The organism is Saccharopolyspora gregorii, from assembly GCF_024734405.1.
Taxonomy (GTDB): Bacteria; Actinomycetota; Actinomycetes; order Mycobacteriales; family Pseudonocardiaceae; genus Saccharopolyspora_C; species Saccharopolyspora_C gregorii.
Window position 1 is genome coordinate 4,294,097 of the sequence record NZ_CP059556.1, and the last position, 115,343, is coordinate 4,409,439.

The window sequence follows — 115,343 nt, forward strand, 5'->3', positions numbered from 1 at the left end:
TGTCCGCGCGCTCCGGTAAGGACGGGCTGGTGCGGCTGCGCGAGCACTTCCGGTGCGTCCCGGAGATCATCAATTGGAGTTCGCGCCAGTTCTACCAGGACGGCAGCGGCGGATCCGGCCTGGTGCCGCTGCGCGAACGCACCGGTGATCAGCTCGAACCCCTCAGGGTGACGCTCGTCGAGGACGCATTCAACGAGGGCCGGGACGCGCGGTTGTGCAACGAGAAGGAAGCCACCGACATCGTCGAGACGCTGGCGAAATGCCTGCGCGACCCGAGCTACGACGGCAAGACCTTCGGGATCGTCGTGCTGCGCAGCGCCAAGCGCCACGTGCAGCTGCTGGAGAACCTGATCAGCAAGCACATCTCCCCCGAAGACCGCGAGGAGCGCAAGATCCGGGTGGGCACCGCGCCGGACTTCCAGGGCGACGAACGCCACGTCGTCTTCCTCTCCATGGTCGTCGCCGAGCCTCCGAGGTTGACCGGCGGCGAGTCCTACCGGCAGGCGTTCAACGTGGCGGCCAGCCGGGCCAAGGACCAGATGTGGCTGTTCACCTCGCTCCCGCTGGACCAGTTCAAGTCGAACGACCTCCGCTACTCGCTGCTGGACTACATGCAAGATCCACCGCCGGTGTTCGGCGCCTCGCCCGAGTTGGCCGACGTTCCCGAAAACCGCCCCGCCGAAGGCTTCGACTCGATGTTCGAGCAGCGCGTGTTCCGCGAGCTCAAACAACGCGGCTACCACGTGGTGCCGCAATACCCCGTCGGATCCCGGCGCCTCGACCTGGTGGTCGTCGGTGAGGGCGGACGGGTCGCAGTGGAGTGCGACGGCCACTACTGGCACGCCGGCTTGGACAACGAGCGCAACGACGCCGAACGCGATCGCGAGCTCGCCCGGATGAAGTGGACGACCATTCGCGTCCGCGAGAGCGAGTTCGAACTCTCCAGGAAACGAGAACTGGCCCCGGTCCTGGAAGCGCTGCACAACAAGAACATCCAACCCGGCTTCCACGGCGAAACCGCCCGTGGCGTCGAGTGGACGCCGGTGCAGACCGACGACATCGACGCGCTCGACGAATCGGAGCAGGAATGAGCGACCACGTGATCGAACTCGACGACAACGTACTTGCGGGAATCGCCGCACTGATCTGCGGCGACGACGTCTCCCCGTACTACCGGCGCGGATTCGAGATCGAGAAGTTCTTCAAGGCCGCCGGTTGGCCGGACGCCGGTGAACTCGACGGATACCGCAAGGACTGGACGCTGGAGCAGCTGCAGAAGCACCAGCACGATTCCGAGCGGATGGAGCGGGTCCTGCTCCGGCTGGCCGACCCCCGGGAGTACATCGGGGAGGACGAGGCGCGCACCGAAGTCGTCCGGCAGCTCAACGAGCTGCTCGCCGTCGAGGGCTACCAGGTCGACTACCTGCGCGGTCGGCCTCGGCTCGTCGAGCACGAGCCGTCGATGACCCGGCCGTCGAAGACGACCCCGCTCGAACTGACGGCGAGCATCGCCGACATCGTCCACGACGCCGAATTCGGACGTCAGCTGCAGAGCAGGCTGGACGAGGCGTACCTGTGCTGGACCGAGGGCGCTCCGACCGCCGCGATCATCATGCTGGGCAGCGTGCTGGAGGGCGTGCTCTACGACGTGGCGAAGAACAAGCACGAGGGACAGGGCACGGACCGCTTGGAGAAGTTGATCGACCTGGCCGAGGAGCGCGGCTGGATCGCCAAGGACGTCACCGAGTACGCGCACGTGCTGCGCGGTCACCGCAACCTGGTGCATCCCAAGAAGCAGTGGGCGAATTCGTACTCACCCGAGCACGACACCGTGCACATCGCGTGGCAGGTCGTGGTCGCCGCACTCAACGACCTCGCCGCAGCGACCGGCGACCAGGCCCGCACGACGGCTTGAAACGAGGCCGGGGAGCCGCTGGTGCGGCTCCCCGGTTCATTGTTCGTTTCGCTTCAGACACCGGAAACCGGACGCCTCGCGATGTCAGGCGCGCAGCGCCGCTCCGAAGCGGGATTCGGCGGCCCGCACGGCCACGTCGCGGGCCTCGGTGGCCTCCTCCTGCTTGAGCGTGCGGTCCGCGGCGCGGAACCGCAGCGCCAGCGCGAGGGACTTCTTGCCCTCGGCCAGCTGCTCACCGGAGTAGACGTCGAACAGCCGCACGTCCTCCAGCAGCTCACCGCCGCCGGAGCGCACCACCTCGACGAGTTCCGCCGCGGGCACCGCCCGGTCCACGACCAGCGCCACGTCCAGCAGCACCGGCGGGTAGGCCGAGATCGACGGCGCCGGACGCGAGTCCGGCAGCGGCAGCGCGTCCAGGTCGATCTCCATCGCGCAGGTCCGCTTCGGCAGGCCGAGCGCATCGACGACCTTCGGGTGCAGTTCACCGGCGTGGCCGACCACGGTCTCGCCGACCTTGAGCTCGGCGCAGCGGCCCGGGTGCCACGGTGCGAGATCGCCCGCGGTCACCGTCAGCTCCACCCCGGCGGCCCGCGCCACCGTGCGCGCGGCCTCCACGGCGTCGGCCCAGCCGGCCTCGCGACCCGGGCCCCACCAGCCCTGGCGCTCCCGCTTGCCGGCGAGCACGACGGCGGCGTGCACCGGCTGCGCGGGCAGGGCGGCGTTCAGCGCGGCGATCTGCTCGTCCGCCGGGCGCCGGTCCACCCCGACCTCCGGCAGCGCCGGGGGCTGCTCGGCGGGCAGCACGACCTGTCCGATGTGGAACAGCGCCAGGTCGCGGCGACCGCGGGACACGTTGCGCTGCAACGAATCCAGCAGCCCCGGCAGCAACGTCGTCGCCAGTTCGGAGCGGTCGGACTCCAGCGCGTTCAGCAGCGACAGCGCGCGGCGGCGCGGGTCGTCCTCGGCGATGCCGAGCTTGCCGAGCTCCTCGTCGCTGGTGAACGGGAACGGCAGCACCTCGACGTGGCCGTCGGCGGCCAGCGCCCGGGACACCGCGCGGCGGCGGCGCTGCTCGGGCGTGAGCCCCCGGCCGGGAGGCGCGGCGGGCAGCACCGACGGGATCGTGTGGTAGCCCTCCAGCCGCAGCACCTCCTCCACCAGGTCGGCGGGCTGCTTCAGGTCGGGCCGCCACGTCGGCGGGTGCGCGGTGACCAGGCCGACGCCCTCGTCGGAGGTGCCGACCTCGATGCGGCAGCCGATCTGCGACAACCGGCGCGCGGTGACACCGCGCTCGTAGAGCACGCCCGCGATCTTGTCCGGCAGCGCCAGCGGCATCGTCACCGCGGGCGGCGCCAGCGGCGCCCCCACGTCGGTGCGGCCCTGCGCGATGCGGCCCTCGCCGTAGCGCACCAGCAGCTGCGCGGCCAGCTCGGCGGCCACCGGGGCGACCGCCGGGTCCACGGTGCGCTCGAAGCGCTTGCCCGCCTCGCTGGGCAGCTTGTGCCTGCGGATGGTGCGGGCGATGCTCGCCGGGTCCCAGTTCGCCGCTTCCAGCAGCACGTCGTGGGTCTCGGGACCGATCTCGGTGCTGGCCCCGCCCATCACGCCGGCGAGGCTCACCGGACCGGACTCGTCGCAGATCACGACGTCGTCCGGGTCCAGCTCGCGCCGCACGTCGTCGAGCGTGGTCAGCTCCTCGCCCTCGGCGGCGCGGCGGACCACCACGTCACCGGTGAGCTTCGAGGCGTCCCACGCGTGCAGCGGCTGGCCCAGCTCCAGCATCACGTAGTTCGTGACGTCCACCGACAGCGAGATCGAGCGGATCCCGGCCAGCGCCAGCCTGCGCCGCATCCACCACGGCGTCGGCGCCGTCGGGTCCACGCCGGTCACCCGGCGGAACACGAACCGGGAGCACGCCTGTTCGTCCTCGATGCGGACCGCGCGGGACTCCCGTTCGTCCTCCGGCACCGGCATCGAGGCCGGGTCGCCGAACGGGACCTCCAGCGCGTTGGACAGCTCGCGGGCCAGACCGCGCACCGAGAAGCAGTAACCCCGGTCCGGCGTGATCGACAGCTCGATCACCGCATCGTCCAGGCCCACCAGCTCGGTGGCGTCCGCGCCCGGGTCGGCGACACCCGCAGGCAGCACCAGGATGCCGTCGTGGTCCTCGCCGATGCCCAGCTCCTTGGCCGAGCAGATCATGCCGTCGCTGACGCGCCCGTAGGTCTTGCGGGACGCGATCTCGAACCCGCCGGGCAGGACCGTGCCAGGCATGGCCACGACCACGAGGTTGCCCTCGGTGAAGTTCGTCGCGCCGCACACGATGCCCTGGGTGCGCCGCTCGCCGTCCTCGTCGTCGCCGACCTCCACCCGGCAGAACCGGATGGGCTTCTTGAAGCCGGTCAGCTCTTCGATCTCGGCCACGCGGCCGACCACCAGCGGGCCGCTCACCTGCGACAGGTGGGCGACCTCCTCGACCTCCAGCCCGATCCGGACGAAGGCCTCCGCCAGCGTGTCGGCGGTGGTGTCCGCGGGCAGCTCCAGGTGCTCGGCCAGCCAGGAAACCGGAATCCGCACTTGCTCAGGTCCTTCTCTCTCGCAGCGGGACGGTGATCAGGAGTCGATGCCGAACGGTTCGGTGAACCGCACGTCGCCCTCGGTCATGTCGCGCATGTCGGGAATGCCGTTGCGGAACTGCAGGGTGCGCTCCAGGCCCATGCCGAACGCGAACCCGGTGTGCTTGGTCGGGTCGATGCCGCAGGCGCGCAGCACGTTCGGGTCGACCATGCCGCAGCCGCCCCACTCGACCCAGCCCGCGCCGCCCTTCTTCTGCGGGAACCACACGTCCAGCTCCGCGGAGGGCTCGGTGAACGGGAAGAAGCTCGGGCGCAGCCGCGTCGCCGACTCCGGGCCGAACATGGCGCGGGCGAACGCGTCCAGCGTGCCCTTCAGGTGCGCCATCGTCAGGCCCTCGTCCACCGCCAGGCCCTCGACCTGGTGGAACACCGGGGTGTGGGTGGCGTCGAGCTCGTCGGTGCGGAACGTGCGGCCCGGGCACACCAGGTACACCGGCAGCTCGCGGCTCAGCATCGACCGGATCTGCACCGGCGAGGTGTGCGTGCGCAGCACCAGCCCCGAGTCCTCCGGGCCCACGTGGAACGTGTCCTGCATGGTGCGCGCCGGGTGGTCCTTGCCGAAGTTCAACGCGTCGAAGTTGAACCACTCGGCTTCCAGCTCGGGGCCGTCGGCGACCTCCCAGCCCATCGCGACGAACACGTCGCTGACGTGCTCGGTGAGCTGGGTGATCGGGTGCCGGGCACCCGCGGGGACCCGGCCCGAGGGCAGGGTGACGTCCACGGATTCCTCGCGCAGGACCTTCTCGTCGCGCTCGGCCTGCAGCACAGCGCGGCGCTCGTCGAACGCGCCCTGAATCGCCTGCCGGGCCTCGTTGACGCGCTTGCCCGCTTCGGACCTGGCCTTCGGCGGCAGCGCGCCGATCTCCCGGCGGGCCGTCAGCAGCGGCGAACGCTCCCCCAGGTGCGCGGGCTTCGCGGCGGCCAGCTCGTCGAGGTCCGCGGCCTCCTCGAACCCCTTGCGGGCTTCGACGACGGCGCGGTCGAGCGTCTCCGGCGCGAGCGCGGCGACCTCCTTGGGGTCGTACGAGTCGTTGGCTCCAGACATCGTTACTGCATGACTCCCGTCATTCGTCAGGCGACACTTGTCAGGCGTGACAAGCACGGCGTGACCCGCCCGGCATGACCATTTCGTCCGGCCCGCCCACCGGGCTCCCGATGGGCCTGCACCTGCTGGGTGACCTGCGGATGCGTGCCGCAGCCGTTCGAGTCTAAGCGACCCGGTCGAGCGCTTTTCGCGCAGCCGCGTTCCTGGGCGTGTTCACCCGCGCGAGAGTCGACTACCCGCGGTGCCGCTGGGCCCGCGCGGAGGCGTACAGGCAGACCGCGGCGGCGGTGGCCAGGTTCAGGCTCTCCGCACCGCCGTAGATCGGCACCCGCAGCGTCGCGTCCAGTTCGGCGAGGACCTCCGGCGGCAGGCCGTGGGCCTCGCTGCCGAACACCCACGCCGTCGGAGCCGCCAGTTCCCCGGCCACCGACGCCGTGTCCAGGTCGCCCTCGGCGTACCCGTCGGCGCCGACCAGGCGCAGGCCCGCGGCGCGGCAGGCCGCGAGCACCGCAGGCGCGTCCCGGTCCCGCGCCACCGGCAGGTGGAACACGCTGCCCGTGGACGCGCGCACCGCCTTGCCGTTGTACGGGTCCACGGTGTCGCCCGCGAACAGCACCGCCCCCGCGCCCGCGGCGTCGGCGACCCGCACCACCGTCCCCGCGTTGCCCGGGTCGGAGATGCCCAGCAGCACCGCCACCAGCGGCGGCCGCTCGGCCAGCGCCTCGGCGGGTGTCGTGGTGGGCAGCGCGCACTGCGCGACCAGCCCTTGCGGGGTGACGGTCTCCGACAGCGAGGCCGCGGCCCGGTCGGTCACCACGTGCAGCGGGACGTCGACCTCGGGCAGCTTCGCCGCCTGTTCCTCGGTGGCGAACAGCGCGCGCACCTCGGCCCGGCCCGCGGCGTGCGCGTTGAGCGCCTCGCCGACCGCCTGCGCGCCCTCCGCGAGGAAGGCGCCCGCCCGGTCCCGGCCGGCGCGGCGGGTGAGCTTGCGCGCGACAACGACCCGGGACGATCGCTCCGTCAGCGGAGGTGTCCCGGGCCGTTGCTGCTCGTGCGTGCCCTCGGTGATCAGGCCGCACCTTCCGGCAGGTGCTTCTTGGCGACGTCCACCAGCGCGGCGAAGGCCTGCGGGTCGCGGACCGCGAGGTCCGCCATGATCTTCCGGTCCACCTCGACGTCGGCGGCCTTCAGGCCCTGCACGAAGCGGTTGTAGGAGAGGCCGTTCTGCCGGGTCGCCGCGTTGATGCGGGTGATCCACAGCTTCCGGAACTCACCCTTGCGGGCGCGCCGGTCGCGGTAGGCGTAGACGTTCGAGTGGAGCGTCTGCTCCTTGGCCTTGCGGTACAGCCGGGAGCGCTGGCCGCGGTAACCGCTGGCCTGCTCGAGAATGCTGCGGCGCTTCTTCTGGGCGTTCACTGCCCGCTTGACGCGTGCCACGGGTCCGTCCTGTCGATCTCATCGGGGGCGGCGGACCGCCCTGGGGGGCTGGGAGCGCTGGAGAGCCTGAGCGCCGCGTTGCGCGGCGCCGGGCTCAGCGGCCCAGGAGCTTGTTGATGCGCTTGACGTCGTTCTTGGCGACGGCCTCGGTGCCCTCCAGGCGACGGGTCACCCGGCTGGACTTCTTCTCCAGGATGTGGCGACGACCCGCCTGCTCGCGGCGGAGCTTGCCACTGCCGGTGACCCGGAAGCGCTTCGCGGTCCCGCTGTGGGTCTTGTTCTTCGGCATCTCTCAATCCTTCTCATACGGGGTCCGCCGCGGAGCGGGCTCCACGGCGGACCTGATCGGCCCTTGCACCCGACCGGCGCCGGCAACCGACCAGGCATCGGCGGGGCCCCGGCTCGATCGGCCGGGGCGGCACCCGATGCGTCCGGTGGCCTTACGCGGTCGCCTTCGGCTTGGTCTTGTTCGTCTTGTGCGGCGCCAGGACCATGATCATGTTCCGGCCGTCCTGCTTCGGGTTGGCCTCGATGAACCCCAGTTCGGCGACGTCGTCGGCCAGCCGCTGCAACAGACGAAAGCCCAGCTCGGGACGCGACTGCTCACGACCGCGGAACATGATCGTCACCTTGACCTTGTGACCCTGGCCGAGGAAGCGGGTGACGTGACCCTTCTTCGTCTCGTAGTCGTGCGGGTCGATCTTCGGCCGGAGCTTCTGCTCCTTGATGACGGTCTGCTGCTGGTTGCGGCGCGATTCGCGAGCCTTCTGCGCACTCTCGTACTTGAACTTGCCGTAGTCCATGAGCTTGCAGACCGGCGGGCGCGCCTGCGGGGCGACCTCGACAAGGTCCAGATCCGCTTCCTGCGCCAGGCGGAGCGCGTCCTCGATGCGGACGATGCCGACCTGTTCGCCGTTCGGTCCGACCAAGCGGACTTCGGGCACGCGGATGCGGTCGTTGATGCGCGTCTCCGTGCTGATGGGGCCTCCTCGGTTCGATGCTTCGGTCTTTCTGCAGCCTCGGCGCGTGAAGCTCGCCCCTGGACGTGCAGTAGTCCCGCGGGAATTCCGGATGCACCGGAACCGCGAGACCCTACTCCTACCGATCGAACCGGTACCGCAATACCGCTCGCACCACCGGCGTACCGCCGGTGGGACCGGACCCGGCGGCCTGAGAGTCGGCTGCACGGGTGGGAGCGGGGCTCCACTTTGCCGCCCCCGACTGCGCGGGGGCTGGTCGCTCATGTCAGGGTACCAGTCGTGAACGAAGCGCAGCCGACCCCGCCCCCCGAAAGCACTCCGGACCAGGGCTCGGGATCGAGCTCGCCCGCCGAGGCGGACTTCGGCACCAACGTCCGCGAGCTCGTGGATGTTCCCAGCGTCGAGGTCATCAGCCGCGCCGCGGTGATGCTGATGTCCTCCGCCGCCGAGAAGCTCGGCCTGGGCGACGAGGATCCGGACACCGCACCGAGCCGCGACCTGGACGAGGCGCGGCGGCTGATCACCGCGCTGGCCGGCCTGGTCACCGCCTCCGTCGAGTACCTGGGCCTGCACGCCGCGCCGATCCGGGACGGCCTGCAGAGCCTGCAGCGCGCGTTCCGCGAGGCCAGCGCCGTGCCCGACGCGCCCGGCCAGGGGCCCGGCGAGAAGTACACCGGCCCGGTGCACTGACCCCGGTCAGCTCCCCCCGTAGTAGGGGTGGGTGAGCCGGTCCCGATCGTCGACCAGGCCGCGCACCTGCTCCTTGGTGTGCCCGGTGACCGCGTCGCGGACGGCCTCGCCGACGGCTTCCCGAGCGGAGTAGCGGACCGCGGTCTCGTCGTCGGCGTCGTGGTCCAGCCACAGCGAGACGAACACCATCGTCTCCTGGTCGGGTTCCAGCAGACCTTCAGCCACCGAGTCCAGCACGCCCTGCGCGGTGCCGACCTGGCAGGCGCCGAGGATCAGCGCCGCGGTCCGGCCGGAGGCGGCCACCTCGTGCCCGACCAGCAGCGTCGGCGGTTGCACTGCCACGCAGGCGTGCGGGGCGTCGCCCACCGAGACCAGGATCGGCGCGAGCCGCTCGGTGGGGACCGTGAGCGTGGTGAGCAATCCGGCGGCGGTGGTGCCACCGCGGCGGGCCAGCACCACGATCACCCGGCAGCCGTTGGGTTTCCGCCCGCCCCAGCCCTGCGCGAGCCGGCCGTCCAGGTCGCCGAACGTGGTCATGCACGCCCTCCTTGACCAACCGCGCCGGCCAGGGCCGGACGGACCGGGTGACTGATCGACACCCTCCGAGCACCGCACCCGGTTGTCAAGGCCGGGTGCGGTGAGCGGTCGTCCGGCCGCGACCGGCTTCCGGAAGGCCCGCGCGGCCTTCAGCCCGGCTGGTCCCCGGAACGGAGCAACCCGCCCGGTCAGTCCCCGAGGACGGCGAGCGCGTCGATCTCGACGAGCAGCCCCGGCGGCAGGCCGACGTAGACGGTGGTGCGGGCCGGGTAGGGCTCGCCGACGACCCGGGCGTAGGTCTCGTTCATCTCGGCGAACTGGGAGACGTCGGTCAGGTAGACGCGCAGCATGATCACGTCCTCCAGGCCGGCGCCCGCGGCCTCCAGCACGGCGATGACGTTGCGCAGCGCGCGCTCGGTCTGCTCCGGCACGCCACCGGCGACGATCTCCCCGGTGGCCGGGTCGACCGGGGTCTGCCCGGAGACCTGCACGATGTTGCCCTTGCGCACGCCCGGGGACAGCGGGATGTGCGGCGGCGGGGTGGGTGCGGCGTCGCTGGTGATGATCTGCCTGGGCATGGTTCCTCCTGCGCTCGGGCGGTCTGGCGGGCGGCGCGGAATTCGTCTGGACCACCGCGCCTCCGGTGGGCTTATCATCTCCCGATCACTTCGCGCTCGTCGCACTGGAGGCGCTTTGTCCCCGACCACTCCCGGCATCGACGACCAGGCCGTGTCCGCCCTGCGGCAGGACGTGCTCGACTGGCGGTACAAGGGCCTGCCGAGCGGGGCGTCCGGCAGCACCGCGGCGGAGTTCCTGGCGACCCGGCCGACGCTGTCCGGCTCGGGGTTCACCGGCCCGGTGCTGGTGCTGGACGAGGCCGCGCTGGAGCACAACCTCTCGACGATGGCCCGGTGGTGCGAGCGGCACGGGGTGCTGCTCGCCCCGCACGGGAAGACGACGATGGCGCCGCGGCTGTTCCAGCGCCAGCTCCAGCACGGCGCCTGGGGCATCACCGCGGCGAACGTCGCGCAGCTGCGGGTGTACCGGGCGTTCGGGGTGCGGCGGGTGCTGCTGGCGAACCAGCTGCTGGACCCGGACGGGCTGCGATGGCTGAGCGGCGAGCTGGACCGGGACCCGGAGTTCGAGTTCAGCTGCTGGGCCGATTCGGTGGCCGGGGTGGAGCTGATGGCGGCCTCCTGGACCGGCGAGCGTCCGCTGGACGTGCTGGTCGAGCTCGGCTGGGCGGGCGCCCGGACCGGGGTGCGGTCGGTCGAGCGGGGCGTCGAGGTGGCGCGGGCCGTCGCGGCGAGCCCGCGGCTGCGGCTGGCCGGGGTCGCCGGGTACGAGGGCGCCGCCGCGCACGGCACCGGGGACGACGCCCTGGCCACCGTGGACGACTACCTGGCCCGGCTGCGGGAGCTCGTCGGCGAGGTCGAGCGCGCCGGGCTGTTCGAGACCGCGGAGATCATCGTCTCCGGCGGCGGCAGCGCCTACTTCGACCAGGTCGCCGAATCCCTCGCGGCGCCGTGGCCCACCAGCGCCCGGGTGCTGCCGGTCCTGCGCAGCGGCGCCTACCTGACGCACGACGACGGGCTGTACCGCCGCAACTCCCCCTTCGGCCGGGCGCACCGGCTCGCCGGGGACGAGTCGCCGTTCCGGCCCGCGATGCGGGTCTGGGCGCAGGTCACCTCCCGGCCCGAGCCCGGGCTGGCGCTGGCCACGGTGGGCCGCCGGGACGTGTCGTTCGACCAGGACCTGCCCGAACCGCAGGTGGTGCGCGGCGCGGACGGGGTCGTGCGGGAGCTGACCGGGTGCGCGGTCACCTCGCTCGCCGACCAGCACGCGTTCCTGCGCGTCCCCGAGGACGGGCCGCGGATCGGCGACTGGGTGGGGTTCGGGTTGTCGCACCCGTGCACGGTCTTCGACAAGTGGCGGTTAATCCCGGTGGTGGACGGGGACAGCGTGGTCGATCTGGTGCACACCTTCTTCTGAGCCTGCGGAGGTCGGGATGGACGGGGTCTTCGAGGGCGCGACGGTCGTCGACGGCAGCGGGGCGCCCCGCTACCGCGCCGACGTGGCGGTGGCGGGCGAGCGGATCACCGAGATCGCCGCTCCCGGGACGCTCGGCGGGCGGGAGGTCGTCGACGCGGACGGGCTGGTGCTCGCGCCGGGCTTCATCGACATGCACTCGCACTCCGACCTGCAGATCCTCGCCGAACCGGACCACCTGGCGAAGGTCTCGCAAGGGGTCACGCTGGAAGTGCTCGGCCAGGACGGGTTGTCCTACGCGCCGGTCGACGACGCGACGCTGGCCGCGGTGCGCGCCCAGATCGCCGGGTGGAACGACGATCCGCCCGGGTTCGACTGGAACTGGCGCGGCGTCGGCGAGTACCTGGACCGGCTCGACGCCGGGATCGCCGTCAACGCCGCCTACCTGGTGCCGCACGGGACGCTGCGGATGCTGTGCGTCGGCCACGACGACCGGCCCGCCACCGGGGCCGAGCTGGACCGGATGCGGCGGGTGCTGGCGGAGTCGCTGGACGAGGGCGCGGTGGGGATGTCCTCCGGGCTGACCTACACGCCGGGCATGTACGCCTCGGAGGCCGAGCTCACCGAGCTGTGCCGGGTGGTGGCCGCGCACGGCGGGTTCCACAGCCCGCACCACCGCAGCTACGGGGCGGGCGCGCTCACCGCCTACGCGGAGATGATCGAGGTGAGCCGGGCGTCCGGCTGCCCGCTGCACCTGGCGCACGCGACGATGAACTTCGAGGTCAACCGGGGGCGGGCCGGGGACCTGCTGGGGCTGGTGGATTCGGCGCTGCACGCGGGCGCGGACATCACGCTGGACAGCTACCCGTACCTGCCGGGCGCGACCTCGCTGCACGCGCTGCTGCCGAGCTGGGTCGCCGAAGGCGGCGTGGAGGCCACGCTGGAGCGGCTGCGCGACCCCGAGCTGCGGGTGCGGATCCGGCACGACATGGAGGTCAGCGGCTCCGACGGCTGCCACGGGGTGCCGATCGACTGGTCCGCCATCGAGATCAACGGGGTGCGCGACGCCGAGCGCAACGGGCACCTGGTCGGGCTCAGCATCGCCGAATCGGCGCGGCGGACCGGCACGACGCCCGGCGAGGTGTTCTTCGAGGTGCTGCTCTCGGAGCGGCTCGGCACCTCCTGCCTGATGCACGTCGGCCACGAGGAGAACGTCCGCGCGATCATGCGCCACCCCGCGCACACCGGCGGCAGCGACGGGCTGCTCGTCGGCGACCGGCCGCACCCGCGCGCGTGGGGGACGTTCCCGCGCTACCTGGGGCACTACGTGCGGGAGCTGGGCGTGCTGAGCCTGGAGGAGTGCGTCCAGCACCTCACCTCGCGTCCCGCCGACCGGCTCCGGCTGCCGGACCGCGGCCGCGTCCGGGAAGGCGCGATCGCCGACCTGGTGCTGTTCGACCCGGACACCATCGCCGACACCGCCACCTTCGACCGGCCGCGCAGCACCGCGACGGGCGTGCACCGGGTGCTGGTCAACGGGGTGCCGGTCCTCGACTCCGGGCGGCGCACCGGCGCGCTGCCCGGCCGTGCGGTGCGCCGCACACCTTGACACCACAAGGGAGTCCACTGTGGATGGTTTAGTGCACTGGTTGCAGCACGACACCGCGGGTCTGCTCACGTTGTGCGCGGCGGGGATCGCCGCCCTGCTGCTGATGATCATCCGGTTCCGGGTGGAACCGTTCATCGCCTTGATCATCACCGGGCTGCTGCTGGCGCTCGTCGCCGGAGTGCCCGTCACCGACCTCGTCGGTTCCGCGCAGAAGAGCAGCGAATCCCTGCTGGAGAGCGGTTTCGGCAGCATCCTCGGGCACATCACCGCCATCGTCGGGCTCGGTGCCGTGCTCGGCGCCGTGCTGGAGGCCTCCGGTGGCGCGCAGCTGCTCACCCGCAGGCTGCTGGCCGCGTTCGGGGAGAACCGGGCGCCGCTGGCGATGGGGCTGTCCGGGCTGCTGTTCGGCATCCCGGTGTTCTTCGACATCGGCATCTTCGTGCTCGCACCGCTCGTCTACAGCGCGGCGCGCCAAGGCGGGCGGTCGATCCTGCTGTACTGCCTGCCGCTGGTCGCCGGCCTGTCCATGACGCACGCGTTCCTGCCGCCGCACCCCGGGCCGGTGGTGGCCGCCGGGCTGCTCGGCGTGGACCTCGGCTGGGTCATCCTGATGGGGCTGGCGTGCGGGATCCCCGCGTTCGTCGTCTCCGGTGTGCTGTTCCCCGCCTGGATCGGCAAGCGGCTGCACGTGGACGTGCCGGACACCGCGCCGCCCGCGGAACTCGGCTCCGCTCCCGGCGACGAGCCGAAGCTCGGCGTGGTCGCGCTGGTCATCGGGTTGCCGATGCTGCTGATCCTCGGCGGGACGTTCGCCAGCATCACGCTGCCGCCCGGGGCGGCGCTGGACGTGCTGACGTTCCTGGGCAACCCGGTGGTGGCGCTGACCATCGCGGTGCTGATCGCGTTCTGGCTGCTGGGCACCAAGCGCGGGCTGACCGGGCCGGACCTGGCGACGCTGACCTCGACCGCGCTGCGGCCGCTGGGCATGATCCTGCTGGTCGTCGGCGCGGGCGGGTTCTTCGGCAAGGTGCTCGCCGAGACCGGTGTCGGCGAAGCGCTCGCCGGCACCCTGGAGGCGTCCGGGCTGCCGCTGATCGCCTCGGCCTACGTGATCAGCTCCGGGCTGCGGATCGCGCAGGGCTCGGCGACCGTGGCGATCGTGACCACCGGCGGGATCGTGGCGCCGCTGGTGGCCGGGCTCGGGTACTCGCAGCCGCAGCTGGCGCTGATCGCCGTGGCCATCGCCGCCGGTTCGATCATCGCCTCGCACGTCAACGACGCGGGGTTCTGGATCATCTCCCGGTACTTCGGGATCTCGACGAAGGACACGCTCAAGACCTGGACGGTGCTGGAGACGATCCTGTCCGTCACCGGGTTCGCGATGGCGGCGCTGCTGAGTCTGGTCGTGTAGCCGGTGTCGATCGGTGGCGGCCCGGGTATCCCGGGGCCGCCACCTCGATGCTTCCCGCCGGGTAGCAGAAGACCTTGCGGGTGCGTACCCCTCGGCGGATAGCTTCGGCGGCGACCGGACACGACGGGAAAGGGACCATGAGCGACAAGACCATGCGCGCCATCAGCCAGGACCGGTTCGGCGGACCGGAGGTGCTGCACGAGACCACCGCACCCCGGCCCGCGCCGCTGCCCACCGAGGTGCTGGTGCGCGTCGTGTCCGCCGGGGTCAACCCGGTGGACTGGAAGACCCGCGAGGGCGGCGGGATGGCCGGAGTGCTCGGCGAACCGCCGTTCGTGCTCGGCTGGGACGTCTCCGGCGTCGTCGAGGAGATCGGCTTCGGCGTGCACACGCTGGAGGTCGGTGACGAGGTCTACGGCATGCCGTGGTTCCCGCGCCGGGCCGGGGCCTACGCCGAGTACGTGACCGCGCCCGCGCGGCAGTTCACCCGCAAGCCGGTGGGCCTGGACCACGACCACTCGGCCGGGGTGCCGCTGGCCGCGCTCACGGCCTGGCAGAGCCTCGTGGACCTGGCCGGGGTCACCCGCGGGCAGCGGGTGCTGGTGCACGCCGCGTCCGGCGGGGTCGGGCACTTCGCCGTGCAGTTCGCCGCGCACGCGGGCGCGCACGTGATCGGCACGGCGAGCGCCGCCAAGCAGGACTGGGTGCGGGAGCTCGGCGCCGCCGAGGTGATCGACTACCGCGCCGCGCGGTTCGAGGAGGAGACCGGCGAGATCGACGTGGTGCTGGACCTCGTCGGCGACGGGATCGACCGGACCAGCACCCGCTCGCTGGACGTGCTCAAGCCGGGCGGGCTGCTGATCGCGGTGCCGTCCGGGGTAGCGCCGGAGCTGCTCGACCTCGCCCGGGAGCGCGGGGTGCGCGCCACCGGCTACCTGGTGGAACCGGACGGGCCCGCGCTGAGCACCATCGCCGGGCTCATCGACGACGGAACGGTGCGCACCCGGATCGACGAGGTGCTGCCGCTGGCCGAGGCCGCCGAGGCGCACCGCCGCGGCGAGCAGGGGCACGTGCACGGCAAACAAGTACTACACGTCGAGTCCTGAACTGCTGCCCCTTCCGCTGCTGCGAGGCACGGCGGGAAGCGGAACCTCAGCGGCGCCCTCGCTGCGGGATCGTTTTCACAGGTGGCTCCGCCACATGAGAAAACGCTGTCCTCGCGAGGACGCCGCTGAGAACCCGCGGGTGGTCGGCTTGCTCTGGTGGTCGGCAGTTCAGCGGCTTCGCCGCTGACAAGAAACTGACACGATCTGCCGGGGGGTCAAAGACGGGCAGTCAGTGATCTCCTCGCCGCGCTGTCCTCGCGATCCCGCAGCGAGCACGCCGAGTTGAAAGGCCCGGGGACGATTGGGCCATTGTGGTCTAGTCCATTGTCGAGGCATGGGGTGAGATGGGCGCCGATGCACCCGATCGAGGAGAGCACCGTGTCCGGACCTGACCACGCCCAGCAGCCGAACTCCTTGCCCGCGAATTCCCTGCCCGCGCGCGCCCTGCGCCGCCGCGGCTTCCTGGGCTTGCTCGCCGGTGTGAGCGCGCTGCCGCTGCTGCCCGCCGCCGGTGCCCGCGCGACGCCCGGAGCCGCCACCACCACCGCTTACGTCGGCAGCATGAGCTCCACCGGCGGGCGCGGCTTCGAGGTCGCCGCCTTCGACGCCGCCACCGGGAAGCTCACCGCCACCACCGCCGTCGACGGCGTGCCGGACGCCTCGTTCTTCGCCACCTCCGCCGACGGCCGCGTCCTCTACACCACCAACGAGCTGGAGCAGGGCTCGGTCACCGCGCTCGACATCACCGACCCGGCCGCGCCCGCCGTGCTCGGCAGCACCCCCACCGGCGGCGCCGGGCCGACGCACCTCGCCGTGCACCCGGCGGGGCACCTGCTCGCGGCGAACTACACCGACGGCACCGTCTCGGTGCACCCGCTCGACGCGGACGGGCGCATCGGCGACGCCACCGACCTGGTGCGCCACGACGCCGCCGAACCGCACGCCCACCAGGTGCTCGTCGCGCCGGACGACGAGCTGGTGGTCGCCGTGGACCTCGGTGCGGACGCGGTGTTCGTGTACGCGCTGGAGGGCGGGAAGCTCGCGCAGCGGCAACGCCTCGACCTGCCCACCGGGACCGGGCCGCGCCACCTCGCCTGGCACCCGGACGGGAACCGCGCCTACCTGCTCGCCGAGCTCGCCTCGACGATCACGGTGCTCGACTGGGACGGCGCCGCCTTCACCGCCGGGCAGGTCATCGGCACCCGCGACGAAGGCGCGGCCGGGGAGAACTTCCCCGCCGAGATCGCCATCACCGGCGACGGCGCGCACGTGTACGCCTCCAACCGGGGCGACGACGCGATCGCCGTGTTCGCGGTGCGGGAGGACGGGCTGGAGCGCGTCGGCAGCACCCCCACCGGCGGGCAGTGGCCGCGGCACTTCGCGTTCGCCCCCGACGGTGCGGCGCTGCACGTGGTGAACCAGCACTCCGGCACCATCACCCGGCTGCCCCGCGACCCCGGGACCGGCCTGCTCTCCCCCGCCGAGGAGTCCGGCGCCTTCGCCTCGGCGGTGGTGCTCGCGTTCGCGCCCTGACCGGTCGGTGGACGCCGGATCGGTCCACGGATGCGGCCGAACGAGCGAAGCCGCGCGGGCTGAGTGGCGAGAACCCGCATCCGCGCGGCGCACACCTCCCCCCGGACAGGTGAGATCGCTACTCTGAGTGGTTCGCTTCGGCGGCATCGAGGGGGTTCGCGATGAGCGAGAACAGCACCATCCCGGTCAAGGAGTTGCGCTCGGTCATCGGGTCGCGGTGGCGGCGCCCCCGCCTGCTCACCGCGGTCGGCGACCAGCCGATGTTCCACCTGGTCCGGCCGGACCGGCCGGACGACCTGACCGCCCAGCTCGGCGGTCACCTCGGCAGCGGGGTGCCGCACGTGCTGATCAGCGCGGACCAGCCGCTGCCGGAGAACGACCTGGACCGCTCGGTGCTGATGCGGGAACAGCTCCTGGACAAGGTCGCGCTCGGCCTCGGCGGGCACGACTCGCGGCGTTGGCAGGGGGGATCCGCTTCCACCGCTACGCCCTGGCGAGCTACCTGCTGCAGCACGAGCTGGAACCGCCCGAGCCGGACGAGGTGCCGAACCGGCAGGCCCGCGCCCTGCTGCGGACCTACGCGCGCAGCCGGCTGCTCCGGCTCAAGAGCCGTAGCGCGGAGCCCGACGGAGCGGGTTCGCGGTTCGACGCGGCCGCCACCCGCGTCGAACCGCTCGCCCTGCCCTGGTACCTGGCGTTGCCGTCGCTGGTGCTGTTCTACCTCCTGCCGCCCGTGATCCAGCGCGGTGTGGTGTTGCGCAGGCCCGCACGGTGGTTCCTGCGCCAGCACTACCTCTCGCCGCGCGAATCGGCGGACTTCGCGAGCTTCGCGCAACGGCTGCTGACCACCCCGTCGGTGCACGAGAACGCCCTCCAGGTGCGCAAGTTCCTGGTGCACGCGCTGCTGGAAGACCTCGCCGACGCCTACGCGCGCCGGGTGTGGCGGTGGCGCTGGATGCGGCGCGACAACTACCCGGTGCTGCTCCTGCAGGGCGTCACACCGGGCACCACCGGAGAACTGCTCATCCGGCTGATCAACGACGTGCGCAACGAGACCGGAGCTTGGGACCCGCTGCTGGTCGTGGCCAGCGGGACCGAGGAGCTGCCGCACGACGACCCACCGGCCGAACCGCTCACGGTGCAGGGCTGGCAGCACCGGCTGCAGGAGGCCAGGCGCAAGCGCTCCCCCACCGCCTGGTACCTGCCGATCCGGGTGGAGGACCCACCGACCGATGTGGAACCGCGCCCCGCGTTCCCGCGCGGCCAGTTCCCGATCCGGACCACCCGCGCCCGGATCCTCCGCTTCGTGCCCGTGGCGATCGCGGGTGTCGTGGTGCTCGGGGCCGGAACCTGGTACCTGCACGAGTGGAACGCGCACTGCCGCACCCTGCTGCCGTGGACGGAGCCCGGCCTCAGCCGAATCGACCCGGACGGATTCGGCGGCGCGCGGGGGGAGTGCGTGGGCGTGTCGGCCGGATACATGTTCTCCCCGCCGGAGAACGCGGACGACAAGACCCGCGAGGAACTGCTCGGATTGCAGGACAGGGTCCGCGAACTCAACGCCGCGGCCGAGGAACGGCACCGCAACGAGCCCGAGCTCCCCTACCCGACCATCGTCTACTTCAGCGTCCTGACCACCTCGAATTCCGATTCGACGACGCTGGCGGCAGCGTTGGAGGAACTGCGCGGAGTCGTCGACGCCCAGAACCGGTCGCGCCTGGCCCGGCTCCCGATGCGGGTCGTCATCGCCAACGGTGGCGAGGAGATGCGCCACGGCGCCGAGGTCGCGGAGCGGATCGGAGAGCTCGCCCGCGCCGCCGAAGCGGAGAACATCGCCGCGCGGGGCGAATCGACCCGGTCCGGGACGGCCCGGGAGGCGACGTCACCCGTCGTCGGCGTCGTCGGTCTCGGCGGCAGCCGGAAGACCACCAAGGAAGCGATCTCCGTGCTCGGCAGGCACGGGCTGCCGAGCATCGGGATCACCACCTCCGAGGACCACATGTGGAAGTCGAGCAAGCTCTACTTCCAGATCGCGCCACCGAACCGCGACCAGGCCCGGGTCGTCGGTGAATACCTCCAGCACCACGTCGAGGCACGTCCGCGCCGGGTGATCATCTTCAAGGATCCCGGCGACGACTACAGCGTGAACCTCGCCGAGGACCTGCACCACGAGCTCACCGCGAACCGCGGCATCGCCGCCGACACGACCGACGATCTGGCGGAACTGGAATTCGCGTGCGGACGGGACTCGGTGGTGTTCTTCGCGGGCCGCTCCGAACAGCTCAACGAACTGCTGACCCGGGACAGGTGCGACCCCGGCAACCCCGCGCGGCTGATCGCGGGCGACGACGTCACCAAGTACGTGCTCAACCGGCGGGTGTCCAACCCCGATGCTCCTCGCCCGCAGCTCGACTACGTGTCGTTCAACAAGCTCCCGCACGCGGAACGTGCGGACGACGACGCAGACCAGGGACGTTCCGCGCTGGCCCGGGACGCGATAGACCTCCTGAGCACCGCCATCAACCAGTTCAAGGACGATCCGCTGCCGCTGACCGGGATCACCACGTGGAACGAGCTGTCGCACGTCGGGGGCATGTCGCGCGCGACCACCGGCGCGATCGTGTACGACCCCACCGGGTCCGATCCGTCGAAGCGCCAGGTGCCGGTGAACAAGGCGATCACGATCGAGCACATCGACTCCGCCGGGCGGAGCAGGACGCTGCTGGTGTGCGGTGACCACCAGGCCAACGACAACAGGCCCGCCGGGTGCACCTGGCTCGGCGGCTGAGTCCCGTGCCACCCGGTTCGAGGCCGGGTGGCACGGGTCCGCTCACCCCTCCGCGAGGATCGGGGCCAGGAAGCGGCCCGTGTAGCTCTCCTCGACTTCGGCGACCTGCTCCGGAGTCCCCTGGGCGACGAGGGTGCCGCCGCCGGAACCGCCCTCGGGGCCGAGGTCGAGCAGCCAGTCGGAGGCCTTGATGACGTCCAGGTTGTGCTCGATGACGATCACCGTGTTGCCCTTGTCCACCAGGCCGTTGACCACGCCGAGCAGCTTGCGGATGTCCTCGAAGTGCAGGCCCGTCGTCGGCTCGTCGAGGATGTAGACGGTCTGGCCGGTGGAGCGCTTCTGCAGCTCGCTGGCCAGCTTCACCCGCTGCGCCTCGCCGCCGGACAGGGTCGGCGCCGGCTGGCCGAGCCGCACGTAGCCGAGCCCGACGTCCACCAGGGTGCTCAGGTAGCGGTGGATCGACTTGATCGGCTCGAAGAACTCGGCGGCCTGCTCGATCGGCAGGTCCAGCACCTCGGCGATCGACTTGCCCTTGTAGTGCACTTCCAGGGTCTCGCGGTTGTAGCGGGCGCCCTTGCACACCTCGCACGGCACGTACACGTCCGGCAGGAAGTTCATCTCGATCTTCAGCGTGCCGTCGCCCGCGCACGCCTCGCAGCGCCCGCCCTTGACGTTGAACGAGAACCGGCCCGGCTGGTAGCCGCGGACCTTCGCCTCGGTGGTCTCGGCGAACAGCTTGCGGATGCGGTCGAACACGCCGGTGTAGGTGGCCGGGTTGGACCGCGGGGTGCGGCCGATCGCGGACTGGTCGACCTGCACGAGCTTGTCCACCAGGTCCACGCCCTTGATCCGGGTGTGCCTGCCCGGCACCTGCCGCGCGCCGTTGAGCTTGTTCGCCAGCACCGAGGCGAGGATGTCGTTGACCAGCGTGGACTTCCCGGAACCGGACACGCCGGTGACCGAGACCAGGCAGCCCAGCGGGAACGACACGTCGATCTTGCGGAGGTTGTGCTCGCGGGCGCCGACCACGGTCAGCTGCCGCTTCGGGTCGCGCTTGCGCCGCGCCGCGGGCATCGGGATGGCCTTGCGCCGGGCCAGGTAGTCGCCGGTCAGCGAGGACTCGTTGTCCAGCAGCTCCTTGTACGGGCCGCTGTGCACGACCTTCCCGCCGTGCTCGCCCGCGCCGGGGCCGATGTCGACCACCCAGTCGGCGCTGCGCACGGTGTCCTCGTCGTGCTCGACGACGATGAGCGTGTTGCCCAGGTCCCGCAGCCTGCTCAGCGTCTCCAGCAGCCGGTGGTTGTCCCGCTGGTGCAGGCCGATCGACGGCTCGTCCAGCACGTACAGCACGCCGACCAGGCCGGAACCGATCTGGGTGGCGAGCCGGATGCGCTGCGCCTCACCGCCGGAGAGGGTGCCCGCCGCGCGGGACAGCGACAGGTAGTCCAAGCCCACGTCGAGCAGGAATCCGAGCCGGGCCTGCACCTCCTTGAGCACCCGGCCCGCGATCATCTCCTCGCGGTGGCCCAGCACCAGCGAGTTCAGGAACGACGCGCACTCGCGCACGCTCAGCGCGCTCACCTCGGCGATGGACAGCTCGCCGTGCGCCGGGTTCTCCATGGTGACCGCGAGGATCTCCGGCTTCAGCCGGGTCCCGTCGCACGCGGGGCACGGCACGTCCCGCATGTAGCCCTCGTACTTCTCGCGGGCGTAGTCCGACTCGGTCTGCTCCAGGCGCCGCTCCAAAAACGGGATGACGCCCTCGTAGGAGGCGTAGTAGGAGCGCTGCCGCCCGTAGCGGTTCTTGTACCGCACGTGCACCTGGTCGTCGGTGCCGTGCAGCACCGCCTTCTTCACCTTGGTGGGCAACCGGTTCCACGGGGTGTCCATCCGGAACCCGACCGATTCGGACAGCGAGGTGAGCAGCCGGGTGAAGTACTCGGCGGTGTGCCCGCCGGCCCACGGCGCGATGGCGCCCTCGCCGAGGGACAGCTCCTCGTCGGGCACCACGAGTTCCGGGTCGACCTCCTTGCGGATGCCGAGACCGGCGCACTCGGTGCAGGCGCCGTACGGGGAGTTGAACGAGAACGAGCGCGGCTCCAGCTCGTCCACGCCCAGCGGGTGGCCGTTCGGGCAGGCCAGGTTCTCGGAGAACTTCCGCTCCCGCTCCGGGGAGTCCTCGTCGACGTCGACGAACTCCAGCAGCACCAGCCCGTCGGCGAGCCGCAGCGCGGTCTCCACCGAGTCGGTGAGCCGCTGCTTCGCGTTCGCCTTGACGGTGAGCCGGTCGACCACGACGGCGATGTCGTGCTTCTCCTGCTTCTTCAGCTTCGGCGGGGACTCCAGCTGGTACACCTCGCCGTCCACCCTCGCCCGGGCGTAGCCCTGCGACTGCAGCTGCTCGAAGAGGTCGACGTACTCGCCCTTGCGGCCGCGGATGACCGGCGCCAGCACCTGGAACTTGGTGCGCTCCGGCATCGCCAGCACCTGGTCGACGATCTGCTGCGGGGTCTGCTTGCTGATCGGTTCGCCGCAGGTCGGGCAGTGCGGTTTGCCCGCGCGGGCGTACAGCAGCCGCAGGTAGTCGTAGACCTCGGTGATGGTGCCCACCGTGGAGCGCGGGTTGCGGCTGGTCGACTTCTGGTCGATGGACACCGCCGGGGACAAGCCTTCGATGAAGTCCACGTCGGGCTTGTCCATCTGCCCCAGGAACTGCCGCGCGTACGCCGACAGCGACTCCACGTAGCGGCGCTGGCCCTCGGCGAAGATGGTGTCGAAGGCCAGGCTGGACTTTCCGGAGCCGGACAGACCGGTGAACACGATCAGGCTGTCGCGCGGCAGGTCGATGTCGATCCCGCGCAGGTTGTGCTCGCGGGCGCCGCGGACGACGAGGCGGTCGGCCACTGTGATCCTTTCGGAAGTTCTCGCCGGTTCGGTGGACGCGCCCGCCGGCACCGGGCCACGGCATCGGTCACCGCAGGCCCGCGGGCGACTCGGACGGGGTTCCCCACCGCAGCGCCGGGTCGTCGTGCCCGTGCGGGGTGGAGCCCCTGGTCGGCCCGGCGTGATTCGGGCGCGGGCGCAGCACCGAGGGTATCGGCGCGGCCGCGCTCAGCGGTGTTCGGACGTCGCGCGGCCATGCTATGCCGCACCCCCGACAGTTCCGCGTCGCCCCTGGTCACGCCCTGCTCAGGGGTGCAACGCGCAGCGGCGCGCAGTATTCCGGGCCGCCCCCTAGCACGCCTGTGCGCGACCATACGCAAATTCCCCCGGATTGGGCACTGTCGGGGGACGCGCCTGTACCCCTACTCTCGGGTACTCCCCTGCCGTGTCCGGAGAATTTCCTGCACACATCAAGGAATCCGATGGCTGACACCGTTCTCGGCGCCGGCGGCACCCCCGTGCCCGCCGGAGCCGCGCACTCGACCGAACAGGTCACCGCCGCCCTGTCCGCGATCGAACGCAGCACGCAGCGCCTGCTCCAGGTGAGCGAGGAGCTGGACGACGCGAGCGTGCGACGGCCCAGCCTGCTGCCGGGCTGGACCCGCGCGCACGTGCTCACCCACCTGGCCCGCAACGCCGACGGGCTGCTGAACCTGCTGATCTGGGCCAGGACCGGCGCCGAGCACCCCATGTACGCCAGCCCCGCCGACCGCGACGCCGACATCCAGGAGGGTGCGGTGCGCGGGCACCGGCTGCTGGTGGAGGACGTGGTGGCCTCGCACGGCCGGTTCGCGCACGCCGTCCGCACCCTGCCCGCCTCGGCGTGGGACGCGGAGGTCGTGGGCCGCGAACCGATGCCCGCCCACCACGTGCTGCGCAAGCGGCTGCTGGAGCTGTGGGTGCACCTGGTGGACCTCGACGGCGGCGTCGGCTTCGACGAGGTCCCCGAAGCGGACGCCGAGCAGCTGCTGGAGGACGTGGTGCAGCAGTTCGGGGGCAGGCCCGACGTGCCCGCGGTGACGGTGGTGGTCGACTTCGACGACGGCCGCACCCGCACCTGGGAGCTGCGCGGCACCACCTCCCCGCCCGCCCAGGTGCGCGGGCGCCCCGGCCCGATGCTCGGCTGGCTGCTCGGCCGCACCGGTCCCGAGCCGCTGGAAGGGGACGCCCCGGCGCTGCCGGTGTGGTTGTGAGGGGCGGCGCCGCCGAGCGATACGCTTCGCACGTGGAGGCATACGAGCAGTACACCGGCCATGTCGAACCCGGCGGCGCCCCCGCCAAGCGGGTCCTGGACGCGTTGACCATCACCAAGGTGTCGGTCGGCCCGATGGACAACAACGCATACCTGCTGACCTGCCGCGGCACCGGGGACGCGCTGCTGATCGACGCGGCGAACGATTCGGAGCGGCTCGCCGACCTGCTGGGGCACGACGACGACCGGCCGCGGCTGCGCACCATCGTCACCACCCACCAGCACGGCGACCACTGGCAGGCGCTGGGCGCGGTCGCGGGCCAGACCGGCTGCTACACGCTGGCGCACCCCGCCGACGCCGGGGAACTGCCGGTGCCGCCGGACCGCCTGGTGAACCACGGCGACGTGGTGCCCGTCGGCGACGCCGAGCTGCAGGTCATCCACCTGCGCGGGCACACGCCCGGCTCGATCGCGCTGCTGTACCGGGACCCGGCCGGGCACCCGCACCTGTTCACCGGGGACTCGCTGTTCCCCGGCGGCGTCGGCAAGACCGGCTCGCCGGAGGACTTCACCTCGCTGCTCGACGACGTGGAGAACCGGATCTTCGCCGAGCTCCCGGACGACACCTGGTTCTACCCGGGCCACGGCGACGACTCGACCCTCGGCGAGCAGCGCCCCCACCTCGCGGAGTGGCGCGAACGCGGCTGGTGAACCGACCCGCGGAGCGGGCCGCCCGGATCTCGGGACGGCCCGCTTCGCGCAAGCGCGAGCGAACGACCGATGCGTTCCTCACCGGCCACGGTCCAGGGACACCGCGAGAACCGTGCCGTCAGACCCGACGGAGACGGCGTCGCGAGCGAACTCCTCATCGAGGATGCCGTTCCGCCAACGCTCCTCGACTCCGGGTGCCGAACGCAGGTACGAACCGAGCCGCTGACCCGCGAGCTGCTCGTACAATCCGGATTCGAGGCCGCGGTGCACCACGAACCGCCCGCCATCCGGCAGTGGAAGCACCGAGCGGGTACCCATCACGTGCAGGCCGCCGCCGAGATCGAACGCCGTGGCCGCGTCGTCGCCCGAGGCCGAGCTCTGCTCGTCGAGGCCGGTGAACCCCCCGCGTGGAGGAGGAGGCCGGTACGCGGCCGCAGTCCGGCCCGCACCCGCGAACAGCAATGCCGAGGCCGCGCCGAAACGCGCGAGCGCGTGGGAGAACCACTTCTGGCTCGCCTGCGGGATTGTGAGAACCCTCGCTTCTGCAGGAAAGGACGTATCGGACTCCTCGACATCGACAGGAAGTGTCCGGTCGAACAGGGCCAGCTCGTCGACGGCGTCGTCCTGCTGTTCGGATCCCGGCCGTTCGGACGTGAACGGTTCCGGAACCTCGCCTAGTTCCTCGTTCAACTCGCGTTCCAGCTCGTCGGCGCTACCCGACCACAGCTCGTCCTCTCCCGGAGGGTCGAGCACGTGCACGGTGATGCCGGACTGCCGTAGACACGACGCGACCATGAGTGACGGCAGGCAACCGCGACCAGCGATCTCCACCGACCGGACCTGCACGCACGCCTTCGCCAGTTGATCGACCGCGAGCGACTCGTTGCCGTGATTGCCCTTGCACTCCAGGACTACGATCTTGACCGCGCCACCGTTGCGCGGGTGGCCGATCAGGAAGTAGTCCGGGCGAACTCGGACACCGCTCGCCTGGCGCACCGCCCCCACTCCGGGAATCCCCGAGCGGAGCGCGACGTCGGCATCCACTGCCTGAAAGTCCAATCCGGGATACTGCTCGCTCAGCACATGCCGAGCGACGAACAACGCCAGCCCGATACCCAGGTATTCGGATTGGGCGACCTTGTGGTGGTGCACAACGGAACTGGCCGCCGTGGCCGACAACGTCATGCGCCCGCGGTGCGGGGCGAGGGTCGCGCAGTAGCGGAGCTGCGCCCACAGCCTCGCCGCGTCAGCGAAGACCGGATCGTCGAAGAAGGTGGTCGCGACCCCGACCTCCCGCAGAACGTGGACCGGGGCGGTGGGCAGCACGTCCGGGACTGTCACCGGAACGGGCCACTTGCGGAACCGGAAGATCTGCTTCTGCTCTTTCCGCTCGAAGCGAAGCGCCGCCCGATTCACCTTGTCGACCAGTTCCCGCGATGAGACCAGAGTCAGATTCCCCGAGATGCTGAGCGCACGCATCACCGCACCGAAATCCATGGATCCCCGTCCTCCCCGATCAGATGGGACGCTACGACGGCTCGCACAACACCAACAAGATCCGCTACGGACGACCACCGATCTGGCGGCCGCTCGATCAGAGCAGTCCGATGCCCCGCCGATCCGGGTCTCATCGCGGCCCGCCCTGTCGGACGGCGGCCGGTGATCCTAGGCTCGGTGGATGGCGAGGTACTACGACGTGCACCCGGACAACCCGCAGCGCCGCACGCTCGGCCAGGCGGTCGACCTCATCCGGTCCGGCGGGGTGATCGCGTATCCCACCGACTCCTGCTTCGCCCTCGGGACCGGGCTGGACAACAAGGACGGCGTGGAGCGGATCAAGACCATCCGCAAGCTCGACGACCGGCACCACTTCACGCTGGTGTGCGAGAACTTCGCGCAGCTGGGCCAGTTCGTGCACATCGACAACTCGGTGTTCCGGGCGATCAAGGCCAGCACTCCCGGCAGCTACACCTTCATCCTCCCCGCCACCAAGGAGGTGCCGCGGCGGTTGATGCACCCGAAGAAGAAGACGGTCGGCATCCGCATCCCGCAGCACGTCACCGCGCAGGCGCTGCTGGCGCAGCTCGGCGAACCGCTGCTGTCGAGCACGCTGCTGCTGCCCGACGAGGAGGAGCCGCTCACCCAGGGCTGGGACATCAAGGAACGGCTGGACCACGAGGTGGACGCGGTGCTGGACTCCGGCGACTGCGGCACCGAACCGACCACGGTCGTCGACTTCTCCAGCGGCGAGGCGGAGGTCGTGCGGTACGGCGCGGGGGACCCCGAGCGGTTCGAGTGAACCGGCGTCCGGCGGGCTGGCATGCTGATCGGCATGCGGGTGCTCGTCGTCGAAGATGAACGTCGTGTGGCGGAGGCGCTGCGCACGGGGCTGGAAGCCGAGGGCTGGGCGGTGGACGTCACCGGCGACGGTCTCGATGCGCTGCGGCTCGCCGCCGACACCGAGTACGCGGCGATCCTGCTGGACATCATGCTGCCCGGCCTCAACGGCTACCGGGTGTGCGAGCGGCTGCGCGCGGCGGAGGACTGGACGCCGATCATCATGCTCACCGCGAAGGACGGGGAGTACGACGAGGCGGACGCGCTGGACTCGGGCGCCGACGACTACGTGACGAAGCCGTTCTCGTACGTGGTGCTGCTGGCCCGGCTGCGCAACGCGATCCGGCGCCGCGCCACGGCCCGGCCGCCGCTGCTGCGCGTCGGGGACCTGGTGCTGGACCCGGCGCGGCGCAGCTGCGCTCGCGGCGACCAGGACATCTCGTTGACCAGCAAGGAATTCGCGGTGCTGGAGCTGCTGGCGCGCGGCGGCGGGCAGGTGGTGTCCAAGCGGCGGCTGCTGGAGAGCGGCTGGGACTTCGCCGCCGACCCGGACGTGAACCTGGTCGAGGTGCACATCAGCGCGCTGCGCCGCAAGATCGACAACCCGTTCGGGCGGCGCAGCATCCGGACCGTGCGCGGGCACGGCTACCGGCTCGTGCCGGACCGCGGCGAGGGCTGACCGGGCGCACGGCGACGCGCCGGGCGCGGACCCCCACGTCCGCACCCGGCGCGCCCGGCCCGGGACCGTCCTCCCGGGAACCGCTCCCGGCCGCGACGGCCGGCCCTGATCAGCCGATCGGCGCGACGCCCGGCGCGGGCACCGGGATGCCCGGCGCGTCCGAGGGGACACCGGGACGGCCCGGCTCGGTCGGCAGCGGCGGGATCGTGTCGCCCGGCGCGGGCACGGTCTCGGAGGGCGGGCCGTCCGGGATGCACGGGACGGTGTCATCGGCCTGCGCGGCCGCGACTCCCTCCACCGGCGGCACACCCGGCTCACCCGACGGGATGCACTCGATCGGCGCGGGCACGCCCTCGGCAGGCGGGCCGCCCGGGATGCACGGCACGGTGTCGTCCGCCCCGCGGTCCTGGCTCGGTGCCACGCCCGGCGCACCGGACGGAACGCCCTCGACCGGGGGAACGCCCGGCTCGCCTGCGGGGATGCATTCGATGGGCTCGCCCTGCACCGGGGCGGGGACCGGTGTCGCGGAGGCCGCGAAGGCCGTGCCCGCGCCGCCGAGCCCGAGCACCAGGGCACCGGCCGCGAGGGCGGCGGCCCGAACGATTCGCGTCTGTCGCATCTGTGGAGAACTCCTCTGATCCGGTTCGCCGCGGGGTGTTCCCGCGACGAGGACCACGGTGCCCGGGCCCGCTGAAGCGGAGCTGAAGCAACCTGAAGATCGCTTCAGCTGCGGGTGTCATGCTGAGCCGCATGCGGGTACCCGTGATCGACCAGGAACATCGCCGTGCGAGCAGCGCCGGGACCACCCGTGCGTGACCCGCTGCGGCTGCGGCGCCTGTCGATCCGCGCCCGCACCACCCTCACCGCCACCGGCATCGTCGCGCTGGCCACGGTCGCCATCGGGTTGTCGCTCATCGGCTACCTGCACGGCAGGCTCACCGAGGAGCTCGACGCCGCGCTGAACGAGCAGCTGAGCACCGCGCGGGAGGCCGTGCTGGCCGGGGTGGAGCTCCCGGTGCGCATGGACGACGTCACCGTGCGGGCGATCCCGGCGGGCGCCGAATCGGCCCTCCCGATCCCGGAACCCGGCGAGGCGCCCGCCCCCGGGCCGCCGATGAGCCCGCTCGCCCCGGCCGACCCGGAACCCGGCGAACCGGTGAGCCCGCAGGACGACCCGCGGCCCCGGCCCGTGGAACCGCTGGGCCCACCCGCGACGGGAGTCCGGTCGGACCTGCCCGGCGGCATCTCGCACTCCGGCGAGGAACCGATCGCGCCGCTGCGCACCGCGCAGGCCACTGTGGACACACCCGCCGGTGCCCAGACGCTCATCGCCAGCGCCTCCACCCGATCCGTGCAGCGCGCCACCGAGGCGGCCACGACCGGGCTGCTGTTCGGGATGCCGGTGCTGCTGGCCGTCGTCGCCGCGCTGACCTGGTTCAGCACCCGCCGAGCGCTGCGCCCGGTGGAGGCGATCCGGCACGAGTTCACCCGGCTGTCCGCGCACGACCTGCGCGGACGCATGCCGGTTCCGGCGAGCGGCGACGAGATCGCGCGGCTGGCGCTCACCCTCAACGACACCCTGGACCGGTTGGACGACTCGGTGCGCAGGCAGCGGCAGTTCGTCGCCGACGCCTCGCACGAACTGCGCAGCCCGCTGGCCGCCCTGCGCACGCCGCTGGAAGTGGCGCAAGCCCACCCGCAGCGGGCCGACTGGCCCGGCATCGCCGAAGGCACCCTCGACGACCTGGATCGCTTGGAGCGGCTCACCTCGGACCTGCTGGCGCTGGCCCGCATCGACGGCATGCCGCACACCGCGGGCGAAGCGCTGGACCTCGGCTCGCTCGCCGCCGACACCCTGGAGCGCAGGCCCCCGACCCACGTGCGGCGGCACGCCGAGATCGAACCGGGCGTCGTCGTCGACGGGCACCGCACCCACCTGTCGCGGCTGATCACCAACCTGCTCGACAACGCCGAAACCCACGCCGAGCAGCGGGTGTCGCTGAGCCTGCGCGTCGAGGACGGGCGGGCGCGGCTCGACGTCCTCGACGACGGCCCCGGCGTGCCCGCCGAATCCCGCGAGCACGTCTTCGAACGCTTCGCCCGCCTCGACACCGCCCGCGCCCGCGAACGCGGCGGCGCGGGCCTCGGCCTGGCCCTCGCCCGCGAGATCGCCCAGCTGCACGACGGCACCCTCGCCATCACCGACTCCGACCGAGGAGCCCGCTTCACCGCGACGTTCCCGCTGGCGCAACCCTGACGTCAGCCCGAGCCGGCGGACTTCGCGGCGTCGGCCTCCGCCTCGTAGTGCCGCGCGAACAGCGCCGAACCGTCCGCGAAATCGATGCGGAGGAACGCGGCCCGGGGGATGTTCCGCCCCATCGGCGCGAACCGCACGCCCCGCACCTGCGAGATCGGCACCTCGAAGTACGAATGCGGGTGTTTCGCGTCCTTCAGCGCGGCGATGCCCTCGGCCGCCTGCTGCACTTGAGCGGCAGCGGAGCGGACCTTGCCGAACCAGCCACTCGAGGCGCCGGGCTGCTCCGGTCGGCGAGACCCGACCTTGCCCTGTTCCACGACGACCGCGAGCCGTTCCGAACTCAGCACCAGGAACGCCTCCCCGACCACCGCGGTCAGGTGATCACCGAAGCGGACCGCGGCCCGGCCCGGGTCATCGGCGACGGCCCACCACATGATGGACGGGTCGTCGGCCCACTCGTCGCCCAGGTAGCGACCGGAGGTGACGAGGTCGCTCGGCAGCGGCCAACCCGTTCTGTCCACATGGGACGGTTCCACGTCGTTGAGCGGCTCGTGCGGAACGCTCGTCCGCCCGGACACGGTCGAACCGACGTACCCCTGCTCCGGGAGCACGAGCCAGCGGAGTTCTTCGCCGTCGGCCGCCCACTTCTCCCGGAGCTTGGCGGACCACTTCCGATCCAGGAGCTCCCGGTCCAGTTCGTTCAGGTCAGCCACGTCCGCCTCCTCCACCGGTGAACGCCCGCAGCGCGTCGAGCATCACGGGGACCCCGCCGGGCCTGCGGGCGTTCAGGCCGAAGCCGGAACCGTCCCGCAACGTGATCGCGCACGTGATGGGGAGCTTCGAGCCGATCGGGAGGCAGTCCGCGATGTCGTTCGGGCCGAATTCCAGCCACGGCAGCACCCGCTCCGGCCGGATCGGCTCACCCGGTGCGTTCTTCCCGAACTCGCCCTGCCCCGCCCGAACGCCCTGCCCCGCCCGAGCCGACGCGCCGCCCCGAGCGAGGAGTTCCACCGCGACTCCGAGGCGCCGCGGAGTCAGCATCCACAACGTGCGGTACGGCGATCCTTCAGCGGGCACGGTGCTGCCGATCGTCCGCACGGCTGCGCACTCCGGCGCCGACCCGAACACCGTCAGATCCGCCCGGCGCCCGCCACCGCTGTCCGGCTTGCCGCGGTCACCGCTGTCTCCGCTGCCGAAGGCCATGGTCAGCAACGCATCGCCCGCGAAGCCACCGACCGCGGCCGCCGCCTTGCCGCCGCCGCGGGCGACCCTCTTGCCCCAGCTCTCCAACTGTGCACCGCGCTCGTCCAGCCCCTTGACGCGGTAGACCAGATCCTCCTGCCACAACGCCCACAAGAGCGGCTCGTCCGGAGCACACCACCACTCCCGCGCCACCAACGGCGCCGGAAGCGCCCTGGACAACGACATCAGGACTTCCTCCTCAGATGCTGAATCCGCGTTCTGTTGCGGCATCGCGCTCGTCATCGGACGACGGGTTCTGCGCCACGTCGTACCCGAACTTCACGCCTTGCTCGAGGCCTTCTTGTGCCACGGCCGCCGTACCTTCGTGCACGACGGCATCCGTCAACCGGTGCTCACCGCTCAAACCGGCGACCCCGAGCCCCGCCTGGGCCAGATTCGCGGCCAGAGCCTGCTCACCCCGTGCACGCTCCATCTCAGGCCGGAGATCACCGCCCCAGGAACGGGACGGCGTCCCGTCGGCGTTCTGGCGGTAGATCACGTCGCCGTTCTCATCACGGCGAGCGGCGTTCGCGAATCGGTTGCCCGTCGTCGAAGTCCCGTCCTCGGCGGCGGCCCGCTCGAGGTCGCGGGTAGCGCGGTTCAGGTCGGCCTGCGCCCCCGGTCGACCTTGCGCGAGCGCTTCTTCCGCTTCGCGGACTCCGCGCTGGGCGTTGCGGAGACCATCGGTGTCACCACGGGTGAGAATCTTCGCGATCGGGTTCCCGTCGATCTGCCGGGCCACCCACTGCTGTCCCCTGCTCCCGTTCCGCAGCTCGTTCATCTTCTCGACGACCTTGCGGAGTTTGCCGCTGCGGAGGTTCTGGAGGAGTTCTTCCAGCTTGGTGATCAGGGGCTTCAGCTTGTGGAGGAGTTCGGCGGCCTTGGTGCCGAGGCGGGTGCCGGTGATGGCGACCTGGGAGGCGGTGAGCCCGGAGGCCGCGGCGACGGAGGCGCCCGCGGTGATCCAGGACGCGGCCAGCGCCGCGATCCACTCGATGATGAGGCCCATCACGAGTTCCTGGAGGATGTCCACGATCATCTCGACGGCCATGTCGAAGATGTCGGCGGCGAAGTTCAACGTCTGCGCGAGGCCGCGCACCTCTTCGGCGAACGCGGCGGTGCCGCCGGAGAACTCCTCCATCTGCTTGCGGAACGCGTCCCCGGCCTGGCCTTCCCACACGGGCCGGGTGGCGGCGGCCCGCTGCTGCTCCTGCTCGCCGAGGCCGTCGACCCAGTCGGCGACCTGCTCCCAGCCCTTCCCGGTGCTGCGCATCTGGTCCGGGTCGCCGATCAGCGGTTCGATGACCCACTCCACCAGCGGGCTGATCACCAGGGAGATGAGGAATCCGAGCCCGTTGTCCGCGAACGCCTTGCCCGGGCTGAGCGCCATGTCCAGCTGCTCCATGCGGGCGTTGACGGTGGCGATGGCGATGTCCGGCGGGTTGTCCGCGCGCGCCAGGTCGTTGCTGGTGGAGACCGCGGACGAGCCGTACTCGGCGGTCCGCCCCAGGTAGCTGCGGCCGGGCCCGCCGGCGCCGTTGACCTCGCCGAGCGAGGCGGGTCCACCGCCGGAGACCCGCATCCCGCTGAGGTCGATCTTGCCCAGGTCGTCGGCCTGGGTCTGGTCCATGTCCTGGTAGTCCTTGGCGCAGTCCTGCACGGCCTGCGAGATGTGCCCCATGAACCCGCCGGCCTGGGTGGCGAGGTCGCGGCACTCCTCCAGCGAGCTGAAGTAGTGCATGGCCAGCAGCTCGCCGATCGGGCCGAAGCAGTCGTCGCTGACCCGAGCCTGCTCCAGCACCGCGGACAGCTGGTCCAAGTGCTGCGACACGCCTTGGGAGCCTTGGCTGTGCGCCGACAGCGCCTCCGGTGCGACGTTCAAGGTCACGGTCGTCCCCCCAGGACTCGAAGCGGTGCACCCACCACCGATCAGTGGTGGCGATACTACTGCGACGATCTCGAGCCCAGGTCCGTTCCCACCGATCCGGCCGGAGGCGGCGCGCGGCCACCTCCGGCGCTCGGGATCAGCCCCAGATGTCGGCCGCCCACTCCGGGTGGTCGATGAACGGGTTCCGGTTGTGCTGGAACTGGTCGAAGATGACCTGGTTGCGGTTCTTCTCGAAGTCGTCCGGCGGGTCCTGGGCGTTCCACTCCAGCAGCACCGACTGGCGGCCCATCGCGGGCGCGCTGCCGTTGTCCACCTGGTCGTTGAGCTCCAGGTCGGGGGCGCCGTCGTCGCCTTCGTAGCGCACCGCCATGTACATGATCATGCGGGCGACGTCGCCCTTGACCTCGTCGCGGGGCTCGAAGGAGTCGTCGTCGGTGAAGTTGCCCTCGGCCTCGTCGACCGGGCTGCCGCCCATGTCGAAGTCCTTGTTGCCGCGCGCCGAGTTGACCGAGACGTCGGTCGGGCGCAGGTGGTGCACGTCGGTGCCCGGCCCGGGCGAGGTGCCGAAGTCGCCGTGCGACTTCGCCCAGGTGTGCTCCCGGTTCCACTGGTCGGCGCCGCCGCCGTTGGTGTCCTTGCCTTGCGAGCGGCCCGAGTACAGCAGGATCACGTTGCCCGGGTTCGCCGGGTCCTGATCGGTGACCTTCAGCGCGTCCCACACCTCGTCGTAGGTGAGCTGGTCGGCGCTGCTGATGATGTCGTTGAGGGCGGCCTTCAGCTCCGGGCCGGTCTTGCCCAGCGCCGGTTCGTAGTAGGAGTCGTCCGCCGCCACCGGGCGGTCGGCGCCGCCCAGGTCGGCGGGCGCGGCGGAAGCGGGCAGCGGCAGCGCCACGGCCAGCGGCAGCACACCTGCCAGCGCGAAGCGTGTCCAGCGGGTCTTCAGCACGAGCGCGGTCCTCTCCCGGAAAGAGCGGCGCCGTTCGCACGTCGATGAATTCGCGAGGGCGCCGCAGAACACGGTCAAGGCCGAATTCTGGCACGCGGATCAGCACCGCCGAGTGCAGCATTCAGCGCAATCGCTTGTCCGCCGAATGGCCCAGCAGGGCCGAGAGGACCAGCTCAGACCAGGGGAAACGGGAAATCCGTTCAATTTCGCCGACGAGAATTCAGGAAACGGCTTCCGGCGCGCGAACCGTTCGCACCGGAATTCCGCGAAATACGGAAACGGCGCTGATCGAGAAATGCGGGACCGCGGTTTCAGCCGCCGTCGGTCCACGTCGGCGGAGCCACCACGTGCAGCGCGTTGCGCGCCACCGAGAACCGCTGCGGGGTGTTCGCCACCAGCTCGCCGTCCACGTTGATCGGCAGCTCCTCGTCGGTGTTCACCACGACCGAGCCGGTCCGCACGTGCGTCACCAGCGAGCTGTCCGTCGTGCTGCCGGTGCGCAGCTCCCGCGCCATCGACAGCAGCCGCAGCGGGCTGCCGTTGTGCAGCACCGACACGTCCAGCATGGCGTCGTCGATGCCCGCGTCGGCCGCCGCCAGCTGCCCGCCGCCGAAGTACCGGCCGTTGGCCACCGAGATCTGCAGCAGGTCGGTGAGCTCCATCGTGGCGTGGTCGCCGTCCGGGAACTCCAGGGTCGCCGCGAACGGCCGGTGCCTGCGCAGCGCCCGCGCCGTCGCCACCGGGTAGGCCAGCGGGCCGACCCGCCGCTTCAGCACCGGCGACATGTGCTGGGCGACCGCCGCCCCCAGGCCCGCCGAGGCCCGGTTGACGTAGAAGTTCCCGCCGCAGCGCCCCAGGTCCACGTCCACCACGTGCCCGCGCGCGATGGTCCGGCAGGCGCCGTCGAGGTCCGCCGGGATGTGCATCGTGCGGGCGAAGTCGTTGGCCGTGCCCAGCGGCAGCAGGCCCATCGGCACCTCGCGGTGCGCCAGCACGTCCACCACCGAGCTCACCGTGCCGTCGCCGCCGCCGAGCACGACCAGGTCGTGCCCGTCCTCGACGACGCCCTCCACGACCTCCACCAGCCGGGAGGCGTCCCGCAGCGGGTGCACCGCGTGCAGCGGCACGTCCAGCGCGCGCAGCAGGTCCTCGGCGTGCGAGCAGGCGCGCGCCCCGGACCGCGATTGCGCGTTGACGATCAGGGCAGCCTTGGTGACGTGGCCGTCGTAGCGGATGGTTCCTCCTCCGGTCACTCGAAGGCTACCGGCGGATCGAACACGCCCGACCGTCGCCGCAGGTGAGGACGCTCACGCCAGCTGGATCAGCTCCGCGGTGGTCCCGTCCTGGTCCCGCACGCAGGCGAAGCGCGCGGTCCCGCGCGGTCCCAGGTCGGTGACGGTGTGGCCGGCGGCGGTGGTGCGGACGGCCATGGCCCCGTGCTGCGACGGCCCGGTCACCCGCGAGGTGCGGGGGCCGGGCCGTCGATCGTGCGGCGGGACACCTCTCGCCGCCGGACGTGCGACGGCCCCCGTCCGCGGGGGATGCGGACGGGGGCCGGGTTTCGGGATCCGGAGCCGAGGGGCGGCGCCGGGTTTCTTCGGGTGGCCGGTCCTCGGTCGGGTGGCCGGATCTTCGGGGTGGCCGCGCGGCGGAGTTCTTCGGGGTGGCCGTGCGGCGGGGTTCTTCGGGGTGGCCGTGCGGCCGGGGTCTTCGGTCCTCTCCACCGGCCGGGGCTGCGGGGCGGGCCGCTCGGGGAACGGCCCGCGCCCGGGGGATCAGTCCTCGGCCAGCTTCTTCAGGTCGCCGACGCTGCCCTGGAAGTGGTTCTGGTCGACCGAGCCGTTCACGCCGGAGACGCTGCCGTCCTCGGTGTACTGCCAGAAGTTCCAGTCCTTGAAGCCCTTGGGCACGGTGGGCTCGTCGACGCCGTAGGAGGCGAGCCACAGCGGGTGGTCCGAGTAGCTGTCGGTCCCGCCCATGCACTCGTTCCAGAACGAGGGGTTGGCGTAGATGATCGGGTCGGTCCCGGTCTCGGCCTTCACCTTGCCCGTGAAGGTGTCGGTCCACTGGTGCATCTCCGGCACGGACAGGCCGTAGCAGCCACCGCCGGACGGGTCGACCTCCAGGTCGAGCACCGGGGGCAGGCTCTTGCCGTCCCGCTGGTAGTCGGCCACCTTCAGCAGCTTGTCGGCCTGCGCCTCGGCGGACTCGTCGGGGCGGGCGAAGTGGTACGGCGCGGCCAGCAGGCCGGCGTCCTTCGCGCCGTGGTACTGCTCGGCGTACTTGGGGCTGGTGAAGTCGGTGCCGTCGGTGGCGAGCACGAACGTGAAGTTCTGCCCGGACGCGGCGACCTTCTTCCAGTCCACGGATCCGTTGTGGTTCGAGACGTCGATGCCCTTGGCGGGCGGGCCGGGCACCGGGCCCGAGTCCTCGTCGGAGACGTCGTCGGGGGTCTCGTCGAACAGGTCCGCCGGGTTCTGACCGGCCTGGTTCGAGGACGCGGGGATGTCGTCCACGTGCGCGGCGGCGCGGACGTCGTCGTGCGTACCGGTGCTCACGCTGAGCACCGCGACGCCCACCACGCCCAGCGCGGCGAGTCCGGCACCGGCCTTCATGGCCCGCAGCCGCGGCTGCTGGGTGCGGTGCTGCCCGCCGTGGCCCTGCTCGCGGAACTTCGCGGCGGCGCGGTCGGCCCAGGGTCCGACGGTCTGCTCGACGCGACGACCGGCGGTGGAGTTCCGCGCCTTGCTCAGCAGCGGCAGCACCGCCAGCCACAGCCGGCGCAGCAGCGGCAGGATCTTCTGCCAGACCTGGTGGGCGTAGGGCCGCACCCGGTCCACACCGGAACGCACCGCGCGGTCGGCGCCCAATGCCGTGTCCCGCCATGCGTTGCTGTTCGCTGAAGCGGCCCGCGTCGTCTCGGGGGTCTGGTTCTCGGGGGTCGGGGTCTCGGGGTTCTCGTGTCGATCGGGGGGTGTCACGTGGACCCACACTCCGGAACGGAGCGTGTACGTGCATCGCGGTTTCTACGTAGGGAGGTACCTGGTTCCGGCACTTCAGGCCACCGCCACCCCGGCGGTCCGTCACCCACGGTGCAAATTCCCGGGCGATCCGGAGAGGTGGCTCACTTCCGGGGGAACTCGGCGAACCGCTCCGGAGGGCCACCGGACCGCACGATCGACCGGCGCGCCATCACCCTATCGGACGACCAGATCGTTACGCGGAGCGGCGCCGGACCCAGCCGGCGAGCTCGTCCCGGTCGGCGAAACCGAGCCGCTCCAGCACCTGCTCGGCCTCCACCTCCCCGGCCAGCGGTTCGACGCCGAGCCGCTCGGCGTTCTCCGCCGCGGTCATCCCGGCCGCGAGCAGCACCGCCGTCTCCACCTCCCGCGGCGACAGCTCGGCCACCCCCGCGCCGAACGGCACCTCGGGCGGGGAGCCGCCTTCGCCGAGCGCGTAGGCGACCATCTCCGGCAGCTCCCACCCGGCGCCCTCGCGGGTGGCGGCCCGGAACTCCTCCTCGCCGAGCACCTGCCACGCCCACGCCATCGCCACCGCGTCGTAGTCGTCGAAGTACACCGAGTCGCCCATCTCGCCGCCGTTGGCCTTGCGCAGCGCCTCCGAGGCCCCCATCAGCCGCGCCGCCCGCCGCGGCTGGCCGGTGGAGGTGGCGCACCAGGACAGCACCTCCAGGTACACGCCGAGGCCGGCCAGGTCGTGGGCCAGCTGCTGCAACCGGATCGCCTGCTGGATCAGCAGCGACGCCTCCCGCGGGTCGCCGCCGCGCCAGCGGTGCAGGGACACCACCCACAGCACGTAGCTCTTGGTCCACGGCGCCCCGAACGTCTCGCACAGCCGCAGGCACTCGGCGGCCGATTCGGCGCCGCGCGGGTCGTGCCGGTAGAACCCGAGGCAGGCCAGCAGGATCATCGCGTTGGTGTAGCCGAACAGGTTCCCGGTGGCGGTGTTGCCGATCGCGGCGCGCTCCAGGTAGCCGGCCGCCTCGTCCAGCCGCCCGCGGAGCATCACCGCCATGCCGCGGGTGCCGTCGACCCTCGCCTGCAGCCCGCGGTCCCCGATCCGCTCGGTGATCTCGACGGCCTCGGCCAGCGCGGTCTCCGCCGCGTCGAGGTCGCCCACGTGCAGCGCGAGGAACGCCAGCGTGGACAGGCAGTCGGCGCGTTCGGCGACAAGCTCGGGCACCGCCGCCACCGAGCTCCGCAGCCACTCGTACCCCTCCCGCAACGCGTTGCCGGAGAACCAGAACGACCACAGCTTCGCCGCGGTCGCCGCCGCCACCCGCGCCCGCTCCGGGTCGGCGAGGTCGTGTTCCAGGACCAGCCGCAGGTTCGGGTGCACGTGGATCATGTGGTGGATCCACTCAAGCTGGCGCGGCCCGAACACCTCGTTGCTGTAGCGGTCGGCGAGCCGGTGGAAGCAGACGGCGTGCCGGGCGCGGACGGCGGCCTCCTCGCCGGTGTCGTGCAGCCGGGACAGGCCGAACTCCCGGATGCTGTCGAACATGCGGTAGTAGTCGGTGCGCGCCATCTCGTCGTGCTCGCGCACCACCACCGATTTGGACACCAGCACGTCCAGCGCCTCGTCCACGTCGGCCGCGGTGAGCCGTTCGTCGCAGCACACCTCTCGGACGGCGGCCGCGTCCCACTCGCCGACGAAGCAGGACAACCGCGCCCACAGCAGCTGCTCGCCCGGGGTGCACAACCCGAAGCTCCAGCCGATGGACTCCTCCAGCGCCTCGTCCCTGGAAGGCTGGTCCCCGCTGGTGAGCAGGGCGAACCGGTCGTCGAGCCGGTCCAGCACCTCCTCGGGCGTGGATTCGCCGAGCTGGGCGGCGGCGAGTTCGATGGCCAGCGGCATCCCGTCCAGCCTGCGGCAGATCCGCACCACCACGTCCCGGTTCCCCTCGTCGAGGCGAAAGCCGGGAACGACGGCGGCGGCCCGGTCGGTGAACAGGCTGACCGCGTCGGCGAACACGTCGCCGTAGGCGCGGTCGGGCGCGTCGGTCTCGGCGGGCAGCGACAGCGGCGCCACCGGCAGCACCAGCTCCCCCGCCACGCCCAGCGCCTGCCTGCTGGTGGCCAGCACGTGCACGTGCTCGTGCTCGGTGAGCAGCTCGCGCGCCAGCCGGGCGGCCGCGCCGAGCACGTGGTCGCAGTCGTCGAGGATGATCAGCATTCGTTCGCCGCGGAGCCGGGACACCAGGCCCTCGGCGGGGTTGCCGGGGCCCGGCCTGCCGCCGAGCGCGGCGGCGACGGTCTGCGGCAGCAGGGCCGGGTCCTGCACGTCGGAGAGCCCGACCAGCACCACCCCGTCCGGGTAGGCCCGGCGCAGCTTGCGCGCCAGGCGCAGCGCCAGCCTGCTCTTGCCGACCCCGGCCGGTCCGGTGAGCGTGAGCAGCCGTCCCGAGTACATCTGCCTGCGAGCCTCGGCGAGCTCCCGGCGCCTGCCGATGAAGCTCGTCGTCTCGGGAGGCAGCCTGCCCCGGGAGCCACGCGTGACGTCCGCAGCTTCCACGTGCCCACCTCCCGCGCCGAGCGTATGCCCCCGCGGCCCACCGCACCGGGTGCGGAACCGCAGGCCACGGGCCGTGCCGACACGCCGACGCGCGCACCGGGCGGGCTTGATCGGGACGTCGGGCAGAATGCACGGACGGTTCTGGGCGGAGATCAGGAGAGGTGTCGGGACATCGTGACGACGGCTGTGCATCAGAGGATCGCCGAGGAGCTCGGCGTGCGGGAGCGGCAGGTCGAGGCCGCCGTCGGCCTGCTCGACGGCGGCGCCACGGTGCCGTTCGTCGCGCGGTACCGCAAGGAGGCCACCGACGGGCTCGACGACGCGCAGCTGCGCACCCTGGAGGAGCGGCTGCGCTACCTGCGCGAGCTGGAGGAGCGGCGCAGCACGGTGCTGGAGTCGATCCGCTCGCAGGGCAAGCTCGACGCCGAGCTGGAGGCCCGCATCAACGCGGCCGACTCGAAGGCCCGCCTGGAGGACATCTACCTGCCGTACAAGCCGAAGCGGCGCACCAAGGGCCAGATCGCGCGGGAGGCCGGGCTCGAACCGCTCGCCGACCTGCTGCTGTCGGACCCCGAGCAGGACCCGCAGGCCCGCGCCGCCGAGTACGTCGACGCCGACAAGGGCGTGGCCGACGCGGGCGCGGCGTTGGAGGGCGCCCGGTCGATCCTCGTGGAGCGCTTCTCCGAGGACGCCGACCTGGTGGGCGAGCTGCGCGAACGCATGTGGACCCACGGCCGGGTGACGTCGCGGGTGCGCGAGGGCAAGCAGGACGAGGGCGCGAAGTTCGCCGACTACTTCGAGTTCGACGAGCCGTTCGAGCAGCTGCCCTCGCACCGCATCCTGGCGCTGTTCCGCGGGGAGAAGGAAGAGGTCCTGGACCTCGGCCTGGAACCCGACGACGGCAGCGAGCAGGAGGGCCCCACCCCGTACGAGCGGGAGATCGCGCGGCGCTTCGAGATCTCCGACCTGGGCAGGCCCGCCGACCGCTGGCTCGGCGAGGTGGTCCGCTGGGCGTGGCGCACCCGCATCCTGACCCACCTGGGCATCGACCTGCGGCTGCGGCTGCGGCAGGCCGCCGAGGACGAGGCGGTGCGGGTGTTCGCGGCGAACCTGCGGGACCTGCTGCTGGCCGCCCCGGCGGGCACCCGCGCCACGATGGGCCTGGACCCGGGCTTCCGCACCGGGGTGAAGGTCGCCGTGGTCGACGGCACCGGCAAGCTGGTGGCCACCGACACCATCTACCCGCACCAGCCGCAGCAGCGCTGGGACCAGGCGCTGGCCTCGCTGGAGAAGCTGGCCCGGGCGCACGGCGTGGACCTGATCGCCATCGGCAACGGCACCGCCTCCCGCGAGACCGACCGGCTCGCCGCCGACCTGATCAAGCGGCACCCGGACCTGGGGTTGACGAAGATCTCGGTGTCCGAGGCCGGCGCCTCGGTGTACTCGGCGTCCGCCTACGCGTCCCGGGAGCTGCCGGAGCTGGACGTGTCGCTGCGCGGCGCGGTGTCCATCGCGCGCCGGTTGCAGGACCCGCTGGCCGAGCTGGTCAAGATCGACCCGAAGTCGATCGGCGTCGGGCAGTACCAGCACGACATCACCGAGACGAAGCTGTCCCGCTCGCTGGACGCGGTGGTGGAGGACTGCGTGAACGCGGTGGGCGTGGACGTGAACACCGCATCGGTGCCGCTGCTGACCCGCGTGTCCGGCATCGGCGAGGGACTCGCCGAGAACATTGTGGCGCACCGCGACGGCAACGGGCCGTTCCGCTCCCGCAAGGGCCTCAAGGACGTGGCGCGGCTCGGGCCGAAGGCGTTCGAGCAGTGCGCGGGCTTCCTGCGCATCCCCGACGGCGACGACCCGCTGGACTCCTCCAGCGTGCACCCCGAGTCCTACCCGGTGGTGCGGCGCATCCTGGAGTCGACCGGCGCCGAGCTGGGCGCGCTGATCGGCAACGAGCGGGTGCTGCGCGGCATCAAGCCCGCCGACTTCGTCGACGACTCGGTGGGGTTGCCGACGGTCACCGACATCCTCTCCGAGCTGGAGAAGCCGGGGCGCGACCCGCGGCCGACGTTCAAGACGGCGACCTTCGCCGACGGCGTGGAGAAGATCGGCGACCTGCAGCCGGGGATGCGGCTGGAGGGCGTCGTGACGAACGTGGCCGCGTTCGGCGCGTTCGTGGACGTCGGGGTCCACCAAGACGGCCTGGTGCACGTCTCGGCGATGTCGAAGAACTTCGTCAACGACCCGCACGACGTGGTGAAGTCCGGCGACGTGGTGAAGGTGAAGGTCCTCGACGTCGACGTCCCGCGGAAGCGGATCTCGTTGACGCTGCGGCTGGACGACGAGGTCGGCGCCGAGCGCGGCCAGAGCTCCGGCGGCCAGAGCTCCGGCGAGCGCCGCGGCGGTCGCCCCGGTGGCGGCGGCGGGAACGGCCGTGGCGGCGGTAGCGGTGGCGGCGGGAACGGCCGTGGCGGCAAGGGCGGCGGTCAGCGCAAGCGCGACTCCGCTCCCGCGGGCGGGGCGATGGCGGACGCGCTGCGCCGCGCCGGCTTCAACAACCGCTGAGCGGATTCGCGAGCACCGCGCGGCGCTCCACCCCGGAGTGCCGCGCGGTCCCCTCGTCAGCGGCGGAACCGCTGCGCCGCCGACCGGGTTCGCAGGCCGACCACCGGCGGGTTCTCAGCCGTGCCCCCGCGAGGACGGCGGATCACCCTGCGGCGCCGGGGTCCTCCTCGTCCCGCAGCAGGGCGACGAGCCGGTCGCCGAGGATGTCGGGGATGACGCGTTCCGCGGACCGGGCCGCCGCCGCGTTCAGCGCGGACATCGCCAGCGGCCGCAGCCGCCGCACCACCTCGGTGTAGCGCTGCACCTCCGAGTCGTCCCAGGCGGTGTCCGCGGGGGCGAGGACGTGGGTGCGCACCAGCGACACCAGCGCCTCGGAGACGTGGTCCACATCGGACTGCAGCTGCTCGGCGAGTTCGAGGACCTCGGCGAGCGGCACTCCGAGCCGCACCAGTTCACTGCCCGCGTCGAGCAGCTGCGGGCTGGGCGCGACGAACCGGGCACCCCACCGCTCCAGCAGGCCCAGCTCGATGGCCCGGCGGATGTTCTGCTGGTTGAGCTGGCCGCGGAACATCTCGCGCAGCTGCGACAGCGAGTAGACGCGCGGCGACTGCTCCGCCCACGACTCCCCCATGACCTCTTCGAGGCCGAGCACGTCGGCGAGGCTGCGCCCCGATTCCCACGCCGAGAGCATCTCGCGGATCTGCGCGAACGCGTAGCCGCGGCCCAGCATGTTGATGATCATCCGGAGGCGGACCAGGTGCGCGTCGGAGTAGATCGCCAGCCGCCCTTCGCGGCGGGGCGCGGGCAGCAGCTCCCGGTCCTGGTAGACCCGCACGTTGCGCACCGTGGTGCCCGCGGCGCGGGCCAGGTCGTCGATCCGGTATTCGGCCACCCGCCGGAGTGTAGTTCGTCCGATGATCGTTCGGGGGCGGGTGACGGAGGTCCGCGCGGCCGGGGGTGCGGCGCGGACCTCCGCCGGGAGCGGAGGTCGTTCCGGGGTCGCTAGACCTCCGCCCGCTCCTCCTCCCGCTCGCCGCCCTGCTCAGCCACCTGGCGGCGGGGCAGGAAGCGGGCCAGCAGCGGCCACGCCAGGATCAGCAGGACCACGGCGTAGACCGCGATGGAGAACGGGGTGTTGATCAGACCGGTGACCTGACCGTCACTGATCTGCAACGCGCGCCGCATCTGCTGCTCGGCGGTCGGCCCCAGGATCACCGCGATGATCGCGGGCAGCACCGGCAACCCGTAGCGGCGCATCGCGAACCCGATGAGCCCGATGATGAACAGCACCAGCAGGTCCAGCGAGGACCCGCCGACGGCGTACGCCCCGATGCTGGCGAAGAACAGGATGCCCGCGTACAGGTAGGGCCGCGGGATCTGCAGCAGCTTCGCCCACACCGGTGCCAGCGGCAGGTTCAGCACCAGTAGCAGCACCGAGCCGATGAACATGCTGGCGATCAGCGCCCACACCAGGTCCGATTCGCGTTGGAACAGCAGCGGTCCCGGCTGGATGCCGTACTGCTGGAACGCGGCGAGCATGACCGCCGCGACCGCCGTGGTCGGCAGGCCCAGCGTCAGCATCGAGACCATGGTCCCGGCGGCGGAGGCGCTGGCCGTGGCCTCCGGTCCGGCGACGCCTTCGATGGCGCCCTTGCCGAACTCGTGCCGGTTGCGGGACAACCGCTTCTCGGTGACGTAGGACAGGAAGGTGGGGATTTCCGCGCCACCGGCGGGGATCGCGCCGAACGGGAAGCCGATCAGCGGACCGCGCAGCCACGGCTTCCAGGAGCGCCGCAGGTCGTCCTTGCCGAGCCACGGCCGCCCCACCGGGATCGGCTTGCCGGAGGTGTGGCGCAGGTGCGCGGCCACCCACAGCGACTCGCCGATGGCGAACAGCCCGACCGCGACGATGACCACGTCGATGCCGTCGGCCAGCGACAGCAGCCCGAAGGTGAGCCGCTGCTGCCCGGTCATCTCGTCCAGGCCGATCAGCCCGATGGTGAGACCGATCAGCAGCGAGGCGAACCCGCGGATCCGGGAGTTGCCCAGCACCGAGGTGACCGCGATGAACGCGAGCACCATCACCGCCAGGTAGTCCGGCGCACCGATGTTCACCGCCGCCGAGGCGACCGTCGGGGCCAGCAGGGTGAGCAGCGTGATGCCGATGACGGCGCCGATGAAGTGCCCGATGGCGGCGGCGGCCAGGGCTTGCGATCCGCGGCCCTTGCGGGCCATCGGGTTGCCCTCCATGGCGGCGACGACGGCGGCGCTCTCCCCCGGCGTGTTCAGCAGGATGGAGGTGGTGGAACCGCCGAACATGCCGCCGAAGTAGATGCCGGCGAACATGATGAACGCCCCGGTCGGTTCCAGCGCGTAGGTGACGGGCAGCAGCAGCGCCACGGCCATCGCCGGGCCGATGCCGGGCAGCACGCCGATGGCGGTGCCCAGCAGCACGCCCAACGCGGCCCACACCAGGTTCATCGGGGTCAGCGCGGTCGCGAACCCCTGCATCAGCAGGTCGAACGAGGATTCCACTTCACAGCACCCCCATCAGCGGTCCGCCGGGCAGGGGCACACCGAGCAGCTGGTCGAACACGACGTAGGTGGCGACGGAGAGCACCGCGGAGATCAGCGGGTCGCGCACCGGGTTCCGGCTGCCCAGCGCGTACGCGGAGCCCCAGAACAGGATCATCCCGGACAGCGGGAATCCGATGATGTTGATCAGCACGGCGTTCGCGAGGAACGCCGCGGTCAGCAGCAGCACCGTGCGCCAGTCGCTGGGCGCGTCCAGGTCGACGTCCTCGCCCGCCTCGGCCGAGCCGCGTCCGCCGCGGAGCACGTCGCGGGCGAGCAGGGCGGCCACGACGAGCAGCAGCCCGCCGACGAGGAACGGCACCGTCTTCGGGCCGATCGGTCCGCGCTGGGTGAAGTCGGTGGCGATGGTGGCGGCGTCCACGAGCACGACGACGCCGAGCGCGGCCAGCAGCACGCAGATGCCGAGTTCGGAGTGGTCCTTGAGCCACTGCCTGCGGGAGGTTCCGGTGGTGTTCATGCCAGCCCCAACTCCTCCAGCACCGAGACCACGCGGTCGTTCTCCTGCTCCAGGAAGCGGCCGAACTCCGGGCCGGGCTGGAACGCGGGCGTCCAGCCGTTGCGGCGCATCGCCTCCTGCCACTCCGGGGACCCGTTGAGCCGGGTGAACAGGCCGACGAGCTTCGCCCGGTCCACTTCGGACAGCTCGGGCGGGGCGACGATGCCGCGCCAGTTGGTGAACAGCACGTCCAGCCCGGCTTCGCGCAGCGTCGGCGCGTCCACCCCGGGCAGCCGGTCCGGTCCGGTCACCGCGAGCACCCGCAGCTCCCCGGCCTCGACCTGGTCGCGGTACTCGCCGATCCCGGAGACGCCGAAGTCGACCTTGCCGCCGAGCACCGACGCCAGCAGTTCGCCACCGCCGTCGAACGGCACGTAGTTGACCTGCTTCGGGCTGAGCCCGATGGCCTTGGCGATGAGCATCGGCGCCAGGTGGTCGGGCCCGCCGGGCGAGGAACCGCCGCCGACGGGCGTCTGCCCCGGATCGCGCTTCCAGTCCGCGACGAGCTGGTCGAACGTCCGGTACGGCGAATCCTTCGCGACGACGACCACTTCGGGTTCCTCGACGAGCTTCGCGACCGGAGTCGTGTCCTGCAGGGACACCGGCGAGTGGTTGGTGTAGACGCTGCCGACGACGCCGAGGCCCATGGACATGGCGAGCTTGCCGTTGCCCCGTTCGCCGACGACGCGGCCGAGGCCGACGGTGCCGCCCGCGCCGGGCAGGTTGAACACCTCGACGTTGCCGTTGAGCTTCGCGTCCTCCATCGCCTTCACGGCGGTGCGGGCGGTGATGTCGTAGCCGCCGCCCGGCGAGTTCGGCACCAGCATCCGCAGGCCGCGGATCTGCTGTTCGGTCTCGTCGCCGGAACCGGTGCTCACCAGGGGTGGCACCAGCAGCACGAGCAGCAGGGATGCGGCCACGGACAGCGCGCTGCGCAGGCGCACGGGGATCCCGCCTCTCCGTTGTGGTGGGAAGTGACCCGGATCATGCTGCACGGCGGGGTGTGCGATGTCCTCCTTGCGAACCTAACGGTGGTTGTGTTCGTTGTGTCACCGTTCCGAAGCCACCCTTCCACCCGCCGACGCAGGTCAGCGGGTTAGCGTCGGTCGGACCACGCGACGCGGCGAGGGAGGTGGAGGATGCGCGGACCGCTTTCGCGCCAGCTCCTCGGCTGGCAGCTGGCGATCATCCTGGTGCTGCTGGCCTCGGTCGCGGTGTTCTCGGTGTCGCAGTCCAACGCCGCGTTCCGGGCCACCGAGGGCAGGCGGATGCTGTCGGTGGCCGAAGACCTGGCCGCGACCGGCGGGGTGCGGCTGAGCCTGCAGGACCCGGTGAACCGGGACGCGCTGCCGATCTTCGCGGAGAGCGCGCGCAGCCTCTCCGGCGCCGACCAGGTGATCATCACCGATGGCCGGGGCGTGGTGCTGACCTCACCGGATCCCGGGCAGCGCGGGCAACCGCTGCCGATGGGCGCGAGCACCGCGCTGCGCGGCCAGGCCTGGGTCGGGGACGTGCGCGGCGCCGACGGCGTCGACTCGCTGGTGGCGCACGTGCCGGTGATCGGCGACGACGCCCGCATCATCGGCGTGGTCGCGGCGGGGCGCGAGACGCCCGACTTCTTCGCGGGCATTCGCCGCGCGCCCGGCGATCCGCTGGTGCTGCTGGCGTTCGCGACGTTCCTGGCCGTGGCCGGCTCGATCCTGCTGGCGCGGCGGGTGAAGCACCAGACGCTCGGCCTGGAACCGCAGGAGATCACGCGGTTGGTGGAGCACCGGGAGGCGATGTTGCACGGCATCCGGGAAGGCGTGCTGGGCGTGGACCAGCAGGACCGGATCACGCTGGTGAACGACCAGGCCCGCGAGCTGCTGTCGCTGCCCGCGGACTGCGTGGGCAGCCGGATCGACGCCCTCGACCTCAACGACCGGGCGCGGGACGTGCTCACCGGCCGCACCTCCGGGGTCGACCAGATCGTGCTGCGCCGCGGACGCGTGGTGGTGCTGAACCGGATGCCGATCTCCACGGTCGGCGCCGTGATCACCATGCGGGACCGGACGGAACTGGTGGACCTGCGGGAAGAACTGGCCGCGCACCGCACCACCACCGACACGCTGCGGGCGCAGGCGCACGAGTTCAGCAACCGGCTGCACACCATCTCCGGACTGCTCGAACTCGGCGAGCACGAGGAACTGGCGCGGTTCGTGGACCGGATCAGCCACAGCCGCGGCCAGTGGCAGGCGGAGGTCTCCTCCCGCATCGCCGACCCGGCGACCGCGGCGCTGCTGATCGCGAAGGCCAGCCTCGCCGCCGAACGCGGGGTGGGGCTGCGGCTGAGCGAGGGCAGTGCGCTCGGCGAGCTCGACGAGCAGCTGTCCGCGGACGTCACCACGGTGCTGGGCAACCTGGTGGACAACGCGCTGGACGCGGTGGACGGCGCCTCCGGCGACGACCGGATCGAAGTGGACCTGCGGCACGCGGGCGACGTGGTGACGCTGGTCGTGCGGGACTCCGGCCCGGGAGTGGCGCCGGAGATCGTCGAGGAGGTCTTCCGGCACGGCTTCAGCACGAAGGCGGCCCGGGACGGCGAGCGCGGGCTCGGCCTGGCGCTGACCCGGCGGATCTGCCGCCGCCGCGGCGGATCGGTGCAGGTCCGCAACGAGCACGGCGCCGTGTTCACCGCACGGCTGCCGCTGGACGCGGAGGTGACCAGGTGATCACGGTGCTGGTCGTCGACGACGACTTCATGGTCGCGAAGATCCACAGCGGCTACGTGGACCGGGTGGCGGGCTTCGAGGTCGTCGGCGTCGCGCACTCCGGCGCGGAGGCGCTGCGCGCGGTGGAGCGGCTGCGACCCGACCTGGTGCTGCTGGACATCTACCTGCCGGACGTGGACGGGCTGAGCGTGCTGCGCTCGATGCGCACCGGGGCGCGGCCGTCGGCCGAACCGGACGTGCTGGTGATCAGCGCGGCGCACGACCTGGACACGGTGCGCGGCGCGGTGCGCGGCGGGGCGCTGCACTACCTGATCAAACCGTTCAGCTTCGACGCGCTGCGCGAGCAGCTGGAGCACTTCCGGGCGCTGCACGACCGGCTCAGCGAACTGCCCGGGGACGCCCCCGCCGCGCAGCAGGACGTGGACCGGCTCTTCGGCGTCCCACCGCGGCCGGTGGTGCCGCCGAAGGGGCTGGCGAGCGAAACGGCGGGGGTCGTGGAACGGGTGCTGCGCGAGGCGGCGGACGGCGGCGAGGACCTGTCGGCGACCGAGTGCGCGGGGCTCGCCGAGCTGTCCCGGGTGTCGGCGCGCAAGTACCTGGAGCACTTCGTGGACACCGGGCGTGCCGAGGTGCGGCTGCGTTACGGCGGCACCGGCCGCCCGGAACGCCGCTACCGCTGGCTCTGACCCGGACCGTCGTCCTGCTCGGCGGGGCCGACGGCGTGCGGGTGGCCGGCGCTCAGCGACCGCCGCCGAGCGGTCCCGAGGCCGCCGGTCCGCCTCGGTCGGGGTTCGCCCGGTGGCGGGGCCTGCGTTGCGGGTGGGTGGTCGGCGGCCGAGACTGCGGCGTGGTCGAGGCGCTGGGAGGTTGCGGGGATGACGCTCACCGAGGCGGGCGCGGCGTGACCGCGGTGTCCGAGGACCTGCCCGGCACCACCGGGCCCGCCCCGGAACCCGCGTTCACCGTGGTCGCCGCCGAACCCGCCCGTTCCGGATCGGGCCCCGCGCTGCGGTTCCGGCTCGCCGTGGACGCGCCGCCGAAGGCCCGGGTCCGCTCGATCAGCCTCTCCGCGGCGGTGCGGATCGTCCCGGCCCGGCGCCGCTACGACACCGCGGAGGCGATCCGGCTGGCCGAGGTCTTCGGCACCCCCGACCAGTGGTCCACCACGATGCGCGCGCTGCCGTGGGGCCGGGTGAGCACCGTCGTCGGCCCGTTCCTCGGCAGCACCGGCGCCGCCCTGCCGGTGGCGTGCGCCGCGGATCCGGTGGCCGCCCAGTACTTCCACGCGGTGCGGGACGGGGAGGTGCCGTTGGAGTTCCGGTTCGGCGGGACGCTGTTCTACCTCGGCGCGGGCGGGACGCTGCACGCCGCTCGGCTGTCCCGGTCCGCGGTGGCCGCGTTCGCGCTGCCCGCCGCGCTGTGGCACGCCGCGGTCGCCGGGCCACCGCGGCGCAGGCTCTCCCGGCCCCGCCTCGACGAGCACCGCCCGCGGCCGGAGCGCGGTGCGACGCTGGACGAGCTGCTCGGGCGGCCGGAGCGGTGAGCGGCCGCGGTGAACGCGTTCTGCCCCGGCGGGGGTCCGTGGTGTCCGGTCCGGCGCTCGCCGCGGCGGTGCTGCGCGCGGAGTTCGGCGGTGCGCCGCCCGCGCCGCCGTGCCGGGGGCCCGTGCTGGTCACCGATTCGTTCTCCTGCGCACCGCTGTTCTTCCCCGGCGGGAGCATCGGCGACCTGGCGGTCAACGGCACCGCGAACGGGCTCGCGGTCGCCGGTGCCGCACCCCGCTCGGTGTCGGCGCGGTTCGCGGTCGAGGTGGGGTTTCCGGTCGCGGAGCTGCGGCGGGTGGCGCGGGCCGTGGTGGCGGCGGCCGCAGCGGCGGGCGTGCGGATCGCCGCCGGCGGGGCGTCGGTGGTCGAGCGCGGACGGGTCCACGGCTGCGCGATCGACACGACGGGGGTGGGCGCGACGGCCGGGTCGCACCGGCTCGGCGCCGCCCGTGCGCGGCCCGGGGACGAGGTGCTGATCAGCGGGCCGGTCGGGGACCACGGGATCGGCGTCGCGCTCGGTGCGGGCGTCGTCTCGGACACCGCCCCGCTGCACGGGCTGGTCGCGGCGGTGCTGGCGGCGGCCCCCGGCGTGCGGGTGCTGCGGGACGTGACCGGCGGCGGGCTGGCCGCCGCGCTGGACGAGATCGCGCGGGCCGCGGCCGTGCGGGTGCTGCTGGAGCGGGCCGCGGTGCCGGTGCGGCCGGAGGTGCGCCGGGCGGCGGAGCTGCTGGGCACCGACCCGCTGCACGCGGCCTGCGCGGGTCGGCTCCTCGTCGTGGTCGACCCCCGCGAAGCCGCCGCGGCGCTCGCCGCCATGCGCGCGCACCCCCAGGGCCCGGCCGCCGCCCGCATCGGCCGCCTCGCGGACCCCGCGACCGGACCGGCCGCCTGACCACCTCGGTTCCGGACCGGCGGCGCGGGCGCCGAGCCGCTGCTCGCGGACCGGCGGGGTCCGCGGCGGGCGCCCCCGTCCCGCGCGGCCCGGCGGGGCAACGGGACGGCGGGGCGGCGGCTTGACGAGGCGGCGGGGCTCAGCCGAGGAGGGCCGGGGCCAGCTCGCGCCACTGCTCCCGGGGCAGGACCGTCCCCCGGTCCAGCGGCGAACGTCCGGTGAGCACCTGCACGGCGACGTGGTCGGCCCCGGCGTCGTGGTGGGCGCGGACCCGGGCGGCGATGGCGTCGAGGTCGCCCCAGGCCACGAGGGCGTCGATGAGGCGATCGCTGCCGCCGTCGGCGAAGTCCTCGTCGGTGTAGCCGAGGCGGCGCAGGTTGTTCAGGTAGTTCGGCAGCGCCAGGTAGGGCGCTGCCCCGGTGCGGGCGATCTCGCGCGCCTTCGCCGGATCGGTTTCGAGCACCACCTTCTGCTCGGGCGCGAGCAGCGGGCCGTCGCCGAGGACCTCGCGCGCCCACGCGGTGTGCTCGGGGGTCGTGAGGTACGGGTGCGCCCCGGCGGACCGCTCCCCGGCGAGCCGCAGCGCCTTCGGACCGAGCGCGGCCAGCACCCGGGCCTGCACGGGCAGCGGTTCGGGCGCGGCGTCGAGCTCCTCGACGAAGGAGCGCAGCTTGCTGAACGGCTTCGCGTAGGTCTGCCCGGTCCGCTCGACGATGGGGGCGTGGCTGGTGCCGAGCCCGACGAGCGCACGACCGGGGCGGCGCGGTCGACGCGCTGGTAGGCGGCGCCGATGTCGGCGGCCTCGTGGGTCCAGATGTTGGTGATGCCGGTGGCGACGACGAGCTTCTCGGTCCGCTCCAGCAGCCCCTGCACGAGCTGGAGGTCACCCGGGGCCATGCCGAGCCACAGCGTCCCGTACCCGAGCGCGTCCAGTTCGGCCACGGCTTCCCGGTGCTCCGCGTTCTCCAGGTCCCACGTCGGGGCCCCGGTCCACAAGCCGACCCGTCCTGCGGCGATGGCCATCGTGCTCCTCCTCCAGCTCGGCGTTCCCCCGCTCCAACCACCCGTCGCGTGCGCTTGTTCCCCGTCCGGAACGGGCGAGCCCGATGCTCACCCGTTCCGGTCGGGTTCAGGCGGTCCTCCTCCTCGGCGCGCGGAGGTCGCGCGCGTCGTGTTCCGCTCACCGTCCGCCACCGTTCACCCGCTCGTGGGACGGGTGACGGGGTGCGGCCGGTCGCGGACCTCCGGCGCGCTGGAGGTCAACTTCCGCACGGGATGTCGCTGATCACTCCAACGGATGGCACTTGTCCTGCGGTTGGGTCACAACGGGCAAAACCGCGATTGGTAACGTGGCGCCGTGCCTGAAGGAACCACTGCGCCCGCACGAGCTCGCTCGGGCACGCGGAGCAACCGCAAGATCAGCTGGGATGTCGTGCGGGCCGGCTGCGTCGGGTTGGTCATGCTGTACCACGCGACGTTCCTGAGCGTGTTCCTGCATCCCGAGCTGATCCCGCGCAAGGTCGTCTTCCCGTACCAGGTCGGGGCGAGCCTGCTGCTGGTCATCTCCGCGTACTTCGCGTGCGTGACGATCGGCCGCGGAACCCTGCTGCGGTACTGGTGGGGCCGGATCGCGCGGTTGCTGCCGCCGTTCCTGGCCGCCGTCGTGCTGATCTACCTGGGGTTGCGGCTGCTGCCGATCGAGGGCTGGTTCGCGCCGACCGGCGAGGACCTGGCGGCGAACCTGCTGATGCTGTGGAACTGGCACCCCTCGGAGTACTTCTACATCGACGGCTCGCACTGGACGGTGCCGCTGCAGCTGATGGGCTTCAGCGCCGCCGCGATGCTGTACGCGAGCCGGTACGGGCACGGCCGCCGCCTGATCGCGGTGCTGTGGGCCGCGGTGCTCATCCCCGCCGCGCAGTGGCCGCTGCGCGTCTCCCAGCCGCCGGAGTGGTACCGGATGGTGGTGGACGGCTTCGGCATGCACCGCTGGCACCTGTTCGTGGTGGGCGTGGCGATCTGGATGTGGTCGACCAAGCGGATCCGCACCCCGCACTTCGCGCTGCTGCTGGCGGCCTGCATGCTCGGCCAGGCGCTGCACAACTACGCCGAGACCCCGGAGGGCCTGGTCGCGGACTGGGGCTCGACGGTGGCGGTGTGCGTGGGCATGGTGGCCGTGGCGCTGACCGCGCGCGGACCGGACTGGAACCGCGTGGTGCCGAAGTGGACGTGGCGGCCGATCCAGTGGTTCGCGGGCATCTCCTACGGCGTGTTCCTGATGCACCAGACCTTGGGCTACGTGGTGGCCCGGATGTTGCAGGACCTCGGGGTGGGGCCGACCTTGCAGACGCTGGCGTTCGTGGTGAACGGGGTGCTGCTGGGGTGGGCGTTGACGAAGCTGGTGGAGCGGCCGACCCACAAGTGGCTGATGGCCACCTACGACCGGCTCGCGGCGCGGCGCAGCTCGGCCGGGGTCGCCGCCTGAGCATCGCGCGCCGCGCACCCGGCGCGGCGCCTCCGTCCGGCTTCTCCGGCACTCCCTCCGGCTTCTCCGGGCCTTCCGTCCGGCTTCTCCGGGCCCTCCCGGCGTCGCGATGCCGAGGGCCGGTGCCGCTTCGCCCGTCCCCGCGTCGCGCACCCGCTGCCGGGTCCCGCCCGTCTTCCTCCGCGGCCCCCGGCTTCCCGGCGGCCCCGGCTTCCCGGCGGCCCCGGCGAGGCAGGCACCTGACGGCGACTCCCCACGCTGGAGCCAGGACCGGCCCGCCGCAGCACCACCTGACCGCGAGCACCGCGTCCGCGCAGCCGAACGGCCCACCACCCGTGGAGCCCGGGCCGGTGGGCCGTCCAGCCGGTGCGACGGGTCAGGGCAGCATCGGCGGCGTGCGGGGGACGTCCGCGGCGCGGTCCAGCGCGGTGCGGACCTGCGCGGGCTGCTGGTCGACGCCCGCCCAGCGGCGGACCGTCGCCTCGGCCTCGGCGCGCTGCTGCGGGGGCAGGCCCTCGATCTTGGACCCGTGGTTGCCGCCCGGAACCAGGTAGCTGTAGGAGTCGCGGCTGCCCGGCCCGAGCCGGAACGGTTCCGCGCTCCACGGGTCGGCCTCACCGTTGACGAACATCAGCTCGGAGCCCTGCGACGCGACCCACGCGGCGACGTCGGCCATCGCGCCCGGCCGGAACCGCATGTCGATCTCGCGCGGGACGAAGTTGCGCGGCTCCCCTATCGACCGGTTGTGCAGCAGGTCGGCGAGCGGCTCGTCGGACACGTCGGGCCAGCCCAGCTGGGTGCCCGCCTGGTAGTAGTACGGCACGTACGGGTCGAGGCCCTGGTCGGTGTAGGAGAAGAAGTCGGAGGTCACCCCGAAGAACTCCCACAGGTCGTCGAGGCTCGCGCCGGGCGCCGGGATCTGCGCGCAGTCCTGCTGTCCCCGGTACTGCCAGAACGCGAACGGCGCGTCGACGACCACGGCTTCCAGCGCCCGGTCCACGTCACCCATGACGCGGTCGAAGGTGAACCCTCCCGCGGCCGCGGTGGCGGCGTACCGATCCCGCAGCTCGGTGCGCCGGGTCAGCGCGTCCCGCTGCACGGCCGTCAGCGCGGCGCGGCAGGACTCGTCACCGACGTTCGCGAGGAACTCGTCGTAGCGGTCGTGCTCGTTGACGACGTCGTTCGGCGCCACGTACGCGATCGTCGCGTCCACGTCCTGCGGGTAGAACCGGCGGTGGTAGACGGCGGTCATGCCGCCCTTGCTGGCGCCGGTGGTGACCCAGCGGTCGGCGTAGACCGCGCGCAACGCCTCGATGACGCGGTGCTCGTCGGTGGCGGCCTGCCAGATGTTCAGGTCCGTCCAGTCCGGCTGGTCGGGGCGGGACGGGGTGAAGAAGCGGTGCTCCATCGCCACCTGGTTGCCGTCGAGCAGCCGGGTCGGCTCCGTGCGGCTCGCCTGCGCCGGCAGGTTGTAGCCGGTGGTGTAGAGGACCGTGGGCCGCGCGAGGTCGCGGTGCAGCAGCGTGAGGCGCTGCTGGAACTCCCCGGCCGCCGGGTCGCGGTGGTCGGCGGGCTGGGCGTAGGTGAGGTCGAACAGCCGGAACCCGGGTTCGGTGGGCCGTTCGCCGAGCACGGTCAGCCCGGGCACCGCCTCCAGCCGGTCGCGCAGCTCGTCGGCGGCGGGTTCCGCCGCCGCGATCGGTGTTCCCGCCAGCAGCACGCATCCCGCCGCGAGCACCGACAGCCAGCCCCGGATCCGCATCCGCGCCCCCTCCCCCTGCTGATCACCGTCGGCGACCAACCTAGTGGGGATGGGGGGCGGTGCGGTAGCCCCGCGCTCGCCGGGACCGGGTCGCGCGGACCCGGACCCGGCGGTTGCGCTGCCGGATCAGCCGCTGACGACGGCGGATTCCGCTTCGGCCTCGGCGGGCGCCGGCTTGGCGCGCTGGCGCGGGACCTCGACCTCCGGGTCGTCCGCCAGCAGGCCGCCGTGCACCACGCTCGCGGCGTAGGCGTCGGAGTCCTCGGTCAGCGCGCCCGCTTCGACGTCGCCGAGGAAGGGTTCCGCGTCGGCCATGATCTGCTGCGCGGCCCGGACCCGCTTCGCCAGGTCCTGGCGCATCCGCAGCATCGCGTCGGAGTGCTCGTCGGCGCGGCGGATGCGGCGTTCGGCTTCGGCGGTGGCTTCCAGGACGCGGCGGCGGGCCTCGTCGCGGCTGCGCTGCTCGCGCTCGGCCTGGACGCGGTTGGCCTCGTCGCGGCGGGCCGCCATGGAGATCTCGAAGTCGTTCTCCACCTGGGTGCGGCGCGCCTCGGCGTCGTGGTCGAGCTTGCGCCGGTGCGCTTCGGCTTCGCGGGCCATGCGCTGGATGTCGCGGCGGGTCTCGGCGAGCGCCTCGTTGCGCTGCGTCTCGGACTGCCTGCGCCACTGGTCGGCTTCGGCGACCAGGTTCTCGTAGCGGGCGCGCAGCTCGGCGGCGGACTGCTCGGCGCGGGCCCACTCGTGCTCGGCGGCGGCCTGCGCGGAGGAGACGACCTCATCGGCCTCGTCGTGGGCCAGCCGCACCATGCGGCGCAGCCGGTCGGACAGGCCGGCCTCTTCGACGGGCTGCTTGCAGACCTCGTCGAACTGGGCGCGCAGCGCCTCGATCTCGGATCGCGCCTGTTCCAGCTGCTGCGACAGGTCGTCGACCTGGCTGAGCGCGGCGTCCCGGTCCTCGGTGAGCATGCGCACCTCGGCATCGGTCTGCTGGATGTAGAAGCGCACCTGGGATCGGCGGTAGCCGTACCAGACGGTGTCGAAATCGGACTTCAGCGGCACCAGTTCACGATCTTCGTTGTGGTAGCCCACGGTCTCACCCCACTGAGAATGTGTTGATCATCAGTTGTCCTGCTGGGAGCGAGCCACGCCCCGACGCGGCAATGTCCGTTCCACGCCGGTGGATCACCCGTGGACGTGCTCCGCCGGGGGGAACCGGCGGAAACCCGGACATCAGCACGACGACTCTGCTGGGACGACATTGCCCTGTCCGGTCACCCGGCGGGTGCTGGCGAAAAACGGATCGCTGCGCTCCATTGTTCACCCGGAACGCGCATAAGATCAACTGATCGAATTTCCGATACCGGTGGGAAAACCGCGGGACAGCCCGGCGCGGCGGGGCCGGAAGTCGTTGCTGTGTCAGCGATTTCCGATGGGAAGCAGCACTCGCCGAAAAGTGGTTTCGATTTCGTCTCGACTCGGCACCGACTCGCGGACGATGCCCTGCAGCAGCAGCCCGCAGAATACCGCCGAAAGTGCCCTCCCGGTAACAGGATCGGTATAGGAGGTGAACAGCTCGACCAGCGCCGCGTCCCATTCGGTGCTCACGTGCGCGAGGGCCGGGCGGTGCAGCGCGGCGATGTAGAGCTCGTGCTGCACGACGGTGCGGGTGCGGTGCGGGCCGAGGTAGCGCAGCACCAGGTCGCCGAGCGCGGTGGCCAGCTCGGCGCCGTCGTCGATGGCGTCGGCCCAGGCCCGCAGCTCGGCCACGTCGTCCTGCGCGGACTGCCGCAGCGCCTCGGCGAGCAGGTCGTCGAGGGTGCGGAAGTAGTAGGTGGTGGAGCCCAGCGGCACCTCGGCGGCGGCGGCGACGGCGCGGTGGGTGAGCTTCTCGATGCCGCGCTCGGCGACGACGGTGATCGCCGCGCGGGCGATGCGCTCCCGCCTGGCCGGATCTTTGCGGCGCGGCGCGGACTCCGTCGTCGACATGGGCCCCAGCCTGCCATGCGCGGTTCGCGGGACGTTGCGGGCCAGGTCACCCCGCTGGTGTCGGCACTGGTCATCGGGCCGGAGAACGCGCGATCCGGCGGACGGGAACCCACGATGATGTACAGATGTACACACCCGGTGCTAGTGTCCCCCGGCAACGCAGCCGGTCCGCCGAGTACCGGCCGAGAGCGACGCACCCCGGCTCCCGCCGCCCCGAACCGGCGGCCCGCGCGACCACGCGCCGCAGTCGAGACCCGTACGGACGAAGGAACAGCAGGGACACCCATGTCGAACACCGAAGGACCGAACACGCTGTTCATCGACGGAACCTGGCAGCCCGCCGCCGCGGGCGGGGTCCGCGAGATCCGCAGCCCCGCCGACGGCACCCTCGTGACCACCGTGTCCGAGGGCGACCGCGGCGACACCGAACGCGCCGTGCGGGCCGCCCGCCGCGCCTTCGACGACGGTGCCTGGCCGGACACCTCCGCCTGGGAGCGCGGTGACCTGCTGCTGCGGGTCGCCGACATCCTGGTCCGCGACAAGGACGAGTTCGCCCGCGCCGAATCCGGCGACACCGGCAAGCGGCTGGTGGAGAGCGAATACGACATGGACGACATCGCCGCCTGCTTCCGGTACTTCGGCAAGATCGCCGGCACCGACGGCGGCAGCGTCATCGACACCGGTTCGCCCGACTCGTTCAGCCGCGTGCGCTACGAACCCGTCGGCGTCTGCGGCATGATCACGCCCTGGAACTACCCGTTGCTGCAGGTCGCGTGGAAGGTGGCTCCCGCCATCGCCGCGGGCGACACCTTCGTGCTCAAGCCCAGCGAGCTGACCCCCAGCACCGCGGTCCTGCTGATGCGGGCGCTCACCGAGGCCGGGTTGCCCGCAGGCGTCGGCAACCTGGTGCTGGGCACCGGCGCCGAGGTCGGCTCGGTGCTGTCCGAGCACCCCGACATCGACCTGGTGTCGTTCACCGGCGGCCTGCACACCGGCCGCAAGGTCGCCGCCGCGGCGGCTGCCACGGTGAAGAAGGTCGCCCTCGAACTCGGCGGCAAGAACCCCAACGTGGTGTTCGCCGACGCCGACTTCGACACCGCCGTCGACTACGCCCTGATGGCGGTGTTCCTGCACTCCGGGCAGGTCTGCTCCGCCGGGGCGCGGCTGATCGTGCAGGACGAGATCCACGACCGGTTCGTCGACGAGGTGGTGCGCCGCGCCGAGCGGATCCGCCTCGGCGGACCGTTCGACGCCGACGCCGAGACCGGGCCGCTGATCTCCGCCGCGCACCTGGAGAAGGTGTCGGCCTACGTCGCGAAGGCCGTCGAGGAGGGCGCCGTGCTGCGCACCGGCGGTCGCCGCCCCGAGGGCGAGCAGTACCGCGACGGGCACTACTACCTGCCGACCGTGCTGGACGAGGTGCGGCAGGGCTCCTACGCCGTCGTCGAGGAGTCCTTCGGCCCGGTGCTGACCGTGGAGCGGTTCACCGACGAGGACGACGCGGTGCGCATCGCCAACGACACCCACTACGGCCTGGCCGGGGCGGTGTTCAGCTCCGACGTGAGCAAGGCGCAGCGCGTCGCGCACCGGCTCCGCCACGGCACCGTGTGGATCAACGACTTCCACCCGTACCTGCCCCAGGCCGAATGGGGCGGGTTCAAGCAATCCGGCGTGGGCCGCGAACTCGGCCGCGCCGGGCTGGGCGAGTACCAGGAGGCCAAGCACATCCACCAGAACCTGCGCCCGACCCCGCCGCGGTGGTTCGACGGCCGCTGACCGGGCGGGCCAGGACACGTCGTCACGTCCTACTTGATCTGCGCAAACAACCACCCGCTGTCCTCCCCCGCCGCTGCGGCGGGGGCGGGCGCGGGAAAGGAGTTCGGGCATGAGCGCGCCCTCCGGTGACGCCGAACTCAGCGAGTTCGGCTACACCAACAAACTGAAGAGATCCCTCGGTTCGTTCCACACGTTCGCCGCGGGAATCAGCTACATCTCGGTGCTGACCGGCACCTTCCAGCTGTCGTACTTCGGCCTGTCCTTCGGCGGCCCCGCCTACTGGTGGTCCTGGCCGATGGTGTTCCTCGGGCAGCTGATGGTGGCGTTGAGCTTCGCGGAGCTGGCTTCGCACTACCCCATCGCCGGTTCGATCTACAACTGGTCGAAGCGGCTCGGCGGCAAGCACGTCGCCTGGCTGGCGGGCTGGATGATGCTGCTGGCCTCCATCGTCTCGATCGCGGCGACCGCGCTGGCCTACCAGCACACGCTGCCGCAGATCTGGGGCGCCTTCCAGGTCGTCGGCGACGGCACCGGCACCAGCCAGGCCGCCAACGGCGTGCTGCTGGCGACCGCGCTGATCGTGTTCACCACGCTGATCAACGCGTTCGGCGTGAAGCTGATGGCCCGGATCAACAGCGCGGGCGTGGCGATCGAGCTGATCGCCGCGGTGGTGCTCATCCTGGTGCTGGCGGTGTTCGCCACCCGCGGGCCGGACGTCGTGCTCGACACCCAGGGCACCGGCGCGGCCTACGGCGGCAGCGGCTACCTGGGCGCGTTCCTGGTCGCGGCGATCGCGTCCTCGTACGTCATGTACGGCTTCGACACCGCCTCCTCGCTCGGCGAGGAGTCCATCGACCCGCACCGCAACGCGCCGAAGGCGATCCTGCGGTCGCTGATCGCGTCGTTCGTGCTCGGCGGGCTGATCATCCTGCTGGCGCTGATGGCCGCCCGCGACCTGACCGCGCCGCAGCTCACCGAGGACGGGCTCCAGTTCGTGCTCACCGACGCGCTCGGGCCGCTGGTGGGCCGGTTGTTCCTGCTGGTGGTGTTCGTGGCGATCACGGTGTGCGTGCTGGCGGTGCACACCGCGGCGATCCGCATCGCGTTCGCGATGGCCAGGGACAACGCGCTGCCCGGCGGGTCCAAGCTGGCGCGGGTCAGCCCCCGGTTCCAGACGCCGGTGGTGCCCGCGATCGTGATCGGCGTGATCGCGGTGGCGCTGCTGGTGGTCAACATCGGGCAGCCGCAGATCTTCTCCGCGGTGACCAGCCTGGCGATCATCCTGATCTACATCTCGTACCTGCTGGTGACGGTCCCGATGCTGGTGGCGCGGCTGCGCGGCCGGTGGTCCTCGGCGAAGCAGGAGGGGCGGTTCTCGCTGGGCCGCTGGGGCCTGCCGGTGAACATCGCGGCCGTGCTGTGGGGCACCGGCATGACGATCAACCTGGCCTGGCCGCGCAACGAGGTCTACAACGCCGAACCGCCGTTCCACTGGTACCTGCAGTGGAGCTCGGTGCTGTTCGTCGGCATCGCCGCCGCCGGCGGCTTCGCCTACTACTGGTTCGTCCAGCGGCACCGCATCGGCGTGCTCGCCGACCACGCGGCGGCCGCCGCCGACGAAGACCCCGACCCGAAACCGGCCTTGTCCTGAGCGGAAACGGAGCTGTGAGCATGACCGAGGAATTCGACTACGTGGTCGTCGGAGGCGGCAGCGCCGGAGCAGCGGTCGCCGCGCGCCTGTCCGAGGACCCGGACACCACGGTGTGCCTGCTGGAAGCCGGGCCGTCCGACGTGGGCGACAAGGCGATCCTGGAGCTGGACCGCTGGATGGCGCTGCTGGAATCCGGCTACGACTGGGACTACCTGGTGGAGCCGCAGGAGCAGGGCAACTCCTACATGCGCCACGCCCGCGCCCGGGTGCTCGGCGGCTGCTCCTCGCACAACTCGTGCATCGCGTTCTGGGCACCGGCCGAGGACCTCGACGAGTGGGAGTCGCTGGGCGCCACCGGCTGGGGCGCGAAGGACGTCTTCCCGCTGTACAAGCGGCTGGAGACCAACGACGGGCCCGGGGACCACCACGGCCGGAGCGGACCGGTGACGATCCGCAGCGTGCCGCCGAAGGATCCGTCCGGGGCGGCGTTGCTGCAGGCCTGCGAGCAGGCGGGCATCCCGATCACCGAGTTCAACTCGGGCAAGACCGTCACCCACGGCGCGAACTGGTTCCAGATCAACGCCCGCGAGGACGGCACCCGCTCCTCGTCGTCGGTGTCCTACCTGCACCCGATCATCGGCAAGCGCCCGAACCTGGAGGTGCGCACCGAGGTGCGCGCCAAGAAGGTCGTGTTCGACGGCAAGCGCGCCACCGGCGTCGCCTACCTCGACCCGGACCTGATCCACACCCGCACGGTGCGGGCGCGGCGCGAGGTGGTGCTGTCCACCGGCGCGATCGACACCCCGAAGCTGCTGATGCTCTCCGGCATCGGCCCGGCCGAGCACCTGCGCGAGGTCGGGGTGGACGTGCTGGTCGACTCCCCCGGCGTCGGCTCCAACCTCCAGGACCACCCGGAGGGCGTCATCGGCTGGGACGCGAAGCAGCCGATGCCGACGGAATCGACGCAGTGGTGGGAGATCGGCATCTTCACCACCACCGAACCGGGCCTGGACCGGCCGGACCTGATGTTCCACTACGGCTCGGTGCCGTTCGACATGCACACCGCGCGGCAGGGCTACCCGACGACGGAGAACGGCTTCTGCCTGACGCCGAACGTCACCCGCAGCCGTTCCATCGGCACGGTGCGGCTGCGCACCCGGGACTTCCGGGACAAGCCGCGCGTCGACCCGCGGTACTTCACCGACGAGCACGACATCCGGGTGATGACCGAGGGCATCAAGCTCGCCCGCACGATCGTCTCGCAGCAGGCGATGGCGGGCTGGGCCGGTGCCGAGCTGCACCCCGGGCCGGACGTGCGCACCGACGACGAGATCGCCGACTACATCCGCAAGACGCACAACACCGTCTACCACCCGGCGGCCTCGGTGCCGATGGGCGCCGACGACGACCCGAGCAAGCCGCTGGACGCGCGGCTGCGAGTCAAGGGCGTCGAGGGCCTGCGGGTCGCGGACGCCTCGGCGATGCCGTTCCTGGTGGCGGTGAACCCGAACATCACCACGATGGCCATCGGGGAGAAGTGCTCGGACATGCTCAAGGAGGACAACGCGTAACCGCGCCTCCCGCACGCGAACGGTCCCTCCGGTCCCCCGTCCCGGAGGGACCGTTCGCGCTTCACCCCGCGGTCAGGTCCGCCGCGAAGAAGCGGTCCCGGCACCCCGGCCACGACGGACCGCCACACCCGACCGACCTCGCCGAGCGGTAGGTTGTTGATCACCCGACGACCCGCGGCCGAGCCTCACGGACGGATCGTGGCCCTTTCCTGTCAGCGGCGAAGCCGCTGAGCGGAGACCACGCACGCAGCCCGACCACCCGCGGGTTCTCAGCTGCTTCCTCGCGAGGACAGCGTTTTCTCATGTGGCGGAGCCACCTGTGAAAACGATCCCGCAGCGAGGAAGCAGCTGAGGTTCCGCCACCCCACCACCCCGCAAAACGAGTGCTCAAGGAGAAACCTCAGTGCGAGTGCACCACCTCAACTGCGGCACTCTGAACCTGCCCGGAGCGCCGCTGGTCTGCCACGTGCTGCTGGTGGAGACCGAGGCGGGTCTGGTGCTGGTGGACACCGGGTTCGGGCTCGCCGACATCGCCGACCCGGCGCGGCGGCTGGGCGCGTTCCGGCACGTGGTGCGGCCCGCGCTGCGCGCCGAGGAGACCGCCGCGCACCAGGTGGAACGGCTCGGCTTCCGCCGCGAGGACGTGCGGCACGTGGTGCTCACCCACTTCGACATGGACCACGCGGGCGGGCTCACCGACTTCCCGCACGCCCGGGTGCACCTGACCGCGGCGGAGGCGGCGGGCGCGCTGCACTCGCCGTCCCGCAAGGAGCGGCTGCGGTTCCGGGCCGTGCAGTGGGCGCACGGCCCGCGGCTGGTGGAGCACGGCACCGGCGGCGAATCCTGGCGCGGCTTCCCAGCCGCGCAGGAGCTCACCGGCATCGCGCCCGGCCTCGTGCTGATCGCGCTGCCCGGCCACACCCGCGGGCACGCGGCGGTCGCGGTGCAGGCGGGCGATCGGTGGGTGCTGCACGCCGGGGACGCGTTCTACCACCGCGGCACCCTGGACCGGAGCGCGCCGGTGCCGATCGCGCTGCGGCTGCTGGAGACCTCGGTGGCGCACGACCTCCGCCAGGTGCGGGCGAACCACGCCCGCCTCGCCGAACTGCACGCGGGCGCCGAACCCGACGTGGACCTGATCTGCGCCCACGACCCGGAGATCTTCGCGCGGCTGCGGTCCTGACCGGTCCGGCGGCCGGGAACCCGTGCCCGCTCACCCGCGGCGCCGCTAGGACACGGTCTGGGTGCCGAGTACCGCCAGCAGTGCGAGCCGGTCGGCGTCCTCCGTGCCGGGATCAGCCGTGTAGACCATGATGCGCAGGTCGGCGCCCGCGACGCCGAGCACGTCGCAGTCCAGCGTGATCGGACCGACGCACGGGTGGTCGACGGTCTTGCGGGAGGCGTCGTGCTCGGCCACCGCGCCGGAATCCCAGAGCTCGGCGAACCGGTCGCTGCGCCGGTGCAGCTGCGCGATCAGGTCGCGCAACCGCGGGTCCGCCGGGTACCTGCCCGCCGTGGTGCGCAGGTCGGCGACCAGCGCGGCCTCGAACTCGCGGCGAGCCCGCGGGGTGTGGCGGACCCGGCCGCCCGGGCCCACCAGGTTGCGCCACACCGCGTTGCGCTCGTGGCCGCGCCACCCCGACGGATCCCCCATCAACGCCGCGTACAGCGGATTCGCCAGCAGCATCGTCCACGCGGCGTCGAACACCGCGACCGGAGTCCCCGCCAGCCGGTCCAGCATCCGCTGCACGCCGGGCGGGATCCGGGCGGGGACCACGTCGCGTCCCGGCGGTACGAGACCGGCGACCTGGAACAGGTGCTCGCGCTCCGGCCCGGACAGCCGCAACGCCCGGCCCAGCGCCTCCACGACCTGCTCCGACGGGTTGCGCGCCCGGCCCTGTTCGAGGCGGGTCACGTAGTCCACCGAGATCCCGGCCAGCAGCGCCAGCTCTTCGCGGCGCAGTCCCGACGCCGACGCACGGGTACCCGGGCCTCGCCTACCCGGCGTCGAAGTCCGCGGTCAACATGATCACCGTGCAGTACGCCAAGGCGTTCCCGCACATGCGGATCAACAGCGTCGAACCGGGCTTCACCGCGACCGACCTGAACGACCACCGCGGCACGCAGACCGTCGAGGAGGGCGCCGAGATCATCGTGCGGATGGCGCAGCTCGACCAGCACGGTCCCACCGGCGGCTACTTCGACGTGCACGGCTCGCTCCCCTGGTGACGGGCGAAACGCGAGCAGCCGTCGCGGGATCCCGGGTCCGGGCGAGCTCGGACGGGATGCCGCGCGGCTGTTCGCGCGGCCCGGAGCGCCGTTCGCCGCCCACTGCGGCACCTCAGGTCCGGCGGCCGGAAAGCGAGTAGCGCCCGAAGCGAACAATTGCTCATAATCGAGCTGTGACCTGCACGTACGTAGGACACCGGCGTCGCGAAGGCGCGCTGCGAACCGCACTCGGCAAGGTGGTCCATCCGTGCAGCACCCCATCCTCGACCGCGTGGAGCGGGTCGCCGACGACGTCGTCTCCCTCGTGCTGCGCGGTGCGGACGGACCGCTCGCCCCCTGGACCCCGGGCGCGCACGTGGACCTGGCGCTGCCGAACCTGCTGACCCGGCAGTACTCGCTGTGCGGCGACCCGGCCGACCGCGGCCGCTACCGCATCGCGGTGCGCCACGACCCGCTCAGCCGCGGCGGCTCGGAGTACGTCCACCTGTTCCTGCGCGAAGGGCGCACCGTGGCGGTCTCCCCGCCCCGCAACAACTTCCCGCTGCTGCCCGCCCCCGAGTACCTGTTCCTGGCAGGCGGCATCGGCATCACCCCGATCGCGCCGATGCTGCGCGCCGCGCTCGCCGCCGGGGCCACCGCGCGGCTGGTGTACGCGGGCCGCAGCACCGCGAGCATGCCGTTCGCCACCGAGCTCGCCGCCGCGCACGGCGACCGGGTCCGGATCGTCTCCACCGCGGCCGACGGGCGGCCCGACCTCGCCGCGCTGGCCGCCGACCTCGGTCCGGACGCGCTGGTGTACTGCTGCGGCCCCGACGCGATGCTCACCGCGGCCGAAGCCGCGTTCCCCGCCGACCGGCTGCACGTCGAACGCTTCCGCCCCGCCACCAGGACCTTCGCCCCGAACGCGGAGTTCCAGGTGCACTGCGCCCGCTCCGGGGGCAGCGTCCGGGTCGCCGCCGACGAGTCGATGCTCGACGCGTTGCACCACGCCGGGCACCCGGTGCCGAGCGGCTGCCGCGAAGGGGTCTGCGGCAGCTGCGAACTCGTCGTCCTCGCCGGCGAGCCCGAACACCGCGACGACATCGGCGCCGCACCCGGCACGATGTACCCCTGCGTGTCCCGAGCGTCGTCCCACCACCTCTCCGTGGATCTCTGAACAGAAGGGACGAAGTCGTGCTGCCCAAGATCCGCACGCCCGAACACCGCACGATGATCACGGTGGAGGTGCTGGCGAACACCGCCACCTCCCCGCACTTCACCACCCTCACCCTCGGCGGCCCCGAACTGGAACACCTGGACCACGGCGGTCACGACCAGGCGGTCCGGCTGTTCTTCCCGCGCGAGGGCCAGGACCACCTGCGGATGCCCACCCTCTCCGGCAATGCGTGGATGGCCGAACTGCTCCTGCTGCCGAAGAGCCGCCGCCCGTGGGTGCGCAACTACACGATCCGCCGCAGGCGTCCCGAACGCGGCGAGGTCGACGTCGAGTTCGCGCTGCACGACGACGCGCCCGCCGCCGACTGGGCCCGCCGCGCCCGGCCCGGCGACCCGGCCGGGATCTTCGACATCGGCGTCGGCTACCTGCCGCCGGACGACGCGCGGCACCAGCTGCTCGTCGGCGACGAGAGCGCGGTCCCCGCGGTCCTCGAACACGCCCCCGAACGACCTGCGCGCCGACGTGGTGCTGGAAGTTCCCGAGACCGCCGACATCCGCTCCGACGTCACCGCGCCCCCGGGCGCGCGGGTGCGCTGGCTGGCCCGCGACGGCTCCGGGGACGTGCCCGGGGTGCTGGCGCTGGCCGCGGCGAAGGAGTGGTCGCCGGGGCCGGGCCGCGGCTACGCGTGGGTGGCGGGCGAGTCGAAGCTCGCCACCGGGCTGCGCAGGCACCTGGTGCAGGAGCACGGGCTGCCGAAGCAGGACATCGCGTTCTTCGGCTACTGGCGCCACGGCCGCTCCAGCCCGGGCTGAGGTGCCCCGGCTCCTCCTGCTCCGGCCCCTCCTGCCCCGGCTCCTCCTGCTCCGGGGCGGGGTGACAGGTGGTCCTGGTGCGTGCGGCGTGGTCGTTGCTCAGCGGCTTCGCCGCTGCCGAGCCGACGATGCGGATCGGTGGGCGGGTTCGGGTTCCGGGTGGCGATTACGCTGCCGCGCATGGACTTCCGCGACGAGGCGCTGGACCAGCTGGACCTCTACTGGGAGCAGTGGCGGCCCCGGCTGGACGGGCTCACCGACGAGGAGTACTTCCGCGAGCCGGTGCCGGAGTGCTGGTCGGTGCGCCGGACCGGGCGCGGCTGGGAGTTCGACTTCGCCTTCCCCGCGCCCGACCCGCCGCCGTTCACGACGATCGCCTGGCGGTTGTGCCACGTCGCCGACCACGTGTTCGCGATGCGCGTCTCGAACCACTTCGGCGACGGCTCGTACCGGATCGACCACCACGACTACCCGGGTTCCGCCGCGGTGGCGCTCGCCCACCTGGACCGGCAGCACGGGCTGTGGCGGGACGGGATCGGCTCGATGCCCGCCGAGCGCTGGACGCGACCGGTGGGGCCCGCGGAAGGCCCGCACGCCGACCGGACCTACCTGACGCTGGTCCTGCACCTGAACCGGGAGCTGTTCCACCACGGCGGCGAGATCGCCCTGCTGCGCGACCTGTACCGGTCCGCCGCGTGATCTCCCGCGCACGGCGGTACTGCCCGATGGCGCTCCGTGATCGAATGGGCTGCGCACAGCAACATCGGAGCCGGAGCGAGCATGTCGACAGGACAACAGAAGAAGCAGCGGACCCCGGTGTGGATCACCGTGGTGTCCGCACTGATCATCGGACTGGGCTGGTTGGTGTTCGAGTCCGGTGCGCTGGACAAGGTGCTCGCCACCGATTCCGGGGCGCCGTCCACCGCATCGGCGGGTGCGGCGTCCGAGCAGCTCGCGGACCTCCAGGTGAAGCCCGCCGGTTCGATGGACGGCTACTCGCGCAAGAGCTTCGAGCACTGGATCCCCGCGCCCGAAGCGGGGAAGAACTGCAACACCCGCGAAGCGGTGCTGGTCCGCGACGGCACGGACGTGCAGGTGGACAACTCCTGCGAGGCGACGTCCGGCAGCTGGGTCAGCACCTACAGCGGGGAGACCGTGGCCGACGACTCCGACGTGGACATCGACCACATGGTTCCGCTGGCCAACGCCTGGCGCAGCGGGGCGAACGAGTGGACCGCCGAGCGCCGCGAGCAGTTCGCCAACGACATGGACCTGCCGCAGCTCGTCGCCGCCGACAAGAGCTCCAACCGGTCGAAGGGCGACAAGGACCCGTCGAAGTGGAAGCCGGTGGAGGCCGCGTGGTGCGAGTACGCCACCGACTGGGTCACCGTGAAGCACGGATACGGGCTGTCGGTCACCGCGGAGGAGAAGTCGGCGCTGGAACAGATGCTGGCGACCTGCGGCTGATCCGCCTGCCGCGGAGAGGAGCGCGAAGATGCGCCTGGGCCTGGGACTACCGCAGTTCGGCGCGTTCGCCCACCCCGACCACGTGCGCACCGTGGCCGCGGAGGCGGAGGCGATGGGCTACGAGAGCCTGTGGGCCGGGGAACGGGTGCACGCCCCGCACCGGCTGCTCACGCCCTACCCCGGCGGGGACGGCACGTTGCCGCCGCAGATGCGGGCCGCGCTCGACCCGCTGCTGACGTTGAGCATCGCGGCGCAGGTGACGAGGTCGCCGCTGCTGGGCACCAGCACGCTCAGCGCGCCGCTGCACCCGCCGATCGCGCTGGCCCGCGCCCTCACCGGCCTGGACCTGCTCAGCTCGGGACGGCTCATCGCCGGTCTCGGGCTGAGCTGGTCCAAGGACGAGTACCTGGCGGCCGGGGTGCCGTGGGCGGAGCGCGGCGCCCGGCTGGACGAGACCCTCGACGTGCTCGCCGCGCTGTGGGGACCCGATCCGGTGCGGCACCGCGGCCGGTTCTGGACGATCAGCCCCGGCGAGTTCCAGCCGAAACCGACGCGGAAGGTGCCGGTGTACCTCGGCGGCGGTTCGGAGGCGGCGCTGCGGCGCATCGCCCGCCGCGCGGACGGGTGGCTGGCGATCGCCCTGCCGCTGGACGCGCTGCGCCGCCAGCTCGCCGCGCTGCGGGAGCACCCGCGGGAGGCCGGGCTGGAACCGGTGCGCACGGTGCTGCGGGTCAACGCCGAGTTCGGCCCGCCGGGGGACCGCCCCGCGCAGGGCTCGGTGGAGCACATCGCCGAGCACCTGCACGCGGTCGCCGAGCTGGGCGTGGAGGACGCCTTCGTCGACCTGCAGTTCACCACCTGCGACACCCTCCCCGAATTCCTCGACCACGCGGCCCGCCTCCGCACCGCCTTCCCCACCTGACCAGCCCGGCGCCCCGCCTGTCAGCGGCGAAGCCGCTGAGCAGCGACCACCCGATCAACCGGCACCGCCGCGGGTTCTCAGCGGTCTTCTCGCGAGGACAGCGATTTCTCCTGTGGCGGAGCCACCGGTGAAATCGATCCCGCAGCGAGAAGGCCGCTGAGGTTCCGCCACCCGCACCGCAGAGCAGGCCGACCACGATCCCCCCGAAAAAAGTTCTAGCGGGCATACCGGCTAGTCGGTACGGTCCGGTGCATGGCCTCCTCGATCCAAGCGGTGATCTTCGACTACGGCGGGGTCCTCACCACGCGGGGCCGGGACGCGATCGATGCCTGGACCCGCGCCGAGCGGATCAAGCCGGAGACGTTCTCCGCCGCGTTGAAGGAATGGCTGTCCCGCAGCGCCCCCGCAGGCACGCCGATCCACCGGCTGGAGACGGGCGAGCTCTCCGGCGCCGAGTTCGACCGGCTGCTGGCGTCCCGGCTGCGCACCGTGGACGACGAACCCGTCGTGCCGGACGGCCTGATGGCGCGGATGTTCTCGCACATGCGCCCGGACGAGGCGATGCACCGGCTGGTCGCCGACCTGCGCGCCGCCGGGGTGCGCACGGCGATGCTGTCGAACAGCTGGGGCAACAACTACCCGTGGGAGAGCTTGGAGGGGATGTTCGAGCTGGCCGTCATCTCCAGCGAGGTGGGCCTGCGCAAACCGGACCCCCGGATCTACGAGCTCGTCCTGGACCGGCTCGGCCTGCGCCCGCAGGAGGCCGTGCTCGTCGACGACGGCGCACCGAACGTCGAGGCCGCCGAGCAGCTCGGCCTGCGCGCGGTGCTGCACACCGACGCCGCCAAGACCCGCGCCGAGCTCCGCGGGCTGCTGCCACGGCTGGGACCCGACACCGCGGAGGAGACATGAGCGACGACCTGCCCGGACTCGACCTGACCCGGCTGCGCGAGCACCTGGACCGGGAGCTGCCCGGCCTGGTCACCGGGCCGCTGACCGGCGAACTGGTGCAGGGCGGCCGGTCCAACCTCACCTACGTCGTCGGTGACGGCGCGCGGCGCTGGGTGGTGCGCCGGCCGCCGCTGGGCCACGTGCTGGCGACCGCGCACGACATGGGCCGCGAGCACCGGGTGATGTCGGCGCTGGCGGACACCGCGGTGCCGGTGCCGCGCACCTACCTGATGTGCCAGGACGAGGACGTGCTCGGCGCCCCGTTCTACGTGATGGAGCACGTGGACGGCACCGTGTACCGCTCCCCCGAGCTGACCGAGCGGCTCGGCACCGAGCAGCGGCACGAGCTGTCGATGCGGCTGGTCGACGTGCTCGCCGACCTGCACTCGCTGGACCCGGAACAGGTGGGGCTGGGCGACTTCGGCCGCCCCGAGGGGTTCCTGGAGCGGCAGGTGCGGCGCTGGAGCAAGCAGCTCGCCGCCTCCCGCAGCCGGGATCTCGACGGCATCGAGCGGCTCGCCGAACTGCTCGGCGCCCGCGTCCCGGCCACCCGGCGCACCGGCATCGTGCACGGCGACTACCGGCTGGACAACGTGCTGGTCGGCGACTCGCTGGAGATCGGCGCGGTGCTGGACTGGGAGATGGCCACGCTCGGCGATCCGCTCACCGACCTCGGGTTGCTGGCGGTGTACTGGGAGGGGCTGGACGGCGTGCAGCAGAACCCGATCGCGAAGGGCATCGGCCCGGAGTACGGGTTCCCGCCGATCCGCGAGCTGTGGCAGCGCTACGCCGAGCGCAGCGGCACCGACCTGTCCGACGTCGAGTGGTACCGGGCGTTCGGCTTCTTCAAGCTCGCGGTGATCAGCGAAGGCATCCACTACCGCTTCACCCGCGGGCAGACCGTCGGGGACGGCTTCGAGCACATCGGGGCGCTCGTCCCGCACCTGGTCGCCCAGGGCCTGTCCGCTCTCGACGAGGAGGCATGACATGGAGTTCGGCTACGACGCCCGCACCGAGGAGTACCGCGGCAGGCTCGCGGAGTTCGTGGACGAGCACATCTACCCGTCCGAGCCGGTGCTGCACGAGCAGCTGGCCGCCGCGGGCGACCCGTGGGCGCACGCGCCGATCATCGAGGACCTGAAGGCGAAGGCCAAGGAAGCGGGCCTGTGGAACCTGTTCCTGCCCGGGGAGCACGGCGCGGGGCTGACGAACCTGCAGTACGCGCCGCTCGCCGAGATCATGGGCCGCAGCCCGCACCTGGCGCCGGAGGTGTTCAACTGCTCGGCGCCGGACACCGGCAACATGGAGGTGCTGGCCGAGTTCGGCACCGACGCCCAGCGGGAGCGCTGGTTGCGGCCGCTGCTGGACGGCGAGATCCGCTCCGCGTTCTGCATGACCGAACCGGACGTGGCCTCCTCGGACGCCACGAACATCGGCACCCGCATCGTGCGCGACGGCGACCACTACGTGATCAACGGCCGCAAGTGGTGGTCGTCGGGGGCGATGAGCCCGCGCTGCAAGATCCTCATCGTGATGGGCAAGTCCGATCCGGACGCCGAACGGCACCGGCAGCAGAGCCAGATCCTGGTGCCGGTGGACACGCCGGGCGTGCGGATCGAACGCGGCATGCACGTGTTCGGCTACCACGACGGCGACCACGGCGGGCACGCCGAGATCGTGTTCGACGACGTGCGGGTCCCGGCCGAGAACATCATCTCCGGGGAAGGCGAGGGCTTCGCCATCGCGCAGGCCCGGCTCGGCCCCGGCCGCATCCACCACTGCATGCGCGCCATCGGCATGGCCGAACGCGCGCTGGAGCTGATGTGCCGGCGCGCGCTGGCCCGCTCCGCGTTCGGCGGCCCGATCGCCGACCAGGGCGTGGTGCAGCAGTGGATCGCCGACGCGCGCATCGCGATCGAGACCAACCGGTTGCTGACGTTGAAGACGGCGTGGCTGATGGACACCGTCGGCAACCGGGGCGCGCACACCGAGATCCAGGCGATCAAGGTCGCGGTCCCGCAGATGGTCACGTCCATCATCGACCGCGCCATCCAGGCGCACGGTGCGGCCGGGGTCAGCCAGGACACGCCGCTGGCCTCGCTGTACGCGCACGCCCGCACGCTGCACATCGTGGACGGTCCGGACGAGGTGCACCGCCGTTCGCTGGCCCGCCGCGAGCTCAAGCAGTACCGCTGAAGAACTCCCCCGACGACGAAGTGAGGGAACCACCCATGTCGAACAAAACCGCGATCGTCACCGGCGCCGCCCGCGGAATCGGCGCGGCCACCGCGAAGCGGCTCGCCCGGGACGGATTCGCCGTCGCGGTGATCGACCTCGACGAGCAGGCCTGCGCCGACACGGTCTCGGCGATCGAATCGGCGGGCGGGAAGGCGCTGGCGGTGGGCGCGGACGTCAGCGACGCCGACCAGGTCGCGGCCGCCGTGGACCGGGTCGCCGCCGAGCTCGGCGCCCCGACGGCGCTGGTGAACAACGCGGGCGTGCTGCGGGACAACCTGCTGTTCAAGATGTCCGATTCGGACTGGGACACGGTGATGTCGGTGCACCTGCGCGGCGCGTTCCTGATGAGCCGGGCCGTGCAGAAGCACATGGTGGAGGCCGGGTGGGGCCGCATCGTGAACCTCTCCAGCACGTCCGCGCTGGGCAACCGCGGGCAGGCGAACTACTCGACGGCGAAGGCCGGGTTGCAGGGTCTGACGAAGACGCTGGCCATCGAGCTCGGCAAGTTCGGCGTCACCGCGAACGCGATCGCACCCGGGTTCATCGCCACCGACATGACGAAGGCGACGGCGGAGCGGGTCGGCGCGAGCTTCGAGGACTTCTCGAAGGCGGCCGTGTCCACCATCCCCGTCGGCCGGGCGGGCGAGCCGGACGACATCGCGAACGCGGCGTCGTTCTTCCTGGACGAACGGTCCGGTTTCGTCTCCGGCCAGGTCCTCTACGTGGCGGGCGGGCCGCGCGACTGAGGTTCCGGGGTGGGCGCCTCGCAGGGCGTCCACCCGCTCGTCGGGGGGTTCGCTTTCTCAGGTTTCCGAGGGCAGGAGGAGTGCTGCGATGACCGATGCGGACGAATTGCGCACCGCGGTGCGGGATTTCCTCGCCGAGCACGATCCCGGCGGTGACCGGCTGGAGTTCCTGCGCGCCCGGTTCGACGCCGGGCTCGCGTGGGTGAACTACCCGGTGGGCCTCGGCGGCCGGGACGCGCCGCGGGCGCTGCAACCGGTGGTGGACGCCGAGTTCGCCGCCGCCGGCGCACCGGACAACGCCCCGTCGCGCAACGGGATCGGGCTCGGCATGGCGGCGCCGACGATCCTGCGCTTCGGCACCGACGAGCAGCGCGCCCGCTACCTCCGTCCCCTGTGGACGGGCGAGGAGGTGTGGTGCCAGCTGTTCAGCGAGCCCGGCGCGGGTTCGGACCTGGCGGCGCTGGCGACCCGGGCGGTGCGCGACAGTGACGACTGGATCGTCGAGGGCCAGAAGGTGTGGACGTCGTTCGCGCACCGCGCGCAGTGGGCGATCCTGGTGGCCCGCAGCGATCCGGACGCGCCGAAGCACAAGGGCCTGACGTACTTCGTGTGCGACATGACCGATCCGAACGTGGACGTGCGGCCGCTGCGCCAGATCACCGGTGAGGCCGAGTTCAACGAGGTGTTCCTGAACGGGGTGCGCATCCCCGATTCGCAGCGGCTCGGCGAGGTCGGCCAGGGCTGGCAGGTCGCGATGGGCACCCTGATGAACGAGCGGGTCGCCATCGGCGGCGGCAGCGCGGGCCGCGAGTCCGGCATGATCGGCGTGCTGGCCGAGCAGTGGCGCGCGCACCCGGAGGCGCGGACTCCCGGCGCGCACGACCGGCTGCTGCGGCTGTGGGTGGAGGCGGAGGCGACCCGGCTCACCGGGCAGCGGCTGCGCCAGCAGCTGGCGCTCGGCACTCCTGGCCCGGAGGGTTCGGCGGTGAAGCTGGCCTTCTCCCGGCTGAACCAGGAGATCTCCGGTTTCGAGGTGGAACTGCTCGGCGAGGAAGGCCTCGCCTACGACGACTGGACGTTGCGCCGCCCGGAGAACGTCGACTTCACCGGCCGCGGCCCCGGCTACCGGTACCTGCGGGCGAAGGGCAATTCCATCGAGGGCGGCACCTCGGAGGTACTGCGCAACGTGATCGCCGAACGGGTCCTCGGGTTGCCGCCGGAGATCCGCACGGACAAGGACGTGCCGTGGAAGGAGCTGCCGCGATGAGCGCCGACCTGCTCTACACCGAGGTCGAGGAGGACCTGCGCGCGGCGGTGCGCCGGGTGCTGCGGGACCGCTGCGAGATCGGCTCGGTGCTCGCCCGCTGCGAGTCCGGCGAGCCCTACGACCTGGCGCTGTGGCGGACGCTGGCCGGGGAGCTCGGGGTGGCCGCGCTGGCGGTGCCGGAGGAGTCCGGCGGTTCGGGCGCCGGGGTCCGCGAGCTGGCGGTGGTCGCCGAGGAGCTCGGCCGGGCGGTGGCGCCGGTGCCGTTCCTGGGCACCGTGCTGGCCACGGCCGCGCTTCAGGCGGCGGAGGCGACCGAACCGATTCCGGGCATCGCCGCCGGCGAGCGAGTGGCGACGGTCGCGGTCGGGCTCACCACGGCACCGTCCGCGCCGCTCCCGTCCGGGGTGCGCGCCGAGGGCGGGAAGCTGACCGGCTCGGTGACCGCGGTGGTCGACCTGGAGGTCGCCGATCTGGTGCTGGTGCCCGCCACCGGCCCGGACGGCACCGGACTGCACCTGGTCGACACCGCTGACCCCGGTGTCGTGCGGAATCCCGTGACGCCGCTGGACCTGACGCGCCGGTTCGGCACCCTGGAGCTGTCCGGAGCGAGCGGCGAGCTGATCGCCGCGGACGCGGAACCGGTGCTGCGCCGGGCGTTGCTCACCGCGGCCGGGGTGCTCGCCGCCGAGCAGGTCGGCCTCGCCCAGCACTGCCTCGATTCCACTGTGGACTACGTGCGGACCCGGCACCAGTTCGGCCGCGCCATCGGGTCGTTCCAGGCCGTCAAGCACCGGCTCGCCGACCTGTGGTCCGGGGTGAGCACCGCGCGCGCCACCTCGCGGGCCGCCGCCGACGCGCTGACCCGCGAGGAACCGGACGGCGAGACCGAGCTGTCCGTCGCGCTCGCGCAGGCGTACTGCTCGGACCTGGCGGTGCTCGCCGCCGAGGAATCCCTGCAGCTGCACGGCGGCATCGGCATGACCTGGGAACACCCCGTGCACCTCTACCTGGGCCGGGCCAAGAGCGCCCAGCTCACCTTCGGCACCGCGGACCGCCACCGCGCCAGGATCGCGGAACTCGCCGGCCTCCCCGCCTGACAACCCCTCGAACAGGAGCGACCATGCGCGTGTTCACCAGCGCCGATGAAGTCCGCGCGGCCACCGGGTCCGAGCTGGGCACCAGCGACTGGCTCACCATCACCCAGGAGCAGGTGGACGGGTTCGCCGACGCGACCCTGGACCACCAGTGGATCCACGTCGACACCGACCGTGCGCAGCAGGGGCCCTTCGGCGGCACCATCGCGCACGGCTTCCTCACGCTGAGCCTGCTGTCCGCGCTCAACGCGCAGACCTACCGGTTCGAGAACGTGAAGATGGGCATCAACTACGGGCTGAACAAGGTGCGGTTCCCGAACCCGGTGCGGGTCGGGGCGCGGGTGCGGTCGCGGACCCGGCTCGTCGAGGTCACCGAGATCGACGGCGGCGTGCAGCTCACCGTCGAGTCCACGGTGGAGATCGACGGCGCGGAGAAGCCGGCCTGCGTCGCCCAGGGCCTCACCCGCGTCCTGTTCTGATCCCGGGGCATCGGTCCTCCGAACCTGCGCCGCGGGTCGTGTCCGAAGTAACGAATCAACGAGCTCTCCCCAGCATGGCGGGGACTTCGCGGTGCAGCCGTTCGCCGAGCCAGGTGCCGGTGGCGGCGAGCTCGTCGGCGTCGAGTCCGGTGTGGACTCCCATTCCCGTCAGCAGGTAGGCCAGGTCCTCGGTGGCGATCGTGCCGCCGAACCCGGGCCTGGTCGCGGAACCGCCGATCCCGCCGATGCTCGCGTCGAGCGCCGCCACCCCTTCCAGGAAGGCGGTGGCGGCGTTCGCGTAGCCGGTGTTGCGGGTGTTGTGGAAGTGGCAGCGCACCGGCACGCCCGGTGCCTCCTCGCGGACGCGCTCCAGCAGCCGCACCACCTGCGTGGGCACTCCCGCTCCCGCGGTGTCGGCGAGGACGATCTCGGCGGGCCCGGCGTCGGCGATCCGGCGCGCCACCTCCGCCACGTGCTCCGCGGACACCTCGCCTTCCACCGGGCAGCCGAACGCGACGGCGATGGTGGCGACCGGACGCGGGCCGCCGCGGTGCGCGCGGGCGGCGAGATCGGCCCACCGCGCCAGGTCCTGCCCGGTGCTGCTCCCCCGCTCCCGGTCGGCGAAGCCGTCGGTGGCGGCGACCACCACGTTCACCTCGTCCACCCCGGCCGCCGCGGCCCGGTCGAGCCCGGTTCCGTCGAGCACCAGCGCCAGGTAGCGCACCCCGCCCCGCCGGGGCAGCGCCGCGAGCACCCGCTCCGGTTCGCGGGAGTCCGCGTCGAACGCCGCGACCTCGATGCGGCGCAGTCCGGCGGCGAGGGCGCGTTCGACGAGTTCGACGCGGTCCGGGGCGGCGATCGCGGTCCGCTCGTGCCGCAACCCGTCGCTCGGGCCCACCTCGACGACCTCGATCCGGGCCGGGACACCCGCCTGCTGCATCGCGCTCGCCTCCTGCCGCCGGGAACGGTGCGCCCGGAGAGTTCCCCGCGGCGGCGCTTCACAACCTGATGCCCATGCCCGGCCCCAGCGGCAGGTCCGCGAAGTAGAAGGAGGTCAGCACCAGCGCCCACAGCAGCCAGAACGGCACCACGAACGGAGCCATCCGCGCCACCAGCGTGCCGAGCCCCGCCTGCGGTTCGTAGCGCCGCAGGTAACCCAGGATGATGATCATGTAGGGGTTCAGCGGCGTCATGATCTGCGTCGCCGAGTCGCCCACCCGGAACGCGGCCTGCGCGAACCCCGGTTCGAAGCCCAGCAGCGCGAACATCGGCACGAACACCGCCGCCATCAGCGTCCACAGGCTCGACCCGGAGATGATGAACAGGTTCAGCACCGAGGCCAGCACCATGAACCCGAGGAACGCCGGGAAACCCGCCAACCCCAGCGCCCGCAGCAGGTCGGCACCGCCGACGGCGAGCGCCGCGCCCAGGTTCGTCCAGTTGAACAGGCCGATGAACTGGCCGAGCATGAACGCCAGCACCAGGAAGCCGGTCAGGTCCCGCAGCGATGCCGCCATCAGCTTCGGCACGTCCCCGGCGCCGGTGACCGCCCCGGACGGCACGCCGAACGCGATGCCGGGCACCAGGAACGCCAGGAAGATCAGCGTGGTGACCGAGTCCAGCAGCGGCGACTCCGGCAGGAACCCGCCCGCGTCGTTGCGCAGCGGCGAACCGGGCCAGAGCACCAGCGCCAGCACCGCCACGACGAGCACGGCGGCGGCGATCCCCGCCCAGCGCAGCCCGCGCCGCTCGGCGGCGGACGGGGTGGCGGTGAGCTGCTCGGGCGCCGCCTCCCCGCTCTCCTCCCGCGGCACCCCGGCCCGCACCAGCCGCGGCTCGATGATCCGGTCGATCAGGAACCCGGCCAGCAGCGCCAGCACGATCGAGGACACCGCGTTGAAGTAGTAGTTCGACACCGGCGTCACCGTCGTGCCCGGGTCCGGCAGGATCGAGGCGACCTCGTTGCTGATCCCGGAGAACAGCGCGTCCAGGCTCGTCACCACCGGCGCGGTCGAGTACCCGGCGCCCGCTGCGGCGAACCCGCCGAGCAGCCCCGCCACCGGATGCCTGCCCGCCGCCTTGAACACGAGCGCGGCCAGCGGCGGCACGATGATCATCGCGGAGTCGGCCATCACGCTGGAGGTGATCCCGACGAACCCGACCGCGTAGGGCAGCACCCAGCGCGGTGCCCCGCCGAACGCGGCCCTGATCAGCGCGGTGAGCAGCCCGGTCCGCTCGGCCAGCCCCACCCCGAGCATGATCGTGACGACGGTCTCCAGCGGCGGGAAGCCGATGAAGTTCGCCGGCAGCTCGGTGAACAGGTACCGCAACCCCTCCCCGGACAGCGCCGCCCGCACCGGCGTGTCCTCGGCGGCGCCCGGGATCCGCACCGAGACGCCGAACGCGGCGACCGCGGTGGACACCACGGCGACGAGCACGAACAGCAGGGCGAACAGCAGGAACGGTTCGGGCAGCCGGTTTCCCGCCCGTTCGACGAGGTTGAGCACCCGGTCCAGCCGGGTCTGCTTCGCGGATGCGGCGGTGTCGGCCATGCGATCTCCAGCTGCGCGGCGGCGGTCGGCTCCCCGGCACGGCCGGAGGACGCTGGGGGGAACCTAGTCCTCCGGCCGCGCGCGGTGAAGCGTTCCGGGTCGATCGCGACGCCGTCGGCCACCGGTGCGCGCGCCGGGTCGCCACGCCCGCCGGTGCCCGCGGGCCACCGGCCTCGTCGAGGTGCCTCCGGTCAGCTCGCCGCGACGTCGTAGGCGACGCGGCCGACGGTGCTGCCCTCGCCGACCCGGCGGACCGCGTCGGCGACCGCGTCCAGCGGCAGCCGCTCGCTGATCAGCGGCCGGATCAGCCCTGCGTCGGCCAGCCGGGTCAGGTCCCGGTGCGCGTCCACCACCAGCTGCGGGTTCCGCTCGTTGTACAGGCCCCAGTGCAGGCCCACGATCGAGTAGTTCTTGATCAGCGCGTGGTTCAGCCCGGGCGTGGGGATGGTGCCGCCTGCGAAGCCGATCACGAGGATGCGGCCCTCGAACGCGATGCACTTGGTGGACTTCGCGTAGGTCTCGCCGCCCACCGGGTCGTACACCACGTCGGCGCCCTTGCCGCCGGTGAACTCCTTGACGACGGGCACGAAGTCCTCGCTGCGCCGGTCCACCACCAGGTCGGCGCCGAGCTCCGCGGCCACTTCGGCCTTCCGCGGTCCGCCGACGACGCCGATCACCTTCGCCCCGGCGGCCTTGCCGAGCTGGATCGCGGCGGAGCCGACCCCGCCCGCGGCGGCGTGCACCAGCAACGTCTCACCTTCGCGCAGGTTCGCGCGCCGGTGCAGTCCGAAGTGGCCGGTCTGGTAGCCGATGAACAGCGAGGCGGCCTCCGCGTCGGACAGCGACTCCGGAGCCGGGAAGGTGCGCGGCGCGTCCATCAGCGCCAGCTCCGCGAAGCCGCCGGTGGGCAGCGAGGCCGAGCCGAGCACCCGGTCGCCGGGGCTGAACTCCGCGACGCCCTCGCCGACCTCGACGACCTCGCCGCACAGCTCCACGCCCGGGGTGAACGGCAGCGGCGGCTTGATCTGGTACTCGCCGCGGCACAGCAGCACGTCCGGGAAGTTCACCGGCGTCGCCAGCACCCGCACCAGCAGCTGCCCCGGGCCCGGCCGCGGGTCGTCGACCTCGTCGAGCCGGAGCACGTCCTGCGGTTCACCGTTCTCGTTGAGCCGCCACGCCTTCACACAACACCTCCGCATCGAGGAGCACCGCCGCTCCTCGCTCGTGCCCGCGACCGGTCATGGCCGCAGGGATGCCAGCAGCAGGTCCGCGAAGTGCTCGCCGATCTGCTCGCCGGTCAGCTCGCCGTCCCGCCGGAACCAGGTGCCGAGGTGGTGCACCGAGCCGAAGAAGAAGTCCACGACCAGCTCCGCGGGCTCGTCCGCGCGGAACACCCCGGCCGCCTGGCCCTCTTCGATCAGCGCCCGCACCCGCTCGTGGTAGCGGCGGCGCTGCGCGCGCACCTCGGCGCGCTTGTCCGGGTGCAGCAGGTGCATCGACCGGAAGAAGATCACCGTGTCGTCCAGGTTGGCCGCGGTCGTCGCCACCACGTCGGCGGCGACCGCGTGCAGCCGGTCGGCGACCGGCGAGTCGCCCGCGGCCTCCTGCTCCATCCGCGCGGTCTGCACCCGCAGCAGCCGCGCGTAGATCTCGTGCAGCAGGTCGTCCTTGGAGCCGAAGTAGTGGTACATGGCGCCCTTGGTGACCCCGGCGGCGTCCACGATCTGCTGCACGGAGGTCGTTTCGAACCCGTGCTCCGCGAACAGCCGCGTCGCCGCCGCCAGCAACCGCTGCGGCACCGTCTCGGCGACCTCCGGTGCCGTGCGGACCTCCGTGCCGGCCATGTGCGCCTCCTCTTCTCCGCCCACCAGGCTATCGACCGGCTGATCGGTCCAGTCCGCGCTGGAGCTTGCGCATGCCGCCGTGCCACTTGGCGGGATCGGTGGAGCGCAGCGCGTAGTAGTCGGCGACCTCGGGGTGCGGCAGGACCAGGAACCGGTCGTCGGCGAGCGCGGCCAGCACGTCGTCGGCTACCTGGTCCGGTTCGATGGCGGCGTCCGCGAGCAGCTTCCTGCCGGTCTCGCCGGTGCCGTCGAGCAGGTCGGTGCGCACGCCCTGCGGGCACAGCGCCTGCACCACGATCCCGCGGTCGGCGTAGGTGATCGCCATCCACTCGGCGAAGGCCAGCGCGGCGTGCTTGCTCACCGAGTACGGCGCGGAGCCGAGCATGGTGAGCAGCCCGGCGGCCGAGACGGTGGCCAGGAACCGGCCTTCGCCGCGCTCCAGCCACTGCGGCAGCAGCGCCCGCGCGGCCCGCACGTGCGCCATGACGTTGACTTCCATCGAGCGGGCCCACGCCGCTTCCGGCGCCTCCGGCCCGCCCTCGTCGGCGACCCCGGCGTTGGCGCAGAACAGGTCGATGCGCCCGTGCCGCTCGGTGGCGGTGCCGACGAGTTCGGCGACGCCGTCCTCGCTCGCGGCGTTGCCCGGCACGGCGAGCCCGCCGATCTCGGCGGCGACCGAGCGTGCCGCGGCGGCGTCGAGGTCGTTGACCACGACGGACGCGCCCTCGCCCGCGAACCGGCGGCACAGCGCCGCACCGATGCCGTTGCCGCCACCGGTGACGACGGCGACCGAGCCGTCCAGCCGCATCACACGCCTCCGGTGAGGGTGAGCCCGCCGTCGAGGGTGAGGACCTGCCCGGTGATCCAGGACGCTTCGTCGGAGAGCAGGTACGCGGCGGCGGCGCCGATGTCGGCGGGCTCGCCGAGCCGCTTCAGCGGGTACGAGCCGGCGACGCCGTCCTCGTCGTCGGCGTAGAGCGCGGTGGCGAACCGCGTCTTCACCACGGCGGGGGCGACGGCGTTGACCCGCACGTTCGGTGCCAGTTCGACGCCGAGCTGCTGGGTCAGCAGCGACAGCATCGCCTTCGTCGCGCCGTAGTAGCCGATGCCCGGCGAGGGCCGGTGCCCGGCGACGGAGGACACGTTGAGCACCGAGCCGCCGTGCTCGGCCATCCACGCCCGGTGCACCCGCTGCGTCCAGGTCAGCGCGGAGAGCACGTTGACCTCGAAGGTCTTGCGCGCCACCCCGGGTTCGACGTCGATGACCGGCCCGTAGGCGGGGTTGATGCCCGCGTTGTTGACCAGGACGTCGATGCGGCCGTGGTCGGCGAGCGTCCGCTCGACGACCTCGGCCTGGTGGTCGGGATCGTCCACCTTGCCGGCGATGCCGCGGGCGTGCTCGGCGCCGAGGGCGGCGACGGCCTCGTCCAGGGGTTCGGGTTTGCGGGCGGTGAGGACGACCTGGGCGCCTTCGGACACCAGGCGTTCGGCGATGCCGAGCCCGATGCCGCGGCTGGCGCCGGTCACGATGGCCACCCGGCCGTCGAATCGCTTGCTCATGCACTGCTCCCACTCGAAAGACCGACCAGTCGGTACGGGCCAGTGAACGGCGTGCCGCGGGCTCCCGTCAAGCCCTCGGGCGCCCGCTGCGACGTTCACCCGGGGCCGCACCCCCGCCCGGCCCACTACCCGACCGGACCACCCGTCCGGCCCTGGACTTCACCTCGCGCAGTCGCTCCCGCTCGGCGATCTGAGACGGTCGCGGCTGATCCACTGCGGACTCGCCAGCAAAAACGGAGATCATTTCCATTTCTGGGCGAGGATTTTCCGCCGGAACCGCCGCATCGCCCGATAGGTTCGCCCGGGTCCTCCGTCAGCCGGATGGACGCGGCACTGTGTGCGACCCGCCTGCTACATATGGTGATTCACCATTGCGGAGCGCACGATCGCGCACACGTTTGGCCCAGAACGCGCTACGCTGGGGACATGACAGTCGCGCTGGAGACCATCCTGGCCCGGGCAGGACTGCGGGTCACCGCCAACGAATTCCTCTCGCTCGTGGAAGACGCAGCGAAGCGGCTCATCACGCCGCAGGTCGATCCTTCAGCGCACTTCACCACCGCCGAGCGCGAAGCCCTCGCGGAAGCCGGGCTCGACCTCGCACCGCTGGCCACCGACGAGACCGATCCGCGCGCCCGCACGGTAGCCGAGCAGGCCGTGCTGCGCGATACCGCGCTGTCGGTCAACCAGGCCGCCGAGCGCATCGGCGTGGACTCCAGCCGCATCCGGCACCGCATCGGCGACGGACGGCTCATCGGCTGGAAGGACCGCGGCGGCTGGCGGCTGCCCGCCTGGCAGTTCAGCGACGACGACGTGCTCCCCGGCCTGGAGACGGTGCTCGCCGGCATGCCGCAGGACCAGCCCGCGCTGGTGCTCGCGAAGTTCATGACGACCGCGCAGGACGACCTGGAGCTCGGCGACCGCCCCGTCAGCCCGCGCGAGTGGCTGCTCGCGGGCGGCAGCGCGCGCCGCGTCGCCGACCTCGCCTCGGCGATCGGCACCCCGGCCTGACCGGCCCCGCACCGCGAACCCACCAGGACACCAGTTGGCAAGACTCCCCCAGCCGCCGGCGCCTGCGGTACTGCAGGCGATGCTGCGCCGCACCGAGGACGTGATCGCGGTGCCCGCGGGAACCCGGCTCGCCCGGGTGTTCACCTCCGGCGGCAACCACCCGCAGCAGTGGGACAGCTTCCGCTACGCCGGACCGCTGCCGCACGCCCGCTTCGACCCGCACCTGCCCAACACCCAGGGCGGGCCGACGGTCACCCGCGAGCACGGGGTGCTGTACTTCTCGCTGTCGGTGCGCACCTGCATCGCCGAGGTCTTCCAGGCCACCTCCACGGTGGACCGCCGCACCCGCAAACCGCACCTGGTGCTGTTCCGGCCGCGGCGCACGCTGCGGCTGCTGGACCTGGCCGGGCTGTGGGCGACGCGCGCCGGCGCCTCCCAGGCGATCAGCAACGGCCCGAAGGAGCGCACCCAGGCGTGGGCGCGCAGCATCCGCGCGGCCTACCCGGAGCTCGACGGGCTCTGGTACCGGTCGGCGATGGACGGCGGCAACCCGTCGCTGTGCCTGTGGGACCCGCCGTCGGCCTCGGCGCTGCCCGACGCCCCCGACGTGCTGCTCCCGCTGGAGCACCCGGGTCTCGACGTGCCGCTGGGCCGGGTCTGCAAGGACCTGAACTACACGCTGCTGGACTGAGTCCGCAGGCGAGCGGCCGCCCGACCGGCGTGGCCGGACGGCCGCTCACCCGACCGGGATCAGAGGCGGCAGGCTTCGAGGGGCGTGACGAGGATGGCGCGGGCGCCGGCCGCCCACAGCGAATCCATGATCGTCTGGGCCTGGTGGCGCGGCACCATCACCCGCACCGCCACCCAGCCCTGCTCGTCGAGCGGGGACACCGTCGGCGCCTCCATGCCCGGCGTGATCTTGCGGGCGGCGTCCAGGGACGCGGTCGGGCAGTTGTAGTCCATCATCACGTACTGCCGGGCGATGAGGACGCCGCGCAGCCGCTGGATCAGCTTCTCGATCGCCTGCTCGCTGTCCGCGGGCAGGTCGCGGGTACCGCGCACCAGCACCGCCTCGGAGCGCAGGATCGGTTCGCCGACGGTCTGCAACCCGGCTTCCCGCAGCGAGGCCCCGGTCTCCACCACGTCCGCGATGGCGTCGGCGAGCCCCAGCTCGACCGCGGTCTCCACCGCGCCGTCGAGCTCGATGATCTCCACCTCGATGCCCAGGTCCGCGGCGGCGGCCGAGACCAGCGGCGCGAACGAGGTGGCGATGCGCTTGCCGTCGAGCTCGGTCAGCGCACCGAGCCGCCCGGTCGGGGCGGCGAAGAAGAACCGCGACACCCCGAAGTCCAGCGGCAGCAGTTCGGTGGTGCTCACGTCGGTTCCGGCCGCCTGCAACAGGTCCTGGCCGGTGATGCCGACGTCGAGCACCCCGCTGCCGACGGTGCGGGCGATGTCGGTCGGCCGCAGGAAGACGAACTGGACGTCGTTGGCCGTGTCGGTGGCGAACAGCGCCTTGTGCTCGCGGTGCACGCGGTAGCCCGCGTCGGAGAGCAGCTGGATGGCGGGACCGCTCAACGATCCCTTGTTGGGCACGGCGACCCGGAGCATGGTGGTTCCTTTGCGGATTCGGTGGTGCGGGACGGCCCCGGTTCAGGCGGGGCGGCGGGGCGTTCCACCCGCGACGCGCTGCGGGCGGAACCCGCTATGGCGTTGACCACCGCACATCGAACCGTCTCCTCCTCGCCAGCCGTTCTTCTTCCGCCTGGAATGGTGGCACACCGACCGCGCCGGGCGGCCCGCGACATGTCGGTGCTCACGTCCGCCTCGTAGGCTCGGGGGCCGTTGTCCGCACGCCGGTGAGGATTCCCGCCATGCCCGACCGCCATCTCGTCGACGCCCACGTCGCGCTGCTCCGCGGCTCGCGCGTGCTGCTGAGCAAGCGCCGCGGGGACGCCTTCGACGGTTGCTGGCACCTGCCGTCCGGCAAGGTGGACGCGGGCGAGGACGTGCTCTCGGCCGCGGTGCGGGAGGCCGACGAGGAGGTCGGGGTGCGGATCGATCCGGCCGACCTGGTGCACGTGCACTCGGTGCACATCACCGGGCCGGGCCAGGAACCGCGGTTCGGCTTCTTCTTCCGCGCCTCGCGCTGGTCCGGCGAGCCGGTGAACCGGGAGCCGGAGAAGTGCCACGAGCTCGGCTGGTTCGAGCTGGACGCGCTGCCGGAGCCGATGATCGGGTACGCGGCGGTGGGCCTGCGCGCGCTGGGCGGCGGTCCCGCGTTCTCGGTGCACGGCTGGGAATGATCAGGCGGCGGCGCGCAGCGCGTCGGCCCGATCGGTGCGCTCCCAGGGGAAATCGACGTCGGTCCGTCCGAAGTGGCCGTACGCGGCGGTGGGCGCGTAGCGGACGTCCAGCAGCCCGAGGTCGCGGATGATCGCAGCCGGCCGCAGGTCGAAGACGGCGGCGATGGCGGACTGGATCCGTTGCGGTGCAACGGTTTCGGTGCCGAAGGTCTCCACGAACAGCCCGACCGGCGCCGCGGTGCCGATGGCGTAGGCCACCTGGACCTCGATGCGCCGGGCGAGCCCGGCGGCGACCACGTTGGTCGCGACCCAGCGCATCGCGTAAGCGCCGGACCGGTCCACTTTGGACGGATCTTTGCCGGAGAAGGCACCGCCGCCGTGCCGGGCGGCCCCGCCGTAGGTGTCCACCACGATCTTGCGCCCGGTGAGCCCGGCGTCGCCCATCGGCCCGCCGAGCACGAACCGGCCCGTCGGGTTCACCAGCGTCCGCGCCGCCGAGACGTCCAGGTCCAGCGCGGCCAGCTCGGGGCCGAGCACCAGTTCCCGCAGCTCCGCGTCGATCCGCGCCTCGTCCACGCCGTCCGCGTGCTGCGCGGAGAGCACCGCGGTGTCCAGGGCCACCGGCCGGTCCCCGTCGTAGGCGATGGTCACCTGCGTCTTGCCGTCCGGGCGCAGGTGCGGCAGCAGCCCGTCCTTGCGCACCGCGGCCAGCCGCCGGGCCAGCCGGTGCGCCAGCGCGATCGGCACCGGCAGCCGCTCCGGGGTCTCGTCGCAGGCGTAGCCGAACATGATCCCCTGATCACCCGCTCCCTGGCGGGCCACCTCGTCGTCGACGCCCCGCACCCGGGACTCGTAACCGTGCGCCACGCCGCGGGCGATGTCCGGGGATTGCGCGTCGATGGCGACGTTCACCCCGCAGGAGTTCCCGTCGAAGCCCTTCGCCGAGGAGTCGTAGCCGATCTCCAGCACCCGCCGCCGCACCAGGCCCGGGATGTCCACGTAGGCCTCGGTGGTGATCTCGCCGACCACGTGCACCTGCCCGGTGGTGACCATCGCCTCGACCGCCACGCGGGAGAGCGGGTCCTGGGCGAGCAGCGCGTCGAGCACCGCGTCGCTGATCGCGTCGCACACCTTGTCCGGATGACCTTCGGTCACCGATTCGCTGGTGAACAGCCGCTGCACGGTCCACCCCCTGGGAACGGGTGCGGCCCGGGCTCAGCCCTGCTCGAACCGCCGCGTCACAGCATCCCACAGCCGGGCCGAGAGCAGGGACTTCGCGCCGTGCGGCAGCGGGGTCTCGGTGCCGTCGGTGGACAGCAGCCAGCCCGCGTTGTCCTCCATCTCGAAGGCCTTGCCGTCGCCGACCGCGTTGACCACGAGCAGGTCGCAGCCCTTGCGGCCGAGCTTGCGGCGGCCGTGTTCGAGGACCGTCGTGTCCGGATCGCCGGTCTCGGCGGCGAAGCCCACGACCGCGCCGACCTGGATCCGGCCGTCGCGGCGCCGCTCGACGAGCTCGGCGAGGATGTCCGGGTTCCGGGTCAGCTTCACCGGCGGCGGATCCGCGTCCACCTTCTTGATCTTGTGCTCGGCGAGGTCCACCGGCCGGAAGTCGGCGACGGCGGCGGCCATCACGACCGCGTCCGCCCCGTCCGCCTCGGTGAGCACCGCCTCGCGCAGCTGCTCCGCGGTGCCCACGTGCACCACCCGCACCCCGGCCGGCTCCACCAGGTCGGCGGTGTGCGCGGAGACGAGCACCACCTCGGCGCCGCGGTGCGCGGCCACCCGGGCCAGCGCGTAGCCCTGCCGCCCCGACGAGCGGTTCCCCAGGTAGCGCACCGGGTCGAGGGGTTCCCGGGTACCGCCCGCGGAGATCACCACGCGGCGGCCTTCCAGGTCCCGCGGCAGCGCCGCGGCCGAGGACAGCAGCAACCTGCCCAGGTCGACGATCTCCACCGGGTCCGGCAACCGGCCCTTGCCGGTGTCCTTGCCGGTGAGCCGACCGCTGGCCGGTTCCGCGACCACCACTCCCCTGGCCCGCAACGTGGCCACGTTCTGCCGCGTCGCCGGGTGCTCCCACATCTCGGTGTGCATCGCGGGCACCACCAGCACCGGGCAACGGGCCGTGAGCAGCGTGGAGGTCAGCAGGTCGTCGGCGAGGCCGTGCGCGGCCCGCGCGAGCAGGTCCGCGGTGGCCGGCGCGACCACGACGAGATCGGCTTCCTGGCCGAGCCGGACGTGCTGGACCTGGTCGACGTCGGTGAACACGCCGGTCCGCACCGGGTGCCCGGACAGCGCCTCGAAGGTCGCGGCGCCGACGAAGTGCAACGCCGCCTCGGTGGGCACCACCCGCACGTCGTGGCCGGATTCGGTGAACCGCCGCAGCACTTCGCACGCCTTGTAGGCGGCGATGCCACCGCTGACGCCGAGCACGACCCGCGGGCGCTCCCCGGAAGGTTCCTGAGTCACGGGACTTCTCGGCTCACTCGCCTTCGGTGTGTTCCAGCACGCCCGCGTGGATCTCGCGCAGCGCGATGGACAGCGGCTTCTCCCGCGGGCCCGGCTCCACCAGCGGGCCGACGTACTCCAGCAGGCCCTCGCCGAGCTGGGCGTAGTAGTCGTTGATCTGGCGGGCGCGCTTGGCCGAGTAGATCGCCAGCGCGTACTTCGAGCTGACCTGTTCGAGCAGGTCGTCGATCGGCGGGCTGGTGATGCCCTCGGGGGAGGTCAGCGAGGACCGGCTGTTGAGGGCGGCGAGCGCGTTGGGGGTGGTCACGTGGTGGCTCCTGCTCTGAACGAAGAAGGCGGTGGACGCCGGTGCGTGGACAGCGGTGGCCGGCGGCTGGCGCCTGTCCGGCGTCCGAGCGCGGGGCTCAGACCCGGCGACCGGTCACCAATCGTATCAATTCGCTGGTCGCCGACCGCACGTCGGCGTTGACCACGGTGTCGTCGAACTCCGGTTCGGCGGCCAGCTCCTCGCGCGCGGTGCGCAGCCGGGCCTCGACCACCTCGGGATCTTCGGTGCCGCGGCCGGTGAGGCGCTGCACGAGCTCCTCCCAGGACGGGGGCAGCAGCATCACGAGCCGCGCCTCCGGCATCGACCGGCGGACCTGCCGGGCTCCTTGCAGTTCGATCTCCAGCACGGCGTCCCGGCCCGCGGCGAGCGCGTCCTCGACGGGGCCGCGCGGAGTGCCGTAGCAGTTGCCCGCGTACCGCGCGTGTTCCAGCAGCTCGCCCGCGGCGACCATCCGCTCGAACTCGGAGACGCCGACGAAGTGGTAGTGCGCGCCGTCCACCTCGCCCGCCCGGGGGCGGCGAGTGGTCACCGAAACGCTGAAGTAGATCTCCGGTGCCCGTTCGCGCAGTTCGTTCAAGACGCTGGACTTGCCGACGCCGGAAGGACCGGAGACGACGGTGAGCCGGGGCCCGTCCTGGCGGACCGACCCCGGCTCGACACCGGTACGGGTGTCGATCACTCGGCGGCGAACTCGGTGAGCAGCGCCTTGCGCTGACGCTCACCCAGCCCGCGGAGCCGGCGGCTGTTCGCGATCTCCAGCCGCTCCATGATCTGCTGAGCGCGGACCTTGCCCACGCCGGGAAGGGCCTCAAGCAGCGCGGACACCTTCATCTTGCCCAAGACCTCGTCGTTGTCGGCGGTGTCCAGGACCTCTGCCAGGCTGGTTCCACCGCGCTTGAGGCGCTCTTTGAGCTCGGCTCGGGCGCGACGGGCGGCAGCCGCCTTTTCCAAAGCTGCTGCCCGCTGCTCCTCGGTCAGCTGGGGAAGGGCCACCATGTCCTCCGTGATGTGGGGTTTCTCTTGATCGGTGCGGCGACGGTACCGAGTCCCGCCCGCCGGGTTCCACGCGGGTCCGGCTTGTCGAGCGGGCGTTCCGGGGGAAGATCCCGCCGCCTGACCCCGGGGGCGGCGCGTACAAGGGGTGCACGAGCACTGGGGCCGCTGCAACTACTACCAACAATGGCGCTGAAGTGCACTAACCTGGCAGAAAACTCTTCCGATCTGTCCGATTTCCGGGCGGTTGAGCGACACGGGGGTCGTCCGCGCAGGTCACAGCGAGACTGATACCACGTCGCGACGAAGTCGATCAAGACCTACCGGCCGGTTCGGTCCGTTCTCGCCACCGACCCCGAGCCGGACTCGGCGGCGGCGGTTCCCGATCACCCGTCCCGAGCCCCGCGACGGGCGTCCGGCGCGGCAATGAAATGATCTTGATCGGAGCGCGCCACCTCAGGTCGTCCCGGTGATGTGCGCCCGCCCCCGCCCCCTTCGCGAAGGAACGCACCGATGAGCCCCGACAGCGGCGTGCCGCGCGCCCTCCCGGCTCCCCAGCAGGCCGCACGCGGGGCCGCGCGGCGGAGATGACCGGTCAGCCGCCCTGACCGTTCCCGGTGGCTCCCCCGCCACCCCTGGACTCGCTCCGGTCGTCGCCGGAGCCCTGCCCGTTGCCGGTGGCACCCTCGCCGTTGCCGGTGGAGCCCTGCCCGTTCCCGGTCGAACCCCGTCCGTTGCCGGTGGAGCCCTGCCCGTCCCCGGAACCGCTCTCGTCCTTCCCCGGCGAGCCGTCGTCGTCCCCGTCGGCATCGCGGTCCGCGGCGTCGATCACGGCCTCGATCACGTCGCCGAGCGCGGGCGGCGGAGTCGCGGGCGGGGGCACCGGCGGAGGGACCGCGGTCCCCGGCGGTGGCGCCTGGGGCACGGGCACCGGCGGCCCCGGCACGGTGACGACGACCGGGGCGGGCGGTTCGGGCTCCGGGAAGGTGGCGACGTCGGCGGCGATCCGGCCGGCGGCCGCGAGCAGGTCGTGCGCGTAGGCGGCGTCGAGCCCGCCGGTGGCCTGCGCGGCGGCGATCTCCCGGGTGAGCGCGGCGAGCGCGTCCTCGGCGGCGGCCCGGTCGTGGCGCTGCGCGGCGTCCCGGACCTCGGCGACCGCCGCCAGCAGGTCCGCGCGCACCTCGGGCGCCATCGGCGGCGCCGGAGCGCCGCAGGAGACGAGCAGCAGCGCGGGCACCGTCCACATCGCACGCTTCATCCGCGCACCAGCCCCTCCAGGTCCGCGAGGTCCGCGGGCAGCCGCTCCGCGCCGGGCGGCCCGGATTCGGGCGGGAGCACCGGCCGGTCCGGGACGTCCGCCCCGGGGACCAGCAGGGCGGCCCCGCCGAGCACCAGGAGCAGCAGGCCCGCCGCGCCGAGCAGGAGCGCGCGCCGGCGGCGCGGGCGCGGCGGGACGGGGTCCGCGCCGTGCTCCGCGGTGTCGGCGGAGTCCCGTCGCGGCACCACCGCGTCCGAGGTGCCCGCGGCGGTGCCCCCGTCCCCCGTGGCGGCGGTGCCCGCGATGGCAGCGGTGTCCCCGCCGCCCCCGGTCTCCGCGGTTCCGGCGGCGAGCAGCCGCGCGCAGCGCGCGGCGGAGGGCCGCCGCTCCGGGTCGTACGCCGTCATGGCCGGCAGCACCTCGGCGAGCGGGTCCGGCAGCCAGTCCGGGATGCGGGGTTCGCGGGTCAGCCGGGCCACCGCGGCCTCGGTCTTGGTGCCGTCGTACTCGGCGCGCCCGGTGGCGCACTCCAGCAGCACGAGCCCGAGCGCGTACACGTCCGCGGCGTGGTCGACGTCCTCGTCGCGCACCTGCTCGGGCGCCATGTAGTGCGCGGAGCCCATGATCACGCCCGAGTCGGTCACCCGCCCCACGGCGTGCACGAGCCGCGAGATGCCGAAGTCGGCGAGGAAGACCCGCCCTTCCTCGGTGATGAGCACGTTGGAGGGCTTCACGTCCCGGTGCACGATCCCGTTGGCGTGCACGTGGGCCAGCACCTCCGCCAGCCGCCGGCCCAGCTCCACGACCTGCTCGGTCTCGAACGCGCCCGCCCGCAGGGCGGCGCTGAGGGTCCGGCCTTCGACGAGCTGCATGACGAGGTACGGATCGCCGTCGCCGGACTCGGCGCCCGCGTCGTGCACGGCCACCAGACCGGGGTGGCTCAGCCGCGCCAGCAGCCGCGCCTCGTCCTCGAAGCGCCGCCGGGAGGCTTCGTCCGCGTCGGAGCGGAAGATCTTCACCGCGACCGGTCGCCCCAGCCGGGTGTCCACCGCGCGGTGGACGACGGACATGCCGCCACGTCCCAGGCGCCTGCCCAGCCGGTACCGCCCGCCCAGCAGCTTCGGAGCCGCGTCGTCCATCCGTCCCTCCGCGGTGCCCGCCCGGACCCACCCGGGCCGCCGATGGGCGCCGACCCTAGCCGATGTGGATCACGCGCAGGAGGCGGAACGACAACGGGGTGGCCGCCCGGGCGAACCGGACGGCCACCCCGCTCGGGAGGTCGCCTGGACTACTCGCGTTCCATCTTCGACATGTCGATGCGGCCGCGGACGCAGTACCAGCCCACGACCAGCGCGATCAGGATCACCGGCAGCGCCATCAGGGTGATCTGCCCGGTCTCGTCGAAGCCCATCAGGACCACGACGGAGGCCAGGAACGCCAGCGTGACGTACTCGATGTACGGGGAGAACGGCAGCCGGTAGCCGGGCCGCTCCACTTCCCCGCGCTTGGCCTTGCGCACGAACAGCAGGTGGCTGAGCACGATGATCGCCCAGGTGGCGAGGATGCCGATCGAGGCGAAGTTCAGCACGATCTCGAACGCCTGCTCCGGCACGACCGCGTTGAGCCCGACGCCGACGACGCAGACCGCGGAGGTCAGCAGGATGCCGCCGTAGGGCACCTGGCTCTTGTTCATCGCACCGGTGAACTTCGGCGCGGAGCCGGCCAGCGACATGGACCGCAGGATGCGACCGGTGGAGTACAGCCCCGAGTTGAGGCTGGACATGGCGGCGGTGAGCACCACGAGGTTCATCACGTCCCCGGCGTAGGGGACGCCGAGGTTGGCGAGGACGGTGACGAAGGGGCTCTCGCCGTCCTTGTAGGAGCTCCACGGCATCAGCATCGTGAGCAGCACGACGGAGCCGACGTAGAAGATCCCGATCCGCCACATGATCGAGTTGATCGCCTTGGGCATGATCTTCTCGGGGTTCTCCGTCTCACCGGCGGCGACGCCGACGAGCTCGACGGAGGCGTAGGCGAACACGACGCCCTGCATGATCAGCACGACCGGCACGACCCCGGAGGGGAAGACCCCGCCGTTGTCGGAGATCACCGAGAACCCGGCCTGGTGACCGTCGATGGCGTGGCCGGTGACGATCAGGTAGATGCCGATGAGCATGAACAGCACCAGCGCGCCGACCTTGACGATGGCGAACCAGAACTCCATCTCGCCGAACAGCCGCACCGACACCATGTTCAGCGCGAGCACGACGCCCAGCGCGATCAGCGCCAGCACCCACTGCGGGATCGGGGAGAACAGCGCCCAGAAGTGGGCGTAGAGCGCGATGGCCGTGATGTCGGCGATGCCGGTGGTGGACCAGTTCAGGAAGTGCATCCACCCCGCGGTGTAGGCCCCCTTCTCCCCCATGAACTCCCGGGCGTAGGACACGAACGCGCCGGACGAGGGACGGTAGAGGATGAGCTCGCCGAGGGAGCGGACCACGAAGAACGCGAACAGCCCGCACACCGCGTAGGCGATGGCCAGCGCGGGCCCGGCCTGCACGAGCCTGCCGCCCGCGCCGAGGAACAGGCCGGTGCCGATCGCGCCGCCGATGGCGATCATGTTGATGTGCCGCGCCTTCAGCGACTTGCTGTAGCCGGCGTCTCCGGCGTCGACGGGCTGCTTCCCGTTCGGATCGCCGCCGGTCTGGAGGGTTTCTTGGCTCACTGTGTCCGGAATTTCCGTTCTGCTCGTCCACGCGGTCGGCCTGCGCGGTTGCTCGCGACTCCTCGGGGTCGCCGTTCCGGACGCTCGGGGGTTCGCCTCGATGCGCGGATTCGCCGGCGTGGAGGGTCCTTCTCAGGGCACACCGGGCCGGGCGACCACGTTCCGGCGGCCCGCGCAACCCGTTCCGATGCTTGGGACGGAATGGTGCGGCGCACACGCTCAGTTGTCAAGATCCACACCGCCTCACCCGAATCGAGCAGCATTCCCCAGAGAAAGTGTAATGAACGTCGCAGACAGTACCTGTTTTCCTAGGCCAACGCCCAGCGGAGGAACTCGCAGGCCAGAGGCTTGCCGAGGGACTGGTGAGGGGTTTCCCGACACCCTGAGTTCCACTTCCGTCCACCTGGCGGGGGACCTCCGGCAGGGTGTTCAATCCGGCGGGCAAGAATGCCGGGGCCCCCATTCAGCGTGCCTACTGGACAATTCCGGCGCTCGCCGAAATCAATTCTTAACTCGCCGGAACGTCCCCGCCGCGCCGGCGCGGCACCGCCCGAACCGGGCGCGATCGCGAGGATGACGCCCCGCGCCGGCAGGCTCTGGTGCGGGCTCGCCCGCGTCCCGGCGGCGGCGCTGAGGGCCATCGACACCAGCACCGCCACGCTCGCCGCGGTCATCGGCAGCACCGGGTAGGCACACGTCCTGATCCGCACGACCGCCGGATCCTCGCGCTCCCAGCGCCGCCGCAGCACCGGACAACACCCCCGCCGCGGCACCCCGCGCGAGTCGCCCCGGTGCGGCCACGCCGGAGCGTCCCCGTGCTCGCCGAGCACGGGACGAGGTGCGGAGCCCGGAGTTGAGCACCGACCGCACCGCCACCAGGATCACCGCCCGCAACGCCACCCCGGCTCCCGGGATGCCGATGGTGTCGAAGACCGCCACGAACGGGGATTCGCCGGCGACGAGGGTGTTCGCGGATCCGAACACCGGGGCGGTGGCGGTCAGTCCTGCCGGGTGGGCCGCAGGACGATGTCGCCGATCTCCACGTCGTCGGGCTGTTCGACGGCGAACGCGATGGCGCGGGCGACGGCGTCGGGCCCGATGCCGAGCTCGGCCATGTTCTGCCGGTACTGCGCGCGCCGCACCGGGTCTTCGACGTGGTCGACGAGCTCGGTGCGGACGTAGCCGGGCGAGATGGTGGTGGTGCGCACCGAGCCGTCGGTGGATTCCTGGCGCAGCGCCTCCATCGTGGTGCGCACCGCGTTCTTGACCCCCGCGTAGACGGCCTGCGTCGGCACGATCTTGAGGCCGGAGGTGGACGCGGTGGTGACGAAGTGCCCGCGGCCCTGGCGGCGGAACAGCGGCAGCGCGGCGGAGATGCCGTGCAGCACGCCGCGCAGGTTGACGTCGATCATGGCTTCCCAGTCGTCGACGTCGAGGTCGGTCATGGGCGCGACGCGCGCGATGCCCGCGTTGCTCACCAGCACGTCGAGCCGCCCGTGGCCCTCGACGGCCCGGTCGACGAGCCGCTGCAGGTCGGCGCGGCGGGTGACGTCGACGGCGAGCGCCTCCGCCCGCCCGCCGTCGGCGCGGATGCCCGCGACGAGCTCGTCGAGCCGGTCGGTGCGGCGGGCCCCGAGCAGGACGGTGGCGCCGCGGGCGGCGAGCTCCCGCGCGGTGGCGGCGCCGATCCCGCTGCTGGCCCCGGTGATGGCGATGATCTTCTCGTTCGGCCCGTTCATCCCACTGGCTCCAGGTCTAAGCTGACAGTTGTCCGGTTACGACTCCGACCGTACCGGACAACTGTCCGCTTGTCTCCGCTGGAAGGGGAGCACCGTGCCCGACCGAGAACTCCGCTCCGACGCCGCCGCCAACCGCGACCGCATCGTCCAGGCCGCGCGGGACGCGCTGAGCAGGTCGAACGGCGCGGCGACCGAGCTGAAGCTGCACGCCGTCGCCAAGGCGGCCGGCGTCGGCCAGGGCACCCTCTACCGGCACTTCCCCACCCGCGAGCACCTGCTCGCCGAGGTCTACCGGGAGGAGCTGGACCAGCTCGTCGAGGAGGTGCCGCCGCTGCTGGCCGAGCACCCGCCGCAGGCGGCGATGACCCGCTGGCTGCGGCGGCTCGTCGAGTACGCGCGGGTCAAGCGCGGCGTGATGGCCGCGATCGAGGCCTCGGCCTGGCAGGACCTGCACGCGGGCCGGCACCACCGGATCGACGACGCCCTGGGCGCACTGCTCGACCGGGGGAAGGCGGCGGGCGAGTTCCGCGCGGACGTCGACGCCGCCGACGTCCTGCTGCTGCTCGGCGGGCTGTCCCGCATCCCCGAAGCCGAGTGGGACGCGCGCGCGCCGACCCTCGTCGAACTCGTCGTCAACGGCCTCCGGGCGAGGTGATCAGGCCCGGGGTGCGGGCGGCTTGCACCGCCGTCCACACCGCGGTGATCCACCGGTTCGAGCCGCCCCGGCCTGACTCCTCAAGCGCGCCGAGCACGCGGCTCACGAGCGGCCACGAGAGATGAGCCGGCGCCATCGGACGGGATGCGCGGTCCGCGCACGACGAACCGGATCGTTCACCGCGCCCGGGCGCCGACCTCCACGACCGCGCGGATCACACCGATTCGTCCGTGGCGACGCACAGCTGGACGTGCTCGTGCAACTCGTACGCCGCTTCGGTGATCCGCTCCTTGAGCGCCCCGTCGTAGAGATGGGCGTTCGATTCCGTTGTCGGGAACACGTCCACGAGGACGCTCACCGTCGCCTTGGGCAGCTGCTCCAGCTCCGCCCATTCCCGGGCCAGAGCCTCCAGGCTTTCCAGCACGATCCGGTACTTCTCCTCGTCGAACCCCTCGTTCATGCGCAGCGCGGTGGAGAACTCGAGCCACGTCCGGACGAAGCGACTTGCGGTTTCGGTCATCTCGGTCGAATCCTCGTGATCGCGTTTCGCGGGATCTCACCGACGAGGAGGACTTCCTCGGAGGCCTTGGCGTAGTTCTTGGCCATCACACCGTTGAGGTGCTGATCCCGGCCTTCCCTGGTGGACAGGTCGAGGACCCTGCCGTCGAACTTGTCGAGATCGATGCGCACGAGCCCGTTGTCCCGATTGTAGTAACGCCGCGCGACGTCGGCGCTCCGGGTCGTGGAGATGTACCTGGTCCTGATCCTGCTCCCGTGGAGCACGTGCGCGGTGGGGTTGCGGTTGTCCGAATCGATCGGCCTCTTCGCTTTGAGACCCATTCCCAGGTTCAGCCGCCGTTTGTCGCCGGGCGAGAGGTTCCGGTACACGTACCGGCAGCTGTCCGGCGTCAGACCGAGGGGGTCGATCCACAGGTGCGGATTCGCCACGTACCGGTGCGAATTCGGACCGGCGGCCAATCCGAGCGGATCCGAGCTGAGATAACTGCCGATGGCCGGGTCGTAGTGCCGCATGACGTTGTAGTTGAGGCCGGTCTCGGCATCGGCGTACTGGCCGGGAAAGCGCAGGGGCGTGTCCGCGTCGGTGCGGCCGTGTCCGAGCGGGTTGCCCCACAGGGTCGTGCGGTGGAACCACGCGATCGCGCCTCGGTCGTCGACGAGTTCGGCCGGGGAACCGGCGAGATCGGTGACGATGGCGAAGAACCGCTCGTCGAACCACTGCTGAGGTGCCTGCCGCAGCGGTGCGCGTTCGCGTTGCGCCAGCGGCCGGAACGTGTCGGGTTCGTAGTCCCAGACGGTGGTGCGGGCTGAGGCTGTGTCGTGCGCGCCTCCGGCGGTGTGCACCTGCTCGGCCAGCAGGAACCCGTCCCAGCTGAACTCGACCTGTTCGACGACCCGGCCATCCGGATCGAGACGTCGCTTGGCGGTGCGGCGGCCGAACGGGTCGTAGAGGTAGCGCCAGCGGGTGCCGTCGGGGGTGCGGACCTCGCTGAGCCGGTCCTCGGCGTCCCAGAGGTACCGCCAGGTCACCAGCTTGCCCGACAGCCGTCGCTGCTGGCGTGCGACCACCCTGCCCTGGGCGTCGTGCTCGTACCGGACGGACCCCGCGGACCGCACGAGCGTTCCCGAGATCTCCCGCGGCCCGACGTAGTCGGCCTGCACCGAGCCGTAAGGCGTCGGCCAGCTCGCTTCGGTGATGTTCCCCGCCGCGTCGTAGGCGTAGCGCTCGGTCCACCCCGCGGCGCGGACCGCGGTGATCCGACCGAGCCGATCGAGGTCGAACGACCGCGCCCCGGTCGAGGACTCGTTGATCCCGGTCAGCTGCCCGTCCGGCCGGTACCGGTAGGAGCGCTGCTGGACCGGTGCTCCGGTGGCTCCGGTGATGTGCTGGGCCAGCAACTCGTGGTCGGCGCTCCACGCCTGCGTGAGCGTCGCAGCGGTTCCCAGCGAGCGCGCGACCTCGTGGCCCGCCGCGTCGTAGTCGAAGCGCAGCGTGCGCCCGGCGGCGTGCAGCGCGAGCGGCTGGCCGATGGCGTTGTACTCCCACCTGCTCTCCGCGCCCGACGGCGTGACGCGGCGGACGCAGCGCCCGAGCACGTCGTAGGTCGACTGGATCGTGCGGCCGTTCACGGTCTCTTCGACCACCCGGCTCCCGGCGTCGTACCGCAGCCGAACCTCGGTGTGACCGTTGGCAGCGGTGACGAGCCTACCGACTTCGTCGTAGCCGAACGTCGTCGTCCCGTCCGGGGTCCGGCGTTCGACGACGTCACCGATCAGGTTGCGCACGTAGGACGTGCTCTGCCCGGAGGCATCGGTTCGCTCGATCAGCTGCCCCGCCGCGTCATACCGGTAAGCGACGGTGCAGCCGTTGAAATCGGTCTCGCGAACGAGGTTTCCACCCGCGTCGTACTCGTAGTGCCAGACCCGGCCGTTCTCGTTGGTGACGCCGGTCAACCGCAGTTCGCTGTCGTAGTCGAACTGAAGCCTGCTGCCGTCCGGCCGGGTCTCGGCCGCCACCAGGTCGAAGTGCGCCACCTCGGTCCTGGTGACGTCGCCGACTTCGTCGACGTCTTCGCGCAGGTTGTTCTCACCGTCGTAGCGGTACCGCACGACGCCGCCGCCCGGCTTCCGGCGCCAGGCGAGCTCGCCGCCGACGGTCCACCCGAAGCGTTCGACGCCGCCGACCGGGTCGATCGTCTCGGCCACGCGGCCGAAACGGTCGGGCGTCGTACTCGTTGCGGCGGACTCGGCCCAGCGCGTCGATCCGGCTCAGCAACCGGTCCTCGGCGTCCCACCCGGAGATCACCGCGTTGCCCAGCGGGTCGACCTCCTTGACCACCTGGCCGAGCTCGTTGAGGTGGAATTCGGTGCAGTGCCCCTGGGAATCGATCGAGCGGGTGATCCGGTTCTCGCTGTCGTACTCCATGGTTCCGCTCAAGCAACCTCCGGAGCCGTCGGTCCGCACGCAGCGTCCGCGCTCGTCGTAGGTGTAGCGGTACCACTCGCCGTTGCGGTCGGTCCACGAGGTGATCCGCTCCGCCTCGTCGTACTCGAAGCGCATCGGCCGCCCGGATGCGTTGGTCACTTCGACGAGCCGGGCGTCCTCGTAGCGGTAGCGCATCAGCTCGACCTCGCCGTCGGCGGCGATCGAGTGCAGCGCCGTCACCAGGCCGCCCGTCGTTTCGACGCGGACCCGGTAACCGCAGCCGTGCCGGATCTCCGTCGGCGTTCCGGCCCCGTGGCGGAGGACGTCGATCCGATCGCCTCGAACATCCGTGATCGACGACAGGTCCAGCCGGTTCGTGGTGAAGTGCAGCGTCAGGCCCTGCTCGCGATCCGAGATCAGGTAGGCACCGGAATCGGTCCGGCCGAGCCGGCGCGATCCCGGCCCGTCCGCCCACGAACCGGGGGCGGGTGCCGGGAAGTGGTGCAGCGTGCCGTCGGCCGCGGCGAAGCTCACTCCGGACGCGTCGATCTCGAGCCGTTGGTCCAGCATCGACGTCCAGCTCCGGCCGAACCAGCGACCGGTGCGGAACGCGGAGAAGTGCGTGCGTTCGACCACCAGCGGAAGGGCGCCGAGGAATTCGGCGTCGACCTGGCTGAGCACCATCTGCCCGGTGGCGACGTCGATCGGATCCTTCTCGCAGCGGAGCTTGTTCGGTGAGCGCCGGTTCGGCTCCTGATCGCGCAGCGAGCGGTTGCTGCTGGTGGACCGGGTGCCGGCCGGGCCGTTACCGCCGCCTCTGCTCCCGATCGGGCCGGGGGAGGCGCGGTCACCGCTCGCGGAGTCGTTGTCGAACCGGCTCGACCGGTCCTGCCCGGAGCCGCCCCTGGAGTCGTTGTTCGCGGAGCGGGTGGACGCGGGACCGTCGCCCGCCCCGTCCGCGCCCGTCGACCTGGTCGTCGCCGGGGCGTCGCCGTTCCCGGGCTTCGGCGGTGGCGGCGTCTTGCCCGGTCCGGCCGAGGACCCGTCCGCCTTGATCTTCCGGAGCTTGTCGCCCGCGTCGCCGAAGCCCTTGCCGAGCTTCTTCAGCAACGGGGTGAGCGCCTTGAACGCGCGGACCAGCTTGGACGTGATGTCCGCGATCCGCGCGGCGACCTTCGCCACCTCGGCGACGACCTGCGGCACCACCCACGTCATCCCGACCCCGAGCGTCGCCAGCACCTGCAGCGCCCAGCTCACCAGGTGCCCGACCAGTTCGGCGATGATGTCGCGCACCAGGGTCCGCACCGCACCGACGACCTCACCGGCCGTGGCGATGCCGTCAGCGGCGCCTTGCGCGGCGCTCTTGGCGGCCTCGATCAGCGCACCGATGTCCTCGCTGCGCGCCCGGTAGGCGTCCCCCGCCTGACCGGTCCAGCTGGCGGTATCGGACTTGACCACATCGGTCATCTCGGTCCGCACGGCGTCGAGCTCGGCGGCGACTTTCTTCCACGTCTCCGAATGCGCCTTGATCTCGTCCGGGTCCCCGGTGAGCGCGTCCAGCGCGTCCGACACCGGGCCGACGTGCTCCATCAACCAGCCCACGCCGGCGGCCAGGATCGCGCCGAACGGGTCCAGCGCCATCCCCAGCGCGTCCAGCCCGGTCCCGACCGCCCCCATGACGCCCGCGGCCCAATCGCCGGACTCGACCGCCTTCCTGGTCTCGTCCACCGATTCCAGGATCGGTACCCCGCTCAGCGACGTGGTCGAATCCTGTCGCTGCGCCACCAACGGATTGCTCACCGCGCACCCCCGCGCGCACGCACGAGCCGACGGGAGGCTCAGGACGAACGAGACGAACCGGCCCGCACCGGACGGACTGCACCACCGCGCCCATGGAAACGAACAACTCCCCTGGCATGTCGGCTCCCCCTTGCAGCCGGACCAAAGTACCTGCGCGGTCGAGAGGTGCGGGCGGCGGCGCCGACGCCACCCGAGCGAGATCGCTCCGCGCAGCGGGAGGCCGGACGCTCCGCCGACCACCACCACCCGCCCGACCAGGACGTGAGTGAACGGACCGTTCGTCCGACCAGATCGGACGAACGGTCCGTTCACCCCTGGCGATCAGGGAAGGTGGCGGCGGATTCGATGTCGAGCCGGTAGCGGCCGAACCTCCGCCCGTTCGGCGGAGATCAGCCGTCGAAGCGGTCCGCGCGGAGCGCGTGCAGGAACGCCGACCAGGTGGCGGACGACATCCGCAGCACGCCGCCGTGGGGGTCCTTGGAGTCGCGGGCGGCGATGGTGCCGTCCAAGTGGGCTATCTCGACGCAGTATTGAACCGAGTTGCTGTAGCTGCTCTTCTGCCAGTGCGGTCGCATCGATCTCTCCTGTTCGTCAGCTCCGCCGACGCCACTCGTCGGATTTCCGGTCGATCAGTCGCAACGACTCGTCGGGAGGCAGCGCGATCTTGCGCAGCATTCCCAGTGCTTCTCGCCGCTCCGCGACGATCTGCTTCTCCTCGATGTAGGAGGCACAACCGATGGCCTCACCGAGGACGAGATCAGCGTGCTCGGCGAATTCCAAGTACAGGAACGGCCCGTCCAGGCCGACGTGCGCCCCAGCGGAGTGCGGCACGATCTGCACGCTCACGTTCGGTCGGGACGCGACGGCCGATACGCGTTCCAACTGCCTGTGCATCGTCTCCGCGGTTCCGGCCTCCCGTTCGAGCACGCTCTGCTCGATCAAGAACTCGAAAGTGCGCTCGCTGTGCAGCTGAGTCTGCCGCGCAGTGCGCTGAGCCAGCAGCTTGTCCAAGTCGTCTTCGATGCCGTGCGGCGCAAGAGCGTGCGCGATGGCGATGACGTACCCGGGCGTCTGCAGCAGTCCCGGGATCAGCATCGTTTCGTAGCTCCGCAAGGTGGTCGCTTCCGCTTCGAAAGATCGGAAGTCGTCCCAGTACTTCTCCAGCGAGCCACTCGGCATGGTCCACCAGTTCGGGCTCGCACCGTTCCGAACCAGCGTCAGCACCTCCTCCCGCTCTCGGCTGGGAACCCGGTACAACCCCAGCAGCGCCGCCACGTCGTCGGTGTTGAGGCCTCGGTGCCCGGATTCCATCCGGCTGATCTTGCTCATCGAGATTCCCAGCGCCTGCGACACCTCCGGCGCGGAAAGTCCGCTGCGCCGCCGCAGATCGCGTAATCTGCTCGCCACTCGGCGCGTCCGCACCGGGACCGCGCTGCTCGTGCTCATGCCACCTCCTGTGCCGTTCAGGAGCAGCTTCTCGGGTTGCCGCCGTGGCAAGCCAGATCCCTCACCCGAAAGATTCATTGCGTGCCAGGGCGGGAAGTTCCGAAGGTGTTCCGCACCAACGGAAATCCGAATCACCGGAGGCACGGATGAGCGAAGCGAAGTGGGAGATCACCGCGGCGGGGCGGGCGAAGGCGATCGTGATCACGATGGCCGCGCGCGGCATCCACCTCACCCAGGGCGAGACGCGCGTGGAGGTGGTGAAGGAGCAGCTGGGCGAACTCGCCGACAAGCTCTACTTCCTCGACATGGCCTTCCAAGGGGACGCGGAGACCGCCGTCGAAGTGCTCTGCGCCCGCTGATCCACCCCGGGTGAACGGCCTGCTCGGGCGAACGGGCCGTTCACCTGCGGGGAGCCGCGCAGCCACCGGAACGGTGCGGCCGCGCGTGCTAGGTTCGGCGCCGCAACGGCCTCTGGGGGAACAGGACTGGACGTGCGACCTTCCGACGACATGCTGCCCGGGCACGGCGAACCGCCCGCACCGCGCGACGAACGCGGCGGACGCGACGCACCGGAGCTCTCGCCCGGACGCAGGATCGGCGGCATCGCCGCGCACCTCGCGGTGCGGCTGCTGGTGCTGCTCGTGTTCGCCACCGTCATGGGCGCCACCGGCATCACCGGCACCGACGGCACGCCGACCGAACGCGGGACCGCGCTGGCCACCGGCTGCGCGCGCGTCGGCCCGGTCAGCGCCTCGGGCCTCGGCTGGTGGTGGCGCTGCGAGGCGACGATCAGCTGGGCCGACGGCCGCACCGAGCAGCGCACCTTCAAGTACTCCGACCTCACCCCGGACAACACCACGACGCCCGCACCCGTCGAACGCCGCGAGCTCGACAACCGGGGCAGCAACGTGGTCGTCAGCTCCGCGGGCGAGTGGGCGCCGCTGGGCTGGGCGCTGTTCGCGCCGCTGCTGGGGCTCGCGCTGCTCGGCGTCCGCCTCCCCTCCCGGGACGCGGAACGGCGCAGGCGCGCGCGGCTGGGGATCTGGCCGCCCGCGCTGCTCGCCGCCGGGTGGTGGCTGGTCGTCGCGGGCGGGCTCGGCAGCGGGCGGCTCGACCTGCTCGGCTGGGTGCCGGTCGTGGTGGTCGTGGCCGGGCACGTGTTCCTCGCCGTCGGCGCCGGGTTCGCCCTCGCGCGGCGGCGGCACGGGTATCCGGTCGTGGAACCGCCGGTGCCGGTGGGCGGACGGCTCGCCAGGGCGAACCTGCTGCTGGTGCTGGGCGTCCTCGGCCTCGGCGGTGCGCTGCTCAGCGGCCAAGCCCTGCTCGGGGTCCTCGCCCTCGCCGCGCTGCCGGTCGTCGCCCTCGGCTTCGGCCTGCGCACCCGCCTCGTCGCCGGACGCCTCCGCGCCCTGCATCCCGCGCACTGACCACCGGGCGAGCGCCGCACGGATCCCCGCACACGCGCGGCACGTGCCACCCCGCGTTGACCTCCACCGGCCGCGGGATGTTGGATGGGCGCCGAGCGCTGGGGGCGCTCGTGCTGGTGGGTTTCGCTCCCCTCCCGGGAGCTCTGGGGTTCCGGTGTTCGGTGCGCACGCGCGCGGAACCGTCCGGGCGCCGCGAACGTCGATCGTGGTGCCGCCGGATCGCACCCGGCAGGCGCGAGGCGCGCACCCGGCGCCCCGACAGGCACGACACCGGGGGTTTTCCGCATGGCAGAGCAAACACCGCAGCAGTTCCTCGACTCGTTGCAGGGCCGCGCCGACGAGATGGTGCGCCAGTCCCAGCAGCTGCAGGAACAGCTCGGTTCCCTCACCGAGACCGCCACCGAAGGCGGCGTCTCGGTCACCGTCGGCTCCAACGGCGCCCTGCAGGGCTTGGACTTCGACCGGAACTCGATGCAGCGCGGCCCGGCCGAGCTGCGCGACACCATCCTGCGGCTCGCCGCCCAGGCCCAGGGCGCCGTCGCGCACCGGGTCGCGCAGACCGTGGAGCCGTTCGCGGGCGCGTCGGCGATGGAATTCCTGCGAACCCAGCTCCCGGCGGAACCGGACGGGTCCGCCGCGAGTCGGAACGACGATCCGGCCTTCGACGAGGACGAACCGCCGCAGACCTACCTGCGGTGATCACTGGGGAGTGAGTTCATGTTCAAAGTGACACCGGACCGGCTGTCCACGCACGCGCAGTGGCTGGCCGGTCTCGCCGACGACATCGCCGCCGCCGGGCAGAAGGGCGCCGGGGTCTCGTTCGGCGTCGACAGCTTCGGGCTGGTCGGGCAGGTGTTCTCCGGGCAGGCCCGGCAGACCTCGCAGCGGGCCGCCGAGGAGATCGGCAAGTTCGCCGACCTCACCCGGGACCTCGGCGAACGCGTCGAGGCGACCGCCGCCGACTACCGGGACACCGACGTCCGCAACTCCGAGCAGCTCGGGCAGGTGGAGGTATGACCGGCATGCTCACCGACATGGGGTCCGACACCTCGACCGCGGGCGCGGGGATCTTCGACTCGGCGCGCGCCACCTGGAACGCGTTCGAGAGCGAGGACTGGGGCGAGTTCGCGGCCAGCGGCGGGATCCTCGCGCTGGACGGGCTGATCACCGCCATCGACCCGATCGGCTCGGTGCTCGCCGCCGGGGTCGGCTGGCTGATGGAGCACCTGACGCCGCTGCGCGAAGCGCTCGACTTCCTCGCCGGCGACCCGAACGCCATCAAGGAGGGCGCCGACACCTGGCAGCAGGTGAAGACCGACCTGGAGCAGCTGGCCGCCGACATCCCCGGCCAGGTCCAGTCCGGCTGCGCCGACTGGCAGGGCAAGGCGTGCGACACCTACCAGCAGCGCGCCGGGGAGTTCGCCGAGGGCGTCCAGGCCATGGCGATCAGCGCGGGCACCGCGTCCGGCGCGATGGCCACCGCGGGCACCATGGTCGCCACCTGCCGCGGCCTGGTGCGGGACATCATCGCCGCCGTCGTCGCCGAACTCATCAAGGGTGCGCTGGCCGCGCTCGCCGGGTCCGTCGTCAGCTTCGGGGCGACCGTCGCGGGCTACCTCGGCTACGCGGCCGGGCGGGTCGGCATGACCCTGTCGAAGATCGCGACGAAGGTGAGCGAACTGCTCGCCAAGCTCGGCAAGGCCGGGACGCACCTGGCCAAGGCCCTGGAGACCATGGCCGAGGCGGGCGCCAAGGTCGGCTCCAAGCTCACCGCGGGCGGGTTGTCGGCGTTCCCGACCTCGCCGGGGCTCGGCGGCGCCGCGACCGCCGCCGGGCAGGCCACCTCCCGCGGCGCGGACGCCCTGGGCTCCACCGCGAGCGCCGTCGGCCGCGGCGGCGACGCCCTCGGCAGCGCCGGGGCGCGCACCGCGGACGCGGCCACCGGGCTCGGCAAGAGCGCCGAGCAGCTCGGCGGGCGCGGGGCCGGGCTGATGGGCAACGCCGACGACCTGGGCCGGGCCGCCGAACGCACCACCCAGTCCGCTGTGGACCGGGCGACGGCGTGGCCGGAAGGCGGCGGCATCAACGGCGCCGCCGCCCGCGAGACCGCGGAGACCATCTCCGACGTGCGCACCCCGGAGAGCGCCGCGGCCCGCGGTCTCCTCGGCGAGGAGCAGTACTACCAGCAGAACTACGACGGGGACGACGGCAAGAACTACAGCCTCACCGGCACCATCCCGTCCGCCGAAGACCACTTCCCGACCACCTGACAGTTCCCGCACCTCAGGTGAACGGCCCATTCGACCAGGCACACCGGGCGAATGGGCCATTCACCTGGCCCGGTCCCGGCGCGAACCGGGCCCCACGAGCGAACGGCCCGCCCGACCGGCAGGACCTGGTCGAACGGGCCGTTCACCTCGCGGAAGACCGCATCAGGACTCCAGCAGGACCCCGAGTTCGTCGCGGACCCGGCGGGCCGCCGAGCGGAGATCCGCCACGGACGGGCCGTGGCCGAGGACGTCGCGGGCCGTGGCGGGCAGCACCGAGGGCAGCGCCGCGCCGAAGGTGGCGCGCAGGCCCTGCACGGTGGCGCCCTGGGCTCCCAGGCCGGGAGCCAGGATCGGCCCGTTCAAGCGGGAGAAGTCCAGCTCCCCCGGCTTGATCGTCGCCCCGGCCACCACGCCGACGTAGCCGAACGGATCGGCCCCGGCGTTGTTCTCCGCCGCCGCGTCCACGATGGACTGGGCGACGGTGCGGCCGTCCTCGGCGGTGGAGCGCTGCAACGCCACGCCCTCCGGGTTCGAGGTGCGGGCCAGCACGAACACGCCGCGCCCGGTCTGCTCCGCGATGCCCAGCGCCGGTGCCAGCGAACCGAAACCGAGGTAGGGCGACACCGTCAGCGCATCCGCCGCCAGCGGCGAGTGCTCGTCGAGGTAGGCGTTGGCGTACGCCGTCATCGTCGAACCGATGTCACCGCGTTTGACGTCCAGCAGCACCAGCGCCCCGGCCTCGCGGGACGCGGCGACGACCTTCTCCAGCACCGCCACGCCCGCCGAGCCGTAGACCTCGAAGAACGCCGACTGCGGTTTGAGAACCGCGACCTCACCGGCCAGCGCCTCCACCGCGGTCATCGCGAACCGCTCCAACGCCGCCGGGCTCTCCTCCAAGCCCCAGGCGTGCAGCAGCGCCGGGTGCGGGTCGATGCCCACGCACAGCGCGCCGCGCGCCGCGACCGCGTCGGCGAGCCGCCGCCCGAAACCCGCCCGGACGGCCGTCACCGCAGCTCACCGCTCTTGCGCAGCGCCGCCTGCAGCGCCTGCAGCGGCCGCACGCCGATGTCGCCGTTGATGACCGCCTCGATGCCCTGCACCGCCGCCGACGCGCCCTGCACCGTGGTGATGCACGGGATGTCCCGGGACACCGCCGCGGTGCGGATCTCGTAGCCGTCGACCCGCGGACCCGGGTTGCCGTACGGGGTGTTGACCACCATGTCGATCTCGCCGGCCCGGATCAGGTCGATGACGTCGCGCTCACCGTCCTGCTTGGACTCGTTGTGCTTGCGCACCTCCTTCGCCGGAATCCCGTTGCGCCGCAACACCTCCGTGGTGCCCGAGGTCGCGAGGATCTCGAACCCGAGGTCGGCGAGGCGCTTCACCGGGAACACCAGCGAACGCTTGTCCTTGTTGGCGACCGAGACGAACACGGTGCCCGAGGTCGGCAGCGAACCGTACGAGGCGGTCTGGGACTTCGCGAACGCCTGCCCGAAGGAGACGTCGATGCCCATCACCTCACCGGTCGACTTCATCTCCGGCCCCAGCAGCGAGTCCACGCCGTGGCCCTCCGGGGTGCGGAAGCGGTGGAACGGCAACACCGCTTCCTTCACCGCCACCGGCGCGTCGATCGGCAGGTCCGCACCGTCCCCGGTGGACGGGAGCAGGCCCTCGGCCCGCAGGTCGGCGATGCTCGCGCCCAGCATGATCCGGGACGCGGCCTTCGCCAGCGGCGCCGCCGTCGCCTTCGACACGAACGGCACGGTGCGCGAGGCCCGCGGGTTCGCCTCCAGCACGTAGAGCACGTCGTCCTTCAGCGCGTACTGCACGTTGAGCAGGCCGAGCACGCCGATGCCCTTCGCGATGGCCTTCGTCGACTCGCGGACCTGCTCGATGTCCTGGCGCCCCAACGTGATCGGGGGCAGCGCGCACGCCGAGTCGCCGGAGTGGATGCCGGCCTCCTCGATGTGCTCCATCACGCCGCCGAGGTACACCTCGTCGCCGTCGCACAGCGCGTCCACGTCGATCTCGATGGCGTCGTCGAGGAAGTTGTCCACCAGCACCGGGTGCTCCGGGGTGACCTCGGTGGCGCGGGCGATGTAGTTCTCCAGCGACGCCTCGTCGTAGACGATCTCCATGCCGCGGCCGCCGAGCACGTACGACGGACGCACCAGCACCGGGTAGCCGATCTCGTCGGCGATGCGCTTGGCCGCGTCGAACGAGGTCGCCATGCCGTACTTCGGCGCGGGCAGCCCGGCCTTGCGCAGCACGTCGCCGAACGCGCCGCGCTCCTCCGCGAGGTGGATCGCCTCCGGCGGGGTGCCCACGATCGGCACGCCCGCGTCGGCGAGCCGCTGCGCCAGGCCCAGCGGCGTCTGCCCGCCCAGCTGCACGATCACGCCCGCGACCTCGCCGGACGCGCGCTCGGACTCGACGACCTCCAGCACGTCCTCGAACGTCAGCGGCTCGAAGTACAGCCGGTCCGCGGTGTCGTAGTCGGTGGACACCGTCTCCGGGTTGCAGTTGACCATCACGGTCTCGAACCCGGCGTCGCGCAACGAGGTCGCCGCGTGCACGCAGGAGTAGTCGAACTCGATGCCCTGGCCGATGCGGTTCGGCCCCGACCCGAGGATGATCACCTTGGGGCGTTCCCGCTGCTCCACGACCTCGGACTCGGCGCCGGGGTCCAGCTCGTAGGCCGAGTAGTGGTACGGGGTGCGGGCCGCGAACTCGGCCGCGCAGGTGTCCACCGTCTTGTACACCGGCCGCACGTCCAGCCGGTGCCGCAACGACCGCACACCGTCCTCATCGGACAGTTCGGGACGCAGCGCGGCGATCTGGCGGTCCGACAACCCGGAGCGCTTCGCCAGCCGCAGCAGGTCCGCGTCCAGCACCGGCGCCGCGATCAGCTGCTCCCGCAGCTCCACCAGCGCGGCGACCTGGTCCACGAACCACGGGTCGATGCCCGATGCCTCGTGCACCTGCGCCACCGTGGCGCCCAGCCGCAGCGCGCGCTCCACGGTGTAGAGCCGCCCGTCGTGCGGGATCCGCAGATCGTCCAGAGTGGACTCCAGGGTCGCGCCCTCCGGGTCGCCCTTCGTCCAGAACCCGATCCGCGAGGTCTCCATCGAGCGCAGCGCCTTGCCCAGCGCCTCCTGGAAGGAACGGCCCAGCGACATCGCCTCGCCGACGCTCTTCATCGTCGTCGTCAGCAGCGGGTCGGCGCCCGGGAACTTCTCGAACGCGAACCGCGGCACCTTCACGACCACGTAGTCCAGCGTCGGCTCGAAGCTCGCCGGGGTCTCGCCGGTGATGTCGTTGCGGATCTCGTCGAGCGTGTAGCCGATCGCCAGCTTCGCCGCGATCTTCGCGATCGGGAAACCGGTCGCCTTCGACGCCAGCGCCGAGGAGCGCGACACCCGCGGGTTCATCTCGATCACGACCATGCGCCCGGTCTCCGGGTGGATCGCGAACTGGATGTTGCAGCCGCCGGTCTCCACGCCCACCGCGCGCAGCACGTCGATGCCGACGTTGCGCATCTTCTGGTACTCGCGGTCGGTCAGCGTCATCGCCGGGGCCACCGTCACCGAGTCACCGGTGTGCACGCCCATCGGGTCGATGTTCTCGATGGAGCAGATGACCACCACGTTGTCCGCGTGGTCGCGCATCAGCTCCAGCTCGTACTCCTTCCAGCCGAGCACGCTCTCCTCGATGAGCACCTCGTGCACCGGGGACTCGGTGAGGCCCAGCGAGGCCATCCGCTCCAAGTCCTCGTGCGTGTGCGCCATGCCGGAGCCCAGGCCGCCCATCGTGAAGCTGGGGCGGATCACCACGGGCAGCGAGTGCTCGCGGACGAAGTCGCGGACCTCGTCCATCGACTTGCACACGGCGCTCTCCGGCGCGTCGCCGCCGATGGAGCGCACGATGTCCTTGAACCGCTGCCGGTCCTCACCGCGCTCGATGGCCTCGATGTCGGCGCCGATCAGCTCCACGCCGTACTTCTCCAGCACGCCGCGCTCGTCCAGCGCCATCGCCGTGTTCAGCGCGGTCTGGCCGCCGAGGGTGGCCAGCAGCGCGTCGGGGCGCTCGGCCGCGATGACCTTTTCCACGAACTCCGGGGTGATCGGCTCCACGTAGGTGGCGTCCGCGAACTCCGGGTCGGTCATGATCGTCGCCGGGTTGGAGTTGACCAGGCTGACCCGCAGCCCCTCCTCCCGCAGCACCCGGCACGCCTGCGTGCCCGAGTAGTCGAACTCGCAGGCCTGCCCGATGACGATCGGCCCGGAGCCGATCACCATCACGTGCTCGATATCAGTGCGCTTCGCCATCAGCGGGCCTCGCTCATCATGCTGGTGAACTCGTCGAACAGGGGCGCGGCGTCGTGCGGACCGGCCGCCGCCTCCGGGTGGTACTGGACGCTGAACGCGGGTCCGTCGAGCAGCCGCAGGCCCTCGACCGTCCCGTCGTTCGGGCAGTAGTGGCTGATCTTCGCGGCGCCGAAGTCGGTGCCGAACCGCTCGCCCGCCTCGCCCTCGACCGCGAAACCGTGGTTCTGCGCGGTGATCGCGACCTTGCCGGTGTCCACGTCGATCACCGGGATGTTGATCCCGCGGTGCCCGTAGCGCATCTTGTACGTCCCGCGGCCGAGCGCGCGGCCCAGCAGCTGGTTGCCGAAGCAGATGCCGAACAGCGGCAGCTTGCGGCCCAGCACCTCGCGGGTGAGCTCCACGGCGTGGTCGGCGGTCGCCGGGTCGCCGGGCCCGTTGGACAGGAACACGCCGTCCGGGTTCACCGCGAGCAGGTCGTCCACGGTGGACGACAGCGGCAGCACGTGCACCTCGATGCCGCGCTGGGCCATCATCCGCGGCGTGTTGGACTTGATGCCCAGGTCCAGCGCCGCGACGGTGAACCGCTTCTCGCCTTCCGCGGCCACCACGTACGGCTCGGCGGTGGTCACGTCACCGGCCAGGTTCGCGCCGGACATCTGCTCGGACGCGGTCACCTGCGCCACCAGCTCCTCGTCGGAGCCCAGCGCCGCACCGGAGAAGATCCCGGCGCGCATCGCGCCGCGCTCGCGCAGGTGCCGGGTCACCGTGCGGGTGTCCAGGCCCGCGATGCCCACGATGCCCTGCGCGCGCAGCTCCTCGTCCAGCGCGCGGCGGGAGCGCCAGTTCGACGGCACCCGCGCGGGGTCGCGCACGGCGTAGCCCGCGACCCAGATGCGCTGCGATTCGTCGTCCTCGTCGTTCCAGCCGGTGTTGCCGATCTGCGGCGCCGTCTGCACCACGATCTGACGGTGGTACGACGGGTCGGTCAGCGTCTCCTGGTAGCCGGTCATGGCGGTGGAGAACACCGCCTCGCCGAGCGTGCGGCCCTCCTGGCCGTAGGCGGCGCCGCGGAAGATCCGGCCGTCTTCGAGCACCAGTGCCGCCGGGGTGTGCGCGGTCATGCCTGTCCCTCCGGGTTGTCGTCACGTCCTGCGGCAGGCGCCAATGCCCGCACCGCACCCGCCCACTCGTCCTGAGTGGACTTGTCGTCCGCGCGGAAGCCGGTGTCGATGTCCTGGTCCCCCAGGCGCCAGGTCACCACCAGCAGCCCCGCACCGGGAACGACCTTGTTCGCCAGCTTGTGGTCCACCCGCGCGTCCAGCACGGACTCCGCGGGAATCCACATCGGACTCGCGCCGGTCCGCTCCAGCAGCAGGCCCGAGTCGCGCAGCTTCGCCACCGCGTTCGCGCGGTGCCCGATGTCGCCGACCACGATCCGGTCCTGCCAGTCACCGGCCTTCGTGCTGCCCACGTAGAAGCCGCTCTGGTCGGCCAGCAGCGCGGGCCGCTCGGCCACGTCCGCCGGGGCCGCCGGGAACGCGGCGAACTCCGCGTCCTGGCGCCGCTTGCGGTTCAGCCAGCCGCGGCGCATCCCGAAGTACACCAGCACCAGCAGCGCCAGCAGCGCCAGCACCCACAGCGTCCGCTCCATCAGCGCCGCACCTCGCCCTCGTGCGCGGTGACCCGGCCGCGCAGCAGCGTCGCGCGCACCCGGCCCGGCAGCTCCACGCCCTCGAAGGGCGTGTTCGCCGCGATGCTGGCCAGCTCCGCGCCGCGCACCGTCCAGCGCGCGTCCGGATCGACCAGCGCCAGGTTCGCCGGTTCGCCCACCGCGATCGGGCGGCCCTGGTCGGCCAGCCCGGCGATCTGCGCGGGCCGCTCGCTGAGCACCCGCGCCACGCCGCGCCAGTCCAGCAGGCCCGGCTCGACCATCGTGCGCGCCACCACGCCCAGCGCGGTCTGCAGGCCGAGCATGCCGGGCTTGGCGGCCGACCACTCGCAGTCCTTGTCCTGCGCGGCGTGCGGCGCGTGGTCGGTGGCCACGCAGTCGACGGTGCCGTCGGCCAGCGCCTGCCGCAGCGCCCGCACGTCCTCGTCGGTGCGCAGCGGCGGGTTCACCTTGTTGACCGGGTCGTAGGTGCTCAGCAGCTCGTCGGTGAGCAGCAGGTGGTGCGGCGTGACCTCCGCCGACACGGTGCCCGCGGACTCGCGCGACTTCCACCAGCGCAGGATCTCCGCGGTGCCCGCCGTGGACACGTGGCAGACGTGCAGCGTGCCGCCGGTGTGCCCGGCCAGCAGGCAGTCCCGGGCCACGATCGACTCCTCCGCCGGAGCCGGCCAGCCCGCCAGGCCCAGCCGGGCCGCGTTCGCGCCCTCGTGGGCCTGCGCGCCGACCGTGAGCCGCGGCTCCTCGGCGTGCTGGGCCACCACCACGCCCAGCGCCTTCGCGTACTCCAGCGCGCGGCGCATCACCAGCGGGTCGTGCACGCACTTGCCGTCGTCGGAGAACACCCGCACCCCGGCCGCCGAGCGCGCCATCGTGCCCAGCTCCGCGAGCTGCTCGCCGCCCAGGCCGACCGTCACCGCGCCCACCGGGTGCACGTCGACCAGGCCGATCTCCAGGCCGCGGCGCCACACGTGCTCCACGATCACCGCGTTGTCGGCCACCGGGTCGGTGTTGGCCATCGCGAACACCGCCGTGTAGCCGCCCAGCGCGGCCGCCACCGAACCGGTCTCGACCGTCTCGGTGTCCTCGCGGCCCGGCTCCCGCAGGTGCGTGTGCAGGTCCACGAAACCGGGCAGCAGCACCCCGCCGCCGCCCCACACGACCTCGTCGGCCTCGACGTCCAGGTCCGCGCCGATCTCGGCGATGACCTCGCCGTCGACCAGCACGTCCACCGGCGTGCCGTCCCCGTAGGGACGGACTTCCTCGATCAGCACCCGGCTCACGCCGCGATCTCCTCTCCGGCCAGCAGGTGGTAGAGCACCGCCATGCGCACGTGGACCCCGTTGCGGACCTGCTCGGTGATCGCGGCGCGCGGCGAGTCCGCCACCGCCGGGGCGATCTCCATGCCGCGCAGCATCGGGCCGGGGTGCAGCACCACCGCGTGCTCCGGCAGCAGCGCCAGCCGCTTCTCGTTCAGGCCGTAGGCGATCGAGTACTCGCGGGCCGACGGGAAGAACCCGCCGTGCATCCGCTCGGCCTGCACCCGCAGCAGCATCACCGCGTCCAGGCCCGGCAGCACCGGGTCCAGCTCGTGCACGACCTCCGCGCCCCAGTGCTCGATGCCGTGCGGCACCAGCGTCGGCGGCGCCACCAGCACCACCTCGACGCCGAGGGTCCGCAGCAGGTGCACGTTCGACCGCGCGACCCGGCTGTGCAGCAGGTCGCCCACGATCGCGATCTTGCGCCCGGCCAGCTCGCCGAGGCGTTCCCGCAGCGTCGCCGCGTCCAGCAACGCCTGCGTCGGGTGCTCGTGCATCCCGTCGCCCGCGTTCACGACCTGGGTCCCGGCCTCGTCCAGCCAGCCCGCGAGCCGGTGCGCCGCGCCCGAAGCCGGGTGCCGCACGATCACGCAGTCCGCCCCGGCCGCCGAGAGGGTCAGCGCGGTGTCACGCAGCGACTCGCCCTTGCCGACCGAGGACGCCGAGGCCGACACGTTGATCACGTCGGCGCTCATCCACTTGCCGGCGACCTCGAACGACACCCTGGTCCGGGTGGAGTTCTCGTAGAACATCGTCATCACGGTGCGCCCGCGCAACGTGGGCAGCTTGCGCACCTCGCGGCCCAGCAGCGTCTGCTTCAGCGTGCCCGCGGTGTCCAGCACCGCGGTCGCCGTCGCCGCGTCCAAGCCCTCGGTGGACAGCAGGTGCCGCATCACCGCACCTCCTCGCTGCGCCGGATGAACACCGAGTCCGCGTCGTCGACCTCCGCGAGCCGCACCGCGACCTCCTCGCTGCGCGAGGTCGGCACGTTCTTGCCCACGTAGTCCGCGCGGATCGGCAGCTCCCGGTGCCCGCGGTCGACCAGCACCGCCAGCTGCACCGCGCTCGGCCTGCCCTGGTCCCGCAGCGAGTCCAGCGCGGCGCGCACCGTGCGGCCGGAGAACAGCACGTCGTCGACCAGCACCACCAGCGCGCCGTCGATGCCCGCGGGCGGCAGGCTGCTCGGCTCCAGCGGCCGGTTCGGTTGTTTTCGCAGGTCATCTCGGTAGAGCGTGATGTCGAGGGTGCCGGTGGGCACCTCCACCCCGCTGAACTCCGCGATCCGGGCGGCGAGGCGGCGCGCCAGCGGCACGCCCCTGGTCGGGACTCCCAGCAGCACCACCCGCGGGGCCTCGGGCCCCTCCGCGGCGGTGTCCAACGCGGTCTTCTCGATGATCTGATGAGCGATGCGGGCGATCGTGCGCGCAACGTCACCGGCCGAGAGCAGCTCCCGCTGCCCGGCCGGGTCCGTCGCGCCCGCCTGCCGGCGTGACGCCACGGTCTGGCCTCCTTCCCCGCCTCACTGGACGGGTCCTTAAAGGATGGTTGATTCCCCAGTGGACGGGATGCGCGTGCACCCGCCCGCCGGAACGAACTTCGGATCGCCACCAGGTGACCACCGGGTTCGCCTTGTACGCTATCAGCGTCCGCAGGTCAATCGTCCGGGTGGTGTGTGCGTACTCGCCCTGGCGGCATAGGAAGACCAACTTGACCTAGTGACACTTGCGAGCGAACATTACTCTCCGTATCAATCTGAGCTTTCCTCCCCGGCATCCGATCTAGGCTGACGGGGCGAATGAAACGGAGAAACGCCACATGGGCGACTACGCCAAGGCGCTGGGCGGCAAGCTCCGCGCTATCCGCCAGCAGCAGGGTCTCTCGCTGCACGGCGTCGAGCAGAAGTCAGGCGGGCGGTGGAAGGCCGTGGTCGTCGGGTCCTATGAACGTGGCGACCGAGCGGTCACCGTGCAGAAGCTCGCCGAACTGGCCGACTTCTACGGTGTTCCGGTCGCGGAGCTACTCCCGGAGGGGCGGGTGCCCTCCGGCGCCGAACCGGCCACCAAGGTCGTGATCAACCTGGAGCGGTTGCAGCAGCTGCCTGCCGAGAAGGTCGGGCCTCTCGCCCGGTACGCGGCGACCATCCAGAGCCAGCGCGGCGACTACAACGGCAAGGTGCTGTCCATCCGGACCGAGGACCTGCGATCCCTCGCCATCATCTACGACATGACCCCCGGCGAGCTGACCGAACAGCTCATCGACTGGGGCGTCCTGCCGCCCGAGGCACGACCCGCTCGGGAGGAGTGAACTCGCGAACGCGGCTGCTGCGGCCCCGCCCCGACCCGGGGACGGGGCCGCAGCCGTCCTGCGCTCGGGCCGGGAAACCGATTTCCGGGTGCGGATGCGACAACGCGGGGACGCACCGGCGCCCCTGCGAAGTTCGGCTGATCAGTTCTGCGCGTCGGACTCGGCGCGCTCCCGCGCCGCGGCCTCGGCGGCCTCCAGGTTGCGGATCGACGTCCGCAGCCGGTCGCTGATCCCGGCGATCCGGCCCAGCACGCCGTTGACGAACCGCGGCGAATCGTCCGTGGACAGCGCCTTCACCAGCTCCACGGCCTCGTCGATGGCGACCGCGGGCGGCACGTCCTCGCTCCACAGCAGCTCGTAGAGGCCCAGCCGCAGCACGGCCCGGTCCACCGCGGGCATCCGGCTCAACGTCCAGCCCTCGGAGTGCTCGACGAGCACGTCGTCGATGCGCTGCCGGTTGCCCGCGACGCCCTCGATGAGCGTCACCGAGTAGTCCGCGACGGGCGCGGCCTCGGGCGCGGCGAGCCGCTCGGACAGCAACGTCACCGCGTCGAGACCGCGCAGGTCGGCCTCGTACAGCACGTCCACCGCGCGTTTGCGGGCCTTGCTCCGTGAGCCCAACTCACAACTCTCTTTCCGGTGTCCCCCGCCCGGCGCGAACCGCGGCCCTGCCGGACGCACCGGCGGGGCCGCGGGCGCGGCGGGAACGAATCACTTGGTGTTGACGCGACCCAGGTAGCGCCCGTCGCGCGGGTCGACCTTGACCTTGTCGCCGGTGTTCAGGAACAGCGGGACCTGGATCTCCGCACCGGTCTCCAGCGTCGCCGGCTTGGTGCCGCCGGTGGAGCGGTCGCCCTGCACACCGGGGTCGGTGTGCGAGACGGAGAGCTCCACCGAGGCGGGCAGCTCCACGTACAGCGGCTCGTCGTCGTGGCGGGCGATGACCACGTTGCTGTTCTCCAGCATGTAGTCCGCCGCGTCGCCGACGACCGGGCGCGGCACGGTCACCTGGTCGTAGGTGTCCTGGTCCATGAAGACGAAGTCGGTGCCGTCGTCGTAGAGGTAGGTCATCTCGCGGCGGTCCACGTTCGCCGTCTCGACCTTGACCCCGGCGTTGAAGGTCTTGTCGACGGTCTTGCCGGAGAGCACGTTCTTCAGCGTGGTGCGCACGAAGGCGCCGCCCTTGCCCGGCTTGACGTGCTGGAAGTTGACCACGGACCAGAGCTGGCCGTCGATCTTGAGCACGAGTCCGTTCTTGAGGTCGTTCGTGGATGCCACGTGTCCGGTCTCTCCATGTGATGCGGGCTGCGGTTGACAACTGAGGCGGCGTGCGGCGCCGCCGTAACGTCATCGGCCGCACGCGCACCGCGCTCAGACGGCGACGAGCTCCTTGGTCGTCAAGGTGAGGAGTTCCGGCGTGCTCTCGCGCACGGCCAGGGTGTCCTCGATGCGGACCCCGCCACGCTCCGGCACGTACACGCCGGGTTCGACGGTGACCACCATCCCCTCACGAATCGTACCGTCCCCCCGCTGCGACAACGCCGGTGCCTCATGGATTTCGAGGCCGACGCCGTGGCCGAGGCCGTGCGGGAACCGCTCG

The 115,343-nt window shown here is 72.2% G+C and carries 106 protein-coding genes and 2 pseudogenes (2 of these 108 running past the window's edge); 48 read left to right on the forward strand and 60 right to left on the reverse strand.

The features are described 5' to 3' along the window. Together H1226_RS18605 and H1226_RS18610 are read left to right on the forward strand one after the other, a co-directional pair. On the forward strand, positions 1–1,091 hold the end of the coding sequence (locus H1226_RS18605; protein WP_258341868.1) for an AAA domain-containing protein. The gene continues 2,932 nt to the left of window position 1, outside the view; the window shows 1,091 of its 4,023 coding nt (coding positions 2,933–4,023); its start codon lies off the left edge, out of view; the stop codon is at positions 1,089–1,091. Further along, positions 1,088–1,915 carry a hypothetical protein gene (locus H1226_RS18610; protein WP_258341869.1) on the forward strand — a complete coding sequence of 276 codons (828 nt, stop codon included), beginning with the start codon at positions 1,088–1,090 and terminating at the stop codon, positions 1,913–1,915. The genes H1226_RS18605 and H1226_RS18610 overlap by 4 nt, the downstream gene beginning before the upstream one ends. Positions 1,916–1,999: 84 nt before the next feature. Here H1226_RS18610 and pheT read toward each other — a convergent pair whose 3' ends face one another. The 6 genes from pheT to infC form a co-directional block, all read right to left on the reverse strand. Then, positions 2,000–4,492: a phenylalanine--tRNA ligase subunit beta gene (gene pheT, locus H1226_RS18615; protein WP_258341870.1), complete on the reverse strand. Its 2,493-nt coding sequence runs from the start codon at positions 4,490–4,492 to the stop codon at positions 2,000–2,002. 36 nt (positions 4,493–4,528) lie between these two features. Continuing rightward, a complete protein-coding gene (gene pheS / locus H1226_RS18620) occupies positions 4,529–5,596 on the reverse strand; it encodes a phenylalanine--tRNA ligase subunit alpha (RefSeq protein ID WP_258341871.1) in 1,068 nt (355 codons plus the stop codon). 232 nt (positions 5,597–5,828) lie between these two features. After that, positions 5,829–6,665, reverse strand: coding sequence for a TrmH family RNA methyltransferase (locus H1226_RS18625; protein WP_258349449.1), 837 nt, complete (start codon positions 6,663–6,665; stop codon positions 5,829–5,831). After that, on the reverse strand, positions 6,665–7,033 hold the full coding sequence (gene rplT, locus H1226_RS18630) for a 50S ribosomal protein L20 (protein ID WP_224960147.1): 369 nt from the start codon (positions 7,031–7,033) through the stop codon (positions 6,665–6,667). The genes H1226_RS18625 and rplT overlap by 1 nt, the downstream gene beginning before the upstream one ends. A gap of 94 nt (positions 7,034–7,127) precedes the next feature. Beyond that, on the reverse strand, positions 7,128–7,322 hold the full coding sequence (gene rpmI / locus H1226_RS18635; RefSeq protein WP_224960145.1) for a 50S ribosomal protein L35: 195 nt from the start codon (positions 7,320–7,322) through the stop codon (positions 7,128–7,130). Between the two features lie 151 nt (positions 7,323–7,473). Next, positions 7,474–8,013: a translation initiation factor IF-3 gene (gene infC / locus H1226_RS18640; protein ID WP_184485502.1), complete on the reverse strand. Its 540-nt coding sequence runs from the start codon at positions 8,011–8,013 to the stop codon at positions 7,474–7,476. A gap of 384 nt (positions 8,014–8,397) precedes the next feature. On the opposite strand from infC, the gene H1226_RS18645 reads away from it, so the two are divergent. After that, positions 8,398–8,703, forward strand: a complete 306-nt coding sequence (locus H1226_RS18645; protein WP_224960157.1) for a DUF1844 domain-containing protein — start codon at positions 8,398–8,400, stop codon at positions 8,701–8,703. Positions 8,704–8,709: 6 nt separating this feature from the next. On the opposite strand, the gene H1226_RS18650 is transcribed toward H1226_RS18645, so the two are convergent. After that, entirely contained in the window at positions 8,710–9,240 is a 531-nt protein-coding gene (locus H1226_RS18650; protein WP_224960143.1) for a formaldehyde-activating enzyme, read from the reverse strand. Positions 9,241–9,428: 188 nt separating this feature from the next. Beyond that, a complete protein-coding gene (locus H1226_RS18655) occupies positions 9,429–9,818 on the reverse strand; it encodes a RidA family protein (RefSeq protein ID WP_258341872.1) in 390 nt (129 codons plus the stop codon). Positions 9,819–9,933: 115 nt separating this feature from the next. Between H1226_RS18655 and H1226_RS18660 the strand changes: the two genes are divergently transcribed. The 6 genes from H1226_RS18660 (at position 9,934) to H1226_RS18685 (ending at position 19,676) form a co-directional block, all read left to right on the forward strand. Next, positions 9,934–11,232 (forward strand): amino acid deaminase, encoded by a 1,299-nt coding sequence (locus H1226_RS18660; RefSeq protein WP_258341873.1) that lies wholly within the window; start codon positions 9,934–9,936, stop codon positions 11,230–11,232. Between the two features lie 16 nt (positions 11,233–11,248). After that, positions 11,249–12,838, forward strand: coding sequence for an N-acyl-D-amino-acid deacylase family protein (locus H1226_RS18665; protein WP_258341874.1), 1,590 nt, complete (start codon positions 11,249–11,251; stop codon positions 12,836–12,838). Positions 12,839–12,857: 19 nt separating this feature from the next. Further along, entirely contained in the window at positions 12,858–14,249 is a 1,392-nt protein-coding gene (locus H1226_RS18670; protein ID WP_258341875.1) for a GntP family permease, read from the forward strand. A gap of 152 nt (positions 14,250–14,401) precedes the next feature. After that, positions 14,402–15,355 (forward strand): NADP-dependent oxidoreductase, encoded by a 954-nt coding sequence (locus H1226_RS18675; RefSeq protein ID WP_258349450.1) that lies wholly within the window; start codon positions 14,402–14,404, stop codon positions 15,353–15,355. 378 nt (positions 15,356–15,733) lie between these two features. Then, complete coding sequence (locus tag H1226_RS18680) at positions 15,734–16,888, forward strand: lactonase family protein (RefSeq protein ID WP_258341876.1); 1,155 nt, start codon at positions 15,734–15,736, stop codon at positions 16,886–16,888. Between the two features lie 457 nt (positions 16,889–17,345). Further along, positions 17,346–19,676 (forward strand): type 1 periplasmic-binding domain-containing protein, encoded by a 2,331-nt coding sequence (locus H1226_RS18685; protein WP_258341877.1) that lies wholly within the window; start codon positions 17,346–17,348, stop codon positions 19,674–19,676. 42 nt (positions 19,677–19,718) lie between these two features. Here H1226_RS18685 and uvrA read toward each other — a convergent pair whose 3' ends face one another. Beyond that, positions 19,719–22,580, reverse strand: a complete 2,862-nt coding sequence (gene uvrA, locus H1226_RS18690; protein WP_224960134.1) for an excinuclease ABC subunit UvrA — start codon at positions 22,578–22,580, stop codon at positions 19,719–19,721. 461 nt (positions 22,581–23,041) lie between these two features. Between uvrA and H1226_RS18695 the strand changes: the two genes are divergently transcribed. Both H1226_RS18695 and H1226_RS18700 read left to right on the forward strand, forming a co-directional pair. After that, a complete protein-coding gene (locus H1226_RS18695) occupies positions 23,042–23,812 on the forward strand; it encodes a maleylpyruvate isomerase family mycothiol-dependent enzyme (RefSeq protein WP_224967211.1) in 771 nt (256 codons plus the stop codon). Between the two features lie 32 nt (positions 23,813–23,844). Next, the gene (locus H1226_RS18700) at positions 23,845–24,522 is read left to right on the forward strand and encodes an MBL fold metallo-hydrolase (protein WP_258341878.1); all 678 of its coding nucleotides are present in this window, start codon (positions 23,845–23,847) and stop codon (positions 24,520–24,522) included. A gap of 78 nt (positions 24,523–24,600) precedes the next feature. Here the strand turns inward: H1226_RS18700 and H1226_RS18705 are convergent, their stop codons facing one another. Next, positions 24,601–26,019 (reverse strand): hypothetical protein, encoded by a 1,419-nt coding sequence (locus H1226_RS18705; protein ID WP_258341879.1) that lies wholly within the window; start codon positions 26,017–26,019, stop codon positions 24,601–24,603. Between the two features lie 181 nt (positions 26,020–26,200). Here H1226_RS18705 and H1226_RS18710 point away from each other — a divergent pair, with 181 nt between their 5' ends. Together H1226_RS18710 and H1226_RS18715 are read left to right on the forward strand one after the other, a co-directional pair. Continuing rightward, positions 26,201–26,821, forward strand: coding sequence for an L-threonylcarbamoyladenylate synthase (locus H1226_RS18710; RefSeq protein WP_224960126.1), 621 nt, complete (start codon positions 26,201–26,203; stop codon positions 26,819–26,821). Positions 26,822–26,854: 33 nt separating this feature from the next. Further along, positions 26,855–27,538, forward strand: a complete 684-nt coding sequence (locus tag H1226_RS18715; RefSeq protein ID WP_258349451.1) for a response regulator transcription factor — start codon at positions 26,855–26,857, stop codon at positions 27,536–27,538. Positions 27,539–27,647: 109 nt separating this feature from the next. Here H1226_RS18715 and H1226_RS18720 read toward each other — a convergent pair whose 3' ends face one another. Beyond that, complete coding sequence (locus H1226_RS18720) at positions 27,648–28,157, reverse strand: hypothetical protein (protein ID WP_258341880.1); 510 nt, start codon at positions 28,155–28,157, stop codon at positions 27,648–27,650. Between the two features lie 189 nt (positions 28,158–28,346). Between H1226_RS18720 and H1226_RS18725 the strand changes: the two genes are divergently transcribed. After that, on the forward strand, positions 28,347–29,795 hold the full coding sequence (locus H1226_RS18725) for a sensor histidine kinase (RefSeq protein ID WP_258341881.1): 1,449 nt from the start codon (positions 28,347–28,349) through the stop codon (positions 29,793–29,795). Between the two features lie 2 nt (positions 29,796–29,797). On the opposite strand, the gene H1226_RS18730 is transcribed toward H1226_RS18725, so the two are convergent. From H1226_RS18730 to H1226_RS18765, 8 genes are all read right to left on the reverse strand, one after another. Further along, a complete protein-coding gene (locus H1226_RS18730; protein WP_258341882.1) occupies positions 29,798–30,508 on the reverse strand; it encodes a hypothetical protein in 711 nt (236 codons plus the stop codon). Then, positions 30,501–31,223, reverse strand: coding sequence for a hypothetical protein (locus H1226_RS18735; protein WP_258341883.1), 723 nt, complete (start codon positions 31,221–31,223; stop codon positions 30,501–30,503). The genes H1226_RS18730 and H1226_RS18735 overlap by 8 nt, the downstream gene beginning before the upstream one ends. A gap of 13 nt (positions 31,224–31,236) precedes the next feature. Then, on the reverse strand, positions 31,237–32,925 hold the full coding sequence (locus H1226_RS18740) for a WXG100 family type VII secretion target (protein ID WP_258341884.1): 1,689 nt from the start codon (positions 32,923–32,925) through the stop codon (positions 31,237–31,239). A gap of 136 nt (positions 32,926–33,061) precedes the next feature. Then, positions 33,062–33,868 (reverse strand): endonuclease I family protein, encoded by an 807-nt coding sequence (locus H1226_RS18745; protein ID WP_373690085.1) that lies wholly within the window; start codon positions 33,866–33,868, stop codon positions 33,062–33,064. Positions 33,869–34,182: 314 nt separating this feature from the next. After that, positions 34,183–35,124 carry a lipid kinase gene (locus H1226_RS18750; protein ID WP_258341885.1) on the reverse strand — a complete coding sequence of 314 codons (942 nt, stop codon included), beginning with the start codon at positions 35,122–35,124 and terminating at the stop codon, positions 34,183–34,185. Positions 35,125–35,178: 54 nt separating this feature from the next. Further along, positions 35,179–35,301 carry a hypothetical protein gene (locus H1226_RS18755; protein WP_258341886.1) on the reverse strand — a complete coding sequence of 41 codons (123 nt, stop codon included), beginning with the start codon at positions 35,299–35,301 and terminating at the stop codon, positions 35,179–35,181. Positions 35,302–35,646: 345 nt separating this feature from the next. After that, complete coding sequence (locus H1226_RS18760; protein ID WP_258341887.1) at positions 35,647–36,741, reverse strand: GH25 family lysozyme; 1,095 nt, start codon at positions 36,739–36,741, stop codon at positions 35,647–35,649. A gap of 346 nt (positions 36,742–37,087) precedes the next feature. Next, positions 37,088–39,406, reverse strand: coding sequence for an ATP-binding protein (locus H1226_RS18765; protein WP_258341888.1), 2,319 nt, complete (start codon positions 39,404–39,406; stop codon positions 37,088–37,090). Positions 39,407–39,592: 186 nt separating this feature from the next. On the opposite strand from H1226_RS18765, the gene H1226_RS18770 reads away from it, so the two are divergent. Beyond that, the gene (locus tag H1226_RS18770) at positions 39,593–41,971 is read left to right on the forward strand and encodes a Tex family protein (protein ID WP_373689963.1); all 2,379 of its coding nucleotides are present in this window, start codon (positions 39,593–39,595) and stop codon (positions 41,969–41,971) included. 142 nt (positions 41,972–42,113) lie between these two features. On the opposite strand, the gene H1226_RS18775 is transcribed toward H1226_RS18770, so the two are convergent. The 4 genes from H1226_RS18775 to H1226_RS18790 all read right to left on the reverse strand — a co-directional run bounded on the left by H1226_RS18775 (position 42,114) and on the right by H1226_RS18790 (position 46,006). Further along, positions 42,114–42,863 (reverse strand): MerR family transcriptional regulator, encoded by a 750-nt coding sequence (locus H1226_RS18775; RefSeq protein WP_224956498.1) that lies wholly within the window; start codon positions 42,861–42,863, stop codon positions 42,114–42,116. A gap of 110 nt (positions 42,864–42,973) precedes the next feature. After that, positions 42,974–44,482 (reverse strand): tripartite tricarboxylate transporter permease, encoded by a 1,509-nt coding sequence (locus H1226_RS18780; RefSeq protein ID WP_258349453.1) that lies wholly within the window; start codon positions 44,480–44,482, stop codon positions 42,974–42,976. Positions 44,483–44,507: 25 nt separating this feature from the next. After that, positions 44,508–45,023 (reverse strand): tripartite tricarboxylate transporter TctB family protein, encoded by a 516-nt coding sequence (locus tag H1226_RS18785; RefSeq protein WP_224956499.1) that lies wholly within the window; start codon positions 45,021–45,023, stop codon positions 44,508–44,510. Next, positions 45,020–46,006: a Bug family tripartite tricarboxylate transporter substrate binding protein gene (locus H1226_RS18790; RefSeq protein ID WP_224978041.1), complete on the reverse strand. Its 987-nt coding sequence runs from the start codon at positions 46,004–46,006 to the stop codon at positions 45,020–45,022. The genes H1226_RS18785 and H1226_RS18790 overlap by 4 nt, the downstream gene beginning before the upstream one ends. A 195-nt stretch (positions 46,007–46,201) precedes the next feature. Here H1226_RS18790 and H1226_RS18795 point away from each other — a divergent pair, with 195 nt between their 5' ends. From H1226_RS18795 to H1226_RS18810, 4 genes are all read left to right on the forward strand, one after another. Beyond that, positions 46,202–47,773 (forward strand): sensor histidine kinase, encoded by a 1,572-nt coding sequence (locus H1226_RS18795; RefSeq protein WP_258341890.1) that lies wholly within the window; start codon positions 46,202–46,204, stop codon positions 47,771–47,773. Beyond that, positions 47,770–48,459: a response regulator gene (locus H1226_RS18800; protein ID WP_258341891.1), complete on the forward strand. Its 690-nt coding sequence runs from the start codon at positions 47,770–47,772 to the stop codon at positions 48,457–48,459. Before H1226_RS18795 ends, H1226_RS18800 begins: the two co-directional genes overlap by 4 nt. A 215-nt stretch (positions 48,460–48,674) precedes the next feature. Then, the gene (locus tag H1226_RS18805) at positions 48,675–49,316 is read left to right on the forward strand and encodes a DUF6084 family protein (RefSeq protein WP_258341892.1); all 642 of its coding nucleotides are present in this window, start codon (positions 48,675–48,677) and stop codon (positions 49,314–49,316) included. A 41-nt stretch (positions 49,317–49,357) separates the two neighbouring features. Then, a complete protein-coding gene (locus tag H1226_RS18810; protein ID WP_258341893.1) occupies positions 49,358–50,209 on the forward strand; it encodes an AIR synthase-related protein in 852 nt (283 codons plus the stop codon). A gap of 139 nt (positions 50,210–50,348) precedes the next feature. Here H1226_RS18810 and H1226_RS18815 read toward each other — a convergent pair whose 3' ends face one another. Then, positions 50,349–51,023, reverse strand: a complete 675-nt coding sequence (locus H1226_RS18815) for a TIGR03620 family F420-dependent LLM class oxidoreductase (protein WP_309148822.1) — start codon at positions 51,021–51,023, stop codon at positions 50,349–50,351. A gap of 543 nt (positions 51,024–51,566) precedes the next feature. Between H1226_RS18815 and H1226_RS18820 the strand changes: the two genes are divergently transcribed. Then, positions 51,567–52,694 carry an acyltransferase family protein gene (locus H1226_RS18820; RefSeq protein ID WP_258341894.1) on the forward strand — a complete coding sequence of 376 codons (1,128 nt, stop codon included), beginning with the start codon at positions 51,567–51,569 and terminating at the stop codon, positions 52,692–52,694. A gap of 376 nt (positions 52,695–53,070) precedes the next feature. Here the strand turns inward: H1226_RS18820 and H1226_RS18825 are convergent, their stop codons facing one another. The 3 genes from H1226_RS18825 to H1226_RS18835 form a co-directional block, all read right to left on the reverse strand. Then, on the reverse strand, positions 53,071–54,456 hold the full coding sequence (locus tag H1226_RS18825; protein WP_258341895.1) for a S28 family serine protease: 1,386 nt from the start codon (positions 54,454–54,456) through the stop codon (positions 53,071–53,073). Positions 54,457–54,582: 126 nt separating this feature from the next. Then, entirely contained in the window at positions 54,583–55,545 is a 963-nt protein-coding gene (locus H1226_RS18830) for a coiled-coil domain-containing protein (protein WP_258341896.1), read from the reverse strand. A gap of 327 nt (positions 55,546–55,872) precedes the next feature. Next, positions 55,873–56,442, reverse strand: a complete 570-nt coding sequence (locus H1226_RS18835; RefSeq protein WP_258341897.1) for a TetR/AcrR family transcriptional regulator — start codon at positions 56,440–56,442, stop codon at positions 55,873–55,875. 285 nt (positions 56,443–56,727) lie between these two features. On the opposite strand from H1226_RS18835, the gene H1226_RS18840 reads away from it, so the two are divergent. The 4 genes from H1226_RS18840 to H1226_RS18855 all read left to right on the forward strand — a co-directional run bounded on the left by H1226_RS18840 (position 56,728) and on the right by H1226_RS18855 (position 62,623). After that, positions 56,728–58,218: an aldehyde dehydrogenase family protein gene (locus H1226_RS18840; RefSeq protein WP_258341898.1), complete on the forward strand. Its 1,491-nt coding sequence runs from the start codon at positions 56,728–56,730 to the stop codon at positions 58,216–58,218. Positions 58,219–58,327: 109 nt separating this feature from the next. Then, positions 58,328–59,869 (forward strand): APC family permease, encoded by a 1,542-nt coding sequence (locus H1226_RS18845; RefSeq protein ID WP_258341899.1) that lies wholly within the window; start codon positions 58,328–58,330, stop codon positions 59,867–59,869. Positions 59,870–59,889: 20 nt separating this feature from the next. Next, on the forward strand, positions 59,890–61,440 hold the full coding sequence (locus H1226_RS18850; RefSeq protein ID WP_258341900.1) for a GMC family oxidoreductase: 1,551 nt from the start codon (positions 59,890–59,892) through the stop codon (positions 61,438–61,440). 403 nt (positions 61,441–61,843) lie between these two features. Then, positions 61,844–62,623 carry an MBL fold metallo-hydrolase gene (locus H1226_RS18855; protein ID WP_258341901.1) on the forward strand — a complete coding sequence of 260 codons (780 nt, stop codon included), beginning with the start codon at positions 61,844–61,846 and terminating at the stop codon, positions 62,621–62,623. A 45-nt stretch (positions 62,624–62,668) separates the two neighbouring features. Here the strand turns inward: H1226_RS18855 and H1226_RS18860 are convergent, their stop codons facing one another. Next, positions 62,669–63,364, reverse strand: coding sequence for a helix-turn-helix transcriptional regulator (locus H1226_RS18860; RefSeq protein ID WP_373689964.1), 696 nt, complete (start codon positions 63,362–63,364; stop codon positions 62,669–62,671). Positions 63,365–63,465: 101 nt separating this feature from the next. Here H1226_RS18860 and H1226_RS18865 point away from each other — a divergent pair, with 101 nt between their 5' ends. The 14 genes and pseudogenes from H1226_RS18865 to H1226_RS18930 all read left to right on the forward strand — a co-directional run bounded on the left by H1226_RS18865 (position 63,466) and on the right by H1226_RS18930 (position 74,802). Further along, positions 63,466–63,669 carry a Rossmann-fold NAD(P)-binding domain-containing protein gene (locus H1226_RS18865; protein ID WP_258341902.1) on the forward strand — a complete coding sequence of 68 codons (204 nt, stop codon included), beginning with the start codon at positions 63,466–63,468 and terminating at the stop codon, positions 63,667–63,669. Between the two features lie 247 nt (positions 63,670–63,916). After that, on the forward strand, positions 63,917–64,825 hold the full coding sequence (locus H1226_RS18870; protein ID WP_258341903.1) for a PDR/VanB family oxidoreductase: 909 nt from the start codon (positions 63,917–63,919) through the stop codon (positions 64,823–64,825). A 53-nt stretch (positions 64,826–64,878) separates the two neighbouring features. Then, a pseudogene (locus H1226_RS18875) lies at positions 64,879–65,172 on the forward strand (siderophore-interacting protein); the annotation flags it as partial. 175 nt (positions 65,173–65,347) lie between these two features. Continuing rightward, on the forward strand, positions 65,348–65,638 hold the full coding sequence (locus H1226_RS18880; protein WP_258341904.1) for a siderophore-interacting protein: 291 nt from the start codon (positions 65,348–65,350) through the stop codon (positions 65,636–65,638). A gap of 180 nt (positions 65,639–65,818) precedes the next feature. Beyond that, complete coding sequence (locus H1226_RS18885) at positions 65,819–66,337, forward strand: DinB family protein (protein ID WP_258341905.1); 519 nt, start codon at positions 65,819–65,821, stop codon at positions 66,335–66,337. Positions 66,338–66,418: 81 nt separating this feature from the next. Further along, a complete protein-coding gene (locus H1226_RS18890) occupies positions 66,419–67,105 on the forward strand; it encodes an HNH endonuclease family protein (RefSeq protein ID WP_224956526.1) in 687 nt (228 codons plus the stop codon). Between the two features lie 28 nt (positions 67,106–67,133). Continuing rightward, positions 67,134–68,027: a TIGR03619 family F420-dependent LLM class oxidoreductase gene (locus H1226_RS18895; RefSeq protein WP_258341906.1), complete on the forward strand. Its 894-nt coding sequence runs from the start codon at positions 67,134–67,136 to the stop codon at positions 68,025–68,027. 252 nt (positions 68,028–68,279) lie between these two features. Further along, complete coding sequence (locus tag H1226_RS18900; protein WP_258341907.1) at positions 68,280–68,939, forward strand: HAD family hydrolase; 660 nt, start codon at positions 68,280–68,282, stop codon at positions 68,937–68,939. Further along, a complete protein-coding gene (locus tag H1226_RS18905; protein ID WP_258341908.1) occupies positions 68,936–69,964 on the forward strand; it encodes a phosphotransferase family protein in 1,029 nt (342 codons plus the stop codon). Before H1226_RS18900 ends, H1226_RS18905 begins: the two co-directional genes overlap by 4 nt. A gap of 1 nt (position 69,965) precedes the next feature. After that, positions 69,966–71,174, forward strand: a complete 1,209-nt coding sequence (locus H1226_RS18910) for an acyl-CoA dehydrogenase family protein (RefSeq protein WP_258341909.1) — start codon at positions 69,966–69,968, stop codon at positions 71,172–71,174. Positions 71,175–71,209: 35 nt separating this feature from the next. Further along, entirely contained in the window at positions 71,210–71,962 is a 753-nt protein-coding gene (fabG, locus tag H1226_RS18915; protein ID WP_258341910.1) for a 3-oxoacyl-ACP reductase FabG, read from the forward strand. Positions 71,963–72,050: 88 nt separating this feature from the next. Then, positions 72,051–73,229 carry an acyl-CoA dehydrogenase family protein gene (locus tag H1226_RS18920; protein WP_258341911.1) on the forward strand — a complete coding sequence of 393 codons (1,179 nt, stop codon included), beginning with the start codon at positions 72,051–72,053 and terminating at the stop codon, positions 73,227–73,229. After that, a complete protein-coding gene (locus H1226_RS18925; RefSeq protein ID WP_258341912.1) occupies positions 73,226–74,326 on the forward strand; it encodes an acyl-CoA dehydrogenase family protein in 1,101 nt (366 codons plus the stop codon). Before H1226_RS18920 ends, H1226_RS18925 begins: the two co-directional genes overlap by 4 nt. A gap of 23 nt (positions 74,327–74,349) precedes the next feature. Further along, positions 74,350–74,802, forward strand: a complete 453-nt coding sequence (locus H1226_RS18930) for a MaoC family dehydratase (protein WP_258341913.1) — start codon at positions 74,350–74,352, stop codon at positions 74,800–74,802. A gap of 55 nt (positions 74,803–74,857) precedes the next feature. Here H1226_RS18930 and H1226_RS18935 read toward each other — a convergent pair whose 3' ends face one another. The 6 genes from H1226_RS18935 to H1226_RS18960 form a co-directional block, all read right to left on the reverse strand. Next, positions 74,858–75,742, reverse strand: coding sequence for a beta/alpha barrel domain-containing protein (locus tag H1226_RS18935; protein WP_258341914.1), 885 nt, complete (start codon positions 75,740–75,742; stop codon positions 74,858–74,860). Between the two features lie 58 nt (positions 75,743–75,800). Further along, positions 75,801–77,354 (reverse strand): AbgT family transporter, encoded by a 1,554-nt coding sequence (locus H1226_RS18940; RefSeq protein WP_258341915.1) that lies wholly within the window; start codon positions 77,352–77,354, stop codon positions 75,801–75,803. A gap of 191 nt (positions 77,355–77,545) precedes the next feature. Then, positions 77,546–78,538, reverse strand: a complete 993-nt coding sequence (locus tag H1226_RS18945) for an NADPH:quinone oxidoreductase family protein (RefSeq protein ID WP_258341916.1) — start codon at positions 78,536–78,538, stop codon at positions 77,546–77,548. A 54-nt stretch (positions 78,539–78,592) separates the two neighbouring features. After that, the gene (locus H1226_RS18950; protein ID WP_258341917.1) at positions 78,593–79,198 is read right to left on the reverse strand and encodes a TetR/AcrR family transcriptional regulator; all 606 of its coding nucleotides are present in this window, start codon (positions 79,196–79,198) and stop codon (positions 78,593–78,595) included. Between the two features lie 28 nt (positions 79,199–79,226). Continuing rightward, entirely contained in the window at positions 79,227–80,006 is a 780-nt protein-coding gene (locus H1226_RS18955; RefSeq protein ID WP_258341918.1) for an SDR family oxidoreductase, read from the reverse strand. Beyond that, a complete protein-coding gene (locus H1226_RS18960; protein ID WP_258341919.1) occupies positions 80,006–80,758 on the reverse strand; it encodes an SDR family oxidoreductase in 753 nt (250 codons plus the stop codon). Before H1226_RS18960 ends, H1226_RS18955 begins: the two co-directional genes overlap by 1 nt. 426 nt (positions 80,759–81,184) lie before the next feature. Here H1226_RS18960 and H1226_RS18965 point away from each other — a divergent pair, with 426 nt between their 5' ends. After that, entirely contained in the window at positions 81,185–81,769 is a 585-nt protein-coding gene (locus tag H1226_RS18965; RefSeq protein WP_224956545.1) for a DNA-binding protein, read from the forward strand. A 34-nt stretch (positions 81,770–81,803) separates the two neighbouring features. Continuing rightward, the gene (locus tag H1226_RS18970; protein WP_224956546.1) at positions 81,804–82,460 is read left to right on the forward strand and encodes an RES family NAD+ phosphorylase; all 657 of its coding nucleotides are present in this window, start codon (positions 81,804–81,806) and stop codon (positions 82,458–82,460) included. A 59-nt stretch (positions 82,461–82,519) separates the two neighbouring features. On the opposite strand, the gene hisG is transcribed toward H1226_RS18970, so the two are convergent. Next, positions 82,520–83,380 carry an ATP phosphoribosyltransferase gene (gene hisG / locus H1226_RS18975; RefSeq protein ID WP_224956547.1) on the reverse strand — a complete coding sequence of 287 codons (861 nt, stop codon included), beginning with the start codon at positions 83,378–83,380 and terminating at the stop codon, positions 82,520–82,522. A gap of 263 nt (positions 83,381–83,643) precedes the next feature. Between hisG and H1226_RS18980 the strand changes: the two genes are divergently transcribed. After that, complete coding sequence (locus H1226_RS18980; RefSeq protein ID WP_258341920.1) at positions 83,644–84,075, forward strand: NUDIX hydrolase; 432 nt, start codon at positions 83,644–83,646, stop codon at positions 84,073–84,075. Here the strand turns inward: H1226_RS18980 and metK are convergent, their stop codons facing one another. The 10 genes and pseudogenes from metK to H1226_RS19025 all read right to left on the reverse strand — a co-directional run bounded on the left by metK (position 84,076) and on the right by H1226_RS19025 (position 93,584). Further along, positions 84,076–85,248 carry a methionine adenosyltransferase gene (metK, locus tag H1226_RS18985; RefSeq protein ID WP_258349455.1) on the reverse strand — a complete coding sequence of 391 codons (1,173 nt, stop codon included), beginning with the start codon at positions 85,246–85,248 and terminating at the stop codon, positions 84,076–84,078. A 42-nt stretch (positions 85,249–85,290) separates the two neighbouring features. After that, complete coding sequence (coaBC, locus tag H1226_RS18990) at positions 85,291–86,541, reverse strand: bifunctional phosphopantothenoylcysteine decarboxylase/phosphopantothenate--cysteine ligase CoaBC (RefSeq protein WP_258341921.1); 1,251 nt, start codon at positions 86,539–86,541, stop codon at positions 85,291–85,293. Between the two features lie 13 nt (positions 86,542–86,554). Beyond that, positions 86,555–86,848: a DNA-directed RNA polymerase subunit omega gene (rpoZ, locus tag H1226_RS18995; protein WP_224956551.1), complete on the reverse strand. Its 294-nt coding sequence runs from the start codon at positions 86,846–86,848 to the stop codon at positions 86,555–86,557. A gap of 97 nt (positions 86,849–86,945) precedes the next feature. Beyond that, on the reverse strand, positions 86,946–87,548 hold the full coding sequence (gmk, locus tag H1226_RS19000; RefSeq protein ID WP_224956553.1) for a guanylate kinase: 603 nt from the start codon (positions 87,546–87,548) through the stop codon (positions 86,946–86,948). Further along, the gene (gene mihF / locus H1226_RS19005; RefSeq protein WP_184484996.1) at positions 87,545–87,862 is read right to left on the reverse strand and encodes an integration host factor, actinobacterial type; all 318 of its coding nucleotides are present in this window, start codon (positions 87,860–87,862) and stop codon (positions 87,545–87,547) included. Before mihF ends, gmk begins: the two co-directional genes overlap by 4 nt. Before the next feature lie 595 nt (positions 87,863–88,457). Beyond that, the gene (locus H1226_RS19010) at positions 88,458–89,120 is read right to left on the reverse strand and encodes a hypothetical protein (RefSeq protein WP_258341922.1); all 663 of its coding nucleotides are present in this window, start codon (positions 89,118–89,120) and stop codon (positions 88,458–88,460) included. Then, a complete protein-coding gene (locus tag H1226_RS19015) occupies positions 89,117–90,259 on the reverse strand; it encodes a serine/threonine-protein kinase (protein ID WP_258341923.1) in 1,143 nt (380 codons plus the stop codon). The genes H1226_RS19010 and H1226_RS19015 overlap by 4 nt, the downstream gene beginning before the upstream one ends. Before the next feature lie 149 nt (positions 90,260–90,408). Continuing rightward, positions 90,409–91,740, reverse strand: coding sequence for an amino acid permease (locus H1226_RS19020; protein ID WP_258349456.1), 1,332 nt, complete (start codon positions 91,738–91,740; stop codon positions 90,409–90,411). Between the two features lie 909 nt (positions 91,741–92,649). Further along, a pseudogene (locus H1226_RS28365) lies at positions 92,650–92,829 on the reverse strand (hypothetical protein); the annotation flags it as partial. A gap of 14 nt (positions 92,830–92,843) precedes the next feature. Beyond that, a complete protein-coding gene (locus H1226_RS19025) occupies positions 92,844–93,584 on the reverse strand; it encodes an SDR family oxidoreductase (protein WP_258341924.1) in 741 nt (246 codons plus the stop codon). A gap of 94 nt (positions 93,585–93,678) precedes the next feature. Here H1226_RS19025 and H1226_RS19030 point away from each other — a divergent pair, with 94 nt between their 5' ends. Further along, a complete protein-coding gene (locus tag H1226_RS19030) occupies positions 93,679–94,239 on the forward strand; it encodes a TetR/AcrR family transcriptional regulator (RefSeq protein ID WP_258341925.1) in 561 nt (186 codons plus the stop codon). A 214-nt stretch (positions 94,240–94,453) separates the two neighbouring features. On the opposite strand, the gene H1226_RS19035 is transcribed toward H1226_RS19030, so the two are convergent. The 5 genes from H1226_RS19035 to H1226_RS19055 form a co-directional block, all read right to left on the reverse strand. Next, positions 94,454–94,759, reverse strand: coding sequence for a hypothetical protein (locus H1226_RS19035; protein WP_258341926.1), 306 nt, complete (start codon positions 94,757–94,759; stop codon positions 94,454–94,456). Continuing rightward, positions 94,756–96,963 (reverse strand): RHS repeat-associated core domain-containing protein, encoded by a 2,208-nt coding sequence (locus H1226_RS19040; protein WP_258341927.1) that lies wholly within the window; start codon positions 96,961–96,963, stop codon positions 94,756–94,758. The genes H1226_RS19035 and H1226_RS19040 overlap by 4 nt, the downstream gene beginning before the upstream one ends. Continuing rightward, the gene (locus tag H1226_RS19045; RefSeq protein WP_258341928.1) at positions 96,845–98,983 is read right to left on the reverse strand and encodes a DUF6531 domain-containing protein; all 2,139 of its coding nucleotides are present in this window, start codon (positions 98,981–98,983) and stop codon (positions 96,845–96,847) included. The genes H1226_RS19040 and H1226_RS19045 overlap by 119 nt, the downstream gene beginning before the upstream one ends. Before the next feature lie 389 nt (positions 98,984–99,372). Then, positions 99,373–99,558, reverse strand: a complete 186-nt coding sequence (locus H1226_RS19050; RefSeq protein ID WP_258341929.1) for a DUF397 domain-containing protein — start codon at positions 99,556–99,558, stop codon at positions 99,373–99,375. 16 nt (positions 99,559–99,574) lie between these two features. Further along, positions 99,575–100,429 carry a helix-turn-helix domain-containing protein gene (locus tag H1226_RS19055; protein WP_258341930.1) on the reverse strand — a complete coding sequence of 285 codons (855 nt, stop codon included), beginning with the start codon at positions 100,427–100,429 and terminating at the stop codon, positions 99,575–99,577. 146 nt (positions 100,430–100,575) lie between these two features. On the opposite strand from H1226_RS19055, the gene H1226_RS19060 reads away from it, so the two are divergent. The 5 genes from H1226_RS19060 (at position 100,576) to H1226_RS19080 (ending at position 104,126) form a co-directional block, all read left to right on the forward strand. Next, a complete protein-coding gene (locus H1226_RS19060; protein ID WP_258341931.1) occupies positions 100,576–100,788 on the forward strand; it encodes a hypothetical protein in 213 nt (70 codons plus the stop codon). Between the two features lie 132 nt (positions 100,789–100,920). Beyond that, positions 100,921–101,856, forward strand: coding sequence for a DUF6346 domain-containing protein (locus H1226_RS19065; RefSeq protein ID WP_258341932.1), 936 nt, complete (start codon positions 100,921–100,923; stop codon positions 101,854–101,856). Between the two features lie 285 nt (positions 101,857–102,141). After that, positions 102,142–102,555 carry a YbaB/EbfC family nucleoid-associated protein gene (locus tag H1226_RS19070; RefSeq protein WP_224956570.1) on the forward strand — a complete coding sequence of 138 codons (414 nt, stop codon included), beginning with the start codon at positions 102,142–102,144 and terminating at the stop codon, positions 102,553–102,555. A gap of 18 nt (positions 102,556–102,573) precedes the next feature. Next, positions 102,574–102,873 (forward strand): type VII secretion target, encoded by a 300-nt coding sequence (locus tag H1226_RS19075; protein WP_224956571.1) that lies wholly within the window; start codon positions 102,574–102,576, stop codon positions 102,871–102,873. Then, positions 102,870–104,126 (forward strand): WXG100 family type VII secretion target, encoded by a 1,257-nt coding sequence (locus H1226_RS19080; protein WP_258341933.1) that lies wholly within the window; start codon positions 102,870–102,872, stop codon positions 104,124–104,126. The genes H1226_RS19075 and H1226_RS19080 overlap by 4 nt, the downstream gene beginning before the upstream one ends. A gap of 162 nt (positions 104,127–104,288) precedes the next feature. Here the strand turns inward: H1226_RS19080 and pyrF are convergent, their stop codons facing one another. From pyrF to pyrR, 7 genes are read right to left on the reverse strand one after another with little or no spacing between them, the layout of a single operon-like run. Further along, the gene (pyrF, locus tag H1226_RS19085) at positions 104,289–105,134 is read right to left on the reverse strand and encodes an orotidine-5'-phosphate decarboxylase (protein WP_224956574.1); all 846 of its coding nucleotides are present in this window, start codon (positions 105,132–105,134) and stop codon (positions 104,289–104,291) included. After that, positions 105,131–108,454 (reverse strand): carbamoyl-phosphate synthase large subunit, encoded by a 3,324-nt coding sequence (carB, locus tag H1226_RS19090; protein ID WP_258341934.1) that lies wholly within the window; start codon positions 108,452–108,454, stop codon positions 105,131–105,133. The genes pyrF and carB overlap by 4 nt, the downstream gene beginning before the upstream one ends. Beyond that, positions 108,454–109,575, reverse strand: a complete 1,122-nt coding sequence (gene carA, locus H1226_RS19095) for a glutamine-hydrolyzing carbamoyl-phosphate synthase small subunit (protein WP_258341935.1) — start codon at positions 109,573–109,575, stop codon at positions 108,454–108,456. The genes carB and carA overlap by 1 nt, the downstream gene beginning before the upstream one ends. After that, entirely contained in the window at positions 109,572–110,105 is a 534-nt protein-coding gene (locus H1226_RS19100; RefSeq protein ID WP_258341936.1) for a PH-like domain-containing protein, read from the reverse strand. Before H1226_RS19100 ends, carA begins: the two co-directional genes overlap by 4 nt. Beyond that, on the reverse strand, positions 110,105–111,403 hold the full coding sequence (locus H1226_RS19105) for a dihydroorotase (protein WP_258341937.1): 1,299 nt from the start codon (positions 111,401–111,403) through the stop codon (positions 110,105–110,107). Before H1226_RS19105 ends, H1226_RS19100 begins: the two co-directional genes overlap by 1 nt. Beyond that, complete coding sequence (locus H1226_RS19110) at positions 111,400–112,332, reverse strand: aspartate carbamoyltransferase catalytic subunit (protein WP_225044943.1); 933 nt, start codon at positions 112,330–112,332, stop codon at positions 111,400–111,402. Before H1226_RS19110 ends, H1226_RS19105 begins: the two co-directional genes overlap by 4 nt. Beyond that, entirely contained in the window at positions 112,332–112,937 is a 606-nt protein-coding gene (gene pyrR, locus H1226_RS19115) for a bifunctional pyr operon transcriptional regulator/uracil phosphoribosyltransferase PyrR (protein WP_258341938.1), read from the reverse strand. Before pyrR ends, H1226_RS19110 begins: the two co-directional genes overlap by 1 nt. A gap of 317 nt (positions 112,938–113,254) precedes the next feature. Here pyrR and bldD point away from each other — a divergent pair, with 317 nt between their 5' ends. Beyond that, a complete protein-coding gene (gene bldD, locus H1226_RS19120) occupies positions 113,255–113,743 on the forward strand; it encodes a transcriptional regulator BldD (RefSeq protein WP_009943043.1) in 489 nt (162 codons plus the stop codon). A gap of 141 nt (positions 113,744–113,884) precedes the next feature. Here bldD and nusB read toward each other — a convergent pair whose 3' ends face one another. The 3 genes from nusB to H1226_RS19135 all read right to left on the reverse strand — a co-directional run. Then, positions 113,885–114,364 (reverse strand): transcription antitermination factor NusB, encoded by a 480-nt coding sequence (gene nusB, locus H1226_RS19125; RefSeq protein WP_224956583.1) that lies wholly within the window; start codon positions 114,362–114,364, stop codon positions 113,885–113,887. Positions 114,365–114,454: 90 nt separating this feature from the next. Beyond that, on the reverse strand, positions 114,455–115,021 hold the full coding sequence (gene efp, locus H1226_RS19130; RefSeq protein ID WP_258341939.1) for an elongation factor P: 567 nt from the start codon (positions 115,019–115,021) through the stop codon (positions 114,455–114,457). Between the two features lie 93 nt (positions 115,022–115,114). Beyond that, positions 115,115–115,343 carry the 3' end of a M24 family metallopeptidase gene (locus H1226_RS19135; protein ID WP_258341940.1) on the reverse strand. Its footprint extends 881 nt past the window's final position, so the window shows 229 of its 1,110 coding nt (coding positions 882–1,110); its start codon lies beyond the right edge, outside the window — the gene reads right to left on this strand; the stop codon is at positions 115,115–115,117.

Bases quoted from the DNA above. Each gene is read 5' to 3' on its own strand.
- H1226_RS18610 (WP_258341869.1), top strand. From the start codon at position 1,088: ATGAGCGACCACGTGATCGAACTCGACGACAACGTACTTGCGGGAATC.
- hisG (WP_224956547.1), bottom strand. From the start codon at position 83,380: ATGCTCCGGGTCGCCGTGCCCAACAAGGGATCGTTGAGCGGTCCCGCC.
- H1226_RS18905 (WP_258341908.1), top strand. From the start codon at position 68,936: ATGAGCGACGACCTGCCCGGACTCGACCTGACCCGGCTGCGCGAGCAC.
- H1226_RS18735 (WP_258341883.1), bottom strand. From the start codon at position 31,223: ATGTCGTTGTCCAGGGCGCTTCCGGCGCCGTTGGTGGCGCGGGAGTGG.
- H1226_RS19070 (WP_224956570.1), top strand. From the start codon at position 102,142: ATGGCAGAGCAAACACCGCAGCAGTTCCTCGACTCGTTGCAGGGCCGC.
- H1226_RS18925 (WP_258341912.1), top strand. From the start codon at position 73,226: ATGAGCGCCGACCTGCTCTACACCGAGGTCGAGGAGGACCTGCGCGCG.
- H1226_RS18845 (WP_258341899.1), top strand. From the start codon at position 58,328: ATGAGCGCGCCCTCCGGTGACGCCGAACTCAGCGAGTTCGGCTACACC.
- H1226_RS18900 (WP_258341907.1), top strand. From the start codon at position 68,280: ATGGCCTCCTCGATCCAAGCGGTGATCTTCGACTACGGCGGGGTCCTC.
- H1226_RS18920 (WP_258341911.1), top strand. From the start codon at position 72,051: ATGACCGATGCGGACGAATTGCGCACCGCGGTGCGGGATTTCCTCGCC.
- H1226_RS18715 (WP_258349451.1), top strand. From the start codon at position 26,855: ATGCGGGTGCTCGTCGTCGAAGATGAACGTCGTGTGGCGGAGGCGCTG.
- H1226_RS18955 (WP_258341918.1), bottom strand. From the start codon at position 80,006: ATGCGGCTGGACGGCTCGGTCGCCGTCGTCACCGGTGGCGGCAACGGC.
- H1226_RS18850 (WP_258341900.1), top strand. From the start codon at position 59,890: ATGACCGAGGAATTCGACTACGTGGTCGTCGGAGGCGGCAGCGCCGGA.
- H1226_RS18935 (WP_258341914.1), bottom strand. From the start codon at position 75,742: ATGCAGCAGGCGGGTGTCCCGGCCCGGATCGAGGTCGTCGAGGTGGGC.
- H1226_RS18835 (WP_258341897.1), bottom strand. From the start codon at position 56,442: ATGTCGACGACGGAGTCCGCGCCGCGCCGCAAAGATCCGGCCAGGCGG.
- H1226_RS18710 (WP_224960126.1), top strand. From the start codon at position 26,201: ATGGCGAGGTACTACGACGTGCACCCGGACAACCCGCAGCGCCGCACG.
- H1226_RS19075 (WP_224956571.1), top strand. From the start codon at position 102,574: ATGTTCAAAGTGACACCGGACCGGCTGTCCACGCACGCGCAGTGGCTG.
- H1226_RS19110 (WP_225044943.1), bottom strand. From the start codon at position 112,332: ATGCGGCACCTGCTGTCCACCGAGGGCTTGGACGCGGCGACGGCGACC.
- H1226_RS18795 (WP_258341890.1), top strand. From the start codon at position 46,202: ATGCGCGGACCGCTTTCGCGCCAGCTCCTCGGCTGGCAGCTGGCGATC.
- fabG (WP_258341910.1), top strand. From the start codon at position 71,210: ATGTCGAACAAAACCGCGATCGTCACCGGCGCCGCCCGCGGAATCGGC.
- H1226_RS18675 (WP_258349450.1), top strand. From the start codon at position 14,402: ATGCGCGCCATCAGCCAGGACCGGTTCGGCGGACCGGAGGTGCTGCAC.
- H1226_RS18895 (WP_258341906.1), top strand. From the start codon at position 67,134: ATGCGCCTGGGCCTGGGACTACCGCAGTTCGGCGCGTTCGCCCACCCC.
- pheS (WP_258341871.1), bottom strand. From the start codon at position 5,596: ATGTCTGGAGCCAACGACTCGTACGACCCCAAGGAGGTCGCCGCGCTC.
- H1226_RS18785 (WP_224956499.1), bottom strand. From the start codon at position 45,023: ATGAACACCACCGGAACCTCCCGCAGGCAGTGGCTCAAGGACCACTCC.
- H1226_RS18910 (WP_258341909.1), top strand. From the start codon at position 69,966: ATGGAGTTCGGCTACGACGCCCGCACCGAGGAGTACCGCGGCAGGCTC.
- H1226_RS18655 (WP_258341872.1), bottom strand. From the start codon at position 9,818: ATGCCCAGGCAGATCATCACCAGCGACGCCGCACCCACCCCGCCGCCG.
- H1226_RS19035 (WP_258341926.1), bottom strand. From the start codon at position 94,759: ATGACCGAAACCGCAAGTCGCTTCGTCCGGACGTGGCTCGAGTTCTCC.
- H1226_RS18885 (WP_258341905.1), top strand. From the start codon at position 65,819: ATGGACTTCCGCGACGAGGCGCTGGACCAGCTGGACCTCTACTGGGAG.
- H1226_RS19015 (WP_258341923.1), bottom strand. From the start codon at position 90,259: ATGGACGACGCGGCTCCGAAGCTGCTGGGCGGGCGGTACCGGCTGGGC.
- H1226_RS19050 (WP_258341929.1), bottom strand. From the start codon at position 99,558: ATGCGACCGCACTGGCAGAAGAGCAGCTACAGCAACTCGGTTCAATAC.
- H1226_RS18720 (WP_258341880.1), bottom strand. From the start codon at position 28,157: ATGCGACAGACGCGAATCGTTCGGGCCGCCGCCCTCGCGGCCGGTGCC.
- H1226_RS18930 (WP_258341913.1), top strand. From the start codon at position 74,350: ATGCGCGTGTTCACCAGCGCCGATGAAGTCCGCGCGGCCACCGGGTCC.
- rpmI (WP_224960145.1), bottom strand. From the start codon at position 7,322: ATGCCGAAGAACAAGACCCACAGCGGGACCGCGAAGCGCTTCCGGGTC.
- H1226_RS18780 (WP_258349453.1), bottom strand. From the start codon at position 44,482: ATGCAGGGGTTCGCGACCGCGCTGACCCCGATGAACCTGGTGTGGGCC.
- H1226_RS18665 (WP_258341874.1), top strand. From the start codon at position 11,249: ATGGACGGGGTCTTCGAGGGCGCGACGGTCGTCGACGGCAGCGGGGCG.
- H1226_RS19100 (WP_258341936.1), bottom strand. From the start codon at position 110,105: ATGGAGCGGACGCTGTGGGTGCTGGCGCTGCTGGCGCTGCTGGTGCTG.
- H1226_RS18865 (WP_258341902.1), top strand. From the start codon at position 63,466: ATGATCACCGTGCAGTACGCCAAGGCGTTCCCGCACATGCGGATCAAC.
- carB (WP_258341934.1), bottom strand. From the start codon at position 108,454: ATGGCGAAGCGCACTGATATCGAGCACGTGATGGTGATCGGCTCCGGG.
- carA (WP_258341935.1), bottom strand. From the start codon at position 109,575: ATGACCGCGCACACCCCGGCGGCACTGGTGCTCGAAGACGGCCGGATC.
- H1226_RS19055 (WP_258341930.1), bottom strand. From the start codon at position 100,429: ATGAGCACGAGCAGCGCGGTCCCGGTGCGGACGCGCCGAGTGGCGAGC.
- H1226_RS19060 (WP_258341931.1), top strand. From the start codon at position 100,576: ATGAGCGAAGCGAAGTGGGAGATCACCGCGGCGGGGCGGGCGAAGGCG.
- H1226_RS18695 (WP_224967211.1), top strand. From the start codon at position 23,042: ATGGCTGACACCGTTCTCGGCGCCGGCGGCACCCCCGTGCCCGCCGGA.
- H1226_RS18980 (WP_258341920.1), top strand. From the start codon at position 83,644: ATGCCCGACCGCCATCTCGTCGACGCCCACGTCGCGCTGCTCCGCGGC.
- H1226_RS19080 (WP_258341933.1), top strand. From the start codon at position 102,870: ATGACCGGCATGCTCACCGACATGGGGTCCGACACCTCGACCGCGGGC.
- bldD (WP_009943043.1), top strand. From the start codon at position 113,255: ATGGGCGACTACGCCAAGGCGCTGGGCGGCAAGCTCCGCGCTATCCGC.
- H1226_RS18840 (WP_258341898.1), top strand. From the start codon at position 56,728: ATGTCGAACACCGAAGGACCGAACACGCTGTTCATCGACGGAACCTGG.
- H1226_RS19010 (WP_258341922.1), bottom strand. From the start codon at position 89,120: ATGAAGCGTGCGATGTGGACGGTGCCCGCGCTGCTGCTCGTCTCCTGC.
- H1226_RS19025 (WP_258341924.1), bottom strand. From the start codon at position 93,584: ATGAACGGGCCGAACGAGAAGATCATCGCCATCACCGGGGCCAGCAGC.
- H1226_RS18950 (WP_258341917.1), bottom strand. From the start codon at position 79,198: ATGGCCGGCACGGAGGTCCGCACGGCACCGGAGGTCGCCGAGACGGTG.
- H1226_RS19020 (WP_258349456.1), bottom strand. From the start codon at position 91,740: ATGATCGCCATCGGCGGCGCGATCGGCACCGGCCTGTTCCTCGGCGCG.
- H1226_RS18940 (WP_258341915.1), bottom strand. From the start codon at position 77,354: ATGGCCGACACCGCCGCATCCGCGAAGCAGACCCGGCTGGACCGGGTG.
- H1226_RS18965 (WP_224956545.1), top strand. From the start codon at position 81,185: ATGACAGTCGCGCTGGAGACCATCCTGGCCCGGGCAGGACTGCGGGTC.
- H1226_RS18650 (WP_224960143.1), bottom strand. From the start codon at position 9,240: ATGACCACGTTCGGCGACCTGGACGGCCGGCTCGCGCAGGGCTGGGGC.
- H1226_RS18960 (WP_258341919.1), bottom strand. From the start codon at position 80,758: ATGAGCAAGCGATTCGACGGCCGGGTGGCCATCGTGACCGGCGCCAGC.
- H1226_RS18705 (WP_258341879.1), bottom strand. From the start codon at position 26,019: ATGGATTTCGGTGCGGTGATGCGTGCGCTCAGCATCTCGGGGAATCTG.
- H1226_RS18890 (WP_224956526.1), top strand. From the start codon at position 66,419: ATGTCGACAGGACAACAGAAGAAGCAGCGGACCCCGGTGTGGATCACC.
- H1226_RS18825 (WP_258341895.1), bottom strand. From the start codon at position 54,456: ATGCGGATCCGGGGCTGGCTGTCGGTGCTCGCGGCGGGATGCGTGCTG.
- H1226_RS18755 (WP_258341886.1), bottom strand. From the start codon at position 35,301: ATGGCCGTCCGCACCACCGCCGCCGGCCACACCGTCACCGACCTGGGA.